This window comes from Ruegeria sp. AG6, assembly GCF_056541565.1.
Map to the genome: position 1 here is coordinate 285892 of NZ_JBQFYQ010000002.1, position 115343 is coordinate 401234.

At 57.3% G+C, this 115343-nt stretch carries 95 protein-coding genes (1 of these 95 running past the window's edge); 54 read left to right on the forward strand and 41 right to left on the reverse strand.

Annotated elements, in window-relative coordinates:
- Nucleotides 1–500, reverse strand: partial view of a urate hydroxylase PuuD gene (locus ACR0I0_RS08540; protein WP_171636444.1) — the beginning only. It extends 733 nt beyond the left edge of the window; 500 of the gene's 1233 nt are visible here — the first part of the coding sequence; it begins with the start codon at nucleotides 498–500; its stop codon lies beyond the left edge, outside the window.
- A gap of 101 nt (nucleotides 501–601) precedes the next feature.
- On the opposite strand from ACR0I0_RS08540, the gene ACR0I0_RS08545 reads away from it, so the two are divergent.
- Nucleotides 602–1522, forward strand: a complete 921-nt coding sequence (locus tag ACR0I0_RS08545) for a LysR family transcriptional regulator (RefSeq protein ID WP_171724587.1) — start codon at nucleotides 602–604, stop codon at nucleotides 1520–1522.
- A 5-nt stretch (nucleotides 1523–1527) separates the two neighbouring features.
- Here the strand turns inward: ACR0I0_RS08545 and uraH are convergent, their stop codons facing one another.
- Nucleotides 1528–1881, reverse strand: a complete 354-nt coding sequence (gene uraH, locus ACR0I0_RS08550; RefSeq protein ID WP_171724586.1) for a hydroxyisourate hydrolase — start codon at nucleotides 1879–1881, stop codon at nucleotides 1528–1530.
- Nucleotides 1882–2027: 146 nt separating this feature from the next.
- On the opposite strand from uraH, the gene puuE reads away from it, so the two are divergent.
- Genes puuE through ACR0I0_RS08565 form a run of 3 tightly spaced genes read left to right on the forward strand, consistent with a single transcriptional unit; the run spans nucleotide 2028 to nucleotide 5400 of the window.
- Nucleotides 2028–3440, forward strand: a complete 1413-nt coding sequence (puuE, locus tag ACR0I0_RS08555; protein WP_480490977.1) for an allantoinase PuuE — start codon at nucleotides 2028–2030, stop codon at nucleotides 3438–3440.
- The gene (locus ACR0I0_RS08560; protein WP_480490979.1) at nucleotides 3437–3922 is read left to right on the forward strand and encodes an ureidoglycolate lyase; all 486 of its coding nucleotides are present in this window, start codon (nucleotides 3437–3439) and stop codon (nucleotides 3920–3922) included. The genes puuE and ACR0I0_RS08560 overlap by 4 nt, the downstream gene beginning before the upstream one ends.
- Nucleotides 3923–3975: 53 nt before the next feature.
- The gene (locus tag ACR0I0_RS08565; protein ID WP_257601095.1) at nucleotides 3976–5400 is read left to right on the forward strand and encodes a uracil-xanthine permease family protein; all 1425 of its coding nucleotides are present in this window, start codon (nucleotides 3976–3978) and stop codon (nucleotides 5398–5400) included.
- 166 nt (nucleotides 5401–5566) lie between these two features.
- Here the strand turns inward: ACR0I0_RS08565 and bhcD are convergent, their stop codons facing one another.
- The 4 genes from bhcD to bhcA all read right to left on the reverse strand — a co-directional run bounded on the left by bhcD (nucleotide 5567) and on the right by bhcA (nucleotide 9998).
- The gene (bhcD, locus tag ACR0I0_RS08570) at nucleotides 5567–6532 is read right to left on the reverse strand and encodes an iminosuccinate reductase BhcD (protein WP_480490981.1); all 966 of its coding nucleotides are present in this window, start codon (nucleotides 6530–6532) and stop codon (nucleotides 5567–5569) included.
- A 116-nt stretch (nucleotides 6533–6648) separates the two neighbouring features.
- Nucleotides 6649–7812, reverse strand: a complete 1164-nt coding sequence (gene bhcC, locus ACR0I0_RS08575) for a 3-hydroxy-D-aspartate aldolase BhcC (RefSeq protein WP_209835076.1) — start codon at nucleotides 7810–7812, stop codon at nucleotides 6649–6651.
- A 27-nt stretch (nucleotides 7813–7839) separates the two neighbouring features.
- Nucleotides 7840–8808 (reverse strand): beta-hydroxyaspartate dehydratase BhcB, encoded by a 969-nt coding sequence (bhcB, locus tag ACR0I0_RS08580; RefSeq protein WP_209835075.1) that lies wholly within the window; start codon nucleotides 8806–8808, stop codon nucleotides 7840–7842.
- The gene (bhcA, locus tag ACR0I0_RS08585; RefSeq protein WP_480490983.1) at nucleotides 8808–9998 is read right to left on the reverse strand and encodes an L-aspartate--glyoxylate aminotransferase BhcA; all 1191 of its coding nucleotides are present in this window, start codon (nucleotides 9996–9998) and stop codon (nucleotides 8808–8810) included. Before bhcA ends, bhcB begins: the two co-directional genes overlap by 1 nt.
- A gap of 169 nt (nucleotides 9999–10167) precedes the next feature.
- Here bhcA and bhcR point away from each other — a divergent pair, with 169 nt between their 5' ends.
- A complete protein-coding gene (gene bhcR / locus ACR0I0_RS08590; protein WP_171724580.1) occupies nucleotides 10168–11016 on the forward strand; it encodes an HTH-type transcriptional regulator BhcR in 849 nt (282 codons plus the stop codon).
- On the opposite strand, the gene ACR0I0_RS08595 is transcribed toward bhcR, so the two are convergent.
- The 5 genes from ACR0I0_RS08595 to ACR0I0_RS08615 all read right to left on the reverse strand — a co-directional run bounded on the left by ACR0I0_RS08595 (nucleotide 10994) and on the right by ACR0I0_RS08615 (nucleotide 15850).
- Entirely contained in the window at nucleotides 10994–11866 is an 873-nt protein-coding gene (locus ACR0I0_RS08595) for a bifunctional allantoicase/(S)-ureidoglycine aminohydrolase (protein WP_171724579.1), read from the reverse strand. The two genes, bhcR and ACR0I0_RS08595, sit on opposite strands and share 23 nt — an antisense overlap.
- Nucleotides 11867–12049: 183 nt before the next feature.
- Nucleotides 12050–13183, reverse strand: a complete 1134-nt coding sequence (gene nagA / locus ACR0I0_RS08600; RefSeq protein WP_480490985.1) for an N-acetylglucosamine-6-phosphate deacetylase — start codon at nucleotides 13181–13183, stop codon at nucleotides 12050–12052.
- Nucleotides 13180–14208, reverse strand: a complete 1029-nt coding sequence (locus ACR0I0_RS08605) for an SIS domain-containing protein (protein ID WP_480490986.1) — start codon at nucleotides 14206–14208, stop codon at nucleotides 13180–13182. Before ACR0I0_RS08605 ends, nagA begins: the two co-directional genes overlap by 4 nt.
- 12 nt (nucleotides 14209–14220) lie before the next feature.
- The gene (locus tag ACR0I0_RS08610) at nucleotides 14221–14976 is read right to left on the reverse strand and encodes a GntR family transcriptional regulator (RefSeq protein ID WP_171636418.1); all 756 of its coding nucleotides are present in this window, start codon (nucleotides 14974–14976) and stop codon (nucleotides 14221–14223) included.
- A complete protein-coding gene (locus ACR0I0_RS08615; RefSeq protein WP_480490988.1) occupies nucleotides 14963–15850 on the reverse strand; it encodes a glucosamine kinase nucleotide-binding domain-containing protein in 888 nt (295 codons plus the stop codon). Before ACR0I0_RS08615 ends, ACR0I0_RS08610 begins: the two co-directional genes overlap by 14 nt.
- A 158-nt stretch (nucleotides 15851–16008) precedes the next feature.
- Here ACR0I0_RS08615 and ACR0I0_RS08620 point away from each other — a divergent pair, with 158 nt between their 5' ends.
- From ACR0I0_RS08620 to ACR0I0_RS08645, 6 genes are all read left to right on the forward strand, one after another.
- On the forward strand, nucleotides 16009–16932 hold the full coding sequence (locus tag ACR0I0_RS08620; protein ID WP_480490990.1) for an N-acetylmuramic acid 6-phosphate etherase: 924 nt from the start codon (nucleotides 16009–16011) through the stop codon (nucleotides 16930–16932).
- A complete protein-coding gene (locus ACR0I0_RS08625; RefSeq protein WP_480490992.1) occupies nucleotides 16929–18179 on the forward strand; it encodes an ABC transporter substrate-binding protein in 1251 nt (416 codons plus the stop codon). Before ACR0I0_RS08620 ends, ACR0I0_RS08625 begins: the two co-directional genes overlap by 4 nt.
- Before the next feature lie 63 nt (nucleotides 18180–18242).
- On the forward strand, nucleotides 18243–19157 hold the full coding sequence (locus ACR0I0_RS08630; protein WP_480490994.1) for a carbohydrate ABC transporter permease: 915 nt from the start codon (nucleotides 18243–18245) through the stop codon (nucleotides 19155–19157).
- Nucleotides 19158–19167: 10 nt separating this feature from the next.
- Entirely contained in the window at nucleotides 19168–20007 is an 840-nt protein-coding gene (locus tag ACR0I0_RS08635) for a carbohydrate ABC transporter permease (RefSeq protein WP_171229417.1), read from the forward strand.
- The gene (locus ACR0I0_RS08640; RefSeq protein ID WP_480490996.1) at nucleotides 20004–21038 is read left to right on the forward strand and encodes a Gfo/Idh/MocA family protein; all 1035 of its coding nucleotides are present in this window, start codon (nucleotides 20004–20006) and stop codon (nucleotides 21036–21038) included. Before ACR0I0_RS08635 ends, ACR0I0_RS08640 begins: the two co-directional genes overlap by 4 nt.
- Nucleotides 21035–22030, forward strand: coding sequence for an ABC transporter ATP-binding protein (locus tag ACR0I0_RS08645; protein ID WP_171636408.1), 996 nt, complete (start codon nucleotides 21035–21037; stop codon nucleotides 22028–22030). Before ACR0I0_RS08640 ends, ACR0I0_RS08645 begins: the two co-directional genes overlap by 4 nt.
- A gap of 59 nt (nucleotides 22031–22089) precedes the next feature.
- On the opposite strand, the gene ACR0I0_RS08650 is transcribed toward ACR0I0_RS08645, so the two are convergent.
- Both ACR0I0_RS08650 and ACR0I0_RS08655 read right to left on the reverse strand, forming a co-directional pair.
- Nucleotides 22090–24321 (reverse strand): CHASE2 domain-containing protein, encoded by a 2232-nt coding sequence (locus ACR0I0_RS08650; RefSeq protein WP_480490998.1) that lies wholly within the window; start codon nucleotides 24319–24321, stop codon nucleotides 22090–22092.
- A gap of 57 nt (nucleotides 24322–24378) precedes the next feature.
- Nucleotides 24379–25191, reverse strand: coding sequence for a FecR family protein (locus ACR0I0_RS08655; RefSeq protein ID WP_245218155.1), 813 nt, complete (start codon nucleotides 25189–25191; stop codon nucleotides 24379–24381).
- 650 nt (nucleotides 25192–25841) lie between these two features.
- Here ACR0I0_RS08655 and ACR0I0_RS08660 point away from each other — a divergent pair.
- From ACR0I0_RS08660 to ACR0I0_RS08695, 8 genes are all read left to right on the forward strand, one after another.
- The gene (locus ACR0I0_RS08660) at nucleotides 25842–26270 is read left to right on the forward strand and encodes a hypothetical protein (protein ID WP_171636406.1); all 429 of its coding nucleotides are present in this window, start codon (nucleotides 25842–25844) and stop codon (nucleotides 26268–26270) included.
- Complete coding sequence (locus ACR0I0_RS08665) at nucleotides 26267–26932, forward strand: MotA/TolQ/ExbB proton channel family protein (RefSeq protein WP_171636404.1); 666 nt, start codon at nucleotides 26267–26269, stop codon at nucleotides 26930–26932. The genes ACR0I0_RS08660 and ACR0I0_RS08665 overlap by 4 nt, the downstream gene beginning before the upstream one ends.
- Nucleotides 26933–26963: 31 nt before the next feature.
- A complete protein-coding gene (locus ACR0I0_RS08670) occupies nucleotides 26964–27290 on the forward strand; it encodes an ExbD/TolR family protein (RefSeq protein WP_171636402.1) in 327 nt (108 codons plus the stop codon).
- 4 nt (nucleotides 27291–27294) lie between these two features.
- Nucleotides 27295–27672 carry an ExbD/TolR family protein gene (locus tag ACR0I0_RS08675; protein ID WP_152460515.1) on the forward strand — a complete coding sequence of 126 codons (378 nt, stop codon included), beginning with the start codon at nucleotides 27295–27297 and terminating at the stop codon, nucleotides 27670–27672.
- Nucleotides 27669–28817 (forward strand): energy transducer TonB family protein, encoded by a 1149-nt coding sequence (locus ACR0I0_RS08680; protein WP_171636400.1) that lies wholly within the window; start codon nucleotides 27669–27671, stop codon nucleotides 28815–28817. Before ACR0I0_RS08675 ends, ACR0I0_RS08680 begins: the two co-directional genes overlap by 4 nt.
- Nucleotides 28818–29082: 265 nt before the next feature.
- Nucleotides 29083–30939: a DUF3604 domain-containing protein gene (locus tag ACR0I0_RS08685; RefSeq protein WP_480491000.1), complete on the forward strand. Its 1857-nt coding sequence runs from the start codon at nucleotides 29083–29085 to the stop codon at nucleotides 30937–30939.
- 157 nt (nucleotides 30940–31096) lie between these two features.
- The gene (locus tag ACR0I0_RS08690) at nucleotides 31097–31927 is read left to right on the forward strand and encodes a peptidyl-prolyl cis-trans isomerase (RefSeq protein ID WP_480491002.1); all 831 of its coding nucleotides are present in this window, start codon (nucleotides 31097–31099) and stop codon (nucleotides 31925–31927) included.
- Nucleotides 31924–32913, forward strand: a complete 990-nt coding sequence (locus tag ACR0I0_RS08695; RefSeq protein ID WP_480491003.1) for a HupE/UreJ family protein — start codon at nucleotides 31924–31926, stop codon at nucleotides 32911–32913. The genes ACR0I0_RS08690 and ACR0I0_RS08695 overlap by 4 nt, the downstream gene beginning before the upstream one ends.
- A 162-nt stretch (nucleotides 32914–33075) precedes the next feature.
- On the opposite strand, the gene ACR0I0_RS08700 is transcribed toward ACR0I0_RS08695, so the two are convergent.
- Nucleotides 33076–34023 carry an AraC family transcriptional regulator gene (locus ACR0I0_RS08700; RefSeq protein WP_480491005.1) on the reverse strand — a complete coding sequence of 316 codons (948 nt, stop codon included), beginning with the start codon at nucleotides 34021–34023 and terminating at the stop codon, nucleotides 33076–33078.
- Between the two features lie 57 nt (nucleotides 34024–34080).
- On the opposite strand from ACR0I0_RS08700, the gene ACR0I0_RS08705 reads away from it, so the two are divergent.
- The 4 genes from ACR0I0_RS08705 to ACR0I0_RS08720 all read left to right on the forward strand — a co-directional run bounded on the left by ACR0I0_RS08705 (nucleotide 34081) and on the right by ACR0I0_RS08720 (nucleotide 37988).
- A complete protein-coding gene (locus tag ACR0I0_RS08705) occupies nucleotides 34081–34302 on the forward strand; it encodes a hypothetical protein (protein ID WP_480491007.1) in 222 nt (73 codons plus the stop codon).
- A 4-nt stretch (nucleotides 34303–34306) separates the two neighbouring features.
- Nucleotides 34307–35971 carry a sulfatase-like hydrolase/transferase gene (locus tag ACR0I0_RS08710; protein ID WP_209835065.1) on the forward strand — a complete coding sequence of 555 codons (1665 nt, stop codon included), beginning with the start codon at nucleotides 34307–34309 and terminating at the stop codon, nucleotides 35969–35971.
- A 143-nt stretch (nucleotides 35972–36114) separates the two neighbouring features.
- Nucleotides 36115–37224, forward strand: a complete 1110-nt coding sequence (locus ACR0I0_RS08715; RefSeq protein ID WP_480491008.1) for an HlyD family secretion protein — start codon at nucleotides 36115–36117, stop codon at nucleotides 37222–37224.
- Between the two features lie 17 nt (nucleotides 37225–37241).
- Nucleotides 37242–37988 carry an outer membrane protein gene (locus ACR0I0_RS08720; protein ID WP_253285045.1) on the forward strand — a complete coding sequence of 249 codons (747 nt, stop codon included), beginning with the start codon at nucleotides 37242–37244 and terminating at the stop codon, nucleotides 37986–37988.
- A 259-nt stretch (nucleotides 37989–38247) separates the two neighbouring features.
- On the opposite strand, the gene ACR0I0_RS08725 is transcribed toward ACR0I0_RS08720, so the two are convergent.
- From ACR0I0_RS08725 to ACR0I0_RS08740, 4 genes are all read right to left on the reverse strand, one after another.
- Entirely contained in the window at nucleotides 38248–39318 is a 1071-nt protein-coding gene (locus ACR0I0_RS08725; RefSeq protein ID WP_480491010.1) for a DUF2793 domain-containing protein, read from the reverse strand.
- A gap of 170 nt (nucleotides 39319–39488) precedes the next feature.
- Nucleotides 39489–40928: a mannose-1-phosphate guanylyltransferase/mannose-6-phosphate isomerase gene (locus ACR0I0_RS08730; protein WP_480491012.1), complete on the reverse strand. Its 1440-nt coding sequence runs from the start codon at nucleotides 40926–40928 to the stop codon at nucleotides 39489–39491.
- 69 nt (nucleotides 40929–40997) lie between these two features.
- Nucleotides 40998–41891 carry a UTP--glucose-1-phosphate uridylyltransferase gene (locus tag ACR0I0_RS08735; RefSeq protein ID WP_480491014.1) on the reverse strand — a complete coding sequence of 298 codons (894 nt, stop codon included), beginning with the start codon at nucleotides 41889–41891 and terminating at the stop codon, nucleotides 40998–41000.
- 658 nt (nucleotides 41892–42549) lie between these two features.
- On the reverse strand, nucleotides 42550–43791 hold the full coding sequence (locus ACR0I0_RS08740) for a lytic murein transglycosylase (protein WP_480491015.1): 1242 nt from the start codon (nucleotides 43789–43791) through the stop codon (nucleotides 42550–42552).
- A 179-nt stretch (nucleotides 43792–43970) separates the two neighbouring features.
- Here ACR0I0_RS08740 and ACR0I0_RS08745 point away from each other — a divergent pair, with 179 nt between their 5' ends.
- The 6 genes from ACR0I0_RS08745 to ACR0I0_RS08770 are packed head-to-tail and all read left to right on the forward strand — an operon-like array spanning nucleotide 43971 to nucleotide 50503.
- Nucleotides 43971–44930, forward strand: coding sequence for a cytochrome ubiquinol oxidase subunit II (locus ACR0I0_RS08745; protein WP_253283324.1), 960 nt, complete (start codon nucleotides 43971–43973; stop codon nucleotides 44928–44930).
- Nucleotides 44927–47017: a cbb3-type cytochrome c oxidase subunit I gene (locus ACR0I0_RS08750; RefSeq protein WP_480491016.1), complete on the forward strand. Its 2091-nt coding sequence runs from the start codon at nucleotides 44927–44929 to the stop codon at nucleotides 47015–47017. The genes ACR0I0_RS08745 and ACR0I0_RS08750 overlap by 4 nt, the downstream gene beginning before the upstream one ends.
- The gene (locus tag ACR0I0_RS08755; protein WP_480491018.1) at nucleotides 47014–47646 is read left to right on the forward strand and encodes a cytochrome c oxidase subunit 3; all 633 of its coding nucleotides are present in this window, start codon (nucleotides 47014–47016) and stop codon (nucleotides 47644–47646) included. Before ACR0I0_RS08750 ends, ACR0I0_RS08755 begins: the two co-directional genes overlap by 4 nt.
- The gene (locus ACR0I0_RS08760; RefSeq protein WP_224856200.1) at nucleotides 47639–47965 is read left to right on the forward strand and encodes a cytochrome o ubiquinol oxidase subunit IV; all 327 of its coding nucleotides are present in this window, start codon (nucleotides 47639–47641) and stop codon (nucleotides 47963–47965) included. Before ACR0I0_RS08755 ends, ACR0I0_RS08760 begins: the two co-directional genes overlap by 8 nt.
- Nucleotides 47966–47999: 34 nt before the next feature.
- On the forward strand, nucleotides 48000–48983 hold the full coding sequence (locus ACR0I0_RS08765) for an HlyD family secretion protein (RefSeq protein ID WP_480491020.1): 984 nt from the start codon (nucleotides 48000–48002) through the stop codon (nucleotides 48981–48983).
- Nucleotides 48980–50503 (forward strand): DHA2 family efflux MFS transporter permease subunit, encoded by a 1524-nt coding sequence (locus ACR0I0_RS08770; protein WP_480491022.1) that lies wholly within the window; start codon nucleotides 48980–48982, stop codon nucleotides 50501–50503. The genes ACR0I0_RS08765 and ACR0I0_RS08770 overlap by 4 nt, the downstream gene beginning before the upstream one ends.
- On the opposite strand, the gene crcB is transcribed toward ACR0I0_RS08770, so the two are convergent.
- Both crcB and ACR0I0_RS08780 read right to left on the reverse strand, forming a co-directional pair.
- The gene (crcB, locus tag ACR0I0_RS08775) at nucleotides 50500–50862 is read right to left on the reverse strand and encodes a fluoride efflux transporter CrcB (RefSeq protein ID WP_171724559.1); all 363 of its coding nucleotides are present in this window, start codon (nucleotides 50860–50862) and stop codon (nucleotides 50500–50502) included. The genes ACR0I0_RS08770 and crcB overlap by 4 nt on opposite strands.
- Nucleotides 50859–51227 (reverse strand): fluoride efflux transporter FluC, encoded by a 369-nt coding sequence (locus ACR0I0_RS08780; protein ID WP_171724558.1) that lies wholly within the window; start codon nucleotides 51225–51227, stop codon nucleotides 50859–50861. The genes crcB and ACR0I0_RS08780 overlap by 4 nt, the downstream gene beginning before the upstream one ends.
- A 249-nt stretch (nucleotides 51228–51476) precedes the next feature.
- Between ACR0I0_RS08780 and ACR0I0_RS08785 the strand changes: the two genes are divergently transcribed.
- On the forward strand, nucleotides 51477–53057 hold the full coding sequence (locus ACR0I0_RS08785; protein ID WP_209835058.1) for an FMN-binding glutamate synthase family protein: 1581 nt from the start codon (nucleotides 51477–51479) through the stop codon (nucleotides 53055–53057).
- A gap of 83 nt (nucleotides 53058–53140) precedes the next feature.
- On the opposite strand, the gene ACR0I0_RS08790 is transcribed toward ACR0I0_RS08785, so the two are convergent.
- From ACR0I0_RS08790 to ACR0I0_RS08805, 4 genes are read right to left on the reverse strand one after another with little or no spacing between them, the layout of a single operon-like run.
- The gene (locus ACR0I0_RS08790) at nucleotides 53141–53797 is read right to left on the reverse strand and encodes an ABC-type transport auxiliary lipoprotein family protein (protein WP_171636366.1); all 657 of its coding nucleotides are present in this window, start codon (nucleotides 53795–53797) and stop codon (nucleotides 53141–53143) included.
- Nucleotides 53794–55110: an MlaD family protein gene (locus ACR0I0_RS08795; RefSeq protein ID WP_171636364.1), complete on the reverse strand. Its 1317-nt coding sequence runs from the start codon at nucleotides 55108–55110 to the stop codon at nucleotides 53794–53796. Before ACR0I0_RS08795 ends, ACR0I0_RS08790 begins: the two co-directional genes overlap by 4 nt.
- Nucleotides 55111–55115: 5 nt before the next feature.
- Nucleotides 55116–55931, reverse strand: a complete 816-nt coding sequence (locus tag ACR0I0_RS08800) for an ABC transporter ATP-binding protein (RefSeq protein ID WP_171636362.1) — start codon at nucleotides 55929–55931, stop codon at nucleotides 55116–55118.
- Between the two features lies 1 nt (nucleotide 55932).
- A complete protein-coding gene (locus ACR0I0_RS08805; RefSeq protein WP_209835126.1) occupies nucleotides 55933–57057 on the reverse strand; it encodes an ABC transporter permease in 1125 nt (374 codons plus the stop codon).
- Nucleotides 57058–57318: 261 nt separating this feature from the next.
- On the opposite strand from ACR0I0_RS08805, the gene ACR0I0_RS08810 reads away from it, so the two are divergent.
- The 3 genes from ACR0I0_RS08810 (at nucleotide 57319) to ACR0I0_RS08820 (ending at nucleotide 61576) form a co-directional block, all read left to right on the forward strand.
- On the forward strand, nucleotides 57319–58851 hold the full coding sequence (locus tag ACR0I0_RS08810) for an alkaline phosphatase family protein (RefSeq protein WP_480491024.1): 1533 nt from the start codon (nucleotides 57319–57321) through the stop codon (nucleotides 58849–58851).
- A gap of 158 nt (nucleotides 58852–59009) precedes the next feature.
- Nucleotides 59010–60875: a PAS-domain containing protein gene (locus ACR0I0_RS08815; RefSeq protein ID WP_371732268.1), complete on the forward strand. Its 1866-nt coding sequence runs from the start codon at nucleotides 59010–59012 to the stop codon at nucleotides 60873–60875.
- The gene (locus ACR0I0_RS08820) at nucleotides 60875–61576 is read left to right on the forward strand and encodes a response regulator transcription factor (RefSeq protein WP_152460491.1); all 702 of its coding nucleotides are present in this window, start codon (nucleotides 60875–60877) and stop codon (nucleotides 61574–61576) included. Before ACR0I0_RS08815 ends, ACR0I0_RS08820 begins: the two co-directional genes overlap by 1 nt.
- Before the next feature lie 142 nt (nucleotides 61577–61718).
- Here the strand turns inward: ACR0I0_RS08820 and ACR0I0_RS08825 are convergent, their stop codons facing one another.
- Genes ACR0I0_RS08825 through ACR0I0_RS08845 form a run of 5 tightly spaced genes read right to left on the reverse strand, consistent with a single transcriptional unit; the run spans nucleotide 61719 to nucleotide 71276 of the window.
- Nucleotides 61719–63029 (reverse strand): HlyD family type I secretion periplasmic adaptor subunit, encoded by a 1311-nt coding sequence (locus ACR0I0_RS08825; protein ID WP_480491026.1) that lies wholly within the window; start codon nucleotides 63027–63029, stop codon nucleotides 61719–61721.
- Complete coding sequence (locus ACR0I0_RS08830; RefSeq protein ID WP_480491028.1) at nucleotides 63013–65160, reverse strand: type I secretion system permease/ATPase; 2148 nt, start codon at nucleotides 65158–65160, stop codon at nucleotides 63013–63015. The genes ACR0I0_RS08825 and ACR0I0_RS08830 overlap by 17 nt, the downstream gene beginning before the upstream one ends.
- Complete coding sequence (locus ACR0I0_RS08835) at nucleotides 65157–66500, reverse strand: TolC family protein (protein ID WP_480491030.1); 1344 nt, start codon at nucleotides 66498–66500, stop codon at nucleotides 65157–65159. The genes ACR0I0_RS08830 and ACR0I0_RS08835 overlap by 4 nt, the downstream gene beginning before the upstream one ends.
- Entirely contained in the window at nucleotides 66487–67320 is an 834-nt protein-coding gene (locus ACR0I0_RS08840) for a SapC family protein (RefSeq protein WP_171724551.1), read from the reverse strand. Before ACR0I0_RS08840 ends, ACR0I0_RS08835 begins: the two co-directional genes overlap by 14 nt.
- Nucleotides 67321–67367: 47 nt before the next feature.
- A complete protein-coding gene (locus ACR0I0_RS08845) occupies nucleotides 67368–71276 on the reverse strand; it encodes a beta strand repeat-containing protein (protein WP_480491032.1) in 3909 nt (1302 codons plus the stop codon).
- 151 nt (nucleotides 71277–71427) lie between these two features.
- On the opposite strand from ACR0I0_RS08845, the gene ACR0I0_RS08850 reads away from it, so the two are divergent.
- The 5 genes from ACR0I0_RS08850 (at nucleotide 71428) to rfbA (ending at nucleotide 77214) form a co-directional block, all read left to right on the forward strand.
- Nucleotides 71428–73485, forward strand: a complete 2058-nt coding sequence (locus tag ACR0I0_RS08850; RefSeq protein WP_480491034.1) for a dockerin type I domain-containing protein — start codon at nucleotides 71428–71430, stop codon at nucleotides 73483–73485.
- A 377-nt stretch (nucleotides 73486–73862) separates the two neighbouring features.
- Nucleotides 73863–74432: a dTDP-4-dehydrorhamnose 3,5-epimerase gene (gene rfbC, locus ACR0I0_RS08855; RefSeq protein ID WP_210093419.1), complete on the forward strand. Its 570-nt coding sequence runs from the start codon at nucleotides 73863–73865 to the stop codon at nucleotides 74430–74432.
- Entirely contained in the window at nucleotides 74429–75469 is a 1041-nt protein-coding gene (gene rfbB, locus ACR0I0_RS08860) for a dTDP-glucose 4,6-dehydratase (protein WP_171724549.1), read from the forward strand. Before rfbC ends, rfbB begins: the two co-directional genes overlap by 4 nt.
- The gene (gene rfbD / locus ACR0I0_RS08865; protein ID WP_480491036.1) at nucleotides 75466–76329 is read left to right on the forward strand and encodes a dTDP-4-dehydrorhamnose reductase; all 864 of its coding nucleotides are present in this window, start codon (nucleotides 75466–75468) and stop codon (nucleotides 76327–76329) included. The genes rfbB and rfbD overlap by 4 nt, the downstream gene beginning before the upstream one ends.
- An 18-nt stretch (nucleotides 76330–76347) precedes the next feature.
- Nucleotides 76348–77214 carry a glucose-1-phosphate thymidylyltransferase RfbA gene (rfbA, locus tag ACR0I0_RS08870; RefSeq protein WP_152460484.1) on the forward strand — a complete coding sequence of 289 codons (867 nt, stop codon included), beginning with the start codon at nucleotides 76348–76350 and terminating at the stop codon, nucleotides 77212–77214.
- Between the two features lie 73 nt (nucleotides 77215–77287).
- Here rfbA and ACR0I0_RS08875 read toward each other — a convergent pair whose 3' ends face one another.
- The gene (locus tag ACR0I0_RS08875; RefSeq protein WP_480491038.1) at nucleotides 77288–78142 is read right to left on the reverse strand and encodes a glycosyltransferase family 2 protein; all 855 of its coding nucleotides are present in this window, start codon (nucleotides 78140–78142) and stop codon (nucleotides 77288–77290) included.
- Between the two features lie 876 nt (nucleotides 78143–79018).
- Here ACR0I0_RS08875 and ACR0I0_RS08880 point away from each other — a divergent pair.
- The 3 genes from ACR0I0_RS08880 (at nucleotide 79019) to ACR0I0_RS08890 (ending at nucleotide 82623) form a co-directional block, all read left to right on the forward strand.
- Nucleotides 79019–79933: a class I SAM-dependent methyltransferase gene (locus ACR0I0_RS08880; protein WP_480491040.1), complete on the forward strand. Its 915-nt coding sequence runs from the start codon at nucleotides 79019–79021 to the stop codon at nucleotides 79931–79933.
- A complete protein-coding gene (locus tag ACR0I0_RS08885) occupies nucleotides 79933–81198 on the forward strand; it encodes a glycosyltransferase WbsX family protein (RefSeq protein WP_171636339.1) in 1266 nt (421 codons plus the stop codon). Before ACR0I0_RS08880 ends, ACR0I0_RS08885 begins: the two co-directional genes overlap by 1 nt.
- 129 nt (nucleotides 81199–81327) lie before the next feature.
- Nucleotides 81328–82623: a glycosyltransferase WbsX family protein gene (locus ACR0I0_RS08890; protein WP_480491042.1), complete on the forward strand. Its 1296-nt coding sequence runs from the start codon at nucleotides 81328–81330 to the stop codon at nucleotides 82621–82623.
- Nucleotides 82624–82704: 81 nt separating this feature from the next.
- On the opposite strand, the gene ACR0I0_RS08895 is transcribed toward ACR0I0_RS08890, so the two are convergent.
- Entirely contained in the window at nucleotides 82705–83670 is a 966-nt protein-coding gene (locus tag ACR0I0_RS08895; RefSeq protein ID WP_480491044.1) for a LysR family transcriptional regulator, read from the reverse strand.
- On the opposite strand from ACR0I0_RS08895, the gene ACR0I0_RS08900 reads away from it, so the two are divergent.
- Together ACR0I0_RS08900 and ACR0I0_RS08905 are read left to right on the forward strand one after the other, a co-directional pair.
- Nucleotides 83663–84778: a phosphotransferase family protein gene (locus tag ACR0I0_RS08900; protein WP_480491046.1), complete on the forward strand. Its 1116-nt coding sequence runs from the start codon at nucleotides 83663–83665 to the stop codon at nucleotides 84776–84778. The genes ACR0I0_RS08895 and ACR0I0_RS08900 overlap by 8 nt on opposite strands.
- An 11-nt stretch (nucleotides 84779–84789) precedes the next feature.
- Nucleotides 84790–86031 carry an acyl-CoA dehydrogenase family protein gene (locus ACR0I0_RS08905; RefSeq protein WP_480491048.1) on the forward strand — a complete coding sequence of 414 codons (1242 nt, stop codon included), beginning with the start codon at nucleotides 84790–84792 and terminating at the stop codon, nucleotides 86029–86031.
- Nucleotides 86032–86123: 92 nt separating this feature from the next.
- On the opposite strand, the gene ACR0I0_RS08910 is transcribed toward ACR0I0_RS08905, so the two are convergent.
- On the reverse strand, nucleotides 86124–87719 hold the full coding sequence (locus tag ACR0I0_RS08910; RefSeq protein ID WP_209835043.1) for a GMC family oxidoreductase: 1596 nt from the start codon (nucleotides 87717–87719) through the stop codon (nucleotides 86124–86126).
- Between the two features lie 109 nt (nucleotides 87720–87828).
- Between ACR0I0_RS08910 and ACR0I0_RS08915 the strand changes: the two genes are divergently transcribed.
- The 4 genes from ACR0I0_RS08915 (at nucleotide 87829) to ACR0I0_RS08930 (ending at nucleotide 91946) form a co-directional block, all read left to right on the forward strand.
- Nucleotides 87829–89067 carry a TRAP transporter substrate-binding protein gene (locus tag ACR0I0_RS08915; protein ID WP_171636329.1) on the forward strand — a complete coding sequence of 413 codons (1239 nt, stop codon included), beginning with the start codon at nucleotides 87829–87831 and terminating at the stop codon, nucleotides 89065–89067.
- A gap of 64 nt (nucleotides 89068–89131) precedes the next feature.
- Nucleotides 89132–89797: a TRAP transporter small permease gene (locus ACR0I0_RS08920; protein ID WP_171636326.1), complete on the forward strand. Its 666-nt coding sequence runs from the start codon at nucleotides 89132–89134 to the stop codon at nucleotides 89795–89797.
- Complete coding sequence (locus ACR0I0_RS08925; protein WP_171636325.1) at nucleotides 89797–91155, forward strand: TRAP transporter large permease; 1359 nt, start codon at nucleotides 89797–89799, stop codon at nucleotides 91153–91155. The genes ACR0I0_RS08920 and ACR0I0_RS08925 overlap by 1 nt, the downstream gene beginning before the upstream one ends.
- Before the next feature lie 11 nt (nucleotides 91156–91166).
- Complete coding sequence (locus tag ACR0I0_RS08930) at nucleotides 91167–91946, forward strand: IclR family transcriptional regulator (RefSeq protein ID WP_480488855.1); 780 nt, start codon at nucleotides 91167–91169, stop codon at nucleotides 91944–91946.
- A gap of 263 nt (nucleotides 91947–92209) precedes the next feature.
- Here ACR0I0_RS08930 and amaB read toward each other — a convergent pair whose 3' ends face one another.
- Both amaB and ACR0I0_RS08940 read right to left on the reverse strand, forming a co-directional pair.
- Nucleotides 92210–93706, reverse strand: coding sequence for an L-piperidine-6-carboxylate dehydrogenase (gene amaB, locus ACR0I0_RS08935; RefSeq protein ID WP_480491070.1), 1497 nt, complete (start codon nucleotides 93704–93706; stop codon nucleotides 92210–92212).
- Nucleotides 93707–93724: 18 nt separating this feature from the next.
- A complete protein-coding gene (locus tag ACR0I0_RS08940) occupies nucleotides 93725–94831 on the reverse strand; it encodes a saccharopine dehydrogenase family protein (protein WP_171724537.1) in 1107 nt (368 codons plus the stop codon).
- A 641-nt stretch (nucleotides 94832–95472) separates the two neighbouring features.
- Between ACR0I0_RS08940 and ACR0I0_RS08945 the strand changes: the two genes are divergently transcribed.
- From ACR0I0_RS08945 to ACR0I0_RS08955, 3 genes are all read left to right on the forward strand, one after another.
- Nucleotides 95473–97947 carry a CoA transferase gene (locus ACR0I0_RS08945; protein ID WP_480491050.1) on the forward strand — a complete coding sequence of 825 codons (2475 nt, stop codon included), beginning with the start codon at nucleotides 95473–95475 and terminating at the stop codon, nucleotides 97945–97947.
- Nucleotides 97948–98188: 241 nt separating this feature from the next.
- Nucleotides 98189–99439 (forward strand): aminotransferase class V-fold PLP-dependent enzyme, encoded by a 1251-nt coding sequence (locus ACR0I0_RS08950; RefSeq protein WP_171724535.1) that lies wholly within the window; start codon nucleotides 98189–98191, stop codon nucleotides 99437–99439.
- Nucleotides 99440–99467: 28 nt separating this feature from the next.
- A complete protein-coding gene (locus tag ACR0I0_RS08955; RefSeq protein ID WP_480491052.1) occupies nucleotides 99468–101885 on the forward strand; it encodes a GcvT family protein in 2418 nt (805 codons plus the stop codon).
- 61 nt (nucleotides 101886–101946) lie between these two features.
- Here ACR0I0_RS08955 and ACR0I0_RS08960 read toward each other — a convergent pair whose 3' ends face one another.
- Nucleotides 101947–102564 (reverse strand): UbiX family flavin prenyltransferase, encoded by a 618-nt coding sequence (locus ACR0I0_RS08960; RefSeq protein ID WP_480488863.1) that lies wholly within the window; start codon nucleotides 102562–102564, stop codon nucleotides 101947–101949.
- Nucleotides 102561–104069, reverse strand: a complete 1509-nt coding sequence (locus ACR0I0_RS08965) for a UbiD family decarboxylase (RefSeq protein ID WP_480491071.1) — start codon at nucleotides 104067–104069, stop codon at nucleotides 102561–102563. Before ACR0I0_RS08965 ends, ACR0I0_RS08960 begins: the two co-directional genes overlap by 4 nt.
- Nucleotides 104070–104206: 137 nt before the next feature.
- On the opposite strand from ACR0I0_RS08965, the gene ubiT reads away from it, so the two are divergent.
- From ubiT to ubiV, 3 genes are read left to right on the forward strand one after another with little or no spacing between them, the layout of a single operon-like run.
- A complete protein-coding gene (ubiT, locus tag ACR0I0_RS08970; protein WP_348539746.1) occupies nucleotides 104207–104749 on the forward strand; it encodes a ubiquinone anaerobic biosynthesis accessory factor UbiT in 543 nt (180 codons plus the stop codon).
- On the forward strand, nucleotides 104749–105726 hold the full coding sequence (gene ubiU, locus ACR0I0_RS08975) for a ubiquinone anaerobic biosynthesis protein UbiU (RefSeq protein WP_171724648.1): 978 nt from the start codon (nucleotides 104749–104751) through the stop codon (nucleotides 105724–105726). The genes ubiT and ubiU overlap by 1 nt, the downstream gene beginning before the upstream one ends.
- Nucleotides 105727–105730: 4 nt before the next feature.
- Complete coding sequence (ubiV, locus tag ACR0I0_RS08980) at nucleotides 105731–106648, forward strand: ubiquinone anaerobic biosynthesis protein UbiV (RefSeq protein WP_480491054.1); 918 nt, start codon at nucleotides 105731–105733, stop codon at nucleotides 106646–106648.
- Nucleotides 106649–106696: 48 nt separating this feature from the next.
- On the opposite strand, the gene ACR0I0_RS08985 is transcribed toward ubiV, so the two are convergent.
- The 3 genes from ACR0I0_RS08985 to ACR0I0_RS08995 form a co-directional block, all read right to left on the reverse strand.
- Nucleotides 106697–107965, reverse strand: a complete 1269-nt coding sequence (locus ACR0I0_RS08985; protein ID WP_171636305.1) for an MFS transporter — start codon at nucleotides 107963–107965, stop codon at nucleotides 106697–106699.
- A gap of 178 nt (nucleotides 107966–108143) precedes the next feature.
- Entirely contained in the window at nucleotides 108144–109316 is a 1173-nt protein-coding gene (locus ACR0I0_RS08990; RefSeq protein WP_480491056.1) for a diaminopropionate ammonia-lyase, read from the reverse strand.
- 14 nt (nucleotides 109317–109330) lie between these two features.
- Nucleotides 109331–110473: an amidohydrolase gene (locus ACR0I0_RS08995; protein WP_480491057.1), complete on the reverse strand. Its 1143-nt coding sequence runs from the start codon at nucleotides 110471–110473 to the stop codon at nucleotides 109331–109333.
- An 82-nt stretch (nucleotides 110474–110555) separates the two neighbouring features.
- On the opposite strand from ACR0I0_RS08995, the gene ACR0I0_RS09000 reads away from it, so the two are divergent.
- Nucleotides 110556–111044 carry an Lrp/AsnC family transcriptional regulator gene (locus ACR0I0_RS09000; RefSeq protein ID WP_480491059.1) on the forward strand — a complete coding sequence of 163 codons (489 nt, stop codon included), beginning with the start codon at nucleotides 110556–110558 and terminating at the stop codon, nucleotides 111042–111044.
- 131 nt (nucleotides 111045–111175) lie between these two features.
- On the opposite strand, the gene ACR0I0_RS09005 is transcribed toward ACR0I0_RS09000, so the two are convergent.
- Both ACR0I0_RS09005 and ACR0I0_RS09010 read right to left on the reverse strand, forming a co-directional pair.
- Nucleotides 111176–113194: a CocE/NonD family hydrolase gene (locus ACR0I0_RS09005; RefSeq protein WP_480491061.1), complete on the reverse strand. Its 2019-nt coding sequence runs from the start codon at nucleotides 113192–113194 to the stop codon at nucleotides 111176–111178.
- An 86-nt stretch (nucleotides 113195–113280) separates the two neighbouring features.
- A complete protein-coding gene (locus ACR0I0_RS09010; RefSeq protein WP_171636295.1) occupies nucleotides 113281–115320 on the reverse strand; it encodes an NADH:flavin oxidoreductase in 2040 nt (679 codons plus the stop codon).
- Nucleotides 115321–115343 lie beyond the last annotated feature (23 nt).

Below are 115343 nucleotides of genomic sequence, written 5' to 3' on the forward strand. Positions count from 1 at the left end.
TAACCCCAGGACATGATCACCAGGATCACGAACAACAGCAGCATCAGAACGGTCGGGTGATCGCTCAGCTTGGATTTGCACATCTGATCGTAGAGAAGCCAACCAATGGTCAGCGATCCGCCGGAAATCAGAATCCCCTGCCACAGCGCAAGGTCCACTTTGGTTGGATCAAGCAGGAACAGCTCGCCACCAACCCAGTATATGATCATGAGCAACGCCGCACCAGACAGCCAGGTCGTGTAACTCTGCCATTTGTGCCAGGTCAGGTGCTCGGGCATGCGCGAGGGCGCAACCAGATATTTGACGGTGTGGTAGAAGCCGCCGCCATGTACTTCCCATTCTTCGCCGTAGGCCCCGTCCGGAAGGGCTGGGTTCGGCTTTAGCATGAGGTCCAGCGCGATAAAGTAGAATGACGCCCCAATCCACGCCATCGCGGTGATCACATGCAGCCAGCGGACGGAAAAGGCGATCCACTCCCACATTACGGCCAAGTCATACATGGCTTTGCTCCTAAGATTCTTTGCTTCCGGTTACTCTATGCGAGTGTGTTTTGTTCTGGTATTGCTGGTAAAGACCAAGCAGTATCAAAAAATGCAAAAAAATGTCCTACCTTGATAACATCAGAACCTTTGTCCGGGTCTATGAATTGGGCAGCATGTCCGCCGCGGGCCGTGATCTGAGGGTTTCGCCAGCCGTCACGTCGGCGCGTATATCGCAACTGGAAGAGCATCTTGGCGTGCGTTTGTTCCAACGCACGACACGCAGCCTGACGCCCACCGAGCAGGGAAAATCTTTCTATCGCGGCGCGGCAGAGATCCTTGAAGCGGTCGAAAGTGCCGAAGCCCAGATCGTCAATCTGACCGAAAACCTGAAAGGGTCACTCTATGTCGCGGCGCCGTTGGGAGTCGGGCGTCGGTTGATTGCGCCGCAGGTCCCGAAGTTTCTTGCCGAGTACCCCGAGGTGAACGTCCGGTTAAGGCTGACCGACCGAAAGGTTGATCTGACAACCGAAGGTCTGGACCTGGCATTTTTTCTTGGTCAGCCAGAGGACAGCAACCTGCGTATTCGCAAGATCGCGGATGTCGAAAGAGTGCTTTGTGCATCCCCGAAATACATCAAAAGGCGCGGGATGCCCGAAAGCGGGGACGCGTTGATCGCTGATGAGCACGAATGTCTCAATTTGCGGTTCCCGGGCGCGACCGAGTTTCAATGGCTTTTGAGGACCGATACGGGGCCAAAACGGTTCCGGGTTTCCGGGCGCTACGAGTCAGACGATGGCGACGTGCTGACAGACTGGGCCCTTGGCGGACATGGTATCGCGTTGAAGCCGATTTTTGAGATCGCTCAACATCTCAAGGCCGGGACATTGGTTCCGGTGGCGGAAAAGACGCCGCCAGAACCGATTCAGATGGCATGTCTGTTTACGCACCGCCGTATGCAGGACCCCAAAACGCGGCTTTTCATGGAATTCATAATCGAACGCATCGGGTCGTCGATTGCGGCGGCAAATACGGCCCGGTAGGTCGCTCAGCTGCCGCGATAGGTCGAGTACCCGAAGGGCGAAAGCAGCAGAGGCACGTGGTAATGCGAATGTTCGGACATTCCAAACCGGATCGGGATGACGTTCAGAAAGCGCGGGTTTTCAGGTGGTGTGCCGCAGGCATCAAGGTAATCCCCGGCATGGAAGACAAGTTCGTAGTCACCTGTTGAAAACTCTGCTTCGGGCAGAATTTGTTCGTTGGTCCTGCCGTCGTCATTGGTGAACAGAGTTTTCAGCAACTGGTGGTCTGCACCTTCAATGCGGAACAGTTCGATTTTCAATCCTTCGGCGGGGCACCCCCGGGCCGTATCCAGAACATGTGTTGTAAGGTAACCGGTCATTTGCGCTACTCCTCAAGTTATACAGTTACTAGTCTGTTTTCGCATCCAGGAGCAAAGGCAGTCTGTGGGAAGCTGCTTTCTGCATTTTTTGAAAAACATCTCTGATTATCTGGGGTATTGATCAATTCAAGAAGAAGGAAACCGATGTGAAGCCTTATCCACGAGACATGACCGGTTACGGTGGGCAAGTTCCCAAAGCAAACTGGCCGAACGACGCCAAAATCGCAATTCAGATCGTTCTGAACTACGAAGAGGGCGGTGAAAACAACGTTCTGCACGGCGATGCCGCATCCGAAGCGTTTCTGTCCGAGATCACCGGAGCCGCCCCGTGGCCGGGGCAACGGCACTGGAACATGGAATCGATCTATGAATACGGCAGCCGCACGGGGTTCTGGCGCGTGCATCATCTTCTGCAGGATCTGCCTGTTACAGTCTATGGCGTTGCAACCGCCTTGGCCCGTGCACCTGCACAGGTTGCGGCGATGAAGCATGCCGGATGGGAGATCGCCAGCCACGGTTTGAAGTGGATTGAACACAAGGACATGGGCGCAGAAGAAGAGCGCGCCCAGATCCGCGAAGCAATCCGCCTGCACACAGAGGTTACGGGTCAGCCGCCACGGGGTTGGTATACGGGCCGCTGTTCGATGAATACGGTCGAACTGGCCGCCAAGGAAGGCGACTTTGCCTATATCGCCGACAGTTATGCCGACGATCTGCCATACTGGACCAAGGCAGGGGGCAAGGATCAGCTGATCATGCCCTATACACTTGATTGCAACGATATGCGCTTTGCAATCCAGGCTGGGTTCACCAATGGGGAACAATTCGAAAGCTATCTGAAAGACAGCTTTGACATGCTCTATGCCGAGGGTGAGGCGGGCGCGCCCAAGATGCTCTCGATCGGGCTGCACTGCCGTCTGATCGGTCGCCCGGGTCGTGCCATGGCGCTGAAACGCGCCCTGGATTACTTCAGGAAACACGACGGTGTCTGGTTCGCAACGCGCGAGCAGATTGCCGATCACTGGGCCAGGGAACACCCGCCGGTGCAAGGTCTGACCCCGTCCGAAATGGATCGACCAACCTTTGTGTCGGAATTCGGCGGCGTGTTCGAGCACAGCCCGTGGATTGCCGAAGGTGCGTATGAACTGGAACTGGGCCCGACGCATGACAATGCCGCTGGCGTCCACAACGCGCTGGCGCGTGTATTCCGTTCCGCCTCGCCCGAGCAGCGCCTCGGCGTTCTGACAGCCCACCCGGACCTGGCGGGCAAGCTGGCCGCCGCCGGCCGCCTGACCAAGGAAAGCACTGCGGAACAGGCCGGTGCGGGTCTGGACATGCTGACCGATGAAGAACGCGCAACGTTCACGGCGTTGAACGAAGCCTACATGACCAAGTTCGGCTTTCCTTTCATCATTGCCGTCAAAGACAACACCAAGGCCAGCATTCTGGAAGCCTTTCGCCGTCGCATCGACAATGACCGCGACAGCGAATTCGCCGAAGCCTGCCGTCAGGTTGAGCGTATTGCCGAATTGCGCCTGATCGAGAAGTTCGCACAATGACGGCTGCCTTGAAGCTCCGCCCCTTGACGTCAGAGGCATTTGCACCTTTCGGCGATGTCATCGAGGCGACGGGCCAGGTGGACAAGCTTATCAATCAGGGTAAATGCGCGCGCTATCACGACCGGGCCGTGTTGGATTTCCACGATGGGCGCGCGGGTATCAGCGTGTTTCAGTCCGAAGCCTTCAGTCTGCCGATCAAATTGGAAATGGTTGAACGCCATCCTGATGGCAGCCAAGCCTTTTTGCCTTTGTCGGACAAACCATTTGTCGTGGTTGTGGCCCCGGATGAGAACGGCACGCCGGGACAGCCCATCGCCTTCAAAACAGCGCCCGGACAGGGTGTGAATTACCATCGCAACACCTGGCATGGCGTTCTGACCCCGCTTCATGCGCCCGGGCTTTTTGCGGTGGTCGACCGAATTGGAGCCGGGCCCAACCTCGAAGAGCATTGGTTCGAGGAGGCTTTTGAAGTCACAGAATGAGGCGCGTTGCCGGAAGAGGAGCCGGCTGCGAACCTCAAGGGAGGAAAAACAAAATGTCAGATGCATCCATCGGAACGCCGGAGCAACTCCGCGATCCGAATTACACTCCGCCGCTGCTGAAGGCGGTGCCGCTGGGAATTCAGCATGTGCTGGCGATGTTCGTGTCCAACGTCACGCCAGCCATTATCGTTTGCGGCGCGGCTGGTTTCGGCTTTGGCTCGAACAGCCCCGATTTCCCGCAGATGATCTATATGATCCAGATGTCGATGTTCTTTGCGGGCGTCGCCACGTTGTTTCAGTCTATTGGTGTGGGGCCTGTTGGTGCCCGGTTGCCCATCGTGCAGGGAACATCGTTTGCCTTCATCCCGATCATGATTCCGCTGGTGGTTGGAAAGGGCGTTGACGCCATTGCCGTCCTGATGGGCGGTGTTGTTGTCGGTGGCTTGTTCCACGCATTCCTCGGGTTGTTCATAGGGCGCATTCGCTTTGCTCTTCCGCCGCTGGTTACGGGCCTTGTGGTAACCATGATCGGCCTGGCCCTTGTCAAAGTCGGCATTCAATATGCCGCCGGCGGAGTGCCCGCCATAGGCACCGAGGAATATGGCTCGGGTCTGAACTGGTTCATGGCGGGAACCGTTATCGTGGTCACGCTTGGCCTGAAATTCTTTGCACGGGGCATGCTGTCCGTGTCGGCTGTTCTGATCGGTCTGCTGGTCGGATACGCCGTGGCCTTTCTGCTTGGCCAGGTGAACCTGGGCAATGTCGGCAACGCGGCCTCCTTCGCGCTGCCGAACCCCCTGCATTTTGGCCTTGAATTCTCGGTCGCGGCCATCATCGGTTTCTGTGCAATGTCCTTTGTTTCCGCTGTTGAAACCGTTGGGGACGTATCCGGTATCACCAAAGGCGGCGCTGGGCGAGAAGCAACCGACAGAGAAATACAGGGCGCGACCTTTGCCGATGGTCTTGGTACTGCGATCTCTGGCCTGTTTGGAGCCTTGCCGAACACGTCATTCAGCCAGAATGTCGGGTTGATTGCCATGACCGGAGTCATGAGCCGCATGGTCGTGACCATCGGCGCGGTTTTCCTGATCGTTTGCGGGCTTATTCCCAAGATCGGGGCGATAATCTCGTCCATTCCGATTGAGGTTCTTGGCGGCGGCGTGATCGTGATGTTCGGCATGGTTGTTGCCGCAGGGGTTTCGATGCTGTCGGACGTGAACTGGAACCGGCGCAACATGGTGATTTTTGCAATCGCCCTAAGCCTTGGACTGGGTTTGCAGCTGGAACCCAACGCGTTGCAATACTTGCCCGGCACATTGAAGGTTCTGGCGACATCAGGAATCCTGCCCGCCGCCGTCATCGCCATTGTATTGAATCTGGTGCTTCCCGAAGAACTTTCCGACGAAGCGACGGAAGAGGTCTCGGGCGGCATGGCCGGACATGGTCTTGGGTCCATCGAGCAAGACGACCACGTCTGATGCGTTCGGCGTGATACACTGATCGTGCTGGAAAAAACATGAAGCGGCGCGCCTAGGCGCGCCGCGTTTCATTGTTTGGTCACCATTGAATGGAGATCTGCTGTCAAAAGCTCTTCGCCCAAAAGGACCGCAGAGACAATGCCCAAGAAGGTGACGCCGTCTGGCTTCAGAAATCGACCTCGATCGCGACCCCTTTCCGAACGGCGAGGTCAACCACGGACGCGGCGACCGCAAGATCTTGAAGGCCCACACCCGTGCCATCGAACAGCGTGATCTGATTGTCCGATATCCGGCCCGGATCGGTGCCGTTGATGACCGCGCCAAGCTGCGCCACGTCGCTTTCCTGGATCAGGCCTTCGGCCACCGCGTGCTGCGCTTCGCCGATGCTGACGGATTGCGCGACTTCGTCCGTGAACACGCTGGCCCTGGCCAGAAGGGCGGCTTCGACTTCCTGTTTTCCTTTGGTGTCCGTGCCCATGCAGGCGATATGAGTTCCGGGGCTGACATGGTTTGCCATCAGCGAGGGCGCAAAGGCCGAAGTGATCGAAATGATCACATCCGCCTCAGTCATTTCGTCAAGCTCGACCGCTTGGAACGGAACACCGGCTTCATTGGCGACCTTCTCGATATTCGGCAGCATTTCGGGGTGGTAGTTCCAGCCAATGATCTTTTCAAAGGCGCGCTGCTCCAAAGCCGCGCGAAGCTGAAAGGCTGCCTGGTGGCCAGCGCCCATCATGCCTATGACCTTGGCGTCCCTGCGTGCGAGATGCTTGATCGATACCGATGATGCTGCCGCCGTTCGAAGGGCCGTCAGAAGGTTCCCGCCGACCATCGCAGATGGCTTGCCGGTGTCGGGGTCGAAAAGAAAAACGGTGGACTGGTGGTTGATCAGCCCGCGTTTTTCCAGATTGTTCGGCCAATAGCCGCCCGCCTTCAGTCCCAGCGTCAGGCCGGCGCGGTCAAACCCCCCTTTGAAGCCGTACAGTGCATCTTCGTGCTCGATGGCTTCACGCACGACAGCGAAGTTGTAGGCGTCGCCGGACGCCATTGCGGCAAAGACCTGTTCGACCGCGTCAAAAGCCGCTTGTCGGGTCATAAGGTCAGCGATCTCACGCTCGGGTACGATCAGCATTTCATTCTCCAATCAAACATTCGTGCGCCCGCGTGCCACCACCGGAAGGAGAGCATACACGCGGGCGGCTGTCTGGCTGCTTCCGAGCCAGCCCTCCCAAACACGGCAAGTTCGGATCAATAAGCGCGTCCGCGGGCGGATACGGGCCAGACGGTCTCGACCTTGCCGTTGCGAACGCCGACATACCAATCATGTACATTTGCGGTTGGGTCGCAGTGCCCCGGAACCAGCCTGAGCTTGTCGTTGACCTTCAGCACACCGTTCGGGTCCATGACGACGCCGTGTTCGTCCGAACATTTGATGTACTCGACATCATCTCGGCCGAAGATAACGGGCAGACCGCTGTCCACCGATTGCGCCTTGAGGCCCGCATCGACGATCGCCTTGTCCGCCTTGGCGTGGCTCATGACGCTGGTCAGGATGAAGAAGGCGTTTTCCCACTCGCCCTGATCGATCCGGTTGCCGTCCTTGTCCAGGATACGGCCGTAATCGGCATCCATGAAGGCGTAGGACCCGCATTGCAGTTCGTTGTACACGCCCGAGTTGGACTCGAAGTAGTATGAACCGGTGCCACCGCCCGAGACCAATTCGCACTCGATGCCTTCGGCTTTGAGGCCTTCAACCGCGTCCCTTACCATCGCAATTGCGGTGTCGAGCTTTTCCTTGCGCGCCTCATAGCTGTCGAGGTGCTGCATGGCCCCCTGATAGGCCTGAATGCCGGTGAATTTCAGGTTCTCGGCTGCTTCGACCGCTTTGGCGATTTCGATCACGTCGGATGTTGTCGTCACACCGCACCGGCCAGCGCCGCAGTCGATTTCGACGAAGACCTCCAACTGTGTTCCGTGATCCACCGCCGCGCCTGAAAGATCCGCGACATTGTCCAGATCATCGACACAGACGATAATGCGGCTGCCCAGCTTTGGCAGGCTGGCAAGACGGTCGATCTTGGCAGGGTCACGCACCTGGTTCGACACCAGAACGTCCTTGATGCCACCGCGCACGAACACTTCGGCCTCTGAAACTTTCTGGCAGCAGACGCCTACGGCGCCTCCGATCTTCTCCTGCAACCTGGCCACGTCTACCGATTTGTGCATTTTTCCATGCACGCGGTGGCGCATGCCGTGCGCCTTGGCATAGTCGCCCATCTTCTTGATGTTGCGCTCAAGCGCGTCGAGATCCAGCACAAGAGAGGGGGTCTGGATATCTTCTTCATCCATTCCGGGCTTGGCCGGAATGTCAAAGCCTACTTCGAATTCGTCGAGATTGGTCATATCTTTCATTTCCGTATTCCTATGTCGGGATTGATGTCACGCGTTCAGCCAGGGCAGCCTGTCCAGATCGACATTACCCCCGGTTATGATCAGGCCGACACGCTTGCCTTTGAATGCGTCCGGGTTCTTCAGGATCGTGGCCAGCGGAACGGCCGAAGATGGCTCCATCACGATCCGAAGGTGTTTCCACGTCAGCTTCATCGCGTCGATGATCTCTTGCTCTGATGCCGTGTAAATCTCGGATACGTGGTTCGACACGAAATGCCAGGTCAACTCTTTCAGCGGCACCAGCAGCCCGTCGGCGATCGTCTTGGGTGCGTCATCCGCGATGATGTGGCCGGCCTTGAAGCTGCGATAGGCATCGTCGGCCTGCTCCGGTTCCGCCGCGATGATCGCGGTTTCCGGGGCGAGCGTCGAAAGTGTCAGACAGGTGCCGGACACCATGCCGCCGCCGCCGATAGGTGCGACAACCGCATCCAGACCATCGGTCTGCTCGATGAACTCGCGCGAACAGGTGCCTTGCCCGGCAATCACGCGCGGATCGTTGTAGGGATGGACGAAATCCCCGCCCGTTGCGGCCTGAACCTCGGCAAAGGTTGCTTCGCGCGACGAGGTGGAGGGCTCACATTCCGTGATCTTCCCACCATAGCGCCGCACCGTGTCTTTCTTTGCCTGTGGCGCTGTGCGCGGCATGACGACATTGCACGGTATGCCCCGCTTCATTGCCGCATAGGACAGGCACGAGGCGTGGTTGCCCGAAGAATGGGTTGCGACGCCTTTCCTGGCCTGTTCGTCGTCAAGGCCAAACACGGCGTTTGCAGCGCCGCGAACCTTGAAGGCGCCCGGTTCCTGAAAGTTTTCACATTTGAAGAACAGCTGTGCACCGGATAGCTCGTTCAGATAGTCTGATGTGCGGACCGGTGTGCGGCGGATGAAAGGTTCAATCCGATCATGTGCCGCCAGCATGTCCTCGTAGGTAGGGATATTCATGTTGCAATCCTTCATCACGCGGCGTCCTTTTGAATGGCGCCCGAATGACCGCGATAGTATTCCTGCGCAGCCGCCACGCCCGAGCCCAACTGGATGTTCAGGCCCAGGTCGACCATGCACATTTCAGCGGTGGCAATCCCGGACAGGGCCATGACATCCGTCAGGCTTCCCAGATGCCCGATGCGGAATACCTTGCCCGCGACTTCGCCAAGACCGACACCGAAGGCAACGCCGTATTTTTCGGCCGCGTGCGTGACAATATCGGTGGCGTTGAAACCGTTTGGCGTACGGATCGCGCTGACGGTGTCAGAATAAACCGAAGGGTTCGCCGCGCACAGGTCCAGCCCCCAAGCGCCCACGGCGGCGCGTACGCCTTCGGCAATACGGTGATGCCGGGCAAAGACGTTTTCCAAACCTTCACCCAGCAGCATGTTACAGGCCTGATTGAGGCCATTCATCAAGCCAACCGCAGGTGTGTAAGGGTATGCGCTGTTGGCATAGCCTTTCGCCATGTCGTGCACGTCAAAGAAGGTGCGGGGCAGGGTCCCTGTGCTGGTCGCGTCCATTGCCCGCTGGCTAAACCCGACGATGGCAAGGCCCGCAGGCAACATGAACCCTTTCTGCGAACCCGTGACGGCCACATCAACGCCCCATTCGTCAAAACGGAAATCCATGGATCCGATCGATGAAACACCATCGACGAACAGCATTGCAGGGTGCCCGGCAGCATTCAGAGCCTTGCGTACAGCGGCAATATCCGATTTCACACCGGTCGCCGTTTCGTTATGCGTGGCAAGAACAGCCTTGATTTCGTGGCTTGTGTCGGCGGTCAGAATCTCTTCGTAACGATCGGCTGGCAGCCCTTCGCCCCAAGGGGTTTCGACGATCTCGACATTCAGACCGTGGCGCTGGCACATATCGATCCAGCGATGGCTGAACATGCCGTTGCGCGCCGCCAGAACCTTGTCACCGGCCGACAGGGTGTTGGTCAGCGCGGTCTCCCAGCCTCCGGTTCCGGTCGACGGGAAAATGAAGATTTCGGCGCTGTCGCTTTTCAGAATTTTTTGCACACCCGCGCGGGCTGGGTGCAGAATCTGCCCGAACAGCGGCGAGCGGTGGTCGATCGTGGGCATGTCGCAAGCCTTGCGCAGGCTTTCGGGGATATTGGTCGGGCCCGGAATGAAAACGGGATTTTGAAAGCTCATGGGTGGTCTCCTTCCGTCGTTGACCACACAATAAGTTCTAGCCGCTCTGCCCGATATATTTTTGAAAAAGCCTTTCAAAACACCACGTTTTGGATTTAATTTATAATTGTCAGAGCCTTATATTTTTCATATCATGAATTAGTCTTTCACGAATGATCAAAGGGTTTTTATGGATTCTCAAGACAATACTCGCGAAGTCCGCAGAAAAGCCCGTGGAAGACCACGAGGATGGGACGACAAGACAGCGCAAAACACGATCAAATCTCTCGACCGTGCGATGGAAGTTTTTGAGTATTTGAGTGAAGCGCAGGGCAAGGCGTTAACCGCGCTATCCGACGAAATGGGCCAGTCGCCCGCCACAGTTTACCGAATTCTCGTTACACTAGAGGGCAGGGGACTTGTCGAGTTCGATCATGACGAGCAGGTCTGGCACATCGGTCCTCGTGCGTTCGTAATCGGCTCGCGCTTCCTGCGTCGCACCAGCCTTGTGGACCGGGCCCGACCCGTGATGCGAAAGCTGATGGAGGCCACCGGCGAGACTGCAAACCTGGGGGTCGAAAAAGAAGGAATGGTGTTGTTCCTGAGCCAGGTTGAAACCCATGCCAGCATCCGGGCGTTTTTCCCACCGGGCACGCTGTCTCCGATGCACGCATCGGGCATCGGGAAAGCTTTGTTGGCATATATGGATGAAGATCGGCTGGACCGGCTGTTGGCCAAGACGGAACTGTGGGCCTTCACGGACCGGTCGATTACCAGCCCGGCCGTGCTGAAAGAAGATCTTGCCATGGTCAGGGCACAGGGCTTCTCGATAGACAACGAAGAAAAAAACGCGGGTATGCGATGTATCGCTGCGCCGGTTTTCGATATCAACCGAGAGGCTGTAGCCGGGATTTCGGTATCCGGACCGACAAGCCGCGTCAGCGAAGCCGAAATCGCGCGCCTAAGCCGCCCCGTCATCGAGGCGGCGCGTCAGTTAACTCTGGCCATCGGCGGGACTATTTCTGCGCCGCTGTCTTGAGGCTCCGGTGCTGCGGATAAGCCGCTGGTCCCGGCCGCAGGGCCATATGACGGTTCACGTCTTTGTACAGCAGGTAACGGAACTTACCCGGTCCGCCCGCATAACAGGCCTGCGGGCAGAACGCGCGCAACCACATGTAATCGCCGGCCTCGACCTCTACCCAATCATTGTTCAGCCTGTAGACGGCCTTTCCCTCAAGAACATACAGACCATGTTCCATCACATGTGTTTCAAGGAAAGGAATGACGGCGCCGGGCTCGAAAGTCACCACGGTCACGTGCATATCGTGCCGCAGGTCACTTGGATCGACAAAGCGCGTCGTGGCCCATTTGCCGTCGGTTCCGGGCATCGGCGTCGGCGTGATCTCATTTTCGTTGAGAACCAGAACGTCCGGGCGGTCAAGCCCTTCCACCGCTTCATAAGCCTTTCGAATCCAATGGAAGCGCAGGGTCTCACCGCCTCGGTTTCGTAAGGTCCAGTTGCATTCAGCGGGCAGGTAGGCATAGCCGCCGGGCGTCAGTTCATGGGTCGTGCCGTCGGCCGTCAAGGTCGCTGTGCCTTCGACCACGAACAAAACGCCTTCGGCTTCGGGATCGGTCTCAGGACGGTCAGAGCCACCGCCGGGCTGAACCTCCATGATGTATTGCGAAAAGGTTTCGGCAAAGCCGCTTAGCGGGCGGGATATCACCCATAAGCGGGTGTCGTCCCAAAACGGCAGAAAACTGGTCACGATATCCCGCATCGTTCCCTTTGGGATCACTGCATAAGCGTCAGTAAATACGGCGCGGTCAGTCAGCAATTGCTCCTGACCAGGGTGCCCACCGTGTGGAGAATAATACTTGGCGGTCATGCATGCTCCTGAAAAATGTCATATGCCTGAAATATGCGCCGAAGGATCGGTGCGGACCACCCGCAAAAAGTTGACAGCTCTATTCGTGAAGATTTGAAAAATCAGAATTTGGCCGTCGTTAAGCGCGCGCAGCATTGGCATCATGCGTGCGCTGCGCAGCCGGTCGGACCAACAAGGATTGGGTCAGGGTTGCACCGGTCTGACCCCGGACAGATCCGGGGCAATCCGTATCATCTGCGACAGGTCAGGTTTCAGTCCTGTGCTTTTACCGGAAATCATCCCAAGCGGAACGCTTGTCGCTGCGGCGAGTGCATCCTGAACGGGGATCCCAGCTTGTTCCGTCAGAACCCGCACCGCTTTTGTCAGGCACAAGTCTGCCCCGGCCAGAGTGCCGTCCTCCAAAGTCAGCCTGCCGTTTTCCCGCCGGATCCGGCGTCCTTCCAACTGAAACTCGGTCAGTGACGTTCCGGCGACCGCCATCGCATCGCTGACAAGGAAAATCCGCCCTGGTCCGCGCTTGGCGGCCCAGGCAATCCGTATCGTATCGGGATGAACGTGGATGCCATCCGCGATCAAGCCCGCCGATAGCGATCCGCAGGATAGCGCCGCGCCGACCAGTCCCGGTTCACGACTGCCAAGCTGGCTCATCGCATTGAACAGATGCGTTGCGCACTGCGCCCCGGCCCTTGAAAACGCCTGGCAGGTTTCAAAAGGCGCGTCCGTATGCCCCAGAGAAACGATGACCCCCGCGCGTTTCAACTCTTCAACCTGTTGCGGGGTTGTGCTTTCAGGTGCCAGCGTGACCATCAATGCAGGCAGGTGTTTTGCAGCGTCGATCAGAATTTCCAGATCGGTTTGCTGCATCGGGCGGATCAGGGCGGCATCATGTGCGCCCTTGCGTCGCACAGACAGGTGCGGACCTTCCAGATGCAGGCCCGCAATGCCGGGAACACCCGTCTGAACGGCCTTGATGGCGGCATCAATCGCGGCCCGGGTTTTCTCGGCCGTGTCCGTGATCAGGGTTGGCAGGATGCGAGTGGCACCCAGCGCGCGATGAGCGCTGGTGATTTGGGTCAGCGTGTGAACCGATGGATCGTCGTTGAACATCACGCCACCGCCGCCGTTGACCTGCAAGTCCGCATAGCCGGGGCTGAGGATGTCGCCATGCAGATCCTCGATCTGGTCATCCTGTGCGATCTGGGCCTCAGGTAGCAACGCATCCAGCACGCCGTTTCTGAACCGTGCGGCATATCCTTCACGCAATTCAGTGCCATCGAAGATCGGGCCGCCCGCAAAGGTAACAGTAGAGGGGGTCATACCGTTTCCGTCACTTTTTTCAGATGGCGCGGTGTGTCCGGGTCGATCCCGCGTTGTGTGGCCACCTTCTCCACCATTCCATAAAACGCAGCGATTGTCGGTATCGGGTCCGTCATCCAATGCGACGTCCGGACATGGGGCAGTTCCGTGGCGTGTTTAACGCGGCCGGTTGTGGCGAAAACCACAGCGCCCTTGGACGCCAGTGCGTCCGCAACTTCGGCCAGATTGTCCTCTGCTGCATCCCCGGACGACAGGGCAAGCACTGGAAAGCCCTGATCCACGATGGAAACCGGGCCGTGCAGAACCTCGGCCGCCGAATAGCTTTCTGCGTGGATCTGGCAGGTTTCCTTGAATTTCAACGCGGCTTCGTTGGAGATTGCCAAAGACAGGCCCCGGCCCAAGGTAAACAAAGAACGCCCATCCACCGCGTCCGCCACGGCGCTCCAGTCGCAGGCGATTGCCGTCGACAAACTATCCGGCAGCCCATGGATTGCGCGCAACAGGTGATCTTCGCGCTTCACCTGCGCAATCAGCCACAGCCCGGCGACCAGAGACGTCACGAATGTCTTTGTCGCCGCCACGCTCAGTTCGGGGCCCGCGTGAATGGGCAGCGTTGCCGCAGCCGCCTCGGCCAGGGCAGAGGCAGGGTTGTTCGTGATCGCGACCGAGTAAGCCCCGCCGGATGTGAGCGACTGCGTTAGCTGCACGATATCCGGGCTCTGACCGGATTGTGAGACTGAGATGCAGATTGCATCCTCGCAACGCATGTCGACCCCGTAGATGGATTTCACCGACGGTCCGACCGAAGCCATCGGCAAACCAAGCAACAGTTCCGAGGCGTATTTCAGAAAGCTGCACGCATGATCCGAGGATCCGCGCGCCACCGAGATCAGGAACCGCGGGTCGCGGGCCCGGATCTCGTCGGCGCTTTGCGCGATCAATTCCGCGCCCTCGGTCAGAAGGCGGTCTACGGCGTCGGGAATCTCATCGATCTCGCGCCGCATCTGAGTGGTTGTGTCAGGCATTTTCCCAGGCTTTCAATTTGACAGGCGCAGTTCGGCCACAAAGTCATAGGCGTCACCGCGGTAGATCGAGCGGGTCAATTCAGCGACCCGCCCGCTTTGCAGATATGAGGTGCGTTGAATCCGAAGCCCGGCCGTACCTTCCGCAACATCCAGAAGCTCTGCCTCGGGCGGTTCGAGGTTGATGGCCGAGATTTTCTGGATCGCGCGCACCGGTCGCAGACCAGATTGTTCAAGAACAGAGTAAAGCGACCCCGTCACGTCGGTGGGGTTCGGCAGGATATCGAGCGGAAGGGCCGCTTTTTCCAACGCCATCGGGCGTCCTCCTGCCTCTCGCAGGCGGTAGATACGCGCGACCTGTTCATTTGCCGACAAGCCCAATGCCATCATTTCTTCCGGGGACGGCAGGAAAACCCCGCGCTCCAGCCATGTAGAGGTCGTCTTGAGCCCGCGCCGCTCCATGTCTTCGGTGAACGATGTCAGATGGGACAGCGATTGTTCAACCTTCGCTACGGGTTCGCGAACAAACGACCCAGACCCCTGTCTTTGCTCGATTGCACCTTTGCGCACCAGCTCATGAATGGCCTTGCGTACGGTCACACGGGACAGGTCGGTGATCTCGGCGATTTCTCTTTCAGGGGGCAGCGAACTGTTGGGAGGCAGGATGCCGTCCTTGATCCCTTGTTCAAGGCGTTGACGGAGCTGTACATAGCGCGGGCCCGAGCTGTGCCCCAACCATCCTTCGGGCCGCAGGAAATCAGCTATGTTCATGTTCGATTTCCTCCAGATACGCCTGTGCCAATGCAAGTGCGCCGGACAGTGGATCGCCTGCGGGCTGGACCAGAGCAGATTGCATGTTCGCAGGCAGGTAGGGCGCGTAAAGGGGGCCAATTCCGCCGGTCAGACAAACGGGCAGGCCAACGTTCCAGCCCATTTTCTTCATCACGTCGATCAGATAGCCCGCACCGTCCTGCAGGATGGATCTGGCCAAGTCGTCCCCGCGATTGGAAATCTCGGTCACAAGCGGGGCGAGGGCGCCAAAGTCCGATGGCGTCATGTCAGCGGCGGCCCGTACAATTCCTGCGGCATCGCCAAATCGAGACAGCAGATCCTGCGCCAATGCTGAAGGGCCGGCCGTGCCGTCCGTGTGCTCCAGCGTCTTGGCCAGCGCCCGTTTGCCAACCCATTGCGCGGAAGCCTGATCGCCCAGAACAGGGCCCCACCCGCCGGCAAACTTCATCGTGCCACCCCTTTGCATTGCGACAAAAGAACCGGTACCGCAATGTGCGACAAACCCGTCCATGGCCCCCAATGCGCCGCGCAAAGCTGCTGCGCGATCATCTTCGATCCGGACGTGCCGAAATGGCAATGCCGTCGCAAGTTTCCGGGCAATTGCGTCACCTGTTATCCCGGCCAGGCCCAGATAGGCGGGCGCTTGCGCAAGCTCCTCGGGCGAACGGCCCGCCTGAGCGGCCAGAGCTTCCAGACCGCGCTGCAGCTCGATGCAGGCGGCCTCGAAATCCGTGGACACGTTTGCTGCGCCGACTTCGACTCTGTGTGTTTTGCCATCAACAAAAGCGGCGACGCGGCAACGCGTTCCGCCCCCGTCGGCGGCCAGGAACATGGGTTTTGATGACTTTGCCATATACAGACCTTTATAATACCTTTGACGTGTTTTGAAGGCCTAATTGCGACCAAAGCGGCGAATTTCATGCTATATCGGCCAAAAATATGGAAAAAAATAAATGGTAGACTAATGGTATTTAAAAGGTATGATATCGAGAGTTCTTGGGGGAGAATCACTTGATTACGCCGGCGACAGAACAATTGCATCAGGATGCGCATGGGCTTGATACCCGTCCGCTGGCCGAAGTTGCCGGCCTGCTGGCGCGGTCGCAGGTGTCAGCGGCAACGGCAGTGCTTGATGCGCTTGGCCCGATTTGCAGCGGGGCGACGGCCATGGCCCAGACGATCCGGTCGGGCGGCAAGCTTCGATATCTTGCGGCGGGGTCTTCTGGCCTCATAGCGGCCTCGGACGCGCTTGAGCTTGGCGGAACCTTTTCCATCCCGTCGCAGCAGATCCGCATTCATATGGCGGGTGGAATGCCGATCACGGCAGACATGCCGGGGGATGTAGAGGACGCTGTTGATGGGCTGGCGCAAGAGGTGTCGGATATGGTTGCCAACGATACGCTCATCGCGGTCTCGGCCAGCGGCACCACGCCTTATACCGTCGCTGCCGCAAAACTGGCGCGCGACCGGGGGACGCCCGTGATCGGGATTGCAAACAACGCGGGTTCGCAATTGTTACAACTGGCGGACCATGCCGTTCTGCTTGCGACCCCTCCGGAATTGATCTCGGGATCAACCCGGATGGGGGCCGGCACTGCGCAGAAAATAGCTCTCAACACGTTGTCGACGCTGATGGCCATTGAGCTTGGGCATATTCAGGACGGCATGATGATCAATCTGCGGGCGGACAATGACAAATTGCGCGCACGCGCCAACGGAATCGTGTGCCAGCTTACCGGCGTATCACCGGAACGTGCTGATGATGCCCTGAGGGCCGCGGATGGGAACCTGAAATGCGCGGCACTTGTCGCCGCAGGTGCCGCATCGGTAGAGGATGCACAAAAGCGACTGGCTGAAACGAATGGCCATCTGCGTCATGCGATGAACCGGCTGAATGAAAATAACGAACATAGCAACCTGGGAGAAACCAAATGAAACGCAAAGTTCTGAGCCTAGCTCTGATGAGCACGGCGCTGGTCACAAGCGCCTATGCGCAAGACGCCACGCTGACAATCGAAAGCTGGCGCAACGACGACCTCGCTCTCTGGCAGGAAAAGATCATCCCTGCTTTCGAGGCGGCCAATCCAGGTATCAAAGTTGTTTTCTCGCCTTCAGCCCCGGCGGAGTACAATGCGGTTCTGAATTCGAAACTGGAAGCCGGATCCGCCGGTGATCTGATCACCTGCCGCCCGTTCGATGCTTCTCTGGCGCTGTACGAAGCGGGCCATCTGACCGACCTGTCCGATTTGGATGCGATGGACAATTTCTCGGACGTAGCCAAATCGGCGTGGCAGACAGACGATGGGTCGGCCAGTTTTTGTGTTCCGATGGCATCGGTGATCCACGGTTTTATCTACAACAAGGATGCGTTCAACGAACTGGGTCTGGAGGTTCCGACCACCGAGGCAGAATTCTTTGAGGTGTTGGACGAGATCAAGGAAGACGGCACCTATATTCCGATGGCAATGGGCACCAACGACCAGTGGGAAGCCGCAACGATGGGCTATAACAACATCGGCCCAAACTACTGGAAGGGCGAAGAAGGCCGTCTGGCCTTGATCAAGGGTGAACAGAAGCTGACCGACCCACAGTGGGTTGCACCTTATGCGACACTGGCCAAGTGGGGCGCGTATCTAGGCGACGGGTATGAGGCGCAGACCTATCCCGACAGCCAAAACCTGTTCACGCTGGGCCGCGCTGCGATCTATCCGGCAGGCAGCTGGGAAATCGCAGGTTTCAACACGCAGGCAGATTTTGAGATGGGCGCCTTCAAGCCGCCGGTCCAAAATGCCGGTGACACCTGCTATATCTCGGACCATACCGATATCGGCATCGGTCTGAACGCTGCCAGCGAAAACCAGGAGGCTGCCCGCACGTTCCTGGCCTGGGTCGCAAGCCCGGAATTCGCCAGCATTTTCGGCAATGCGGTTCCCGGTTTCTTCCCTCTGTCCAATACTCCGGTTGAACTGGAAGATCCCCTTGCCAAGGAAATCGTCGGATGGCGGGATGAGTGCGAGAGCACCATCCGTTCGACCTATCAGATCCTGTCACGTGGCACGCCCAACCTCGAAAACGAGACCTGGGGTGCGTCCGTTGCAGCCATCAAGGGCACCGAAAGCCCTGAGGCTTTGGGCAAGAAACTGCAAGACGGGCTGGCCAGCTGGTACGCACCGCATCAGTAAGACCTGAACCACTCTCGCCGGACGCGGCCCGTCGCGTCCGGCACCTTTTCCCCGGAGATCCCCATGCAGACCCGCCGCTTACGCTGGCACATCGCCGTTTTCCTTGCACCTGCGGTGCTAGTTTACACGGCGGTGATGATCCTGCCCTTGTTCAACACGCTCCGCCTTGCGCTGTTTACCGAAGTCGATCAGGCGCGTGTGTATGTGGGGTTGGAGAATTTCCGAACCTTGTTCCTTGATCCGCTCTGGTCCGAGCAATTCTGGAATGCGCTGGGCAACAACTTCTGGTTCTTCCTGATCCACATGCTGGTGCAGAACCCCATCGGCATCGCTTTGGCCGCGATCCTGTCACACCCGAGGCTGCGCTTTGCCGCACTGTACCGGTCGGCCATTTTCATTCCCACGATCCTGAGCTTCGTGATCGTGGGTTTTGCCTGGAAACTGATCCTGTCTCCGCTTTGGGGGATTGCGCCCTCGATGCTGGACGCGGTTGGCTTGAAATCCCTGTTCGCGCCTTGGCTGGGCAAGGAAGAATACGCGCTGACAACTCTGGCGCTTGTCTCGGTCTGGCAATTTGTCGGCATCCCGATGATGCTGATCTATGCGGCCCTTCTATCGATCCCCGAAGAAATTCTTGAAGCCGGAGAGATCGACGGGATCACCGGAGCTTCGGCTTTCTGGAAAATAAAACTGCCGCTGATCCTGCCTTCGATCGGGATCATCTCGATCCTCACATTCGTGGGCAATTTTAACGCGTTTGACCTGATCTATGTCTCTCAGGGCGCGCTGGCGGGGCCGGATTTTTCGACCGACATCCTGGGCACTTTCATGTACCGCACGTTCTTTGGTTTCCAGCTGCAACTGGGTGATCCGTATATGGGGTCCGCCATTGCCGGCGCCATGTTCGCCATCATCCTTGTGGGTGTTTGCATTTACCTTTTCGGCATCCAGACCCGGATGCGCCGGTATCAGCTGTGAGGGCTCTGCAATGAACAAGGCACGCTCCAATCCACTGAACACCGCCGCAATGCATGGTGCGCTGATCCTTTACACTCTGATCGCGCTGTTCCCGGTTTTCGTGATCATCATCAACAGCTTCAAAACGCGCCGGGCCATCTTTCGCGAGCCGCTTGCCTTGCCTGATGCCGAAAGCTTTTCCTTGATCGGCTACCAGACGGTGATGAAGCAGGGGGATTTCTTTCTCTACTTTCAGAACTCGCTGATCGTCACCGTTGTTTCACTGGCCTTTATCCTGCTGTTCGGCGCCATGGCCGCCTTTGCCCTCAGCGAATACCGGTTCAAGGGCAACATGTTGATGGGCCTGTATCTGGCGCTTGGGATCATGATCCCGATCCGCATCGGCACCGTGGCGATCCTGGAGATGATGGTCGCCACAGGGCTTGTGAACACACTCTGGGCCCTGATCTTCGTCTACACGGCACAGGGTTTGCCGCTGGCGGTGTTCATCCTGTCCGAGTTCATGCGCCAGGTCAGTGATGACCTGAAGAATGCAGGGCGCATCGATGGGCTTTCGGAATACACGATCTTTTTCCGGTTGGTGCTGCCTCTGGTCCGGCCCGCCATGGCGACCGTCGCCGTGTTCAACATGATCCCGATCTGGAACGATCTCTGGTTTCCCTTGATCCTGGCACCCGCTGAAGAGACCAAAACCCTGACGTTGGGCAGCCAGGTCTTCATCGGCCAGTTTGTGACCGACTGGAACGCGGTTCTGTCCGCGCTCAGCATGGCGATCCTGCCAGTTCTGGTGCTCTACGTCATCTTCTCGCGCCAGCTGATCCGTGGTATCACCTCAGGAGCTGTCAAATGACCCGGGTTCTGATCGCTGGTCTTGGCAACATGGGCCTGAGCCATGCCTTGGCCCATCATCGCCACCCCGACGCACGGATCGTGGGGCTGGTCAACCGCACAGGTCATGTAGACCATCCCGAACTGTCAGGCTATCCGGCCTATCCGGATTTTCAGGCGGCACTGGCCGAGACAAACCCAGATCTGGTCGTCGTCGCAACCTATTCCGACAGCCACGCAGACTTCGCCTGCGCCGCAATGGAAGCAGGTGCGCATGTCTTTGTTGAAAAACCACTGGCCACGACAGTTGCGGACGCCAGACGCGTGGTCGCAAAAGCAGTGGAAACCGGCCGGAAACTGGTGATCGGATATATTCTGCGGCACCACCCGTCATGGATGCGACTGATCTCGGAGGCGCGCGATCTCGGCGGGCCGTATGTCTTCCGTCTGAACCTGAACCAGCAAAGCAGCGGGGGCGAATGGGAAACCCACAAGGCCTTGATGCAGACGACATCGCCTATCGTCGATTGCGGCGTGCATTACGTCGATGTGATGTGCCAGATCACCGATTCCGATCCCGTCCGCGTGCATGGCATGGGCCTGCGGCTGAGCGATGAGATTGCCGAAGACATGTATAACTACGGCCAATTTCAGGTGATCTTCGAAGACGGCTCGGTCGGCTGGTACGAGGCTGGCTGGGGCCCGATGATGTCCGAGACTGCCTTTTTCGTGAAAGACATCGTGTCCCCCAACGGATCGGTATCAATCACCGATGGCAACAAGGGCGCATCCGCGGATATTGACGGCCACACCAAGGTTGGCGGTCTTCTGGTCCACCGCCCTGACGGTGACCGGACGATCGAAATGCCGGATGAGCCCGGCCATCAGGAACTCTGCGACGCTGAACAGGCCTATATGCTGCGCGCCATCGCCGAAGATTTCGATCTGACCCGCCACATGAACGACGCCGTGCAATCGCTGGCCATCTGCCTGGCCGCTGATGACAGCATCCGTACTGGCCAACCCATTTCGCTGAAAGAGGCACGCACATGACCGCCCTGACGCTGCAAAACGTGAACAAATCCTTCGGCACCGTCGAGGTTCTGAAAGACATCAATATCGAGGTGGAAGACGGCGAATTCGTCGTCTTCGTAGGCCCCTCGGGCTGTGGCAAATCCACCCTTCTGCGTGTCATCGCGGGGCTCGAGGATGTGACGTCGGGCGAAGTGCGCATCGGCGGAGAGCTCATGAATCTCACCCCGCCTTCGAAACGCGGTATCGCGATGGTGTTCCAGAGTTACGCTCTCTATCCCCACTTGAACGTGCGCAAGAACATGTCATTGGCGCTGAAACAGGAGGGCCAGAGCAGGCAGGTCATCGACGAGCGTGTCGAAAGGGCAAGCAAGATGCTGAACCTCGAACCTTACCTTGACCGGTATCCTTCCGAACTGTCCGGTGGACAGCGCCAGCGCGTCGCCATCGGTCGTGCCATCGTCCGGGAACCAAAGCTGTTTCTGTTCGACGAGCCTCTGTCCAATCTCGATGCGGCTCTGCGTATGAATACACGGTTGGAAATTGCGAACCTGCACCGGCAGCTTGACGCTTCGATGATCTATGTGACCCACGACCAGACCGAGGCAATGACTCTTGCCGATAAAATCGTCGTTCTGCGCGACGGGTGTGTGGAACAGGTCGGCAGCCCGATGGAGCTTTACAACAATCCCGCCAACCAGTTCGTGGCCGGTTTTCTTGGGGCGCCGTCGATGAATTTCTTTCCTGCCAGCATGATCGGCGAAAGCGCGGACATTACAACGGGTATCCGGCCGGAAGACCTGTTTTTGTCTGACGACGGTCCGGTGGTCGCAAACGTCACCCATGTCGAGCATTTGGGCGGTGACACCAACGTGATTGCCATGATGCAGGATCACCAGATCACCGCGCGCCTGTTCGGGCAGCATCAGGTTGAAGCTGGTCAGAGCATCCGATTTGGATATTCTCCGGGCAGGGTCTATCGCTTCGACGCACAGGGTGCGCGTCTCGCGTGACACTCACTGACGCAGGGCTCTGGGGGCCGAAGTCAGCCGACTTTTCCATGCAGCGCCGCCTAAACACCACCGGCTATTCTGGTGTTTCGGGTGAACATGACCGGCCCGGATGATGAGGCCGCGCGGAAATCAGCGGCGCGACCCGCCAAAGCGCGATAGAACTGGCGCAATCCGGGTTCGATATCTGCGGCAAGTTCTTCGCAATGCTGACACATGCGCACGATGTCGCCCTGAGGTTTTCGGGTTCTCAATGCTGCAATCAACTTACCGTGCCGTGCAACGAGTTCCTGGAACGCGTCGGTCCTCCGCAAAGCGGAATCTCCAACCAGAACAAAAACGGGCTCTGGGTTGGCTTTGCCTTTCAGGTCAACTTGGCCTGCCTGCAAAAATGCCAGGTCATCTCGCCCGGCTTGATACGCCGCGTCTGAAACGACAATGTCATACTCGACCGTTCGACAGCATTGTTCGATCCGTGCCGAAACATTCACGACGTCTCCAATAACCGTATAGTTGAACCGTTTTTGCGATCCGATGTTGCCGACGCAGGCCTGCCCCGTGGCGATTCCGGTTGCCAGCGCTATCGGCTTTCGGTTCCGCATGATCTCGGATGCATTGAACTGTGCCAAGGCACGCCGCATCCTGAGCGCGGCAAGCCCTGCGCGGCACGGGTGGTCCGTAACAGGCAAAGGCGCGTTCCAGAAGGCCATGATGGCGTCACCGATGAACTTGTCGATCGTACCACGCTCATGCAGGATCTGATCTCCGAGCCTGGAAAACAGCGCGTTCAGCAAGGATACAAGTTCCGTTGCCGACGCGGACTCGGACAGAGCGGTAAATCCCCGGATATCCGAAAACATCACGGTGATTTCCTGACTTTCTCCGCCCAATTGCAGCTGGTGGCCCGAATTCTCCATTTCATCAAGGATTTCCGGGGCCACGTAATGCGAAAAGACTTTTCGAATCTGGCGCTTTTCGCGCTCGGTCGAAACAAAAAGATACCCCGCCAGCAGACCGAAATTTGCGATGCCTCCAATCAGGGGGAAGGTGGCATCGAACAGGATGGATTGGTTTTGAAAAACCAGCCAACTGATGGCAAGAACGGCTGCGGCGGCTATGCCACCGGCGATGAAGGATGCGATGGCACCAAAGCTGGACATGACGGCAATCACCACAAGCCCCAGAAACGCAAAGGCAAGCAGTTCCTGTGCTGCGGTTATGTCAGACCGGCTGAGCATTTCCCCGGTCAGAGTCTGCTCGATCATCTGGGCGTGAATCGAAACACCGGGGACGCTTTCGCCAAGTGCCGTCTGGTGAATATCGAACAAACCGGCAGCGGAAGTTCCGATCAGGATAATTCTTCCTTCGATTTCGGATCGCAGCCCAGGGTCTTCAGTACCTTCCAGAACATCCTTGGCTGAAATGTAAAGGTCGGGGCTGTCCCGCCGGTACTTCAGCCAAAGCTCGCCATTCTCGGTTGTCGGCAAACGGTATCCGGCGATTTCGACGGCCAGCATGATGCCAGCCTCGTCAGGCGCGCCTTCCACAAAAATGCTGGTCTCACCCAGGGCGACCCTGAGTGCTTCGACGGCAAGGCTTGGCAGCGGACCGTCCGGACCGTTCCAAAGAACCGGTGCACGTCTTACGATGCCGGTCCCACCGATGGGCGAGACATTGACCCCGCCGACACCCGCCGCCGCCCGATCCAATGGTGGCGCGATCGGCGTCCAATGCGGAACCGAGATCAGCCCCTCGGCGGGGCTTTCCCCGAATTCAATGATTCCGGCCTTGGCCGCAATGGGTTCACCTTTGGCTGACAATCGCGCGGCCACGCCCAGCACCACGGGCCAGTAGGCCATTTCCATTCCAAGCAAGACATCGTTGTCCAGCTTTTCGGCATGGCGTTCCACAGTCAGTACGCCCGCCAGCGATGGATCATTCAGAAGGCGAGACGGCGAATACCGGTCAGGTTCGGCAAACAGCATGTCGAACGCAATCGTCGCGGCGCCGTAGTCACCCAGATTTTGAACCAACTGCGCAACCAAAGTGCGGGGCCAGGGCCATTGTCCAAAGCTGGCAAGCGAAGCTTCATCAATATCCACGACGCGCACGGGGAGTTCGGGATTGAACTCCCGCGGGGATAATCTTTGCAAAACGTCGAAATAGATCAGGCGCGTCATTCGAACCGGGTACGGATCCCACGCCCGGATGAAGCAACCCAAAAGGATCAGCCCCAGCCCCACGAGGCGGAAGGCCCATCGCCCGTTCCTGGATTTCCGCACCTTGTCGCTCACACCATCCTCCAGACAAATGGAACTGGAACTGCGTGTTAAACAGCAATTCCCGAGCAATTACGGATCAGTTTCTTCCCGCTCTGGTTCGTCCCGTTCGGGCTCCTCAGGTTCCGGTTCGTCCCGTTCGGGTTCCTCATGTTCAGGTTCTTCCTGCTCCGGTTCTTCTCTGTCGGGCTCTTCCTGCTCAGGTTCTTCGCGTTCGGGTTCCGCAGGGTCCGGTTCTTCTCTTGCCGGTTCATTGTTCGCGGAAGGCGAAGGTCCAGTGACCGTATTCTGCGCTTCACGTTGCTGAGGAGGGTCTCTACGGGCTTCCGACCGGTCTGTCTCGATGCGCCGTATGGGCGCTCCATCACCTGAGCACCCTTCAACGCGTACCTGCAAAGGGGGCAGCAGCCCTTCCTGAGACTGAACGAATGGAAACCCGCTTTTCAGCGCTTGTTCGTATTGCGCCTGATCGGCAGGCCGTCCAACTCCTCCGTCTCCGCTTGTTGCGAACATGCTGCATTGACGCCCCGAAGACCTGCACGCGCCCTGACTGCCGCACATGCGGACCGTACCTTGCAGGACAAGCATCGCGCTTTGCTTTTCCGACACGATCCACATGTCGAAGGTGGTGCCGCGCACGGCCATTGTCGCCGACGGAGTCCTGATCGAGTATGCTTTCTTTCGGCTTTTTCCGGAAATAAACCGAAAACTGCCACCCAAGGCCTGAACGGCAAAGCTCTTGGCTTTGCGGTTACTTCGCAGCATGGACACATCCAGCACCATGCGTGCGTTGGGGCCGATGGCAATCTTGGTGTCATCCACAAAAACGATTTGGATTACGCCAGTCTGATCAGTGCTGAGCGCGTCGCCGGACGCAACCTCCATTCCTGAATAAATGGGTTGTGCTTTTCCCGCGCGAACAACTTGGGCGCCTTGTTTGACGCTAATAATTTTTCCGATGTTGGCGATGGTCTGCGACGGTATGGCCGCGACAACGCAAAGAACCATTACAATCTTTAACAACGACAAACTCGAACCCTTTCCCCCAATGGGCTTTCAAGCACGGAAACCGCGCTGTGCTCGACGCTTGCCTCTCGAAAAGCATGTTATTATTCATATGCATTAAAAATGTAGACAAATATGCATTATTTTTCGCGCTTTTAGCAAGAATTAAGTGAAAACAACGTTCCAAATCCGCTTTGGGGGCGCTTCTGTGCAGCCTTAATCGGGCGCAGTTTCGAACCTTTTGTTGCGGCTTAAGCACCTGTTTGGAAAAAGTGCGACTTTTCAAATTAGATCCGACATCAACTTGCTGGTTGTCCAGATGCGCTGAGCAGCATTGTGTGCAGTTGAAATTCTGATTGCGCAGCGTATGTCTTGCCGTGAACGTACGTATATCAACACGCGCTGACGACCCTTTTACTTTGCCACCCTTCGCGGCTCTTTAATGTGACATGTCCCTCGGGTAGAAACGCAGATGGGCAAGCTGACGGTCGCTGCCCGATTGTTCCAGCGCTGCAACACGGAGTCTGTTCATGCTGTTTCGTCGCATTATGGTCGCGGCCATGTTTTCTGGCTGTTTGCTGTCCACAGCGCCTGCACAATCCGATTCTGCTGCACGGCTCTTTGTGGAGCTGAACTCGGCCGAGAATGTCGCCAACGCGTGCAGGTTGACGTTTCTGGTCAAGAATGAAACCGGGCAGCCAATCGACGGTGCCGTGTTCGAAACCGTCATTTTCGACACCGAAGGTGGTGTTTTGAACCTTTCACTTTTCGACTTTCGTGACTTGCCCGCCGACCGGCCCCGGGTGCGCCAGTTCGACCTTCCCAACAGAACATGTGACACAGTTGGACAAGCCTTGATCAACGGCGCGAACTCCTGCGTCGTGGATGGTTCCGAAAGTGACATATGCGACAGCACCCTCACGCTCAGCAGTAGGGTGGAAATGGAGTTGTTGGGATGAGTCCTGTAGCCGCACTACGTGAGATATTTGACCTCGGCGGGCCGGTGGTGGCGATATTGATCGCCATGTCGGTTTTGACGCTGGCCGTCACCCTCTACAAACTCTGGCAATTTGCAGCCTGCGGTGTCGGGCGGCACAAGGTGCTGTCTGAAGCTCTGGCAGCCTGGGACGCAGGAGATCACAGTGCCGCGCGCGCAAGGCTGGCGGACAGCAGCAGCTATCTTGCCCCTATTGTGGGCGCGGCGATGAACGCATCTGGTGTTCCGGGGGCCGATGACCGGCTGGATGCCGAAGCGGGTTTGGCGCTTGCCGGGCTGGAACGTGGTTTTCGTTTGCTGGACACCGTGGCGCAGCTGGCGCCTTTGCTGGGTCTTTTTGGTACGGTTCTGGGTATGATCAGTGCTTTCCAAAGCTTGCAAACCGCTGGATCATCGGTTGATCCGTCTCTTTTGGCCGGCGGGATCTGGGTGGCCCTGATCACCACGGCCGTTGGTCTGGCCGTTGCGATGCCAACGTCGATGGTTTTGTCCTGGCTTGAAAGCCGAACCGCACGCGAGCGTGTTTTTGCGGACAAGGCTTTGCGTACGGTTCTGGTTCCCGGTCATTCCATCCAAAGCACAGAGGCGGCGGCACAGGCCCCGGTCGCCCCAGAACATGCGTAACACTGCGCCTTTTGTGCGGCGGCGCATGTCGATGACACCCCTTATCGACGTGATCTTTCTGCTGTTGCTGTTTTTCATGCTGTCCTCAACGTTTTCGCGGTTCAGCGAGATCGAGTTGAGCAGCGCCGCCACAGGCGGGAATGCCGACGCAACGCCGCCCGAACGCCTTTTCGTGCAACTTGGCCCCACACGTGTTGTCCTGAACGGTCAACCCCTGTCGCTTGAGGAATTGTTCGATCAGGTCCAAGCCGGTCAGGTGCTGGTGAGCCTTGATCCGGAGACAACTGCGCAACGTCTTGTGGACCTGCTTGTCCCATTGCGTGGGCGCGAAGGTTTGACGGTCAGGGTGTTGGAGTGAGGCAATGATCCGTTACATCCGACCCGGTCGAAATCGTGATTCCACCATTCCGCTGATCAACGTCGTCTTTCTGATCCTGATCTTTTTTCTGATTACGGGTACGATTGCACCGCCATTGGATCCCGATCTGGATCTGGTGAATACAGCGGACCTTGACGGCCGCGAGCCGCCGGATGCGCTTGTTCTTCATCGGGACGGGACATTGAGCTTTCGCGGCAATCCGATCGAGGCGGAAGCTTTCATGGCCGCGCATGACTCGGGGCCTGTGCGGATCGTTCCGGACAGGAATGCGTCGGCCTCTCGATTGATGGAGATCACCAGCAGTTTGCGCCGGTTGGGTGCGCCAACCGTTTTTCTGGTGACCGAACAGGCCCTAGAATGATCAGGCGGTCCATTTCTGTTGCAATCATTGCAATTTCGATTTCCGTACTGGTGCATCTGATCGGCCTGATTGTCACGGTGCCAGAGTTGTCAGATCCGGCTTCCGGGGAACCCGGTACCGACACAATCGAACTCAGCAACGCGTTCGAAGAGTTGGCCGATACCAGGATCGAACCCGTACCGCCCGCTCCGAATGAACCGCCAACCCCTCCGGTGGAACCGCCAACCCAGCCGCAGGAGGCAGAAGTTCCGACAAGTGATGCCCGCGTGGCCTCGCCGAATCCGCAAGAGACGTTCACGCCCGACACCGGGGATTCAACGATTATCCAGCCGAGGGCGCCGGATGAGATTGTCGTGGACCCTGTAGACCAGAACCTGGAGGATGAAGGCGAAGCCGCTGAAGCGGAAGGTGCTGCGTCGGCAAGGCCTGAAGCGTTGGCCGAAACACCCGAGGTGCCTAAGGAAGAGGCGGTCGATCCGGTTGAGCCTTCTTCTGCCGAAGAACCGGTGTCCGAGGAACAGCAACAGATCGCCGCGTTACCAGTCGAGGTGGCTCCGGTTGTTCCGGAAAACACGTCCCCACTTGAACCTGTGATACCGGAAGAAGCGTCAGAACCTCTGGATGAAGACGCCGAATTGACCGTACCCGATGCCAGCGTGGACGGATCCGAACAGGCCGTAGCCACGTCATTGCGGCCTCGCCTTCCAGACCGACGCCCGCAACCCACCCTGCGGGGTGCGTTGGATCCGTCAAGCAACTTTGACGCTCTGAGATTTCCGGAGCAGACGATTGAATCACCGCTGGCGACGTATCAAAGAGAGGGTGTCGACGCCTTCCGACAAAACCGGGGCGGCACACGTTCAGGCGGGCGGGGGCCGGGAAATTCAGACACCACGAACTATGCAGGTCAGGTTCTTGTTCATCTGAACAGGGCGCCAATCGTTTACGTTGCCGGTCGTGGCTATGCGCGTGTTTTTTTTCAGATTGACCCGGATGGTTCATTGGCCTGGGTTGATGTCGTCGAAAGCTCTGGCTCGCCGGAAATAGAGCGCGCAGCCAAAGAACAGGTTCGAACCGCCGCACCTTTCCCGCGCCCACCTGGGGGCGTCAGCCGGAAGCTTTCATTTTACTATCAGATAAGATGATCCGACGGGTCTTGTCAGGTGAACACGATTAGCGATCACCCTAAGGGCTTTCGCCGAATTCCCTGATTGCGCGGGTTTGCAGCTCTGAGATTAAAAATACCCTTTGGCCGATAGAATGTGATATAAGAAAATAGGAATATAATGATGGCGCGATGAAATTCGCCCTCATAGCTAAGTATTCCTGAACTGGGAGGTCACTTTGTTTCGGAAATCTGCTTGCATAATCTCACTTATATTGGTCCCCGCTGTTGTTGGTGCCGACGCCGTGCCCAGCGAAGATGCTGCCGAGGGATTGTTTTCTGATCAGCCGTATTCCCCTTACGCCCAACGCACATTTCCTGAACGTCCATTATGGGGGGACACTCACCTTCACACCGGGCTTTCGCTGGATGCGGGTGCTTTCGGGAACACCTTGCTGCCGGATGAGGCGTGGCGTTTCGCCAAGGGTGAGCAAGTCATTTCTTCAACGGGCCAGCCTGTAAGACTGTCACGACCATTGGATTGGATGGTTCTCACGGATCACACGGACCTGATGGGGTTCGCGCCGGATTTGCAGGCTGGCAAGCCGGGCGTTCTTTCTGATCCCAAAGGACTGGAGTGGTACAAGGGGTACAAGGCCGGCGGGGAAGAAGCCGGTAAAGCGGCTTTCGACATCATCACCAATTTTTCGCAAATGACACTGCCGGAAATCCTGTTGGAATCGTACAGCCCCGGTGCCGATGCATTTGCCTTTACCTGGGAAAGCATCGTTCTGGCGGCAGAGCGGCACAATGACCCCGGCACTTTTACCGCTTTCATCGGCTTTGAATGGACCTCGGTACCGAAAGGGTTCAACTTGCACCGTAATGTCATGCTGCGGGATGGGCCAATCAGGGCGCTTCAAATGGTGCCGCCGGTCACGCAACCGCCCTACGGTGATACGGATCCAAAGGCGCTTTATGCCTGGCTTGAAGAGTATCAGGAAAAAACGGGGGGGCGTGCAGTTGCCTTTGCCCATAACGGGAACCTGTCGAATGGGTGGATGTTCCCAACCGAAGACACCTATCACGGCGGCAAGGTTGACGAGGAATATGTCGCGGCCCGCGCAAAATGGGAGCCCCATTACGAAGTCACCCAGATCAAGGGTGACGGTGAAGCGCATCCTTTCCTGAGCCCGGATGATGAATTTGCCGATTACGAGAACTGGGACGTCGGCAATCTGGACATAACCGAGTTGAAAACCGATGACATGCTGGCCGGAGAATACGCCCGAGAGGCATTGAAACGCGGATTGATGCTGGAAGAAAAGTTTGGCGTGAACCCCTATAAATTCGGCATGGGGGGTGCGACGGACAGCCATACCTCTTTGGCCACGGCCGAAGAAGACAACTTCTTTGGAAAATCCGTCAGCGTCGAGCCCTCAGCCTCGCGTATCAAGCATCCGTTCATAGCCAATGACCTTGGTGAAATTCCCGGCGACCTGCTTGTCGCCTCCGGATACACGGCTGTCTGGGCTACTGAGAATACACGCGCGGCGATCTTTGACGCGTTCAAGCGCCGCGAAACCTATGCAACGACCGGGCCAAGGATCGGCCTGCGGTTCTTTGGCGGATGGGATTTCAGTGAAGCTGATGTTGAAACCCGTTTTCTGGCCAATGTTGGCTATACCAAAGGGGTGCCAATGGGTTCGGACCTGCGCCCGCGCGAGGGTGAGGCTGCGCCAAGCTTCCTGATCGCCGCTCTGCGCGACCCGGTTGGTGCCAATCTTGACCGTGTTCAAGTGATAAAGGGATGGCTCGATTCTGAAGGTGCCTTGCAGGAAAAGGTCTACGACGTCGCATGGTCGGATAACCGCGAGGTCGATCAAAACGGCAAAGTCCCTGCGGTTGGAAACACTGTGGACGTGGATACTGCCAGCTGGACCAACACAATCGGAACGGCCGAACTTGTCACCGTATGGTCAGACCCGGATTTCGATCCGAATGCGCGCGCATTTTACTACGTCCGCGCCATCGAAATTCCAACGCCGCGTTGGATCCTGTATGACAAGTTGAGATATGGTATCGAATTGCCCGAGGATGCAGTGCTTACGCATCAGGAACGCGCCTATTCGTCCCCGATCTGGTACACCCCGGCAGAGTGATCCGTTCTGCGATTGGAACACAAGCCGAGTTAATGACCTTACCTCGGTGCGTCCTCCGCGTTACTGTAACACGCGGAGGGCATCATCATGCAAAACCCGACCCGATGACGCCAACATCTGAACAAACAATCTGGCCACGTTTCACGCAGGAGGCTTGATGCGAGTACTGAAAGAACCTCTGCTCCATTTTTTTTTGATAGGAGCGGCAATTTTTGTTTGGTTCCATATTGTAGCGCCGGAAAGCGAGAACGTTGAAGATATTGAGAAAATAACACTCGACCAGGATGACGTTGCGCTTTTGTCCGCTCGTTTCGAAGCGCAGTGGAAACGCCCTCCAAGCGATGCGGAACTGAAGGCTTTGGTCGACGCATCCATTCGTGAAGAGGTTCTGGTCCGGGAGGCAAGACAACTTGGTCTGGATCGCGGAGATCCCTTGATAAGGACCCGGCTGAGCCAAAAAATGGATTATCTGACCGAAGCCATTGCCACTTCCATCGTTCCGAATGACGAAGATCTGGAGGTTTTTCTTCAGGAAAACGCGGAACGCTATGCAACGCCTGTCATGGTGGCTTTTAATCAGGCCTTTCTTGGAGAGGAGCCCGGAGAGGCCGAAATCGAGAAAGCCCTGGCCACCCTGCGCGCCAAGCAAGACATCTCCGATCTGGGCGGTTCGACCTTGCTGCCGGCATCAATGCCTTTGTCCGCGACGCGGGTTGTCGAGTCGGTCTTTGGAGGAGGGTTTTCGCATAGCATAACAGAGGTCGAAACAGGTCAGTGGACGGGTCCGATCCGGTCAGGTTACGGTATCCACCTTGTCGAGGTCGTTGCGGTCGAGCCCAGCCGAACACCGCCACTTGCTGAAATTCACAATACGGTGCTGCGGGACTGGCGCCGCGCGATGAGTGAAGATCTGGCGCAAGCGCAATATCAGTCTCTGGCCGAAAAATACGAGATTGTGGCCCCCGATCTTTCAGGCCCGGCTAAATGAGAGCTTTGATCTGCTTACTGTTTGCGCTGCTGTTTGTGTGGCCTGCAAATTTCGCTGCTGCGCACGCGCTTGATCCGGGATTTCTGGAAATTCGTCAGATTGCCTCTGACACCTGGAGCGTTCATTGGCGAAAGCCCGACGTGAATGGCCAACCGATGGCGATTGACGCAGTTTTGCCAGATGGCTGCACTCCGGCGCGTGGCCCGGATCCCATATCCGACGGTCGAGGGTGGGTTTCGTCCTGGGTCGTCGAATGCCAGGCGGGTATCGCGGGCCAACCCATTGCCATTGAGGGCCTTGAGACTCAGAGAAACGACGTGCTGGCGCGTGTGCATCCCCAGGATGCGCAACCTACTACGTTTCGTTTTACACCGGATATCAATGTTCAAATCATACCTTCTGAACAGTCGACATGGTCAGTGTTTGCCGCATATTCCCAGTTGGGATTTGAACACATACTGGAAGGTTGGGATCACCTTCTGTTTGTCTTTGCGCTGTTTGTTCTGGTCCGCGATCCATGGAAACTTGTCGGAGCCGTAACAGCGTTCACACTTGCGCATTCAATAACCTTGGCGCTGGCAACGATGGGCGTTTTGAATGTTCCCGGACCACCGGTCGAGGCCGTTATCGCACTGTCCATCGTTTTTCTGGCGATGGAGATCGTCAAAGGTGGCGAAGGACGGTTCCGGCTTTCAAAACAGAAACCCTGGATCGTATGCTTCGGGTTCGGGCTTTTGCACGGCCTAGGTTTTGCAGGGGCATTGGCTGATATCGGGTTGCCCCCTAACGATATTCCCGCGGCATTGCTGGCCTTCAACCTCGGTGTCGAAGCCGGGCAGCTGAGTTTTATTGCTGCCTTGGCTCTTCTGATGGCGACCTGGCGGCTGATCGCGTTTCCGGTTGGCAAACATGCCACGGTCTTGACCGCGTATGGGATCGGCTCAGTGTCAATGTACTGGCTGATAGAACGCATAAGCGGTTTTTGAACCGTGGCGAAGTCGCGAGAGTTGAGCAAAATTTTGTGGATCATGACGGCGCATGTGCCTGAAATGGAATGCGGCCCGAGCCTGACCTGCTGAGCTTTTGCGCGGTTTCGATTTTGCTTCCATGAAAGGCCATGGTCACAAACAGCACAAAGCCAAGTGTTTTCAATCGACAGTGGCCGATGGCAATTCGCCGAAACACTTTTTGTAATCTTGTGAGAACTGCCCGATATGCCAAAAGCCATATCGGTTTGCGGCGTCAGAAATTGACAGATCTTTGCCTTGTTCTGCAAGCAGGCTGCGAACCCTGTTAAGGCGGAGCCTTGTGTAATAGGCCTTTGGGCCGATACCGAATTTTTCGTTGAACGCGCGTTCCAATGTGCGCAATGACACACTGATATCCCCGCAGATCTCGCTGATGGGGACGTTTTCGTCCGGGGTCGCCGTCATCCGATCAATGGCCGCAGCAAGTGCCAGAGCTTTTCGGTTTATCCGCGGTTCCCTGCGATCCGCCCCGCCCCCCAAAGCGATCCGCAGTATCTCTTCGATCAAATGGGTTTCGCCCTGTTCTGACGAATTTGGGTTCGCCAACAAAGTCTGAATGTCGTTCAAAAGCGCAGCCGAGCGATCAGGTGGCGTTGCAGGTAACAAAAATGCCCGGAATTCCGTATCAGAAACTGCGATCCCCAGCTTCTCGCCTATTTTCATCGCATTCTCAGTTTCAACGGTCATCGTATATCCGCCGAACCCGCTGTCGCTGATACAGTCGAACTCATCGCCGCTGCCGAAGGACAGAAACGGTGGCGTTTCGATGCTGGTACCGTTCCAGTCCGTCAGTCTTGAATGGGTAGGGATGCCAAATGTGATGTGCCCCTTCGGAGACGCGCCGATCTGGTGCACACGCCGCGAGAAACCAAACTTCATAACGGAAATAAGCGGGCCGGATCTAACCTTGAAATCAGCCTGCATTTCGCCGTCTTCGATCTGACGGAAATCCATATCCCATTTGGATATTGCGGCGATCTGGTTCGGATCACGGAAAGTGGCCGCAAAAAACCGGGGCGCTTCGGGCGGGGCCAAGTCTAGTTTTGTCGATTTTTTGATGCGGTGCAAAATATCTCCCCTGTAGTTTGCATGAAAAGCTTAGTCGAAACATAGGAATATGTTCAAATGAAATTGCCCGATCCGCTTTCCGCGCCCAAACGTGGTCGCCCTCCGCTTCCGAAAGCAGAAGTGCGGTCGGAACGGATCGTGACCCTTCTTACACCCTCACAGCGTCACAGGCTTACGCGTCTTGCGGATTTAACCGGTCAGACACTTTCCAGTGTCGCCCACGATCTTATCGCACAGGGTCTGGAGCGAGAAGAAAACCCAAGGAAAAAGGAAACCTAAAGAAATGGATCTCAAGTTGTTTTTGCTGGGTTCTCTGGCGATCAGCGCACCTGCCTACGCGCAGGATGCACCCATTGCGCATGATTCCGAGTTTTATATCCTTCAGGCCCAGAACAAGGATGCCTGGGAACAGGACGATACAGCCGTTGATCAGGCTCTCGCGGCATTTCGAGACGAGAACGGTGGCAACCCCCCGAACATCATCAGTATTCTGGTCGATGACATCGGTTTTGGGGATATGGGTATCCCAGAATTGAACGCGGTACGCGGCATCAGTACCCCAAACATCAACGATTTTTCTGACGAAGCGATGCGCATGGTGCGCATGTATACAGAGCCATCCTGCACCCCGACACGTGTGGCCCAGACGACCGGTCGTCTGCCGGTTCGGATCGGAATGGGTGATACGACCGTCGACATCGCCGGTTTCGGTCTGCCCGGAGAGGAAGTGACGCTTGCCGAGGTTCTGAAGGCCGAAGGATATGCAACCTCGCATGTCGGGAAGTGGCACATGGGTGACATTGCCGAGAGCTGGGCAATGAACCAGGGGTTCGACTATGCGCAGCACGCCGTTCATCAACAGGGTCAGCTGACGATTTTCAATGACGATGCAATCCGCGAGCAGGTTTCTGTTGGTATCGCAGATTTTGTCGACGATTACACGATCGACGACTGGTTCCGCCCCGATGCATCGGCCATGGCCACGGTGATCGAAGGAAATGCCGGCGGACCTGTTCGTGAGATCCGAATGGAGCCGGGTGAGCGTTGGAACGCAGCCAAATATGATGAGATGAACCAAGCTTTTCAGGACAAAACCCTGAGTGAACTGGAACGCTTGGCCGGCGGTACTGAGCCTTTCTTCCTACAGTATTGGCCGATGATCCCGCTGGACAACACGCGGGCCGGGCGTGACGGGCCGGAAAGCGTCAATGGAGGTCTGTACGCCGACAAACTGCAAGAGCTGGATACGTATTTGGGCGAAATCTTCACGCGCATGGACGAGCTTGGCGTGGCGGATAATACGATTGTCGTGTTGATGGGCGATAACGGCCACTTCACCAAGTATTCACCGGCATCTGGTTTTACGCCAATGGTCTATCGCGGAGGCAAAGGCGATACGACCGAGGGCGGCGTTCGCGTGGACGCTTTCATAAGGTGGCCGGCTCTGATTGAACCAGACAGCATGATCAACAACATTATTCATGTGTCTGATCTTTATACGACGCTGGCTCGTTTCGGCGGCGCGGTTCAGCATATTCCCCGAGACCGGTTGATTGATGGCGTGGATCAATCTGCCTCGATCCTGTTTCAAGATGAAAGCAAAGGTCGGCGTGATCACGTGATCATCTATTCGGTGAATACCCCAAAGGCGGTCGTCAAGGACAAGCTGAAGCTCAACCTGCCCGGGCCGGGTCAAAACGCAATCATTGCAGATTTCTTTGATGTGATGCGCGACACGCACGAAAAGTACCCGGTTTCGACCGAAGTTGGTGCTTGGGGCGGGCAGGAGTTCGTCCGCATACTGGGACGCCACATGGCGAGAAAAGAGCTGTTCCCCGATACTGGCCCGGCCACAGGAATGCCGTATGAAGGAATTGAAAACCTGCGGCCGGAAACGCAACAGGCAGTCGAGGCTTTCATGGTCAAACGATCTTCGGCGCAACAATGAAACAAGGCCGCGCGCGTCAACAGAAATGCGCGGCCGCGAAATCGACACGCAACTAGGGCAAGCGTTGGCGTACTTCTTGGCCGCATCCGAAACCAATCTTGCGCCCCGCTGGTATCAGCAGCTCTGCGCAATGGAGTAAACATATGCTTATTGTCTTAGGTCTCTATTTCGGAGTGATCTGGGTGGTGTTTTCCAAGCTGGGGCTGCTTCCATGGAACCGGTTCTGGAAATCTGTCGTCTATGGGGGTGCCGCAATCATTGCTCTGGTTGTAATCGGTGCCCTCAACCACACCACACCGACAGGGCCTGTTTCGGTGCAAGGCGTTGCCACCAACATTGCCCCCAATGTGTCAGGTACTGTTGTTGACGTTTCGGTTCGCCCCAATGAGCGGGTTGCGAAAGGGGATCCGCTGTTCCGGATTGACGATACACCCTTTCGGATCGAAGTCGCCCGGCTGACAGCCAGTCTTGAAACTGCGCGTTCTGCGGCAGATCAGTTACAGTCCGATCTGGCAGCGGCGGAAGCCGACATTGAATCCCTCACCGCGCAATTGACCTTTGGCGTCCAGCGCCGTGACGACATTGTCGATCTTGAGAAGCGGGGGGCATCGACGACCTTCCAGTTGCAGGAAGCTGTGTCTGCCATCGATCAATTGTCCGCAAGCCTGCGCGCGGCCGAGGCGCGCAAAGCCGGTCTGGAGCGGCGGATTGCCGCCAAGATCGACGGTATTGATGCCGGCGTGGTCGAGGCTGAGCAGGCTTTGGCGCAGGCGCTTTGGAAGCTGGAACAAACAGTCGTGCGCGCGCCGGAAGACGGCTTTGTCACCGCCGTTTCTCTGCGTCCCGGAAATCGTGTATCTATCGCACAGGGGGCGATCTCTTTTGTTGTCCCCGATGACCGCCATCTGATCGCAAGTTTGCCCCAATCAAGTCGCATGAACGTTTCCGTCGGCGACCAGATCCGCCTTGCGCTGCGAATCCAGCCGGGCGGCGAATTACCAGGGACCGTCATATCGTTGCCCGTAGGAACGGCAGAGGGCGTTGTTGACTCGCGCACGGGCCTTCCTTCACTGCGCGATCTGGCTGGCGTGTCCAGCTATCCGGTGCTAATCGAAGTTCCGGACCAGATCAATATCGAAGATTTTCCATTCGGGACTTCCGGCACTGCGCTGGTGGTTACGGACAAGGCGGGCGCAATCGGTGTGTTGGCGGAAATCCTGTTCTGGATCACCAAAAAGCTGAATTACATCTGAAACATTGGAGGGACGAGATGAAAACAGAACTGGCAATAAAAGGCACGGGTTTGGCCTTGGTTGCGGCGTTTGGCACAACCGCTTCCGCGCAGCAAAGCGATTGGTCCCATGAAGCGACGATTTACCTTTTCATGCCTGAAACGGAAACGTCTATCGAAACCCCGTCAGGAACATTGGACGGCACGTTGAGTTTTTCTGACGCTCTGAGCAACCTGGATTTCGCCTTTATGGGCGCGTTTGCGGCATCCAATGGGCGTTGGAGCCTGCTGGCTGACTACAATTATACAAATTTATCCTTCAGCAACAGTGGTGCCGGTCCGTCTGGATCCACTCTCGATACATCATTCACCACCCAGTTCCTAAGTGGGTACGTGGCCTATCGGGTCTATGAAGATCCTTCCGTTCAACTGGACATTGCCGGTGGTTTCAGATGGTTCAGCACCGAAACCAATTTCACACTAACGTCCGGTTCGGCACCTGGGCGCACGACCGTTGTGGACGACGATTGGGTAGACCCGGTCATTGGCGCAAGAATACGTTACGTTTTTTCCGACAAATGGACGGGAACCGGGTTCGTTGATTATGGCGGCTTCCGCAGTGACAGCGAAACGTGGCAGGTTCTGTTGACGGCAGATTATGCTATCAATGACAGATGGGTGATCCGTGGCGGATATCGCTATATCGCCTTCGACCATGAGATTGGCGGCAATGATTTCGAGTTCCATCAGTCCGGGCCGGTGATCGGGGCGACCTACCGATTCTGATTGATTGTAAACGAATATTGTCTTCGGCTTTGACTTGGTACGAGACGTCAGTCGGGGAGGCGTGCATGTTTGGTCGGTGCAAACTTTTTCTTACAAGTTGTTTGCTGCGTTCCGTGAGCGGGCGCTCCACCAACCATCCTGCTTTTGCCGGTGTGATGAAGGGCTGCAAATCTGGTGGCGCGGGTAAACGCGGAACGGGTCGCAACCGATCTGCTGTCGGATTGGCCGCCTGATTCCGGTATCCAGGCGGCCCTGCCTGTCAGAACCAGCGACCAATGGCCGTGACGGATGGCGCCAAGGCTGCCGCATCCGAGATCGCCGAGAAGACAATGAATGTCGATTGGGACGACGAAGGTGTATCAAACCCGGTAAAACGGGTTGCAATACCTCCGGTACCGTTCAGGTTCGGGGGCGTCGAAAAGTCAGCCGGAAAATCCCAGGTTATTGGGCCGTTTTTGAAAAGAGCACCCTCAGCAGTCGTGCAGGCCACGGGCGCAAGAGTGGCCGTACAGATCTGAGTGCCGTCGGCAAACCGCACATAATCTCCGTTGGCATTGCTGCCGCGCTCAATGACAGCGCCGGTCGGAACACCTGCGTTTTCCGCCACTGTTCCAAGAAGGTTTCCAGGGCCGTATCCGTAGTCGGCGCGCATCAGTCGGCCCGAAGTCGTGTCGCTGGCGTCCGCCTGAACAGCTGCCCCCGACACGGTTCCGGCTACGGGATCAAAGGTCATCGCTTCAGTCCAATTGCCGCCGTCAGGAGACACTTTGATGGAAAATCCGGTTGTGCCAGACAGTCCCACTTCCGCGTGACCCGTCCAGTTCGATTGGAACAACAGCGACGCGGTATCACCTGCGCTGGCTTTGTTGATCTTCAGCTGATGCCCGCCGCCTTCGTGGCTCAGCAAGGTCGCCGGGCTGCGAACGGATAAACGGTTCGTACTGTCTGAATTGGTCGCGACCCCGACTCCGTCCAGGTTCTGAGTGCTGACTGGAAGGGGGGCCCAGGCTGTTCCTGTCCAGTATTTCAGATCTCCGGCCGCTTCATCCCAGGCGCGCCAGCCAATGTCGGGGGCCACAAAATGCCAGGCGTTGTCCAGCCAGGCGGCAAGTTCACCGGCATGTCCTGTCCAGTCCCCGGTCGGGTTGGCTCCAAGGGCATGAACTTCGCCTTGCTCGGGGACAACAGGAGGTGTCCCGGAATCTGTGGACCGTACCGAGAGTTGCACGACCAGATCGAGCTGTCTCAGGGCTTCGTTGTGGGTAACGTGTTTTTGCGCTTGTGCCGGTTGCAGCAAAGGCAGGTTCAATCGGGGGGATGTTTGTGACACGGGGGGTCCTCCTGTGGCGTCGGTCCGAAGCTTCGGTTGCGCGCTACCCTGCCGCAAAGCGCGTCAATCCTGTCTGACCGGGCCGACCGCCCAGGGAAGATTTTGGTAAGATTCTGATGTCTGCGGAGAACCCGCCGATAGGCGTTCCCGTGCAGAGCAATGCCCGGGAATCAATCTCGGGCGTAGATGTCGTCGTATCGGATGATGTCGTCTTCACCCAGATAGGTGCCAGTCTGAACTTCGATCAAAACCATGGGAACTTTCCCGGGGTTTTCCATTCGGTGTGTCGCTCCCAGTGGGATATAGACGGATTGGTTTTCGGTTACCAAACGCTCCTGATCATCGATAGTGACCTTGGCCGTGCCTTCAACCACGATCCAATGCTCGGAACGATGATGGTGAGATTGCAGGCTGAGCGACGCACCGGGATGCACATGGATGCGTTTGACCTGAAACCTGTCTCCGATCACAAGGCTTTCGAACCAGCCCCACGGACGATGATCCACCGGCAGGGATTCTGCCTGCTTCGCCCCCTTGGCCTTCAGCGCTGCAACGGCCTGTTTCACGTCCTGGGCCTTGTCCATGCTCGCGACCAGAACCGCATCGGGCATCGCAATGGCAATTACGTTTTCCAAACCCATTGCCACGACTTCCTGTGCCGGAGACTCGGACCGTATCAGTGCATTGCGGCAGTCGATTGCTGTTACTTCTCCGTTGGTCGCCACACCGTCTTCATCGGGGTTCGACAGCTCTTGGACCGCGGTCCAGCTTCCGACATCGGACCAGCCAGCGGAATAAGGCACCACGCTCAGGTTCAGGGCCTTTTCCATCACTGCATAGTCTATCGAAATGTCTTCCACACCTGCCCATGCCGCCGGGTCCAGTCGAAGAAATCCCAAATCCGTTTTTGCCTCGGCTACGGCCTTTTGAACCGGCGGGATCAGTTCGCTCGCGTGCTGTTCAAAAGCTGCAAGGATATCGCGAACTGCAAACAGGAAGATCCCCGAGTTCCAAAGATAGCTGCCATCCGACAGCATAGCCTCGGCCGTTTTCCGGTCAGGTTTTTCCACAAAACGATCCAATGGAACAGCTTCTTGGGACGTATCCGGCGGATGGCGGAGTTTGAGATAGCCGTATCCGGTTTCCGGGTGCGTTGGAGTGATGCCGAAAGTTACCAGATCGCGCCGTTCACTTATTGCCCGTACGCCTTCGGCGACGGCTTGATGAAAGGCGTCCATGTCCGGAACCACGTGATCAGACGGCGCCACCAGCATGATGCCATCCGGATCTCGCGCCGCCAGATACAAGGCTGCAGCAAGAACAGCGGGGGCGGTGTTTCGACCTTCGGGCTCGATCAGAATTGGGCCGGGGTCAATTCCGACGGCCATCAATTGTTCCGGGACAATAAAGCGAAAAGCCTCGTTGGTCAGAACAAGTGGCTTTGCATACGGGGCCTGAGAAGGGCCGAGCATCCGTTCCGCGCAATTCTGCAACAGGCTTGTTTCACCGACCAGAGGAACGAATTGCTTGGGATAGCTTTTGCGCGACAGGGGCCACAAACGTGTTCCCGAACCACCGCAAAGAATGACGGGGTAGACTGTATTGGTCATGCACGTGCCTTCGAATTGCGGGTGACTGACAGTATTGCCATGTTTTTGGTCAAGTAAAACAATCTGTGACTACTGAGCAGCTTTCCCCGTGGCGACAATGTCATTCAGATATTGGCTCAGATCATCGCGCAGGTCTTCGCGGGCAAGAGCAAAAGCAACGGTGGCTTGCAAAAAGCCTGATTTTGAACCGCAATCAAATCGCTGACCATCGAATTTATAGCCGTAGGCCGGCACTCCGGCGGCAATGTCCTGGGCGATGGCGTCGGTCAGCTGGATTTCGCCACCGCTTCCGGTTTTTTTTGCGTTGAGGTTGTTCAAAACGGACGGCCGAAGCACGTACCGGCCGATGACTGCCAAATTGGATGGCGCTTCTGATGGGTCAGGCTTTTCAACCATGCCTCGGGTGGGGACGACGGACCCGATACTGTCGCCAACATCGAGCACGCCGTAAGAGCTGGTCTTTTCCTTCGGAACTTCCATCGCCGCGACCATGTTGCCACCGGTGTCTCCGTAGGCCTCGATCATCTGTTGCAGACAGGGTTTGTCGGCGGCGATGACGTCGTCAGGCAGCATGACGGCAAATGGTTCATCGCCGATCAGCCGCCGGGCGCACCAGACCGCGTGTCCAAGCCCCAGAGCTTTGTGCTGGCGGATATAAGCGATCGCGCCGCTTTCCATATTCGTTTTGTTCAGCACGTCCAGAAGTTTGTTTTTGCCTTTGGCTTTCAGCTCCTGCTCCAGCACCAGGTTGTGGTCGAAATAGTCTTCCAGCGCGGATTTCCCGCGTGACGTTACAAAAATGAATTCCTTGATCCCGGCTGCACGGGCTTCGTCAATTGCGTATTGCACCAATGGACGATCCACCAGCGTCATGATTTCTTTTGGAACGGATTTTGTCGCTGGCAAAAAACGCGTTCCCATGCCCGCTACAGGAAAAACCGCTTTGGTAACTTTGCGTGTCATGGTGCCTCTCAATTATCAAGTTTTGCCAGCAGAGCAGGAAATGTCCGGAATGTCCTCATAGGCCGCAATGCCCTGTCAATCAATGATGCCTGATGGATCAGGCTGCTATCAGTCAAATCGTGCCACCTTGCCAAGGAGGAGTCAAAAGCCCGCTCTGATGCGGTATCCATACTGAATTTGCGTACCATGTGCTTGGATCATTGGCTGACTGCACGGTGAAGAGCGGGATATATCGCATTGGTCGATCACGAAAAATTCATAGGCTTGTTCTTCGCGGCGTATCTTGCAGATCACGAGGTTCCCCGAACCGACCCGACTGTGTTGCAGCACCGCGTATCGTGTTATTTTTGCGTGGTTTTCCCACCCGGAAACCGCGACCCGCCCAAAGCAGCCCACAACACTCATTTTCGGAAGCACGGGGTCTGAAGGACATACCGCGTCAAAGGGTGCAGACGGACAGAGTTTCTTACTTCCACAAGGGCGGCTGACCGCCTTGTTCAACGCATCCGAGTTTTTGATTTTCCCTTTTAGAGTTTGTTTTCGAATGGGCAACAATTGTTACGAGGTTCCGTAGATAGGTTCTGGAAGCGCCTGATTGTTGCACATTGGATCGATGAGCCGGCCGGGTGTCAGAGTCGGCTGAACACCTTGGTTTGCCTCACGGGGCCAGGCTTGTTTTCATCAGCGCATCCGGAAAGCAGGTCTGTTCGATGCCCAGGGTCTCTTGCCATCGACCTATCGAACGACGCGTTTTGAACCCCGGCAGCCCATCGACCCCTCCGACATCATGCCCTTTTTGTTCCAACGCCTGCTGCATCTTGGCGATATCAGATCTGTACAGCCCGCCGACCTTTCCCCAAGCGCCATTGAAATCTCCGATACCGTATTGAATACGGTCGCCAACATGGCCGACAAACAAGGCATACAGGTCGCTTTTGTTGTATTCCTTCAGAACGTAGAAGTTTGGCGTGACCAGAAATGCCGGACCATGTCGTCCTGCGGGCATCATCAAGTACCCGTCACCACGCAGCTCATGAGCTGGAAAGGGTTTGCCCGAGACGCGACGTATCCCCATCTCAACCCAGTCCTGAATAGGTCGCCCCTGATCGGGGCCTTCCAAAGCGCAAGAGACATTTTGGGGTACGACAACCTCGAATCCCCAATCCCGTGCAGGAACCCAGCCGTGTTTCATGAGGTAGTTTCCGATTGACGCAATCGTATCTTCGGGTGACCCCCAAATATCAGCCGCCCCGTCGCCGTTGCCGTCGACAGCATAGGACAAATAGTTGGACGGCATGAACTGAGGCTGACCCAAAGCGCCAGCCCAACTGCTTTTCATTTGCCGGGCGGGCTGGTGTCCTGCTTCTGCGATTTGCAGCGCGGCAACAAGCTCGGCTGTGAAATAGTCTGCCCGAGTGCTCATGAAAGCCTTAGTCGACAGTACCCGGAAAGCATCATGTCGGATCGGAACCTGTCCGTATCCGCTCTCTCTTCCCCAGATCGCCAGAATAATGCGGGCAGGAACGCCGGTTTCAGCTTCGACCGCCGCCAGAGTTGCGGCATGGCGCCGTGCCATTTTCCGTCCTGCCGATGTTGCGCCTTGTACCGACCCCGGATTGAAATAGCGACCGGGTGAGCCAAACTCGGCCTGCTTCTGGACCTTGGGCGTTTTGCGCGCGCTTCCCGGAGGCACCAGATCAGGCAATTTCCAGTCAAGGGTCACGCCGGAAAGGGCTGCTTGCATCGTCTCGCGTGTCACACCTTTGGCCTTTGCCCGAGGCCAAATGGTTTCTTGCAACCACGACTGAAACTGGCGTTCGATCGCCGCACGATCCTGTGCCAACAAGGGCTGAAAGAGCAGGATGAACCCGAAAGAGAATACCAGAATACGCATCGTCATTTTGTCTGTCCCGGTTGGGATTGCAAGTCAACGGGAAGATGCCGCAGTGGCTTGGGCCCATTTACCCGAAGTTGAATCGGGATAGACTTGGGCAATTGGTGGTTTGAAAAACTCTTGAGAAAATTCACGCACTTGTCGATAGTCGAATGATATTTTGTTTGAGGAAGGGGCAGTCAGTCATGGCACATGTAAAAACGCCCAATCCAATCCCTTTGCTTGCGATGGCGGTGATCCTGTTTGTGTCGATGCCGCACATGGTTTCCGCCAGCGACAGTTTCATGGATCCGCAAGGACCCATTGCCGCCATCCAGAAAACGCATCTGCTGCGGGCGACCGCTTTGATCATGGTGGCTGTTATCCCTGTGCTGATACTGGTACCGTTGATCGCGTTTCGTTATCGCCGCAGAAGGAACAGTCACGCAGCTTACCGACCGGATTGGGATTTTTCCGCGAAACTGGAATTCCTCATGTGGGGTGTGCCCGTTGTGATTGTGGCGCTCCTGTCGTTCTACCTTTGGAAGGCCACCCATCGGCTTGATCCATACGCGTCGGCGTTTGGTGAAGATCCGGCCTTGCGCGTGCAGGTTGTCGGGCTGGATTGGAAGTGGCTGTTCATCTATCCCGATCTTGGTATTGCCAGTGTGGGCGAGTTCGGCATTCCCACCAAAAAGCAAGTGGCTATGACGCTGACCACCGATACCGTCATGCAATCCTTCATGATCCCTGCGCTGGCGGGCCAGATTTACGCGATGCCGGGAATGACCACCCAACTGCATCTGGTCGCGGACGTCCCCGAGGTCATGCAAGGCGAGAACACGCAGTACAACGGGCGGGGTTTTACCAAACAGAAATTTCGTACCGTTGCCATGAACAGTGATGAATTTGAAAGCTGGGCCCAGAAAGTGCGCGAAAATGGTATCCGACTGGACCCGGAAACGTATCAGATGCTCGCGATGCGGACAGACAGGGATGAGGTGCAGGCGGCGCTGGGGACCGACAAGATGCCAAAGGACGCGCTGTACTTCACGATGGAACAAGATTTGTTTCAAACGATCCTGCACCGCTATCACAGCGGCAAAGCGCTGCCGGTTGATCAACAGCCGGGAACGGCATCCTTCGGGCAGGTGGTGCAGCAATGACGCCGTCCTATTCAGGATTCCTCGGCCGCCTCGACTGGGATGCGCTTCCGATCACAGGGTTGATCCAGAACCCGAACGCGAATGAGATCGTTGCCAACGCCGCGGCCGCAATCGTCTTGGTTGGCGTTGTCGTCGTGGTCAGCCTGCTCAGCTGGATTCGGTTGTGGACGCCCCTCTGGCGCGATTGGCTGACCAGTGTTGATCACAAGAAGATAGGGATCATGTATGTCGTCTTTGCCATCGTCATGCTGGCGCGCGGCGTGTTGGAAGGCGTTGTCATGCGCGCGCAGCAAGCCGCGGGCCCGGGCGACGGGTTCCTGGAAGCCGAACATTTCGCCGAGCTGTTCAGCACCCATGGCACGATCATGATTTTCTTTGTCGCGGTGCCTTTTGTCTTTGGTATCGCGAACTATGTCGTCCCGCTGATGATCGGGGCGCGGGATGTGGCGTTCCCTCGCTTGAACCAGATCAGTCTGGGCCTGACGGTGTCTTCCGGTATGATGCTTATGGTTTCGCTGGTCGTGGGGCGGTTCTCGACCGGTGGCTGGACGGCCTACCCACCGTATACCGGGGCCGCCTTCAATCCGGGCGTTGGGCCGGACTACTGGATCTGGGCGATCGTTGTATCGGGTATCGGCACGACGCTTACCGGTATCAATTTTGCCGTTACGATCTACAAGATGCGCGCGCCGGGCATGACCTTCATGCGGCTGCCGATGTATTGCTGGACCATCATATGCAGTTCGATCCTGATCGTCTTTGCCATGCCGCCGCTGGGCGTCGCGGCGCTTTTGCTGGCCGCGGACCGCTATTTGGACTTCCACTTTTTCACCAATGACCTCGGCGGCAACATGATGAACTATGCCAATCTGTTCTGGCTGTTCGGCCACCCCGAGGTTTACCTGCTGGTTCTGCCTGCCTATGGCATCTACTCCGAAGTTTTTGCGACTTTTTCGGCCAAGAGGCTCTACGGCTACAACTCGCTCGTCATCGCCACGATGTCGATCGCGGTTCTGTCGTTTACCGTCTGGCTGCACCACTTCTTCACCATGGGGCAGAGCGCCCTGATCAACGCCGTTTTTGGTATCGCAACCATGCTGATCGCCATTCCCACCGGTGTAAAAGTCTATGACTGGATGGCGACTTTGTGGCGGGGGCGCATCCGGTTCTCGGTGCCGATGCTGTATGGTTTGGCATTTTTGATGTTGTTCGTGATTGGTGGCCTGAGCGGGGTGATCCTGGCCAATCCGACCGTGGATTATCAGGTACACAATACGCTGTTCCTGGTGGCCCACTTCCACAACGTACTGTTGCCGGGTGTGCTGTTCGGACTTTTGGCCGCCTACAACTACTGGTTCCCCAAGGCATTCGGATTTCGCCTGAACGAATTCTGGGGCCGCGTCACGGTTGCCCTCTGGACCATAGGATTTTTGCTGACCTTCATGCCGCTTTATTTCGTCGGACTGATGGGGATGCCGCGCCGTTCTTTCAGCTATGATGACCCATCTTTCCATCCCTTCATGATGGTGGCGATCGTCGGGGCGCTGGTGATTACCTGCGCGTTGTTCTCGGTTCTGATCCAACTTTGGGTCAGCATCCGTGACCGCGAAAAGACCCGCGTTCCCGTTGGAGATCCATGGGATGGACGGACGTTGGAATGGTCTGTTCCGTCGCCGCCGCCGCCGTACAACTTTGCGATCATCCCAACCGTTACGGACCGGGATGATTTTGCGGCAGCAAAGGAAAAGGGGGCAGCCTACCCAACGCCCGACGCCTATGAAGATATCGATTTGCCGCGCAATACAGGCATTGGGTTCGTTCTGTGTGTCATGAGTGGTATCTGGATGTTCGCGCTGGTCTGGTGGATCTGGTGGTTGGCTGCATTGATGACGGTTCTGATGATCCTGGCGGTGATCGTCTGGACGTTCGACGACAGTACCGAGCTGACCATACCGGCGGAAGAAGTGCGCAAGGATCACGAAGCCTGGCTTGCATTGGTTCACGGTGAAAAGGCGGTGGATCGCGATTTCGAGACGTCTTCGGAAAATCGCGGCCTCGCCCGTCCCGATCTGGAGGCGGTGACATGAAGCGCGCGCCCACCCACAGCTATCCGGGTATCAACCTGGGGGAACGTCACGCGAGTGCTGACAAGGCGACCGAGGTCGTCACCTTCGGGTTCTGGGTCTTTTTGATGAGCGACCTGGTCTATTTCGGCCTGATGTTTGCGATTTACATCACGATGATCGATGCACAGGCCGGTGGTCCCGGCCCGCACGAGCTGTATGATCTCAAAAGCGTCTTTGCGCAGACGCTCATCCTGTTGACAAGCAGTCTGACGGTTGGCCTTGCCATGCTGGCGCTGAAATACAATCTGCCGCGCGCTCGCATTGTCTTGTGGTTTGGCGTCACGCTTTTTCTGGGCATCAGCTTCCTAGTGCTAGAGGTGCGTGATTTCATGGCCATGGCGGAACAAGGTGGCATTCCGCAGCGCAGCGGTTTCTTGTCGGCTTTCTTCGGACTTGTTCCGCTGCATGGCTTGCACGTCGCCGCTGGGTGCTTGTGGCTGATCGTTCTGGGTATCCAGTTGCGCGTGAAAGGGATGACGGACGTCATTATCTCGCGCGTGGTTCGGTTGGCCCTGTTCTGGCATTTTCTGGACCTGATCTGGATCGGGATCATCACCATCGTTTATTTCGGAGGTCTGACCTATGGATAAGCGCTCTGAAATGCACCGTCGCGAGCGTCGGCGCTATGTGATCGGATACGGTGGTTCGCTGCTGTTGACTTTTGCGACCTTCGGCGTGGCCCATCTGTTTGGGATCGAAACCCCCGGTGTTTACCTGACAATTGGATTGCTGGGTCTGGCCCAACTTGTTCTGCAACTTGTTTATTTCCTGCACATCGATCGCCGGCGCAGCAGCCGCGAAGACCTGCATCTGGTTCTGTTTTCCACGATGGTTCTGTTGATCATGATTTTTGGAACGGTCTGGGTGCTGGGCAATCTGGCAATTCGAATGCACATGCATGTGATGTGATGCGCATGGGGCGCGTGCAGAAAGGGATATGAGAATGAAGCCACTCAAAATCGCAGCCGTGGCTTTGATACTTGCAGCAATTGCAGTCGGTCTTGTTCTGTTCTGGAGGCACGAAGAGCGCTACCCGTCCACTCAGGATGCATATCTGGGCGCGAACATCATCTATGTCGCTGCACAGGTGACAGGGCAGGTGGCCGATGTACATGTGATCGAAAACCAGCCCGTGAAAAACGGCGATCTGCTTTTCACGATCGACGACACTCAATTCAAGGCTTCTGTGGATGCAGCTAAAGCCAATCTGGATAGTGCGATACAACAGGCCAAATCCTATTCCACACAGATTGCGGCGGCAGAGGCTTCGGTGGACAGCGCCCAATCGGCCTACGATACTGCATTGAAGAGTTTTGAACGTGCAAAAGCCCTGTTCGCATCAGGCGATATCGCGCAGGCATCGCTGGATCAGACGGCATCGGATTTCGCCCAAGCCTCTGCAAGGTTGACGACCAGCCAGTCCAGCCTTTTGGCACTGAATAGCGGGTTGCAGGCAAAACAGGATGATATCCTGTCTGCGCGGGCACAACTTGAAATTGCGCAAACCAACCTTGCCTGGACCAAGATCCATGCTGCGGCCGACGGATGGATCGCCAATCTGACTCTTCGACCAGGATCCTCGGTGTCCGCCAATGCCCCGCAATTCTCGATTGTCGAATCGTCCGATTGGTGGGTGGACGCGAACTTCAAAGAGACCGCATTGGCGCGCATTCGTCCGGGGCAGCCGGTCACAATACGTGTCGATATGCTCCGCGGAACGACGCTCACAGGTAAGGTGGCGTCAATCGGGCGAGGGTCTGGGGACACGTTTTCGTTGCTGCCCTCGGAAAACGCGAGCGGGAATTGGGTCAAGGTCACCCGGCGATTTCCGGTTCGGATCGCGCTTGACCCGACCGATGCGCCCTTGCGTGTCGGAGGCAGCAGCAAAGTTGTCGTAGATACAACAGGTCCGGTGGACGACAAATGACCCCTGTGGCGTCCGGCCATGTGAACATGGTGATCGTGATCGCCGTTGTTCTCAGCGCCATTCTGGAAGTCCTGGACAGTACGATTGTCAATGTGGCGTTGCCGCATATCCAGGCCGCATTCGGGGCGACGACCGATCAGGCGACATGGATTCTGACCAGCTATATCGTTTCCGCGGTGGTCATCATGCCGTTGACAGGGTTCGTCGCCCGACGCGTGGGCCGACGACGGTTGATCCTGACGGCGGTGACTGGTTTTGCCGTCATGTCGATGATGTGCGGCATGTCCTGGAGCCTTGAGGTCATCGTTGCCTTTCGGCTGGCTCAGGGCATGTTCGGCGCTTTCCTGATCCCTTTGTCCCAGTCCATTCTATTTGATGCCTTCCCGCGGGAAAGGCGCGGACAGGCAATGGCCATCTTCGGTCTGGGCGTCGTAGTGGCGCCGGTACTGGGGCCAACGGTCGGTGCAATCCTGACCGAATATTTTTCCTGGCGGATGGTCTTCTTTGTCAATGTTCCTGTGGCGGCCCTTGCGCTGCTTCTGCTGGCCGGAGAATTGCCGGAAGACAAAACCGAGGAGGTTCAGATCGATTGGAAAGGCCTTGCTCTGCTGGCTATTGGAATCGGGTGCCTTCAATTCGTTCTGGATCAAGGCGAGACACTGGACTGGATGTCGTCCCGCGTCATCCAGGTGGCTGTGATCGCAGCAGTTATCGGGGCGTTTGGTTTCATTTTTCACGCGTTGACCTCTCGCAATTCGGTTGTGGACCTGCGTCTGTTCGCAGACCGAAACTTTGCCCTGTGCAATCTGATCATCGCGGGTTTTGCCGTGTCTCTGTTCGGGGGCATCGCGATTTTGCCGACGCTTGTTCAAAGTCTGCTGGATTTCCCAGTCATCGCGTCGGGCCATCTGTTCATTCCGCGTGGCCTGACCGCAGGGCTGTCCATGGTTCTGACCGGCGCAGTTCTGGTAAACCGCTTCGATCCGCGCCTGCTGGCGGGCATCGGCCTGTTGCTGACAGCAATAGGGAATTTCATGATGGGGGCCATCAACCTCAATGCCGGTTTTTGGGAGCTCGCATGGCCGGGGGCCATCAGCGGCCTCGGGATGGGTCTTGTGTTCGTGCCCATGTCGATACTGGCTTTCGAGAGCATCAGTAAAGGCCGGCAGGACGAAGCTTCTGGTCTGTTCAACGTGACAAGGCAACTGGGGTCGTCGGTTGGCATCTCGCTGGTCGGCAGCTGGGTTGTACGCGGGTTGCAGACCAATACGGCGGTGCTCAGCCAGAATGTGACGCCCTACAACCCCGCGGCCCAGGCGTATCTGAGCCCGCTTGGCCTTGCGCCGGACAGCGCTGAAGGTGCTGCCATTCTGGGCCAGGAAATCATGAAGCAGGCCGAGATGATTTCCTATTTGACCGTATTCAACAATCTGGGTCTGCTTGCCTTGGCGACAATTCCATTGCTTTTCTTTTGTCGCGCTCCGAAGCCCGGGTCACATGTTGCCGCTCATGTGCATTAGCGCGTCAAGGTCAGCCCAAGCCACAGGGCGAACCAGCACAGCACCAGGCTGATCAGGATATTGCCAGCTGCCAGAACCAGAGTGCGCTCGCGCCGAAGTTCAAGAGATTGATAGGCAAAGCTGGAAAACGTGGTGAACCCGCCGCAGAATCCAAAGACCAGCCGTCTTTGATCCTCGGGGATGTCGACAGGGCCGCCCAGATAGCCGATCCAGATCCCCAGCAGCAGGCTGCCCAATACATTGACGATCAACGTCGAAAAGGGCAAATCGTGCCGCACTTTCAAAGCCAGCCAATGACGCAGGACCGCCCCCAGGCCTCCGCCCAGTCCGAACATCGCATGAAGATAGAGGTCATTCATGACGGTGACCTCTCGGAATGAAAATGGTTGCCCAGCTTCTCTCCGACCAGGGCAGCGCCAATGCCTAACGCGACTTCCAACCCGACAGCAAGCGGCACGGCCCAAAGATCACTTTCGGCAATACGTTCCAGATCAGCTACAAAAGATGAAAAGGTGGACAACCCACCACAAAATCCGACCGCGCCCAGATGCAGAACATGCGCGTGCACCTTGTGACGTATTGAATACAGCCACCCCAAGACGAAACAGGCCGCCACGTTAATGCCGAAGGTCGACGTGAGGAAACTGAGGCCGGGGATTTCCAGCGCGAAAACTTCGCGCAACAACGATCCCAGCGCTCCTCCGGCAAAGACGGCGAGAAACATAAGGCTCTTTCGGTCGCGTCGGGGTTGGGAATGCGTCTTTGTCAAGTGTATGCCTGTCGCCTTCTGGTATGCGTGGCATATCCACTGGCGACACCCTGTTCAACTGTTGAGCCACCGTAACGCACTTTCACGTTTTCGTCTTTGGGCGGATAAATTCCCGCGAAAGCTTGCAATTAAAAATCAATCTGTTTCACGTTGAGTGCTGTTGGAACGCGCAACCACCGGTCGGAAACATGAGGAGACAGGAACATGATTGTACGCAGGATCTACTATTTTCTGAGCTATGTCTGCCTGCCGTTCGTGTTGCTGTTGGGGTTCTTCTGGCCACCCGTACATTGGCTTTTGGTCATCTTGGTGCCCTACGCGGTCATCGGCCTTTATGATGTTTTGACTACCAAGCACAATGTGCTGAACAACTATCCGGTTCTGGGGCATTTCCGGTACATGCTTGAATTCGTCAGCCCGGAAATTCGACAGTATTTCGTTGAAACCAACGAAAGCGGCCGACCTTATAACCGGATCGTACGCGGCCTGGTTTATTCCCGCGCCAAGGGCCAGATGGATACGCAGGCCTTCGGAACGCAATACGACATAAACGAGGTCGGATATCACCGCGCAAATCATTCGCTTGCGCCCAAGCACGTGGACAAAAGCGAAGATCGCGTCATGTTGGGCGGGCCACAATGCACAAAGCCTTACAGCGCCTCGCGTCTCAATGTTTCGGCCATGAGCTTCGGCGCCCTGAGCGCCAACGCCATCCGCGCGCTGAACGGCGGGGCAAAGGATGGAGGTTTCGCCCACAATACCGGTGAAGGCGGGTTGTCTCCTCACCATCTGGCCGAAGGCGGCGATATCATCTGGCAGATTGGGACGGGCTATTTTGGATGTCGAACGCCGGAAGGCGGGTTTGACAAGGACAAGTTCGCCGAAAAGGCCACAAAGGATGTGGTCAAGGCAATCGAGATCAAGTTGTCCCAAGGTGCCAAGCCTGCGCATGGGGGCGTTCTGCCCGCTGCCAAGGTCGATGCCGAAATTGCCGAAATCCGCGGGGTGCCCGAGCATCAGGATGTGATTTCCCCCCCAACTCACAGCGCTTTTGACGGGCCCTCGGGGTTGATGCACTTCGTTCAAGATCTTCGCGAAATGTCCGGCGGCAAACCTGTCGGCTTCAAAGTGTGTATTGGCAAACCTTCCGAGTTCATGTCGATCTGCAAGGCCATGCTCGAGACAGGGATTTTGCCGGACTTCATCACCATTGACGGATCAGAAGGGGGTACAGGCGCGGCCCCGGTCGAGTTCACCAACCGTCTGGGTATGCCCCTGAACGAGGCGCTGATTTTCGCAAACAATTGCCTGCGTGGCGTTGGGCTGCGCGACAAGATCCGGATCATTTGCGCGGGCAAAGTGGCGACCGGATACGACATGGTCGAGAAATTCGCGCTTGGTGCGGATATGTGCAACGCGGCACGGGCGATGATGTTTGCGGTGGGCTGCATTCAGGCCTTGCATTGCAACACCAACCGTTGCCCGTCCGGGGTCGCCACTCAGGATCCCGTGCGCGGGCGCGCTGTGAACATCCCGCAAAAGCGGCGGCGCGTTCACCGGTATCACGACGCAACACTCGAAAGTTTCCGCGAACTCTTGGGTGCGATGGGAAAGGAAAAAGTGTCCGAGCTGCATCCACGCGACATTTTGCGGCGCACGGCGGACGAGCATGAGCGAACCTATGGTGACCTCTACACCTATCTGGAGGATGGTGCGCTGCTGGCAGGTGTTGTGCCCGAGGAATTCGCGGCGGATTGGGAACGCGCTTCGGCATCTCGTTTCTGAGACCCGATCCGTTAACAACCGTTTACCCAGAACAGGTGTGGGCGAACTGCGCCCGCACTTACTGTTTTGACATGTGGCTTAACTCAACTGGGGTTCGATCTGGGATTGTTGGCCACATGCGTGCTGATCCTGCGAATGCTCCATTCAACAGAATCTCGCATCGCGCGCCCCAAGGCCAAATCAAACGCTTTGATCAGATCTGATGTCTGGTCGCTTGCGGCAACGACATTTTCCTGAAACGAATTCGAAGCGATGATCTTGTCGTCGTATTCATCGATGACCTTGATGTTCATGCGCACTTCGATACGGATTTTATCTCCGTTCTCGGGGTCCGCAACAACAATCCCCTGAAACTCGCGCAGGTCCGGTGCGATCACGTAATCAGCACGCAGACCGACCGTTGACCGGCCAACGGCAGCGACTTTGCCAGAATTCTCAAAGCTTTCGATCAACAGCGTCTGAACGATCAGGGGTGCGCGATCCACCCAACGTGCCCGCGGCAAATACTGAACCTGTAACGGGGTGGGCTGAATGGCGATCTGATCCGTATTCACAGCGGCGGTTGCTGTTGGTTCTTCAACTACGATCTGTTTTTGTATTCGCGGCAACGCCGACGAAAATGTGCTTTTGGGTGTCAACAGATACAGATCGTTGGGTTTCGCGGCTTGTTTCAAAGTGCCCAAACCGGCACATCCACCGACCAATGCAAACGTCAGAATTGCAATTGCAGGCTTGATCATTGGCGGAACTCCGATGCTTGGGTGCCCAGCAGAAACCGCGCAGGATCACGTTCGACCTTGTCCACCAGACGGTCGAGGCTGATTACCAGGCGTTGGGATTCTTCGACGAAGCGAATAAATTGCGGCAGACCCACCCGCAAGAAGTCTGACACCTGCCGGCGGTTGGTCTGAACGATGCCGTCAATTGTCCCCAGCAGCTCTGACGCAGAGTTCGAAGCGCTCAGGACATCGTCTGAAATCTGATCGATCTTACCGGTGATGTTCGAGACTGTTTCGGTGACCTGGTTGGCCGCCTTCCGGATATCTTCCGCTACGGGCGCCACGTCTTCTTCCATGACGCGGTTGGCCGATTCAAAGGCCGTTTCCGCCGAAGACAGCGCACCTTTGGCCGTGTCCATTGCAGATGTGATCGAACCAAGTGTCGTGTTGGCGTTCAACACGGTCTCGTTCACGATCCCCAGCGTGACGCTGCCTTCGTCCGACAAGAGGGTCAACCGTTCGGCCAGTTGCGACCCGCGTTCGATGAAAGGTCGAACGTCCTGCTGCAAGATGCGGTCTGCCGTTTCGATCGTCGTTTTCGCTTCGTCCAGCGCAGCCCTGGCTGACTCGGACGCGGACTTGACCGAATTGAGCGTGTCCGTGCCGGTCTTGAGGGTCGTATCCGCCGTTTCAATCAAAGGGTCCAGACGTTTTGAAAATTCACCAATATCCTTGGCTGCACTGCCTATGTCGCTGGCCACGGATTCAAAGCTTGTCAATGTTTTGTCCAGCCGGCCAGTCGCAGAGGCAAGGTTGTCCAGAATGCTGCTCACGGCTTGCCGGTTCTTGTCGTCGACGACCTTGTTCAGGCTTTCCAGAAGTGTAACGGCCTCGTCCAGCACTTTTGGTGCGCCTTCAAATAATGACTGGATGGTGCTGCGCTTGCTTTTGATCACGCTGTCCTGCGGCAATCTTTCGGCAGTAGGCGACCCGCCAGTAAGTTCAACGTAACCGACGCCGGTAACACCCAGCGATTGAAGCTGGGCGATCGTTTCTTCGGTGATCGGAATATCTGCATCCACTTCTATTCGCACGCGAACCTTGGACGGATCGTCCTCGTCCAGGTTCAGAGAGATCACCTGCCCAACAGGAAGGCCGTTGAAATTCACTCCGCCCGCCGCCGAAAGCCCCGAGACGTTATCGAACAATACATCGTAGTAAGCGTATTGCCGGGTCACTTCGAATTTCGCCAACCACAGGAAAAAGCCGAATACACCCAACAGTCCCGCAAGGGTGAACGCGCCGATCAGGATGTAATTTGCTCTGGTTTCCATCGCCTTTACCTGTCCTGACCCTTCTGTTGCGCCGCGCGGGCGCGGGGGCCTGTGAAATATTCCTGCACCCAAGGATGATCCACTTTGGTCATATCCTCAATCGGACCTTCAACCAGCACGCGTTTTTCTGCAAGCACTGCAATTCGGTCACAGATGGCGTAAAGGCTGTCCAGATCATGGGTGACCATGAAAACAGTCAACCCAAGTGCCTGCTGCAATTCGCCGATCAATTCATCATACGCAGCCGCGCCAATCGGGTCCAATCCGGCAGTCGGTTCATCCAGAAAAACGATTTCGGGATCAAGCGCCAGTGCCCGTGCAAGCGCCGCGCGCTTTCGCATGCCGCCTGACAGCTCCGATGGAAATTTGCCGCAACTCAGCTGGGGCAGACCCACAAGGCTGATCTTCAACGCACCCAGAGATTCCATCAGTTTTTCACTGATGCCCGTATGTTCTCGCAGTGGGGCCATCACGTTTTGCAATACGGTCAGCGATGAAAACAGCGCACCGTCTTGAAAGGCCACGCCCCAGTGGCGTTCGATCCTGCGGCGTTCCTCTTCGGGACCGTTCAGGACATCCACTCCCAACACTTCTATACTGCCAGCAGCAGGTTTGTTCAGACCCACAATTGTACGTAGCAAGACGGATTTTCCGGTTCCGGACCCGCCAACAATGCCCAGAACCTCGCCGCGCCAGACATCAAGGTTCAGATCGTCATGAACCACCTGCGTTCCGAATTGGTTTCTGAGACCGCGAACGCGGATCACGGCGTCACGCTGCGCTGCGTTCTGTTCCGTTTCGTGTTGCGTGCTATCGTTCATGTTAGATTCCGATTTCGGAAAAGAAAATCGAAAACAATGCGTCGATTGCAATCACCATGAAAATGGATTGCACTACCGAGGCGGTTGTACGCTGCCCCACACTCTGGGCCGACCCTTTGACCTGCAAGGCCTGCCAGCATGCTGTAACCCCGATGACCAGCGCAAAGAATGGTGCCTTGATCAACCCAACCGCAAGTTGCCAGACATCGGTGTTTTCTTTCAAACGGGTGACAAACATGCCAGGGCTTACGCCCAGATCGATCCAGCTCATCAGCGCGCCGCCGAAGAGGCCGGCAACATCTGCGACAAAGCCAAGAATGGGCAGCATGATCAGCAACGCCAAAACACGTGGAATGACAAGAACCTCGATCGGGTCAAGGCCCAGCGTCCGCATGGCGTCGATCTCTTCCTGTACTTTCATCGAACCGATCGAGGCCGTGAATGCCGAACCCGAGCGGCCGGCAACAATAATCGCGGTCAGCAAAATTCCCAGCTCTCGCAGAATCGAGATTGAAATCAGTTCGACCACGAAGATCTCGGCCCCGAACTGTTTCAGTTGTGTCGCACCCTGAAAGGCCAGCACGACACCGATCAGAAAACCCATCAGGGCCACGATGGGAAGGGCTTTGACCCCGGTTTCCTCCATATGAGTGACAAGGGCCGCTTTGCGCAGACGCCACGGCATGACCAGGGTTCGAAACAAGCGGTGCAGGGTGAGGCCCAGAAATTCGAGAATCGACAGGGTATCCTTCCAGGCTCCGAATGTGCCCTGACCCACATGTGCGACCCAGTCCAGAAATCCACGAGGGTCCTCAAGCTTGCCGGGTTTGTCCGGGATGCTGCGTGTCACCGTGTCTATCAGTGTCGCATGTGCGGGTTTCACACCTTGAAACTCCAGCGTGGCACCGTTTGACGTGAACCTCCGGCCCAGGTCCGCAACCAGCCAGGCTCCGCCCGTATCCAATGCTTCTATACCGGACAGGTCAATAACGACTTTGCCCCCGCAAGGTTGGACCGCAGCAAAATCACGCTCCACGGTTTGCAGGGATTGTGTGAGCAACTCACCAGAAATGCGCACTTGATTGCCGCTGGCGTCGCGCTCTGATGTGATCGTTGGCTGCGTCATGGTGCCATGTGAAGTAAAACAATTAATGCCTGCAATGACTTTGTGCCCTTTGAAGTGGTTTTTGCCGCACAGGATGGCCTTGGCGTCACGCCGGACCATGAGTTGAAGCAAGCGTAACTGTAAACAGGGGTGTTACTTTTCTCGGCTCAAGTCAGGCCGGAAAAGAAAACGCAGGGCTGTTCGACTAATCGGTTGCGCGAAAAACGGAAGCGGGACACATTCCGCTGCGGAACCCTGGGTGCGGAATTCGGAGAAGTCGGTATGCATCACGCCAAGAACGTTCTGTTCATCATCATCGATCAATTGAGGGCAGATTGCCTGAACGGCGCTCTGGCCGAGCACGTGCAGCTACCGAACCTTCGGGCTTTCATGGACGAGGCGGTAAGTTTTACGCGCCACTTCTCTGTCACCAATCCCTGTGGGCCATCCCGCGCATCGATTTTGACCGGCCAATACGCGATGAACCACCGTTCCGTGCGAAATGGTACTCCGCTGCGTCATGACACGCCGAACATCGCCACGGAAATGCGAAAGGCGGGTTATATGCCGATGCTGTTCGGGTACACCGATACGTCTGCCGATCCCCGAGTCCATGATCCCAACGATCCCGTGCTCAAATCTTACGAGCAATCGATGAACGGGTTCCTTGAAGTTGTCGAAATGCGCCTGGAAGAGTCATACCCCTGGCGATCATATTTAATGAAAAATGGCTATACGTTCGATACATATTGGGATGTTTACAAGCCTGTCTCACCGGATGGTCAAACGCCCAAGCTGAACGACCCGGCCATGTATCGGGCAGAACACAGCGACACAGCCTTCCTGACCGATGCGTTTCTGGACGGGATTGCACCTCATCAAGGCGAGGGATGGTTTGCTCATCTGACTTACATCCGTCCTCATCCACCTTTGGTTGCGCCTGCCCCGTATAACGACATGTACGATCCGGCGGAAATCCCTCTGCCGAAACGCCTGCCAAGCGAAGCCGCTGAAAAGGCACTGCATCCGTTTTTCGGACCAAAGCTGGACGCTTATACGGCAGAAAAGTTCGTTCATGGCTTTGCTGACGTTGAGCCAACGGATGAAAACATCCGCACTTTGCGCGCCGTTTATCTGGGATTGGCGACCGAGGTCGATCACCATATCGGGCGCGTCGTTCAGTATCTCAAGGACAGTGGGCAATACGACGATACCATGCTGGTCATAACGGCTGATCATGGCGAAATGCTGGGCGACAGGTACAGCTGGGGCAAAATGACTGTGTACGACGCGGCCTATCACACACCGTTGATGATACGTCTGCCGGGGAACGAGGCCATGGCCGGCGCGAAAGTGACCGTTCCTACCGAGTCGATTGATGTCACGCCGACTATCCTTGATTGGATTGGGCAGACTGTTCCAAACGCCATGGATGGCAGGTCTTTGTTGCCCTTGTTGCAAGGCGACGTTCCCGGTGATTGGCGCAGCTATTCCTTCAGCGAGCTGGATTTTTCGGAACCCGAAGAACCGACCCTCTGGCAGCGGCGGTTGGGAACGGGCAACAGTGATTCCTGTTTGGGAATATTGCGGGACGAACGATTCACGTTGATCGAATTTGCAGCCGACCTGCCGCCGATCCTGTTTGATCACCAGGGACAAGGAGAATTCGAAAACCTTGCGGATAACCCCGCGTTTGCGGCTGATCTTGCCCGGTTGGGCAGACAGATGCTGCGCCATCGGATGCGAAACATGGATCATACCTTGTCGTTGCACTCCATCACTTCCGAAGGCGCGAAGTCCCGTTCCAGATATTAGGATTACTGCACGCTTTCGCGCTCTTTTCAGTTAGATCATGGAAGTTGCATGAGACGTTTTGTCGTTCATCAATTCCACTACCGGCGCATCAATTCTGATGGTACCCATGGGGCGTGGAGAAGACGAACCTGGACATCACCGAACAGCGCATAAAGGCGATGACGACTGCCGGACTGAATCTCATCGGTCAGGCGCTTTCGATCTATGACAGCAACCTGAAACTGGTGCTGAGCAATCGTCGGTTCAAGGAAATGTTCGACCTGCCGGACGAGCTGGTCGAACGCGGAGCCTTGTTTCGGGATACCATCCATTTTCTCGCCAGCCGTGGCGAATACGGTGACGAAGAAAGTGTGGAAAAAATGGTGAACCTGCGCGTCGAGCAGGCTTTGGCTTTCGAGCCTCATTACATGGAACGCGTAAGGCCCAACGGGCAGGTTATCTCGATAGAAGGCGCGCCGTTGCCACAGGGCGGATGGGTTGCGGTTTACACTGACATTACCGGCACCCGGCGTGCAGAAAACCTGCTGCGGGCGCGATCGGAAGAATTGTCGGAACAATTACTCGGCCACGCCGAAGAACTGTCTGCAACCAACCGAAAGCTTGCGGCCACGATCAAGGCATTGGAAGAGGCCAAACGCGAGCTGACCGAAATCGAAGCCCGCACACGCATGATGACCGAAATGATGCCGGCTCATATCGCGCATTTGGATAGCACTGGTCGATATGACTACTCCAACCGCCGTTTGAGCGCGGTCCTTCCCGGACGTCCGTCGGAGGTTCTTGGGCTTCACATATCCGAAGCTCTTGGTGCCGCCGCGTATCGGCGGGTCAAAGCGCATCTGGCAAAAGCATATGACGGAGAAACCTCCGTATTCGAGTTCACCGAGGATCAGGATTCCCGCCGTATCCGCGTTTCATTCACGCCCGATGACGCCGGTGGCGTCTATGTAATGTCGGTTGATATCACCGAAGAAACGCAGGCGCGCGTCGTTTTGCAGCAAACGCGTCGGCGGGCTATGGCCGCCCAGATGACCAGTGGATTGGCCCATGACTTCTCCAACTTGCTGACGATCATCCTTGGGATGCAGTCCAAACTGAACAAAATGGACCTGTCGGATGAAGCACATGAGCTGGTTACCGCGACACAGCAAACGGCGCGTCGGGGTGGGCAATTGCTGAACCGGATTGCGGATATGACCGGGAACCGAACGCCACATCCTCAGGCCACGGACATGAAGGCGCTGTTGGAAGACCTGAGAATATTGGCCTCGCCTTCCTTGCCGCGCGGCGTCGGTTTGTCGGTGGTCAACACTTTGCCCGACCGGGCTTTGATGCTGGACCCGGGAATGGTGCAGGATGCGTTGCTGAACCTAGTGCTGAATGCGCGGGATGCCTGCGGCAGTTCGGGTCAGATTACAATCAGCGCGCATACCATCGGAGAAATCTGGGTTGAAATCACCGTATCGGACACTGGCCCGGGCTTTACTCCAGAGGCGCTGGAAAAGGCGCTGAACCCGTTCTTTACCACCAAGGGAAGCGACGGGTCGGGGCTTGGTCTGCCCATGGTGTATGACACTGTCAAGCTGGCCGGGGGCGATCTGAATCTCAAGAACACGGTATCAGGCGCGTCCGTCGTTTTGCGGTTGCCCTATCGGCCAGCTCCGCCCGTGCAAGACGGTCTGGTACTTCTGGTCGAAGACAGCGAAGATTTGCGGGGGCAGTTTCGGGATATGCTGGTAGAGCTGGGCTTCGCCGTCATCGAGGCCAATTCGGTAGATGAGGCGCTGGCGTTGATTAACAGCGTTGAAGACATTTCTCTTGTCCTGTCCGATATCCGTCTCGAAGGAAGTGGTACCGGTCTGGACATTTTGCGGCAGGTGAAGCCGGGATTGCCATGTATCCTTATGACGTCGCTGCCCAGTTCGGACCCGTTGTACCAGCGCGCCCTTGCGTTGGCACCGGTGTTGCGTAAACCGTTTTCGCAGGCTCAATTGTCAGCCCTGATCCAAACCGAGGCCGCCTGATGACGCAACCGCTGGTTACCATCCTCGACGACGAACCCGAAATCCGGCGCATCCTGACGGACGCTCTGGAGGATGCCGGTTTCCGTACGCAGAGTTTTTCCCGCGCACGAGAGTTCGAGGCTGCGCTCAACCGTGTGACGCCCGATGTCTGTCTGGTCGACCTGTCATTGCCGGATACGGATGGGCTGGCGTTGGTTCATCGTCTGGCGTTGGAACAAGGCGCGGCAGTGATCATCATTTCGGGGCGCGCGCAGGTGCAGGACCGTGTTACGGGTCTGGAACTTGGGGCAGACGATTATATTACAAAACCGTTTGACCCTGCGGAAGTCGTGGCGCGGATCAGGGCAAGATTAAGAACACCTCGCACTCAGACCTCTCATTCGGATACGGCGGAATTCAACGGCTGGACCGCACATTTTGACCGATACGTCCTTGAAAGTGAATCAGGTGACGAAACGCCTTTCAGCCATGCAGAGGGGGAAGTCCTGCGGCTGTTTCTGGAAAGCCCCAAGCGGCTGATCAGCAGAGGGCAAATGCAGGAGTCCCTGGGTGGCGCAGCCGGAGACAGTTTTGACAGGGCGATGGACGTTCGGATTTCCAGGTTGCGCACCAAGCTGGGAGAAGATCCCAAGAACCCGCGGTTGATCAAGACGATCTATGGGGCGGGGTATATATTCTTGGGTGATGTCGGTTGGAAGTAGTCGCAAATCCAACCGGCCGAGACTTGGTCAGATGAGTTGTTTTCCATGTTTGTTTGACCCTTTCGAGCCTTCCGTGCTGAAGCTGCTGACTCCGAGATTTCCGTATCGGAAGTGACACGTCTGTCCCCAATTGCCCCATCGCTCATTCGCGCAATGCCTGATCCTTTATCTTCACAACCGGTTGCAGAATATAGTCCAGCACTGTTTTGCGACCCGACAGAATGTCGACTTCGGCGATCATTCCAGGTATGATTTCGACTGCTATGCCATTCCCATCAAGCATGGTGCTTTTGGTTCGAATCTCGACCACAAAGACCTCTTCGTCATTACGCTCAGATCGAGTGACCGTGTCTGCTCCGATGCGGATGATTTCCCCATCCAACGCTCCGTATCGTGCAAAATCATAAGCCGTGATTTTGACCTTCACAGGCTGACCAGAATGCAGAAACGCAATGTCCTCGGGCTTTACATAGGCTTCAACCAGCAATGTGTCGTCCAGCGGCACGATTTCAACAAGGTCCTCTCCACTGCGGGCAAGACCGCCAATGGTAGAGCGATGAATCCGGTTTACAATGCCGCGTACCGGAGACCGAACCTGCGCCCTTGAGGCCCGGTCGCGCAAAGCGGGCAGGGCGGGTTGCAAGGCAGCCAGCTCGGCAGTGGCAAGCGCCAGGTCCGTCAGCGCGGCGCTGCGAAACCGGCTTCGCACCGCTTGAATTCGATCGTCGATTTCGTCCAAGCCCGTTTGCAATCTGTTGGTTACGGCTTCTGCCCGCACCTTGCGACCGCGCCATTCGGCTTCACTCCGCCGCAACGCAAGCAATGTTGTTGCAGGCTCCATTTGACGCTCGACCAGCGGCGCCATGATCGCCCTTTCTTCAGCCAGGACCAGCAAGGTTTCCTCTGCCGTCACTTGATCGACCAGGCCTTCCTCAAATTCTCGCTGTTTTTGCTGACGCTGACGCTCCAAGATGGCTATTTCTGCCTCCAACTCGGCCCGCCGGCCTTGGTACAGTGCAGTTTCAGATTGCGCGACGGTAGGCGCGCCGTTGATCAGTTGAACATCGAAATCCAGTTGTGTCCCATCAATTTCGGACCGAAGGCGTTGGATGCGCGCCATCAGCCCGAACGCGCGTTGCTGTTCCTGACTGAGCTGACTGTCAATTTGGGTTGTTTCCAGTTCCATAAGCAGAGAACCTTTTTCGACCAGTTGGCCTTCGCGCACATGCAACGACTGCAATACGCCGGGCTCGGTGGCTTCGATCAGCTGGATGTCTCCGGAAGGCACGATCCGGCCGTCCACGCGCGTGACATCGTCCAGTTCAGTCAGGTGCGCCCACAATAGGGCGGCGATCAGGCAGAGCAAAATCACCAAAAGCAGCAAGGAACTCCGAACAGGAGAGCGTCCCTGCATCTCGCGCGCCAGGGTGGCCAGATCAGGATGCTGCGACATTCAGGTGCCTCCCTGTCCGGCGAACATGTTGCGTCAGCATGCTTTTGGGGCCATCCGCCGCGATTTTCCCGTGTTCAAGGATGATGACTCTGTCAACAAGCTCCAACAGGCTGGTTCTGTGTGTAATGACAACCATGGTGGACTCTACCGTGCATTCTTTCAGACGTTGGATAACCTGGGCTTCGGTTTTGACATCCATCGCGCTTGTTGGTTCATCCAGCAAGAGAACCGGCGGACGGCCTATGAGTGCCCTTGCCAGGGCAATGGCTTGACGCTGTCCGCCAGAGAGGCCTTCGCCGCGTTCCGCGAGTTGAAGATCGTAACCCCCGGGATGGTTGGCCACGAAATCCTCAACCCCGGCGGCGCGGCCTGCTTCGATCAGTTCGTGATCTTTTGGCCGGATTGCACCGCTTGCGATATTGTCCCGGACTGATCCGGAAAAGAGCCATATGTCCTGTAAGACGGATCCGATATTGCGGCGCAGATCGCCAGGATCGATCTGGCGGATATCAAGACCGTCGAACGTAACAGATCCAACACGCGGCGCGTACAATCCCAGCATCAGACGTGCGATGGTGCTTTTACCGCAGCCAATCTGACCAAGGATCGCCACTTTTTCACCCGGTTTGATCGTGAATGAAACGCCTTGCAGGGTATCTTCCCCTTGGTCAGGGTAGGAAAAATACACGTTGTTGAAGGCGATCGCTCCTTTGAAATGGGGCCGGTTCACCCATGTTCGGCCTAGTGGGCGTTCGCTTTCCGCCATCATCAGCGCGTTGAGGTTTCGGTATGCACTTCGGGCTTGGTTAAGCCTTGTCAACGTTTGCGCTAACTGGCCCAAGGGTGCCAGGGCCCGCCCTGTCAGCATTACTGAGGCAACCAAAGCGCCCATGCTGGTCTGGCCGTCTGTGATCAGAAAAACACCATAAAATACGATCAACACCTGTGCCGCTTGTTGCGTAAAACCGGTCAGGTTGAGAGCAAATTGTGTAACGGTCCGGCTCTGAGCACCGTGCGAGGATTGCCGTTCTATCGCCTGCTCCCATCGGGAACGCATTTGCCGGCCCGCTGCTGTTGTCTTTATCGTTTCAAGGCCTGAGACGGCTTCTACGAGGACCGACTGTTTGGATTGCCCGTCGGACAGGCTCTTTTCTGCCATGCGCGACAGAAGCGGCTGTACGGCCAAACCTGTCAGCAGAACCACAGGCACGGCCAGAGCCGGGACCAATGCCAGTTGTCCGCCGACCAGGTAAATCACAAATACGAACAACCCGATGAACGGCAGATCCACGACGGCAACAAGCGTTGCGGATGTGAAGAACTCACGCAGGGTCTCGAAGTCACGGATGGTACTGGTCATGGCGCCGGTGGAACCCGCGCGTGACTTCATCTGGATGTTCAGAACGTGGTCGAAAATTCGCCGCCCCATGAACAAGTCGGCTTTTTGCCCGGCCTTGTCGATAAACGCCGCTCGCAGCAATTTCAGCACGAAGTCAAATAGCAGCGCCAGAGCTACGCCCGCCGTCAAGGCAATAAGCGATTCGGTTGCCTCATTGGGCAACACGCGATCATAGACAACCATGATGAAAACTGAGGTCGACAAGCCAAGAAGGTTTGCCAGAGCCGCAGCGAGAGCAACCTGTATGTAAGTCCATCGATTGGCGGACAACGCCGCGCGAAACCAATGACCTCGGTTACCCGTGTGACCGGCGTCCAGTTCATCTGTATGATTTCGCCGAAACAAGACCGCGAAACCGGTGTATGAATTGGCCAGCTGTTCTTCTGAAACTTCGCCGATTCCTTCACCAAGTTCCGGGTCATAGATCAGCAAGGCACCGTTTTTTGCGCGGCCATGGTACACAACAGCCTTGTTTTCGGTCATCAGCAACAAGGCCGGGGCCAATGCTTCGTCAAAACTCGCGATGCGCCGCTCGCCATAGCCCGCCTGTAGACCTGTGTTTTCCGCCACCGAGAGGATGTCACGAACAGTCAGATCCCCGTCCGAACCGGTCTGCGACGCCTGGATCGTTGCAAGGGTCAGAGGGCGTTCAAGCGTCGCAGCAATATTCAGAAGGCAGGCTTCGTAGCATGTCAAACAGGCGCGATCCGACATTGATTTCAACGTGCTCATTTTACCTCGTTCCAATTGCCAAGCGAAATTCCGAGCAGGTCCAGAATGTCTCCGGTAAGGCTCAGAGCCGCGTAGTTGGTCAGAAAATAACTCTGTTCGGCCAGAATCAGGCGTTCTTGCGCATTTACGTAATCGCGTTGAGCGTCCAGGATTTCGATCAGGCTGCGACGCCCGATCGAGAACTGTGCGCGGGATGCAGCAACACTGTCGGCATTGGCACTTGCCGCAAAACGGGCCGCGCGCAGCCGTTCCGCGCCTGCTTTTTGATCGGATCGAATAAAGCCCAGCTCCCGCATGATTTCGCGAACCAGTTGCTCTCGCGCGAACTCCGCTTCTTTCACCTTTGCTTCTGCGGCGGCGATGGCGGCGCGGCGTTGGCCGGTGCTGTCCAGCTCGTAGTTAAAAGAAAGATCCACGCCAAAATTTGCATCCCGAGTGTCATCCTGGTTGGCAAATGCGGCGACCCGAACGTTCGGTTTGCGACGTGCCTGAGCGGCCGACCATTCGGCTTTGGCTGCCAGCAAGCTGGCATCCGCCCTACGGATCTGAGGGCTGTTCATCACGACCTGGGCATCACTTCTATTCAGCGGTGGGGCTGGTACAGGAGGGGGCAATGATCCGGGAAAAGTCCCGAACACTTCTCGAAACCGCGCTTCGGCCCGATCAGTTCGTGATCGCGCGTCAGCCAGTCTTGTGCGTGCATCTGCCATTCTGGACTGAGCGGCCAGAACATCTGCATTTGAACCGGCGCCGCCCGCTGTGCGGTCCGAAATCTGACGCACCAGTTCTTCATGAACCGAGACATTGTCGGCCGCGATGCGGAGTATTTTTCTTTGATCAATGACAAGCACATAGGTCTCGATGGCGGCCAGCGCCGTGGCCGATGCCGTCTGAATCTGATCGCCCCGTGTTTCCAGAACACGTGCCCGGGCTGCCGTCAGATCCCCCGAGGCAGCCCCACCGTCATAAACCAATTGTGAAATTCTCAGATAGGGTGAAACATCTGCAATATCAGATTCGACCCGTTCGGACCGTGCATTTATTCCCAACGAGATCTGCGGAAGAAAGGCGCCTTCCGCTGCATCTTGATTGGCTGATGCGATATCCATCCTGGTATTACTTTGCGCCAGTGTCGGGCTTGTCTCCACCGCCTGGCGCACGCGTTGCCCGAATGCACTACTGCTGAGCTTTGCCGATGGCTTTGCTGCCCCTGCACCGGTGGTCCCGGGTGCCAAGGACACTGCCACTGGAGTCAAATCAGGAGGGGGCGTGCAGGCGGACAACGCTATTGCAAGCAGAGCGAACGCAACCCAGGACAACACTGCTTTACAGGAACGCATGATGACCCTCCTGACTGCAATGGTCCATGGCTTCTTCTTTCTGTTGCGCCGCAACCAACGCGTCCAAGAACCCTGAAACACCGGTGGTCTGTTGTGTCAGAGAACCATCAGCTTCTCGATGTGAGCGAGCATGTGCATGTGTCAGCCAGATACTATGGGTCAGCGAAATCTGATGAGCGTGAATCAGTCGCAAACCCCCATTCGATGTAAGCAGTGACAAGTGCGCGCGGGGAATTTTCTCCAGGGCTTTCTGCGTGACGCCAAAATGCCCGCACGGGAACTCAACCCCCTGAAAAGAGGTAAGCGGACCAAACAATCCCATGTCAGTAAGAACACGACACAGATGAGTTGTGTATTTCATCGACTCTTTCAGGGCGCGAAAGAAGGCTGCGACTTTTTTCAGTTCCGGCGCAAATTGCCCAGATTTGTCGAAGAATACCTCGTCCTCCGGATTGTCAGTGATAAGCCCCGCCGTTTCGTCGACAAGCAATTCGTCACTGCCGTCACCATCCGATTCAATCAGTCGTGGCCGAAACGGAGCACAGCGCAAGACGCATGGCACATAAGTCGCCAGCCATTTGCCATGTGCTGATACAAATGGCGTAGGCTGGTCTGGTTGCATGGACAAAACAGCCACTGGGTAAAAGCCGTGTTCAGATTTCCGAAAAGTGATTGGAAATGTGGCGGCGGCCTGAAGAATTTCTGCTTCGACCACAGGGCAATCTGCCATAGTCCCTGCGAAATCGAACGAGGTGAACCGCCGCCAGAACCGATGACCATGTCGTCCAAGACTGACCGGAGTTAAGCCATTCTGTGCCATAACTGCCTCATGATGTTGAATTACGTCTGTATGTGCGCCGGTCTGGATCAGGCCGTTGCCCCGGTCGGGTCGGTGTGCAGGATGTTATCTGCGGTCAGGCCGCTCAGATCGCTCAGGTCTTGGAACGTGGCCACGGTTTCAACGCTGGCATCGTTCGCCGCCTGGAAATCTACCTTGACCAAAACACTGTTTGTTCCGTCGGTTGCCATCACGTAAAGTTCATCGCCCGCCATGGCTCCGGCAAGACTCTCGACAGCGGCTTCGATTGTGCTGAGGTTGAGGTCTGTGAGTACCGTGCTGAGGCCGACAAATCCGGTGTTTGTGCCCAACGTGTCCCCGGTGGAAAGCAATTCGAACCCGGTGCCATCACCGCGGAGCGTATTGGTGTCCAGCCCGCGGAACATCAGTGCGTCAGTTACATCCGCAGCCGGGCCAATCGTAAAGCCAGTCACAATATCTGTACCATTGCTGGCCGGGTCCGCCTCGAAGACGACGATGTCTCGCCCTGCTGCAGAAACATCAATGGTATCGTCGCCGACACCGCCGCGCGTGATAGTGTCCGTATTCGCAGCGTTGAGCGTGTCATCACCATTGGTGCCAAACTGCACTGTCGTTGGCCCGCCATCAGACGTTTTGATCGTCAGTTCAATAGGCTGGCTGGAGTCCTGGATCGTCATCGTGAAAGTGACAAGCGGCTGAGAAAGATCTGTAAAGGTTGTCGCGGCCCCGGCAAAATTCGTCGCGCCCCCGGCGCCTGGGCTGGCCAAAAACAAATCGAAGGCGTTGTTTTCCGAAACCGATGCAGAGTTGAAGGTGACAACCGAAGGGTCAAATCCGAGCTCTGCCGTCAACGCCAGACCATCAGAGATATCGCGGTCGGCTTCGGCATAGATTGCGAACGTCACTGTAGATCCCGAGCGCCCAACTTCAGAAATCACATAGGCGGCGGGTTCGTGCGCAACGGCTTGCTCGGAAACCAGCAGCGGATCTGGTCTACCCGCAACTGTCGCCTGCGCGGAAAAGACAAGGTCATCACCTGCCTCTACTGCCGAAAAGTTGGACGCCGCGACAGCCAGCGACCAGGATCCGTCTGCGGCCACCGTTGCAGATCCGACCGAACTGCCGTTTAACGTGACATCCACCGACTGGCCGACTGACAATCCGGTCGATGACCCGCCGATAGTAATCCCGGAGGCCTTGGCATCGGCAAGACCAATCGAATTGTTGACCCCGACATCGTTCAACGTCAACAAGGGGCGAAAATCTGTGGAAAGTGAGCTGTTCGCCGCGGCCGAGCTGTTTCCGGCCAGATCGTCAACAGTGGCGGAAATGGAATAGCTCGTTCCGTCAGAGAGCATTCCAAGATCATTTGCTGGAACGGTAACTGCCCACGAGCCATTTGATGCGACGCCAGTATAGGTTTGCCCGCCGAATGTGACCGAAACGGTCTGGCCATCTTCAGCTGTGGTCGTGCCTGAGATTGCAAGATCCACGCCCCTTTCGGTCACGTCCAACACGGCACCCACAGGCAGACTGTTTATGGTTATTGAAGGTGCTGTGAAGTCAGTGGCAAAGCTTGTCGTGGTTTGATTGTGGTTTCCCGTCGCGTCCGAGATCGACGCATTGACATTGTAAGTTTCGTTGTCTTGCAGAGCAGACAAATCTGTCACGGTTGCCGTATAGGTCCAAGTGCCCCCGGTTACCGTTGCTGTTCCGGAAACGTCCGTAGTGCCGTCAGCGCGCGTGATTTCGACGGTAACAACTGTTCCGTCCGGCGCATCGGACGTTCCTGACACTGTCAGGTCGGTTCCTTGTTCAACGGCGTTCATGACGGCCCCGTCGGATACGGTTGAAATTCCGATCGTCGGTGGCGTGAAATCGGTGGTAAAGCTGTTGTTCGCTTGCAAGGCCGGATTCCCGGCAGCGTCCGAGACATCCGCGGTTACGGTGACGGTCGCCGCGTCAGAAAGACCTGCCAGATCCGAAGCAGGTACGGTTACGCTCCAATTGCCGCCAGAAACCGTTGCGCTATAGGACTGCCCGTTCAGACTGACGGTTACAATTTGTCCGTCTTCAGCTGTCGTACTGCCCGAGATGGAAAGATCCGTGGCCCTCTCGGATGCGTTCATGACAGCTCCGTCCGAGAAACTGTCGATGCTAAGCGTCGGCGCGGTCACATCCTTGGAAAATGTCACTGCGGCCTGCGGTGCCGTGACGCCACCGGCGTCGTCGACATCTGCGGTAACAGAGAAGTTGCCTCCATCCGACAAGGACGCCAGATCCCCAGCTGGCACAGTCACGTTCCAGGCCCCGCCAGATACTGTGCCGGAATATGTTTGACCATCGAGGGTTACAGTAACTTGCTGACCATCCTCAACGTTTGACGTCAGCCCGCTGATGGTCAAGTCGGATCCGGCTTCGGCTGCGTTCAGTACGGACCCAACAGGAAGCGGTGATATAGAAATGGAAGGGCCGGTCAGGTCCACGGGAACCGATACAAGAAGCGGTACTGCCGGATTGCCCGACACGTCCTCGACGGCTACCAGAACAGATGCCGGCACTCCGGTGGAAAGACTGCTCAAATCGGAATTGGGGATCGTTACACTCCAGCTTCCGCCAGAAGCGGTGCCTGTATGCACTTGTCCGTTGAACGTGACGATGATGGTTTGACCATCCTCTGCCGTGGTGGAACCGGTCAAGGCCAGGTCGCCGGCTACGTCGATCAGTTCTATCGAGCCGCCAGCCACGGGATCCAGAGAAACAGTTGGTGCAGTGAAATCAGTATCAAAGCTTCCGCTCGCCTGTGGTGCGGAATTTCCCGCCGCGTCGGCAACATCCGCGGTAACGTCAATCGTCGCGCCATCAGGAAGGGCCGAGAGGTCTGCCGCCGGGACAGTGACGCTCCAGTGTCCGTTGGATACCGTGCCCGAATAGTTTTGCCCGTTCATTGAGACGGTAACGGTCTGCCCGTCTTCTGCATCGGTTGTTCCGGTGACCGTCAGATCCGTTGCCTGTTCGATCGAATTCAAAACAGCGCCATCGGAAAACCCGCTGATCGACAGGGTTGGAGGAATTGTATCAATATCGAACTTGACGGATTCGGTTGACAGTTCCATGCCTGAATCGTCCAGATGCCTGACTGTCACCGTAGAGACGCCTTGCGGAAGCGCATTGGCTTCGGCCGACGTGAGAGAAACGCTCCAACTGCCGTCATCGTTGGGCGTTACGGTTTTGACAAGCGAACCTATCGTGACCTCGACTGTCGATGTTCCTTCGGGTGCGGCAGCATTGGTAAGGGCGCTGTTCAATGCCGTTGCCTGAAGTTCGGCCAGGTTCAGGCTGGTATAGCTCGGTTCCGGTTGGGGTTGGGGTTTAGGCTCTGGCGCGACAGGTTCCGGGGAATCGCCGCCGCCGCCACCTCCACCCGCAGCGGCAGCTGCACCAGCCAGCCCGAGGCCGCCCAGTGCAGCCCCGGCGCCGCTGATTCCGCCAGCTGCTGCGCCAGCTTCAGCTGCGCTGAACTGGGCGATTTCAGCAACCGCCTCTTCTGCGATCATGATTGCGCCGCTGTCCAGGACCTGCACGTTTTCCGCCGCCACGATCATCGTCCGACTGTTAGCCATTTTCAGAAGAACATCGCCGTTTTTCAGCAACTTGGCGGAGCGCACACCCGGAATTGTCTCTGCAAACTGGAAGGCGTAAAGCTCTTCGATGGTTGCTTGTGACAAGGCAGGCAAGGCCATCAATGTGGACATGAGGCCGCCAGCCGCGCCGCGACCCGCCCAACGACCAAGCTTTCCCTTGATCCATTGTTGAACTTGAGATTTGCGATCTCCGTCCGTTGAGTCAGCCGCCGGACGATTGTTGGCCTCAGGTGCTTTGGTCATCTTGCCCTCGCATGTGGAGTCCGCGATCATCGCAACAGGAAAGGATGTGCTGTTTGGCGTTTTGCTCATCTGTCTTTCCCATTTGTTGCCGTTGCGATCGGACCTGAAAAAATTGAGTTAAACTGAAACCGAACTTCTCGTTTTCACCACAATTCTGCTTCGGTTTCGGTCTGCTCATCTGGTCATCTTGCCGTAACTGCCAGGGGTGGCGCAGGAGGTGATGGCTGTGATGCTTCAGTTCGAAAGTGTAGTGGCAACGGGGAGCACGGCGCTCGATTCAGGTATCGGCGATACGGCTTTAAAAACGCTTAACGGGAATACGTATCTCTACACGGTGACCGGCCCGGGTGGCGGTGTCGCGGTCTGGCGGCTGGCCGACGGTGCCCTGCCGCAGCTGGTTGATACCGAGTATTACAGCGGTTCGATCACCTTCCAGGTGGGGCGCAGTGCCACGCCAATAACGCTGGCGGGAACCGAGCAGATCGCGCTGGATATCAATACTGCCACGGGCCTGGTCGGGTATGACGTGAACGCGGACGGAACGATCGGTAACCTGAAGGAAACGGGTGTGCTCAACGGAGGCGGAGATATCTCGGCCATCATACAGTTTTCACTGGGGTCTTCGGATGTCCTTGCGATGGCGCATGAGGGTACTGGCAATATCGGAACCTATCATGTGAACGCGAACGGGACGCTCAGTCTTGCGGGTTTGATTGCCGGCACGGCGGATGCCATGCAGACGTTGCGGTCGGGTTCGGAACATTTTCTGATCTCAAGTGACGCGGCAACAAACTCTGTCTCGACATATCGCATCGATTCCGGCACCGGCACGTTAACCGAGATCAACAATGACTCGGCTCTCGGAACCCTAGGTGTTTCAACCCCAACAGATGTCGAGACCGTAGAGGCATACGGCAAATCCTGGGTCGTGGTGGCAGGGTCCGGCAGCAACTCTCTCAGTGTTCTTCAATTGAGCAGCGATGGAAGTTTAAAGGCGACGGACCATGTGCTTGATACGCTTCATACGCGGTTTGAATCGGTTCAGGATCTGGCGGTCATGGACGTGAACGGTCGGGTGTTTGTGGTTGCAGGCGGCGGCGATGATGGCCTGTCTCTGTTCACTCTGACACCCGAAGGTCAACTTGTTCATATGGACAGTTTCGCGGATACGCTGGCCAGTGGATTGCAGAATGTCGAATCGCTGGCGGTTGCACATGTGGGCGACGAGCTGCAAATTCTCGTGACATCACAACAGGATGCCGGGGTGAACGTCCTGACGGTCCCGGTCGATGATCTGGGGGTGGTGCGCAAGGGGTTCGGTACCGTGAACGGGAGCGCGTCGGACGATATCCTCAGCGGCGGTATTCTGGACACGACCCTTTTAGGAGGCGCCGGAGACGACATTCTCATCGCGGGGAAGGGTGCGACGACGATGTCAGGTGGTGCAGGGGCCGACATCTTCGTGATGCAGTCCGGTAGCGGTCTGACCACAATAACCGATTTTCAGGCGGGCCTGGATCGTCTGGATATGTTCGACTACCTGCTGTTGCGGTCGCCTCAGCAACTGACCTTTACCAGCACAGCAAACGGGGCTCAGATCGAATATCGCGGCGAGATCGTGCAGGTCCAATCCGCGTCGGGCGGCGCTTTGACAAGCACGGATATCTTTGGCGCAGGCTTCGCCGGACCGGATCACATCCCGGTAGATTTCGGGGACCTGGGCGGGCTGACACCGGGCAGCTCTGATGGATTGGTCGGGCAGATTACGGTGGACAGCCAGGTTGCGAATCCGGGGCTGACGGATGCGGAAATCCGGTTCACGCCGGACGGCGGGGGTACGGTATCCGCCACCGCAGATAGTCAGGGGCGGTTTGATCTGGAATTGCCCGATGGCACCTTTCCCGGAGTGCTGGACATCACCAAACACTATTCCACGGCAAGCGGGAAGATTGACGCGCTGGACGCTTTGCAAGTGTTGCGTATCTCGGTTGGTCTTGACCCGACATGGGGTCCAGCGACCGCGGAAAACCTGATAGCGGCAGACGTCAACAGGGATGGCACCGTGAACGCCCTGGATGCGCTTGCAATTTTGCAAGTCGCCGTCGGGCAGCCCACGGCCCATGACCCTGAATGGGTATTTCTGGATGAGAACGCGGACCTTTCCGGAATAACCAAGGACAATGTAACCTATCAGACGGGTGTCGATGTTGTGGCGGTGGATGGGGTCATCAACGTGGACATGACCTCCATCCTGTTGGGAAATCTCGAAGCGGCCTGAGTGCCGAAAGATATCTAGGCCAAAGCAAAGTTGTATCTTTTTTAGCGGTAAGGTGCGGATTGGCTTTCGCCGCCAAATCGACACGACCCAGCCTCAGCGCTCGGATGCCGCCCCATGACGCGGTGCTTTAGCTTTCGGCCCAAGTGTTGTCGCGCCGGCGGCTTCGTTATCTGTTCCATCCCTGTGTTTTCATTTGCAGATGGTCCAATAATTTCAATGAATTCTATCAGAATCGCAAGTTGCCTGCGATAATCGCCTGACCTTTGGAACCGATAAGCCGCTCAAATTGCTGGTCGGACAACATAGGTCTTGGCGTCGGTGGAGCAAATGTGACATAGCAGGCCGAGACTTCAACACAGAGATGAAAATTAGTAACAATGGAAATATTGGCGCTTTCCATTCCGGAAGTGAAACTGATCACCCCGAAGCGTTTTGGCGATCACCGCGGGTTCTTTGAGGAAACCTACAATGTCGACAGCTTTGCGGCACAAGGGATTCATACGCAATTCGTTCAGGACAATCATTCCCTTTCGAGCACGGTGAACACGGTGCGCGGATTGCATTTTCAGGCTCCGCCAAGAGCGCAGGCCAAGCTGGTGCGCTGCGGTCGTGGACGGCTGTTTGATGTCGCGGTCGATATCCGCAAAGGTTCGCCCACCTATGGTCACTGGGTCGGTGAGGAACTGAGTTTCGAGAACGGGCGGATGCTGTTGGTTCCTGCGGGGTTCGCGCATGGGTTCGTGACGTTGGAGCCGGAGACCGAGATCGTCTACAAGTGTTCTGATACCTACGCGCCGGAAACTGAAGGCGCGGTTCGTTGGGACGATCCCGATATCGGCATTGAATGGCCACAGAGCAACTCAGAACCCCAGCTGTCCGAGAAAGATCGGATCGCACCACTTCTGCGCGAAATTGAATCTCCTTTCGTATTCGAGGACACACAATGAAAATTCTGGTTACGGGCGGGGCGGGCTTTATCGGGTCTGCCGTTATCCGTCGTGCGATTGCCGATGGGCATTCGGTCGTCAATGTCGATGCCCTGACCTACGCGGCCTGTCTGGACAATGTTGCCTCTGTCGCGGATGCGCCGGGATACGTTTTTGAACATGCGGATATCCGGGATGCCGCCGCCATGTCGGCGATACTGGACAGACACCAGCCAGACGCGATCATGCATCTGGCCGCTGAAAGCCATGTTGACCGTTCGATCGATGGCCCGGCCGCGTTCATCGACACGAACCTGACCGGGACCTATGTATTGTTGGAAGCCGCACGCGCCTATTGGGTGGGTGCCGGCCGGCCCGAGCATTTCCGGTTTCACCATATTTCAACCGACGAGGTCTTTGGGTCCTTGGGTAAAACCGGGTTTTTCACCGAAGACAGCCCATACCAGCCGAACTCACCCTATTCGGCCTCGAAAGCGGGATCGGATCATCTCGTGCGGGCGTGGCGTGAAACATACGGCCTGCCAGTGGTTCTTACCAATTGCTCTAACAACTACGGCCCTTACCAGTTTCCGGAAAAGCTGATCCCCGTTGTCATCCTCAGTGCGCTGGCGGGCAAACCGATCCCGATATACGGGAAAGGCGACAACATTCGCGACTGGCTGCATGTCGATGACCATGCCGAAGCCCTGTTGCTGGTGCTCGAAAAGGGTGAACTGGGCCGCAGCTACAATATCGGTGGCGAGAATGAGATGACCAATCTTGATCTTGTCAGAATGCTATGTTCGATCCTGGATCGCCTCAAGCCGGGTGAAACGCCCTATGCGGATTTGATCACGTTCGTCGCTGACCGCCCGGGTCACGATCAGCGTTATGCCATCGATCCGACCCGGATTCGCACCGAACTGAACTGGCGTCCCTCCTACACGCCCGAAACCGGGCTGGAACAGACGGTTCAGTGGTATCTGGACAACAGCGCATGGTTGAACGCCTTGCAGGCCCGCAGTGGCGTGGGTGAGCGGCTGGGTGTTGCCAAATGAAGGCGCTGGTGTTCGGCCACGGGGGGCAGGTGGCGACCGAGTTGCGGCGTCGCGGACAGGCGCATGGTGTCTTGGTTGAAGCTCTGGATCGCGCCGCGGCGGACCTGTCTGACCCGTCGCAATGTGCAGACGCCATCCGGCATACGGATGCGGACGTGATCATCAATGCGGCCGCCTATACGGCGGTGGACCAGGCCGAAGAGGAAAGCGACCTGGCGCAACGAATCAACGGAGATTCACCCGGTGCAATGGCGCGTGCCGCCGCGGCCCGCGACCTGCCTTTTCTGCATGTTTCCACGGATTACGTTTTTGACGGCTCTGGTCCGACCCCCTGGAACACCGATGACCCCACGGGGCCCTTGGGGGCCTATGGTCGAACCAAGCTGGACGGCGAACACCAGATCGCAGAGGCTGGCGGCCACTATGCCATTTTGCGCACAAGTTGGGTGTTTTCGGCACACGGAAAGAACTTTGCAAAGACCATTCTCCGATTGGCAGAAACCCGTGACAAGCTGACTATCGTCGCAGATCAGATCGGCGGGCCAACACCTGCTGCCGACATTGCCGAAACCTTGCTGAAAATGGCCAAGGCAGGCCTCGAAACCAAAGGGGGGGTGTTTCACTATTCCGGTGCACCCGATGCCAGCTGGGCGGATTTCGCCCGTGAAATTGTTTCTCAATCCGGCTTGTCGGTCGAAATCGAGGATATTCCAACCGAGGCTTACCCAACGCCGGCGCCCAGGCCGCTGAACTCACGTATGGACTGTTCGCGGCTGGAAAATGTGTTCGGAATCCAGAGACCCGACTGGAAAGCCGGACTGGCCGAGATATTGAGCGAGTTGAAGTCAGCGACCAGCTGAACCTTGAAAGGACAGATTATGCAGCGCAAAGGCATTATTCTTGCCGGTGGGTCCGGAACCCGGCTTTACCCGATCACCATGGCGATATCGAAGCAATTGCTGCCGATCTACGACAAGCCGATGATCTTTTACCCGCTGAGTGTTTTGATGCTGTCGCAGATCCGCGAAATCGCGATCATCACCACCCCCCAGGATCAGGATCAGTTTCAGCGCCTGTTGGGGGATGGCAGTCAATACGGATTGTCCTTGACATGGATTGTGCAACCGTCTCCTGACGGTCTGGCGCAGGCTTATACACTGGCCGAGGATTTTCTGGACGGTGCCCCGTCTGCGTTGATTCTGGGTGACAACATCTTCTTCGGACATGGCCTTCCGGACCTGCTGCTCGAGGCGGATCAACTGAAGCGCGGCGGTACGGTTTTTGCGTACCGGGTCGCTGACCCAGAACGCTACGGAGTTGTGGATTTCGAAGGGAACAAAGCCCGCGCGATCGTCGAAAAACCCAAGGTGCCTCCGTCGAACTACGCGGTGACAGGTCTTTATTTTCTGGATGGCGACGCTCCGGCCCGCGCGCATGAGGTCAAACCGTCAGATCGCGGCGAGCTGGAAATCACGTCACTGCTGGAAATGTATCTGGACGAAGGTTTGCTGGATGTGCAGACCATGGGACGCGGTTTTGCCTGGCTGGATACCGGCACGCACGGGTCTTTGCTGGATGCGGGAAACTTCGTGCGAACGATCACGGAACGTCAGGGTATGCAGACCGGCAGCCTGGATGAAATCGCCTGGGCGAATGGCTGGATCGACGACGAGGCTCTTGAGGCGCGTGCGCGACTGTTCGCCAAGTCCACGTATGGCACCTATCTGAAAGGGCTTTTGAGCTAGGCCGCGAACTGTATCATGGTTACGTGTTCAAGCGGAAATTTGCACGGGCGGTAAGCTGCTTCACGCTTTGTGATCAAGGTCTGAACGGGGTTGGTCGGACATTCCGGCCATGCCAAACGCCACGCAAGAAGGCCCATTGTTTGGCGCGTTTTCTCGTAGAAAACAACACAACCGGTGACAGCATTTGCAGAAGCGCCGATGCCAGGGCTCGACCAAAAGCCATCGGGACTTCATGCTTGCGGGCGACATAAACGCGTGATTGCCCCATATACCAGCCCTTCAGGCCAGCGATGGCTGGGCTTCCCGGCGAGGATTTGCCTCTGGCGTGGCGCATCTGAGCGTTGTGGACATAGTACAGTGGCCCGCAAACGGCTTTGAGCCGCAGGCTCAGATCATCGTCCTCATGATACAGAAAGATTTCGGGATCAAACCCGCCGACCTCTTCGAACGCTTCGCGGCGGACCAGGAACGCAGCGCCGACGAGGACCGGCAATTCAAAGTCGGAATCGGCTGTTTTCCTGGGCAGGGTTTCATTTCGGGGAATGATCACACTGTATCGCCTGAAACGAGGTGCCCCTTTCCGGTCCAGAATTGCAGGGTTGAAGGCTGACGCATCCGGATGATTGTCAGCCCCCTCTTGCAACGCGTCCAATGCTCCGGGCAGCAAGTGGGAATCCGGGTTCAGAAATAAAAGCAGGTCCGTTGTTGCCTTGGCGGCACCAAGGTTGCATGCGCGGCCAAACCCGATGTTGTCGCGGCTTTCGATCAGAGTTGCGCCATGTACCTCGGCCATTTGCCGAACCGCTTCAATATCATCCGAGCCATTGTCGACCAAAATTGTCGGCACGCCCTCTGGGATGGAATTCAGCATCTCCGGCAGCACGCCACTGCTGTTGTAACAAACGCTTATGATCGTAATCTGTGACAATCCTGCCTGCCGTATCTGTGGAATGGGCCTGATCGTTACTTCCTCTCAAACACAGTTAGGGTCAACCCCGGTTACAGTACGACGGAACCGGGCTGCTGCAGCGGTCCGTGATCTTGTGCGCTCCGCGACGACAATCTGAGAAATGATTGAAATGGTTCTGCCCCTATGAAGCGAAGGCGGGAAACCGATCATCAAGCGCGGCCGGATGGCGAAGCCGCGTCAGGGGATGCAATGCCTGTTTGATCGGAGTGGTAAGATTTACCTCTTTGGAAATTTTCGATTTCCGGTGGCCGTGGTGAATGAGCAGATTGTTGCCAGTCGTCGGGTTGAAACCAGAAAATCGCAACATGTCTTGAAGGTGATATCGAAATTCCGGCGCCAACCACTTGCCGGAATGAAGGCGTTGGCGGTTCTCAAAACGTTCTGCAAATGGTTGCGGACGCAAGCCTGTGCGCTCAACACCCTGCGCGCGTTCGCATGATCTCACAGTGCCAAAGCCGTGGTTTCCAGTGATATCGGTAAGCTGTTGAAAAGCGTATCAAGCATACCTCAACTGAAGTGCGGCGGGAGCTCACGAGGTTCAACCCGACGCCCACGCGGATGCCGCTTCTTTCGCAGAAAAGGCCACGAAATAAAACCCTGTCAAAACATGGTTCTTTGAAGAAGGTTGCGTGGCGCACTTGGTGTGAATGATCCCCGGGTGAGTGGTCATTGCCGCTGGGGGAGTTTTGTGCAACAGTGTTCTCTGAGTTGAGCATAATTTGGGTACAACATCCAAAGCCTTAGGTATCGGTTTGGTATTGGGGATTGCAGAACCAGACCAAACTATATAGCAGCCGAATTGAAGCACGAAATAAGCATCACGGAAGAATTACAGTGAGCGATAGACATACTTACGAATACGACATTGACATGAACAGTGATGTAGCACCCGCACGCGTGCTGCGCATGGTAAAGCCCGGGTCCAAGGTGCTTGAGATCGGGGCCGGGCCAGGTTCGATCACGCGACATCTTTCCGGCACGTTGGAATGTGATGTTGTGGCGCTTGAGATCGACCCTTCGGCGATCGAAAAGCTAAAGCCGTTCGCACGTTCTGTGTACCCGATGGATCTCAACGATGCTTCGTGGAGTGACATAGTTCGCGAGAAAGACGGGGTATTCGACTACGTGATCGCAGCGGACGTTCTGGAACATGTTTACGACCCCTGGAGCGTACTTTCAGGCATGAAATCGCTGTTGAACGACACGGGATCGGTTATTCTTTCGCTGCCGCATGTTGGCCATGCAGCCATTGCCGGTTGTCTTGTCGATGAAGATTTCGAATACCGTGACTGGGGCCTGCTGGATCGGACCCATGTCCGGTTTTTCGGCATCAAAAACGTTCAGCACCTGCTTAATTCGCAGGGTATGAGCATTGAACAAGCCGAATTTGTGGTTCGTACGCCAGAGATGACGGAGTTTTGTCAACGCTGGAGCCGTCTGCCACAGGATGTTCAGGCCGCGTTGCAGCGCAATCGCTATTCCCATGTCTTCCAGGTCGTAAGCAGATCGGTCCCCAAGGAACGCGCAGAGAATGACATCTACCTGATGGGCCTGCCCGTCGAACAACCCGATGAAGAGACCCGGCAGCATTGGACCAACATGATGGCAGGCCTGCCCCTGTCCGAAGAGATTGATTTGCAATCGACTATCGGGCCGGTGGACACGAGCAAGGCTTCCCGAGTCGAGCCCGGCCCACTGGCCAAGAAGAAAAAAAAATCGCTGGCGCGGCTGTTGGGGTTGAAGAAGTAATGTCCTCAAACACCACGGATCGTGAATTCGGCAACATCAGGACAATTGCCTTCTACCTTCCTCAGTTTCATCCGATCCCGGAAAACGATGAATGGTGGGGCAAAGGGTTCACCGAGTGGACAAATGTCGCAAAAGCCAAGCCGCTTTTCACCGGGCATTATCAGCCTCATCTTCCTACGGATCTGGGGTATTATGACCTGCGTGTCCGCGAAACGCGGCTTGAGCAGATCGAGATGGCCAAGGCCAGCGGAATTGATGGATTCTGCTACCACTATTACTGGTTTTCCGGGAAAAGACTTCTTGAGCGGCCCGTCGACGAAATGCTTGCGGATCCCGAAAGCGATATGCCGTTCTGTCTTTGCTGGGCGAATGAGAACTGGACGCGCCGCTGGGATGCGGCCGAGCACGAGATTCTCATTGAGCAGAAGTACAAGCCCGAGGATGATCTGGAGTTCATCAAGTCGATCGAGCCGTTTTTCCGGGATCCCCGCTACATAACAATAGATGGCGCTCCGATCCTGATTGTTTATCGGCCGCAGCATTTGAAGAACTCGCGCAAAACCGTGCAGGTCTGGCGTGACTATTGCGCGTCTGTCGGAATTCCGAAAATCCATCTGGCCTGTGCGCTTACGCACCGAAACTGGGACTATGCGTCATACGGGTTTGATTCCGGTGTGGAATTCCCGCCCCACGGCATCAACGTGCCCAACCTCTCGCCAGAAGTGGACTTGTTCGACGATTTCCAAGGCCATTGTGTTGATTTTTCTGCGATCGCAGAACAGTACCTGGGTCACAGCTATGGGCCTGAGAACAACGTTCATCGATCGGTTTTTCCGTCCTGGGACAACACGGCCCGGCGGAAGGAAAATGCCATGGTCGTTTTGAACGGAACGCCGGAAAACTATGAATACTGGCTTTCGCGGGCCTTGCACCAAACCGCTCAGGATTTCCCCGACCAGGAACGTTTCGTTTTTGTGAATGCATGGAATGAATGGGCTGAAGGATGTCACCTGGAACCGGATCGCGAGTACGGGCATGCGTTTTTGCACGCCACCAAGGCCGCTCTCCAAGGTTCGAAGCTGACCGACTGGACGCATGTGGGTGTCCCGGAAATTTCGCGCCGTGGCGAAACCACGGAAGGCATCGCGCATCCTGTTCCATATGGTGCCAACAAGCCGTTGGCCAAACGGGCCTTCCGTCTTTTGCGCGATACGGTCAGCGGTCGGTTGCTGAAACAATGGCTGTCCGCGGCCCGCACAAAATAGAAAACCACGCCGGATTGAGTTGCATGAAAGTCCCAAGTACTTGTCATGCAACTCAGTCTCGTGCTTTGCGTGAAAAAAAGGGTTTTCTTTGTCATAGTCGGCACGACGCGCCTTAGTACGAGAAACTGCATGTCCATCAAAGATACCCTGCTTTACTATTTGCTGACCGCTGCGTCGAAACTCAGCCCACCTTTGTCGCCACGTACGGCAAGGCGGTTCAGAAATTCAGCCAAGAAAAGAGACCCCAAACGGGGTTGGGACAAACCGGGGCAATCCAACAGGCAGGGTTTTGAAGCCATCGGTCAGGCTGAAGAGTTCAAACCCTTCGACCCGCCTGCGAAAGCTGAACCCGCAGTACGGGCAATTGCGCATTACCTGCCGCAATTTCATCCCTTCAAAGAGAATGATGAATGGTGGGGCAAAGGCTTTACCGAATGGTCCAATGTCGGAAAGGCCGTCCCGAATTATCCGGGCCATTACCAACCTCATTGTCCGATTCATCTGGGTTACTACGACTTGCGATTGCCCGAGGTCATGGTCGAGCAGGCGCGGATCGCGAAATCTTACGGGATAGGAGGGTTCTCCTATTACTACTACTGGTTCGGTGGAAAGACCTTGATGGAGCACCCGCTCGAACAAGTGTTGGGCAATCCGGAAGTCGACATGCCGTTTTGCCTGACATGGGCAAACGAAAACTGGACGCGCCGCTGGGACGGGCGGGCGCACGACGTTCTTATCGCGCAGAACCATTCGATCGAGGATTCCCTGAACCTTCTGCGTCATATACGAAAATACTTTGATGATCCGCGCTACGTTCGGATAGATGGGAAGCCGGTTTTCATCGTTTACCGAGCGAACATCATACCGAATATCGAGGAAACGACCGCAGCTTGGCGAAAAGAGGCACAAAGCTGGGGCGAGCCGGACCTGTATCTCATAGCTGCCCAGACTTTTGATATCGGCGATCCTGAGAAACTGGGTTTTGACGCTGCTATGGAGTTCCCTCCGCATCAGGTAAAGCGCACCGACATCACGGATGAGATGGGGATCTACAATCCAGAGTTCACGGGTGCCGTTCTGGATTACCAGGCCGTGGTCGAGGCAGAGCTTCAAAAGCCGGAACCCCGGTACAAGCTGTTTCGGTCCTCCACGCTCTCGTGGGACAATACCGCGCGCAATCAGGATGCCCCTCGGATTATGGGACGGTTCACAATCAATGCCTACAAGCGCTGGACGGAACATTTGTGTCGCCAGGTTCTTGCGCAGGAAAAATACAGTGCCGACGAAAAAATCGTTTTCATAAACGCGTGGAACGAGTGGGCAGAGGGGACTCATCTGGAGCCTGACCGAAGATATGGCTTTGCCTATCTTCAGGCGACGTATGACGCGTTACCCAAGAAATCTGAAAGTCAGATCAACACGTGATGTTTTCGACCTTGAGGTTTCGAGGACCTGACGGTTGGCGCCTCTGATATCCGGACGTCACACGTTGCCCGGGGTTGCGTATCAATTCTGATCGACCCTATGATGCTGTTCCGTATCGTTCGCTCTGACGGTGCGACCTGCAATTTGGTCGAACATCCATTGTACGGCTTCGTCGCCGTCGGACCGGATATGCCGATAAAGGCGAAGTTCGATCGGAGGCACATCAACCGGCAGCCTCAACATGCGCAGCCCCATTTCACGCGCGCTGCATTCGGTCAGCGTGGCAACCATATCTGTCTTGTGCAGAATATCCCGGATGTTCAGATAGCTTTGCATCTGAATCCCGAGTTTGCGTCGTGCGCCCAGTTTGCGCAGGACGATGTCGACCGGGCTCGCCCCCTGAGGCCGTGAGGAAACATGCAGATGTGTCAGCTGAAGATAACGCTCCAGCGTCAATGGGCCCGAACCCAGCGGGTGGCCGGGTCGCATGGCACAGACATAGCGGTCTTTCATGATGGTCCGGCTGATCAGATCCGAACTGTCCGGCATCGGAATGTCCGACGTGATGTCGATCGTGCCCTGCTGTAACGCCTTGCGCGTATCCCGGCGGGGAATGCGCACGAGGCTGAGTTCGACCTGGGGTGCCGTGCATTGAAACCCGGACAAAAGCCCGGGCAGGATGATGAGGCTGTGAAGGTCGACCAAACTGACCCGGAACAGCCGTTTGCTGGTAAACGGGTCGAACCGTTCACCCTGCGCCGATGCGGCTTGCAACTGGTGAAGAGCGGCTGAGACCCTGTCCGAAATGCTCTCTGCCAGCGCCGTGGGCTGCATCCCCGTGCCGGTCTTCACGAAAAGCGGGTCGTTCAGTGTCTTGCGCAACCGGGTCAGGGCGTTGCTGACGGCCGGTTGCGTGATCGACAGGCGTTCGGCAACGCGGGTCAGATTTCGTTCGGTATAGATGGCGTCAAAAATAACAAAAAGGTTCAGGTCGATCTTGTTGAGCTTGGTCGTCATGTCATTCACCAGAATTATGTTGATGATCATGCAAGTAAATTTCACAAATGTCATTGAGGGCGGTAAGCTGAATGGTATCCCGGCGGAATACGGAGTTTCATGCATGACCTCATCCGGCCTCGAACTCGATACCCAGCGGCTTTCGACATATTTGGGGCGCCATATCCAAGGTTTCGCCGGCCCATTGTCCTATCGGAAGTTTTCGGGCGGGCAGTCGAACCCAACCTATCTGCTGAAGGCCGGTGGTTCGAAATACGTGCTGCGCCGCAAACCGCCAGGTGACCTGCTGCCTTCGGCCCATGCCGTGGATCGGGAATATCGTGTTCTCAGGGCACTTCATGGCACTGCGGTTCCGGTCGCCAAACCTTACGTGCTGTGTGAGGACACGGATGTCATCGGTTCCATGTTCTATGTCATGAGCTTCCAGGAGGGCCGGATTTTCTGGAACCCGGCGCTGCCCGAGTTGGACGTGGCCGACCATCATCCGGTGTTCGATGAAATGATCCGGGTTCTGGCCGCGCTGCATTCGGTTGACACAGGCGCCGTCGGCCTGTCCGACTTCGGCAAGCCGGGAAACTATTTCCAACGCCAATACAGCCGCTGGACCAAACAGTATCGCGCCGCAGAAACAAGTAAACTTCCCGAGATGGAACAGCTTATGGGCTGGCTGTCCCGCAATCTGCCCGATGGTGACGGTTCGGTCAGTCTGATCCACGGTGACTTTCGCATAGACAATATTATCTTCGCTTCGGATGCCCCGCAGATCACCGCGGTTCTGGATTGGGAACTGTCGACGCTGGGCCACCCGATGGCTGATCTGGGCTATTTCTGTGTGTGTCTCAGATTGCCGCCCACCGGTCTGATCCGGGGGCTGCAAGGGCTGGATCGCGCTGCTTTGAACATCCCTTCCGAAGCTGTGATGATCGAGCGGTATTGTTCGCTGCGTGACCTGCCAGAGATTGAAAACTGGACCTTCTATCTGGCGTTTTCCTTTTTCCGGATGGCTGCGATTGCACAGGGTGTTTACAGCCGTGCGCTGGCGGGAAACGCATCGAACGAGAACGCAATGGCGTTCAAGGGGCTGGTGGCCCCTCTGGCGCAAATGGCGCTCGACGAAATCGCTGCTGCAACGCACTGAAGAGGACCACAATGGATTTTGCTCCATCGCCACGCGCCACGGAAATGCATGACCGGCTGAAAGCCTTCATGCAGGCGCATATCTATCCGCGCATTCGCGACCACAAAGAGGAAATAGAAGCCGGCAATTTCCCCGTTTCGTTCATGGAAGACCTCAAGTCGCTGGCCCGCGCCGAAGGGCTTTGGAACATGTTCCTGCCCTCCTTGCGGGATGATGAGCCCGGAACGCGGCTCAGCAATCTTGATTACGCGCCCCTGGCCGAGCTGATGGGCCAGGTGAGCTGGTCTTCGGAAGTCTTCAACTGCAACGCGCCGGATACCGGGAACATGGAATTGCTGCACATGTTCGCCACACCCGAGCAGCGCGAAGACTGGTTGGTGCCGCTGTTGAACGGCAAGATCCGTTCGGCCTTTGCCATGACCGAACCCGACGTGGCCAGTTCGGACGCGACCAACATAACGACATCCATCCGGCGCGAGGATGATAAATACGTCATCAATGGCCGCAAGTGGTTCATCACCAATGCGTGCCACCCCAACACCAGACTTTTCATCGTCATGGGCAAAACCGACCCGAACGCCGATCGCCATAAACAGCAAAGCATGATCATCGTTCCAAAGAATACGCCCGGTTTGGAGATCGTGCGCAATCCGACGATCCTGAACATGCACGATCCCGAAGGCCATGCTGAACTGGTGTTCAAGGACGTGCGCGTCCCGGTCGGCAATCTGCTGGGCGAAGATGGCAGCGGTTTTGCACTGGCTCAGGCGCGGCTTGGGCCCGGGCGAATTCATCATTGCATGCGCTCGATCGGGGCGGCGGAAATGGCACTGAACCTGATGGTGGAACGTGCTCAGGAACGGAAGACCTTTGGCAAGCAACTCTCGGAACAAGGCGTGATCCGTGAATGGATCGCCAAATCCCGGTTGGAGATTGAACAGGCGCGGCTGTTGACCCTGAAGGCGGCCTGGAAAATAGATCAGGTGGGGGCGAAAAAGGCCTTCCGCGAAATATCCCTGATCAAGGTCGTGGCGCCCCAGGTACATGCAAAGGTTACGGATCGTGCAATGCAGGTCTTTGGCGCAATGGGCATGACACCCGACACGCCATTGGCCGACAGTTACACTTGGGCTAGGGCGTTGCGCTATGCGGATGGACCGGATGAGGTGCATCTTCAGGCCATTGCCAAACAGGAGTTGAAGAATTCCAACTATGGGATGTCGGCGCAGTGGCTGACACCGCCTCTGCGCTAGGTCTGGGAAGGGATGGCATCACCGGAATATCCCTAAGATACGCAAGCCGAGTTGCCCAGTTTTCCTGGCTTTCGGATACGCGGCCTGCCGCGCTATGTTCCGACGGCAAGCAAATCGCTCGCCTTTTCTCCGATCATGATCGCGGGGGCGTTTGTGTTGCCGCTGACGATTTCCGGCATGATCGAACAATCCGCGACCCGGAGGTTTCCGATGCCGTGCACCTTTAGCGCGGGGTCTACGACTGCGGTTTCGTTCGTACCCATCGCGCAGGTCCCCGTTGGGTGATAGATCGAAACGGAATTCGATCTGACCCAGTCCAGCGTGCCCTCGTAATCGTCGGTCGAGAGTTGGGATGTCGGGCGGAACTCTTCGGAAATCTTCGATGCCAGCGGATTGTGCTGTGCGATTCTGCGGGCGATGTTCACGCCGTCAACGATGGTTCGGCAATCCGTTTCCGTCGACAGATAGTTCGGAATGATCTTTACATGCTGTGATGGGTCCGGGCCGTTCAGATGCAGTTCACCCCTGCTTTCCGGCCGCAGCTGGCACACGGACATGGTAAAGGCGGAAAACGGGTGTACGCCTTCGCCGGGGCTGTCGGCGGACCACGGCTGTACATGGAATTGAATGTCGGGTGTTTCTACGTCCGGGCGCGTTTTCATGAATCCGGTCGCAAGGCTGGCCGCCATGGTCATCGGACCGGCGCGGAACAAAGCGTATTTGAGCGCAATACGGGCCTGATTGATCAGGCTGCGCACCTCGTCATTCAATGTGGGCTCATTGCATTTGAAAACGAGACGGGCCTGCAAGTGATCCTGTAGTCTTTTGCCGACATTGGGCAAGGCATGGACCGGATCGATGCCGTTTTTCTTCAGGTGGTCCGGGTCGCCGATACCCGACAGCATCAGAATTTGAGGAGAGTTGATTGCACCGCCGGACAGGATGATTTCGCGCCGAACGTTCAAGGTTTTCTCATTGCCTGCGCGATCCCGATAGACAAGTCCGGTCGCCTGTTTCCCATCCAGCGTTATGCGTGTCACCAATGCGTTGGTGATGATGTTCAGGTTTTGTCGGTTTCGAATGGGTTTCAGATACGCCACAGCCGAGCTGCACCTGCGCCCATTGCGGGTGGTCAGCTGAAAATACCCTACGCCTTCCTGATCTGCGCCGTTGTAATCCGGATTGAACGGGTATCCGGCGGCTTGCGCTGCCGCGACCCAAGCGTCGCAGATCGGTCGCTGAATGCGCATGTTCGACACCGACAGCGGCCCACCGACACCGTGATACGGGTCTTCGCCGCGTTCTTGATCTTCGCTGCGTATGAACAGCGGCAGCACGTCGTCCCAGCCCCAGCCGACATTCCCCATCTGGCGCCAGCGGTCATAATCTTCCTTTTGGCCGCGCACATAGAGCAGACCGTTCAGAGAGGATGAGCCGCCCAGCACTTTGCCGCGTGGCCAGTCGATCGAGCGCCCGTTCAGGCCCGGATCGGGCTCGGTCCTGTAACACCAGTCCACCGAAGGGTTGTGCATGGTTTTGAAATAGCCAACCGGGATGTGGATCCAGGGGTTGGTGTCGCGGCCGCCGGCCTCTAACAGCGCGACGGTCGTGTTGGGATCGGCGCTGAGCCGATTGGCGATGACACAGCCCGAAGACCCCGCGCCAACTACCGCATAATCCACTTCCATGACCGCCTCCTTCCAACGTCGTTGAAAAAAACTCTATGCAAGATGCTAGAAATATACTAGCCTTTTTTGATACAAAACGTCTCAATAATTGCGAACAGGGAGGTAAGCAATGGAGATTGGTCGGAAACTGAGTGGTATTTCGCGGCGGGATTTCTTCCGGGTAGCGGGGCGCTATGGCATGAGCTCGACGCTGCTTGCAGCAGGAGGGTTTGGTGGTGCGATGAGCCTGGCCAATCTGGCGCAGGCGGCGGAATCCACGTATGAAAAACGCTTTTCGAAAGAACCGAAGTACACGTTGAAATTTGGTGCGTCGGGCTTCAACACCCGCAACTTGCTGATCGAGCGCGCCGGCGCCATCGAATTTGCACGCGACCTCGAAGAACGCACCGATGGCGAGATTCGGATCGAGTTCATCGGCGACAACCAGATCTGCGGACAACTCAGCTGTGTTGAAAAAACCCAGCAGGGAATCGTCGATATCTACGCAGCTTCGACCCAGAATTCGGCCGGCGGTGCGCCTTATCTGAACGTCCTGGACTATGCCTACATGTTCCCCAGCCGGGCGGCGCAGTATCATTTCTTCTACAGCCCCGCCAGCCAGCGCATCTTGCGCGACCCGCTTGAAAAGCGTCACGGGCTGAAATTCCTGTTCACCCATTGTGAACTGCGCGGTCTGCAAATGGGCTCGACCTTTGCCGACAAGCCGACCGTCACCAAGCTGGAAGAGCTGTTCGGCACCAAGAACCGCGTGACCGGTACGCAGCTGGGTCGGATCGCGATGCAACTGCTGAACCTGAACCCTGTTCCGGTGGCATGGGAAGAAACGCTGGATGCGCTCAAGACCGGTCTGATCGATGGTGCGGAAACCTGGGCCTCGGCGGTGGCATATGCGAACATGGCGCCTGTGGTTTCGCAATCGGTGAACCTGAAGTTCTTCTGCGGTACCGAACACACTTCGATGTCTGCCAAAGTATTCGATGGCCTGGGCGGTGAATTGCAGGATGCCGTGATGGAATCGTCCTATTTCACCCAGGCCCTGATCCAAGGCGCGAATGAGGCGGCACTGCTGAACACGGTCGGATTCTCGGATCCGCAATTGCCGCAAACCATTTTTGCGGAAAACGGCGTGCGCCCGGCCTTCCTGCCGGAGGACCAGATCAAGCTGGCCGAAGAAATGTGTGCTCCGAACTACAACCCCGAGCCGTGGGCGCAGTGGCGCGAGCGGCTGAACAAATGGGCCGGTGGCATCGATACTTACCAGGAGATCTACGACATCGCGCGCGAGATCCCAGCGGACACGCTGCCGGAAAATGTCGAGCCGCGCCGCTGGTGGAAGGGCGAGGCCTGATTAGACTGCCAGAACCGGCCCGAACGGGCCGGTTCAATCAATACCCACTGGGAGGACGGGCTTCATGTCACTTTGGGCAGACATTGGCGCAATATTCAGCGCTTTTCTCAGCCAGGATTCTTTCGAGATTCAACTTGCTCTGGAATCCGACGCGGCTTGGATCGTTGGTGCGATCGTTGCCGCGATCGGGGGTTTGCTGGTCATGCTGATCTATCGCATGGTGCCGTTGATCGAACGTCATCTGGAACGGTCGGTCATGGTGTATTCTTATCTTGCCATCGCACTGATCATCTTCTGGGGCGTGATCGACCGGTTTGTCTTCAATGATCAGGAACCCTGGTCCACAACCATTCCTCCGCTTCTTTTCATGGTGATGGCCTGGTTTGGTGCGTCCTACAACGTACGCTTGCGCACGCATCTGAGTTTCAGTGAATTCCGCACCGCCATGCCCCGCGGCGGGCAATTGGCCTGCCTGTTTCTTGACGCGGTGCTGTGGTTCATCTTCGCGGTGATCGTCATCGTGACCACCTCGCGACTGGTGGCGCTTTCGGCCTCGAACTTTCAGATCGTACTGGGCACGGACAATATCATGCAGTGGTGGTTCCTGCTGGCTGCACCATTGTCATTCTTCTTGATGGTCGGTCGCGTGTTTCAGAACCTCGCCGATGATTTGCACAACTGGAAAACAGGCGAGCCGCTGATCAAGCAGGCCGTGATCGGGGCAGACTGATGACAGACGGAACACTTGTTACACTGATCTCGCTGGGGGTCACCTTTCTGTTCATGCTGGGCGTGCCGGTGCTGCTGGTCATCGGTTACTGGGTCATTGGATGTTCCTTTGTCCTTGGTCTGACGCTGGACAATATGGGGGCCGAACTTCTGAACGTCTTTAACAAGGGCTTCGCCCTGTTGGCGATGCCGTTGTTCATCCTGACCGGCGACCTGATCAACAAATCCGGCATCGCGCGACGGCTCAGTGATTTTGCCTATGCCTGCCTAGGCTGGATACGCGGCGGACTTGCAATGGCGTCGCTGGGGGCCTGCGGGCTGTTTGCGGCGATTTCGGGGTCGAACTCGGCCACGACGGCGACCATCGGGTCGATGCTGCACCCCGAGATGGTAAAGGGCGGCTATGACGAACGGTTCAGCGCCGCGACCGCTGCTGCGGGCGGTACTGTCGGTATCATCATCCCCCCTTCGATCATCTTCATCGTCTATGGCTTTCTGATGAACCTGCCGATTTCCGAATTGTTCGTGGCCGGTATTCTGCCCGGTGCGCTGATGGTCATCGGGATGCAGCTGGCGTGCTGGATCATCTGCCGCATGAACGGGTGGGGCTATCTGATCCCACTGCAATTGAACCGGGTGCTGAAAACCGCCTTCGGGGCCTGGCTCGGCTTTTTCGCCATCGGGCTTGTGCTTTGGGGCATATATACCGGCAAGTTCTCTCCGACAGAGGCCGCTGGCGTGACCGTGGGCTTTTGTGTCATTGCGGGGCTGGTCAGCTACCCGATCAACCGCATCATGGGGGCCCGGAACGATATACCGCCAACCGAAAAGAGCTTCGCTGAAATGTTCGTGGTCGAGGGGTTCACGATCCCTGAGATCCCCTCAATCGTTATCAGGTCTGCCCAGATTACGGGTATCCTGGCCCCGTTGATCGCAATTTCGGTTGTGATGCAGCAGATCCTGTCCCTACTTGGCGCACAGGAAACAATCGGAAACTTCGTGACCTCCATGGGGGGGTACCATGCGGTTCTGTTCACATCGATGGTGATCGTCTTCTTTTCAGGCATGGTGCTGGAAAGCCTTCCGGTCACCATCATCCTGGCCCCGATCCTTGCGCCAATCGCAGCCTCGGTTGGAATTGATCCAATTCATTTCTCAGTCATCTTCCTGGTCGGTGCATCCATCGGGTTTATCACACCACCATACGGGCTTAACCTGTATGTCGCTTCAGGCGTGACGGGCGTGCCGTACTTCCGGTTGCTGCGCTATACGGTGCCTTATTTGGTGGCCCTGCTATCGGTCTGGATATTGGTGTCGCTGGTGCCCGAACTGGCCTTGATCCTTCTGCCAAATAACTAGAATGTTGAAGGATGGCCGAGACTGATACTAAAAACAGAGAAACTCAGATTCCCACCAACCTGCGCCTGTTGCTGATCCTTGAAGAGGTGGCACGGCGCGGCGTTGCGGTCAAACCTTCGGATCTGATCGATGCATTGGGATTGGCCAAACCCACAATCCATCGTTTGCTGCAAACGGCAGAGGCAGAAGGGTTCCTGCAACGCGATCTTGACGGACGGTCCTATGGTCCGGGCAGAAGACTGCGGCTGTTGTCCGTGAATACCATGTCCGCCGAGCATCTGCGGACCGCGCGTCTCGCCATCCTGCGCGGCGTGGCCGACGAAGTGGGCGAAACATGCAATCTGGCCATCCCGGATCGCGAAGGCATGATCTATCTTGACCGGGTAGAAACCAAATGGCCGTTGCGAATTCAATTGCCGATCGGAACCCAGGTGCCGTTCCACTGCACGGCCAGTGGCAAGATGTACCTTTCCACCTTGCGCCCCAAGACTCTAAACGGGTTTCTGTCAGCCGGAAAGCTGAAGGAGCAGACCGCCCGTTCATTGACAGAGCCGAAGGCCCTGCTGAGTGAAATCAAGATCACAGCCGAGCGGGGATTTTCCACAGACGACGAAGAATTCATGGCGGGCATGGTGGCGATCGCCGTGCCAGTGCAGGACGCGCAGGGCAGGCTGGTTGCCACGCTTTCAGTTCATGCCCCGACGCAACGGCATGATGTCGGCAGTCTGAAGTCATTTCTCGACACCTTGCGCCGGGGGGCGGAAAAACTGTCGCAGCTGTTGGGCGAGTAAATGGCGCAACGGGATAACCGGCAATAATCAGGCCGACGGCCGTTCGTAGCAGTTGTATCGAGGATGCCGCAAAGCCTCGGAAGGCCTCTTGCCGAAACACAAGACAATCCATCAGCACCGGAATGGCCGTCGTCGCGCCGGCATCGGAACCCCTGGCCAAAAGACCGCCTCAACATGCAGAACAAAACACCCGGGACTGGGCGTCCCGGGTGGTGTTTTTTGCTGGCCTTTTAAGTTTTTGCCCGACGACTATCCAGCGATACTCAGATGTCGAATTTGACGCCCTGGGCCAGTGGAAGTTCGGCCGAGTAATTCACGGTGTTGGTCTGACGGCGCATATAGGATTTCCACGCGTCCGAACCGCTTTCGCGCCCGCCGCCGGTTTCCTTCTCTCCGCCAAAGGCGCCACCGATCTCTGCCCCTGAGGGCCCGATATTGACGTTGGCAATTCCGCAATCGGATCCGGCCGCAGACAGAAACTGCTCGGCCTCGCGCATGTTCAGGGTAAACACGCAGGATGAAAGGCCTTGTGGTACGTCATTCTGAAGCTCTACCGCGTCGTCGAAATCGTCATAGCCCATGACGTAGAGGATCGGCGCAAAGGTTTCGGTTTTTACGGTCGCGGTCTGACCCGGCATTTCGACGATCGCAGGTTCCATGTATACGCCTGCCGGAACACCTTCGGTAACGCGGTTGCCGCCGAACACCGAACCGCCTTCCGCTTCGGCCGCTTTCAAAGCGGCGGTCATCGCCGCGCCCGCCGCTTCATCCACAAGCGGCCCAACCAACGTGCCGTCTGTCAGAGGATTGCCAATGGGCAGACCCGAATAGGCTTTTTTCAGACGGCTCACCAGTTCTTCGCGGATCGAGTTGTGCACGATCAGGCGACGCAACGTGGTGCAGCGTTGACCGGCGGTGCCAACTGCCGAAAAGACAATCGCGCGCACGGCCATCTCCAAATCAGCCGAAGGGCCGATGATCATTGCGTTGTTGCCACCTAGTTCCAGAATGCACTTGCCAAAGCGCTGTGCGACGATGGGGGCGACAGCGCGGCCCATGCGGGTCGATCCCGTGGCCGAGATCACCGGAACATCTTCACTGGCCACCAGTGTTTTTCCCAGATCGGCGCCACCGATAAGCGTTTGCAGAAGACCGTCCGGCGCATCGCCAAATCGGGCCAGGGCGCGTTCGAAAATCTTTTGACAGGCCAGCGCCGTCAGCGGGGTTTTTTCGGACGGTTTCCAGATCACCGGATCACCGCATACGATGGCCAGAGCAGCATTCCACGACCAAACCGCAACCGGGAAATTGAACGCGGAAATCACACCAACCGGGCCAGCAGGATGCCAGGTTTCCATCATCCGGTGGCCCGGACGTTCGGACGCGATGGTCAGGCCATAAAGCTGACGCGACAGGCCGACGGCAAAGTCACAGATGTCGATCATCTCCTGCACTTCGCCCAGACCTTCCGAGGTGATCTTGCCCGCTTCCCAACTGACCAGTGCACCCAGGTCGTCCTTGGCGGCGCGCAGCTCTTCACCCAACAGGCGGATCAGTTCACCCCGGCGCGGGGCGGGGACAACGCGCCATTTCCTGAACGCAGCCTTGGCTCGGGAAAAGATGGCGTCCATGTCCGAGATCGGCGTCTCGTGCACTTCGGCCAGCAGGCTTCCGTCAATCGGCGACGTGACCCTGAGCGTGCCGCCTTTTAGTTGGGCCTCGGTCAGATCCAGGTTTGCAAGCGTGGTTTGGGCTGTCATTACGATGTCTTTCATATCTCAGGCCGCCTTGTTCTGTTCGGTGACGTCGCCAGCGCGATACAGCTGGCCAAATTCAGTGTTGAGGAAATCGTCCAGCTTGACCTGTTCCTGCCGGACAAAGCCTTTCGAGGGCAGAGCTCCGATCCGCATCAGATCGACCACCCCCAGCACGCCTGCGGCGGTCGTGACCTGAATAGCGCTCCAGACCTGTCCATTGATGGTGCGGGCAAAGGATTTGTTGATCAGGGACTTTTCGCGCAGCACGCCATCAATGACGCCTTTTGCGGTGCAATATACCAGCACCACGTCCTGATCGGTGCGGGGCAGAGCGGCCTCGAATATCTCTTTCAGCAGGTCGCGGCGGCGTTCCAGTCCCAGATCGTTCAAAAGCAGCTTCAGGATATCGCAATGACCCGGATAGCGGATCGAGCGATAGGACACATCCCGCGCCTTGCCTTCCAGCGTTTCCGGCAACGTGCCCAGACCGCCCGAGGTATTGAAGCATTCGTATTCCACGCCGTCATGGCCCAGAATCTCGTAGTTCTCCAACGGCGCGGTCTTGACCAGCTTGCCGTTCACGATGGCATCGCATGGGTTGCAATATTCGTTGATCAACCCGTCGGTGGACCAGGTCAGGTTGTATTTCAGCGCATTCGTCGGATAAAGCGGCAATGCCCCCACCCGCATGTGCAGGCTGTCAATCTGGTCAAACTCCGCCGCCAGTGAAGCTCCGGCGATGCCGACAAAACCTGGCGCCAGACCGCATTGCGGCATAAACGCAGTTGCGCTGTCCCCGGCCAGTTCACGTACCGCATTCGTGGCCGCAACATCTTCGGTCAGGTCGAAATAATGCGCCCCCGCCGCTTTGGACGCTGTGGCGATGGAAGGGGTCAAGAAGAACGGCGCTGCCGAGATGACTGCGTCGAAACCGGTCAGTTCCCGGGCCAGCCCGTCCGCGTCATTGGCATCGATCTGTCTGGTTCCAATGCCCATCTTCGAGATATCACCAAGCGCTTTTAGATCATGATCAGCGACCGTCACAGAGTAATTCGGCGACCCTTTCAACAGGGTTGCAATCATCTGTCCGATCTTTCCAGCGCCGACAACGCACACATTCCAGGACATAAAGATCTCCGCTGTTTCCCATCCTGTCGCAAGCGTGACGCGCGGCCACGACAATTCATAGGTGCCAATTTGACGAATTGATGTAGATGGTTGTCAAATTGTCGGAAAAAGGGATAAATTATCGGAAGCGCAATTGCCGGCCATGTGTCGCGACAGGTCCTGCCACGTGCCAACGTGGCCCTTGGCCCGATTGCGCCGTGACCTTTTGTCTTGTGTTGCCTGACACTTGGGAAGCGTCACGTTCTTGAGCGATTCCAATAACTTGTTTTCTGACTGCCGGGCGCAACGGTCCGGTGATCTTTCAAGCCGACTGATCCGCTTCCATCCAAGCCTCGAAGCGCTTCCAAGTTCGCGTCACACGCGGATTTTTGAGCGGTGTTTCTCGTTTGCGACATGGTTTGGTCAAATCGAACAACTTCTTGGCATTGCTCGGCTGCATGGTACGCCCAGCGGTCGCCGGAGAAGGCTGTGAAGCTCGGCCGTGGCCGCCTTGTCGCGTGTTGAACAAGGGCAGGTGTTGCATTGATCGCGTTATGTCCCAAGCCCGAAAACTCAGCCTGTTCCGAGAAGGGCGTTGTGACCTCTTGCCTGCACGCCGATTCGCAACAAACTCACCGAACACCCTGGGAGGGTCACAACGAATGACTGCAAGGCCACTCGATCATATTCGTGTCCTCGATTTTGGCCAATACCTGGCTGGTCCACTGGTTGGCATGATGCTTGCTGATTTGGGGGCAGAGGTGATCCGCATCGACCCGCCCTGTGGCCCGCGATTGAAAGAACCGGCCACAGACATGCTGTCACGTGGCAAAATAGCCGTGACGATCGACCTCAAATCCGAAGGGGGTTTGCAGGTCGCGCGCGAACTTGTGGCGCGGGCTGACGTGGTGATCGAGAACTTCCGGCCCGGCGTGATGGAGAGGCTGGGCCTGGGTCCGAAAGCTCTGCGCGAAATAAATCCGCGCATCGTGTCATTGTCATTGCCGGGGTTTGCCTCAACCGATCCCGCGCTGGCCGATCTTCCGGCGTGGGAAGCCGTGATCGCGGCCCGCACTGGGCAATTCACGGATATGGGGCTGAACCGGCGCCTGATGGGCATCAACCCATCCTTTTCACCTTTGACGCTGGCATCCGCCTATGGCGCTTCGTTCGGCGCGATGGCCGTGCAGTTCGCCTTGGCTGCACGTGACCGGAACGGAGGCGACCACATCGAGGTGCCTCTGGCTTCGGCCTTGCTGGAAGGGTTGGTGTATAACTGTGAGCAGATTGAAGACTATCCCGAACGTTACAAGTCCCCTCGCGAAGTGGAACTTGACAGGCGCGCAGCCGAAGGCTTGCCAATGGATCTGAGCTTTGCGGAACTGGAAGAGTTCCTGGACCCTTTCTATCGAACTTATACCTGCGCCGACGGGCGTGGGTTCTATGTGGTGGCGGGCAGTGTGAAAACACATCCCCGGCGGGTGTTGGAGACGCTTGGCCTCAAACACCTTGCCGATCAATTGCCGGACTTCGACGCCTATCTCGATACCGCAGACTGGCCGGATGAATGGTCGCTGCGCAACTACCCTGTCGGAGCAAGGGATCGCGCGCGTGTATCCGACGCAATGAAAAAGGCCTTTCTGACAAGGCCCTCTCATGAGTGGGAAGCCCTTTTCGGGTCTGCCAAGGCGCCCGGAACGGCGCAACGGTTCAGCAAGGAATGGCTGGCCGATCCGCACGCTTTGGCCTCGGGCCTGGTGTTGGAGGTAGAGGACCCGCGTCATGGGAAGATGCAGCAGATGGGAAATGTTGCGTGGCTTGCGGATGATGGCGCTGCGCTGGTCAAAAAACCGGGCCCCGATTCCGATGACGCACCCGTTTCAACGATCCTTGCGGAACCGCCGCGCAGCGGACCACCAGCCGCAAGCGGTCAGGGCTGGCTGGAGGGGTTGAAGGTGCTGGACCTGACCAACGTGATCGCCGGTCCGACGGTCGGGTCCACGCTGGCACGATTTGGCGCTCAGGTGACTTCCGTTCAGCCGGCAGAGCCATCAGTTGATCCGTGGAACACCGTGGTTTTCGGCCTGCACGCACATCGTGGAAAACAAAGCGTTTTGCTGAACCTGAGCTCGGATGACGGGAAGCGGGCGTTACGGCGGCTCATCGACTCCTCGGATGTCATCACCATAAACGGCACGGATGAGCAGCGCGATGCCCTGGGGTTGAGCGCGGAAGAGCTGGCGGCGATCAACCCCCGTCTCATACTGGTGCAACTCGATGCCTTTGGCGGTCCTGCGCGCGGACCCAAATCGGACCATCTGGGGTATGACGACCTGGCGCAGGCGGCGACAGGGGTCATGGTGCGTTTTGGCGGTGGCATGGCCACGCCCGAAGAGCATGCGCATTTCGGTACCATTGACGTTCTGACCGGCTATTGCGCATGTGTTGCGCTTGGTGCGGCCCTGCTGAGATTGCAGAAAACCGGCAAAGGCGGGATTGCGCGGGCTGCGTTGGCGGCGGCCGGCAACCTCATTCAGGCGCAATTGATGTATGATTTCGAAGGCCGCGCGCCCTTTGACGAACCGGCCGGGAGCGCAGCTATGGGCTGGGGACCATTCTACCATTGTTACCGCGCGGCGGACGGGTGGATGTTCTTTGCTGCACCCACCGAACAACGCAAAGCCCTGCGCCGTGTCTCGGACCTCGCCAGCGTGGCCGATATGCCGGAAAAGGAATTGCCGGATGCGCTTGCGGATCATTTTGCAAGGCAACCTGTTGAATACTGGCAAAAGGCGTTTTCCGGTTCCGCCAGCACTGTCATGCCTCTTGGATCGTTGCATGACACGCGCGACGCCGTGTTGCAGCCGGAAAGCGCCGGGAATATCGACCTGACGCGGGGAACGTTCAACGTCATTCGGCATGACATGCATCCCATGGGCCGGTGGTGCGATCTGGTTGCCCCAAATGCCGTGCGACCCGAACGCGCCCGGATCGTCATTCCCGGACCGATGCCGAAATACGGCGCGGATACACGCAGCATTCTGCGAAACGTCGGTTATGCAGATGAGGATATCGACGCGATGATCTCTGCTGGATCTGCCGCCGAAAGCTGGTCGGAAAAGTACTTGCCCGAGTAGCCGACCAGCCACAGACGGTTCGGAAATCAAGAAGATATGCCATCCGCCGCCGCAGGCACGGGCTCCCGGGCCTGGCGATGGGCAATATCTGTCGTGACAAGCTTTGGACTGGCACCCGCGCGACTTGCACAGAATATTCAACCGCTTTGCCACAGTTTTTTTTGCATGTCTTGCGGCAAGAACCGTCCTAGGGTCGGCAAAGCACAGCTTTGCACACACAACGAAACAAGAACCACTGACCATGAGCCAAATATCAGAGAGCCTGCTGAACCAAATCCGCAGCCGATTTGCCCAGATCGATCATTGCCCCGAACAGGGTGAGCGGATCTTTTTCGAGAATGCCGGAGGCGCACTGACATTGAATTCAGTTTTGGAAAGCTCGGTTCGTTACGCCGCCATCCCGGACAACCAGGGGCGCGACAATCCGGGATCCCATGCGCTGGTCGCCACGATCAACGCGGCCAAGGCGGATATGCGGGATTTCATGAACGCACCCGGCGGGCAGTTCTTTGTGGGTGAAAGCGGTACAGAACTGTTGTTCCGGCTGATCATGAACGCATGTCTGGGAACGGGTCCGGGCGTTGTGCTGGGATCCACATTGGAACACCCGGCGACGCGTTCGGCCTGTGATCGTTGGGCCCGCATTTCCGGGCAAACCCACGTTTTGGTACCCCATGATGACGCCACCGGCACCGTCTCGGCCGAAGCCTATGCCGCGGCCGTGACACCGGATACCAAAGTGGCGACGATCCTGCATACCTCTCCGGTGACGGGAATGGGCGTTGATGTCGCTGCCGTTTCTCAGGCCATCCGCACCGTGGCTCCGGATTGTTTCATCATCGTCGATGGCATCCAGCACGCAGCGCATGGCCGGATCGATCTGACCGCCTATGACGTCGATGGTTATGTGATTTCGCCCTACAAGGTGTTTTCGCGTCATGGCTACGGCGTGGCCTGGATCTCTGATCGCTTGACCGCGCTGGAGCACAACGCCTTGCTGAATGGCCCCGCGGACAATTGGGAAATGGGCACGCGCGACACCGGAGCTTATGCCACGATGTCCGACGTCGTATCCTATTTCGAATGGCTGGGCAGTCAGGTCAGCGATGCCGAAGACCGGCGCGGCAAGTTTCTGGCGGCGGGTGATGCGATCCATGCGCAGGAAAAGGCGCTGACCGACGCGATGATCCACGGCACCGGCAACCTGAGCGGCCTGGCCGAGATGGAAAAAGTCACCATTCTGGGCGGGGCCGACAACCCGGCACGAGAAGGTCTGGTATCGCTGCGTGTCGAAGGCGTGGCCTCGTCCGAGGTCGTCAAACGGCTGAACGAACACGGTATCCGCACGCATCTGCGCAAGGCGGACCACTATTCCGGCAATATCCTGACACCGCTTGGCTATGATGCCTGTGTACGGGTCTCGATGTGTCACTACAACTCGATCGGCGAAGTCGCCAAATTCCTTGCCGTCATGAAAGAAATCGCCGCTTGAGCCGCGCCATATCCAAGGACATTCCCTCATGAAAACCCATGCACAAGCTGTTGTCATCGGCGGCGGCCTTGCCGGTACGTCGATCCTGTATCACCTTGCCAAACTCGGCTGGACGGACTCGATCCTGCTGGAACGCGATGAGCTGACCAGCGGATCGACCTGGCACGCGGCGGCCAACATCCACGGTCTGCATGACAACAACAACATCACCCGCATCCAGCACTATACAATGAACCTGTACAAAGAGCTGGAGAAGGAAACCGGCCAAAGCTGTGGTGTGTTCCAGCCCGGATCGCTCTATCTGGCCCAGACCGAAGAGCGCGAGCAACAGTTGCGCCTGCAAGAGGCGAAGGCCCGGTTCTATGGGCTGAATTTTCACGAGGTCAGCCGAGAAGAGGCCAAAGAGCTGCACCCGCTGGCGCAGTTTGATGACATCCGCTGCATCATGTACGAACCTGATGGCGGCAATGTGGACCCGTCCGGCGTACCGCATGCCTATGCCGCCGGGGCCCGTGCGATGGGGGCCACCATCGAACGGTTCTGCCCGGTGATCGCCACGGAACAGCAACCCGATGGCAGTTGGATCGTTCGTACGCCCAAGGGTGACATTCATGCTCAATGGGTGGTCAACGCGGCGGGCCTCTGGGGGCGCGAGGTGGCGGCGCTGGCAGGCTTGACCCTGCCGCTGCAACCGACCGAACATCAGTATTTCGTGACCGAAAGCATCGACGAAGTGGCCAGTCTGGGCCGTCGTCTGCCGTCAATCGCCGACCGGGACGGCGAGTATTACTTCCGACAAGAGGGCAACGGCCTGCTGATCGGGGCCTATGAGAAAGACATGAAGTTCTGGGCCGAAGACGGTACGCCGCTTGACTTCGCGCATGATCTGTTTCCCGACGATCTGGACCGGATCATGGAAAATGTGATCCGCGCCACCGAACGCGTGCCGGTTGCCGCCACAGCCGGGGTGAAACGGGTAATCAACGGCCCGATGATCTGGTCGCCCGATGCCAATATGCTGTGGGGGCCGGTGCCCGAACTGAAGAACTATTTCCTCTGCGGCGGTCTGATCCCCGGCTTCTCGCAATCCGGCGGGCTGGGGCTGCTGGCGGCGCAATGGATGATCGAGGGTGAGCCGCAATATGACATGTTCGCCTGGGATCTCGCCCGCTTTGGCGACTGGGCCGACAAAAAGTTCACCAAGGCCCGGGTCGAAGACGCATACACCCATCGGTTCAAAATTCACTTCCCGAATGAAGAACGCAGTGCAGGCCGCCCGGCCCGTGTGCGCCCCGCCTACGAGATGCAGAAACAGATGGGCTGTGTCTTTGGTCTCAACTGTGGCTGGGAACACCCGTTGTGGTTTGCCGATGAACCCGGCACCGAAGAGACCACTGGTTTCACCCGCCAGAACTGGTTTGATCCGGTCGGGCGCGAGGTTCAGATGCTGCGCGACAGCGTGGGCGTGATCGATATCTCGAACTTCGCCAATTACGTGATCAAGGGGCCTGGTGCCTACGACTGGCTGGACCGCCTGGTGGCCAATCGCGTGCCGACCGAAATTGGGCGCAGCTGCCTGACGCCGCTGATTTCGGTCCGCGGTGGCGTGGCGGGGGATTTCACCGTCACCAAGCTGGCGGAAGACGAATATGTGATGATTGGCTCCGGCATGGCTGAACGCTATCATCAGCGCTTCTTTCAGATGGTGGAAATGCCTCAGGGCACAACTCTTGACGTGGCAACGGACCGCATCGCCGGGTTCAACATCGCCGGCCCGAAATCACGCGAGGCATTGGCGCGCCTGACCAATGCAGACCTTTCCAACGAAGCGTTCCGCTTCATGCGGTCCCGAAAGATCACCGTAGCAGGTGTTGATTGCGTGGCCATCCGGGTCAGCTTTACCGGCGATCTGGGTTGGGAACTGCACTGCGCCGAAACCGATCAGGTCGCGCTTTACTCTGCGTTGCTCGAAGCCGCCAAAGACTGCGGTGGCGGCCCCGTGGGTGGACGGGCGCTTGGGTCGCTGCGCATCGAAAAGGGTTATGGATCCTGGGGGCGGGAATATTCCCAGGAATACTGGCCGCAAGAGGTCGGGCTGACGGGCCTGATCAAGCTGGACAAGGATTTCCTGCACAAAGACGCCTATCTGTCCATCAAGGATAGAGCTCCGCGCGAGGTCCTGTCCATCTTTGAACTGGACGTGACCGAGGATGCCGACGCCACCGGCAGTGAGCCGATCTTTACACCTGATGGTGCGCCTGTCGGCCGTGTCACATCGGGCGCGTACGGGTATTCAGTCGGGAAATCTCTGGCATTGGGTTTCCGCAACCCCGAGGTGGCGCAGCCAGGGGATGAAGTGGTGATCCAGGTGATTGGCAAACCGCATAAGGCTCGGGTGCTGGCAGAGGCGCCGTTCGATCCTTTGGGCGGCAGGCTGCGCGACTGAAACAACCGGCCCGCCGGATCAAGGTCATCCCATAGCCGCAGATCTCATCCGCGATCTGTGGCTATGGGATGTGCAATTTGCTTTCGAACCGTTCGACAGGGTCCGCCTCGGTTTCGGGATGCCACTGTTTCGCGGCCGGTGCGCAAACCTTCAGACAATCAACAGCGCGCGCTGCGATCTGATCCGCGATTTCGGTTATGTTGACCGGGTTTAAATAGAAGGCAGGCACAGGGGGCAGGATGATGGCTCCCATTTCTGCGGCCGCCGTCATATTGCGCAAATGCGCCAGTGTCAGCGGCGCTTCTCGTGTCAGCAGTACCAGTGGGCGTCGTTCCTTGAGCTGAACGCCCGCCGCTCGTGTCAGCAGGTTGTCGTCCAGTCCATGCGCGATCGCACCCAATGAGCGCATGGAACAGGGCGCGACGATCATCCCGGATACCGGCACCGAACCGGACGCTATACTGGCCCCGATATCGGCGGGCGCGTGATGACGGGTTGCCGACTGCCGCAGTTCCTTCAGGGCATCGGGGCCGCATTCCTGCGCAAGCGTCAGACGGGCAGCGGGGCTGACGACCAGGTCGATTTCGATATCCGCCGATGTCAGATGTCGTGCGACCGCAAGGCTCAAAACCGCACCGGAAGCGCCTGACACGCCTAAGACTACTCGGGTTTTCGTCATGTTCTCAGCTCTGGCATCAATCTGTCTATCAGGTCTTCCGCAAATGCGTGATCAACTTTGTCGGTGCGCATGACCGTCCCCCATTCCCGCTGTGTTTCACTGCCTGTTTTTGTCGTGGCGTCGATGCCCAGCTTTCCGGCCAGACCGGGTTCCGGCGAGGCGAAATCCAGATAATCCATGGGTGTCCTGTCCAGGATCATCACATCGCGGCCCGGGTCCATTCGCGTGGCAAGCGCCCAGGCGATATCGTTCCAGTTTCGGGGGTCGATATCGGCATCTACCGCAACGATCATCTTTGTATAGCTGAATTGCGGCAGCATCCCCCAAAGCGCCATCATCACACGCCGGGCCTGGCCCGGATATCGCTTGTCGATGGCGACGATGGCGATGCGATAGGAACAGGCGGCAGGCGGCAGCCAAAGGTCGTGTATTTCGGGGATCTGAGCGCGAATGGTCGGCAAGGCCAATCGATTGAACACTTCGCCAATGATCGCAGGTTCGTCAGGCGGGCGTCCGGTATAGGTTGACAGATACAGTGGTGCCTCGCGATGGGTCACGGCCGTGACATGCATCACCGGAAACGGCTCGGCGGGGTTGTAGTACCCGGTATGATCCCCGAACGGCCCTTCGGGTGTTGTCTCGCTTGGCGACACCCAGCCTTCCAGAACGATCTCGGCATCTGCCGGTACAAGCAGTGGGACGGATTTGGCCGGAACCAATCGTGGCCGGTTCTGGTTCAGGGCCCCGGCAAATGTCAGCTCAGACACCAATTCGGGCAGGGGCAGAGCCGCCGACAACAAGGTCGCGGGGTTTGCGCCCAGAACTATTGCGACCGGCGTCTTTTCGCCGTGCTGCGCCCAACTGCGATGATGAGCGGCCCCGCCGCGATGTGGCAACCAGCGCATAATCAGACGGTTCCGGTCCAGCACCTGAACGCGATAAACGCCGGCGTTGTAAGTTTGTACCGCGTCGGGTTCGCTGCCACGGGGGCGGGTGATGACCACAGGCCAGGTGATCAGGGGCCCCGCGTCCCGGGGCCAGTGTGTCTGGATCGGCAGCGCAGAAAGATCAACATCGGCTCCGCTGTGGCAAACCTGCTGAACAGCGGCGGTTTTGACCTGCTTCGGTCGTGTGGACAATGCGGCCTTCAGCATCGGCCACCGGGACAGCGCATCCCGCAACCCGCCCGGCGGCGTCGGGGCCCGAAGCGCGGCCAGAAACGCGCCCAGATCACCCAGCCCATCGGAAGAAACGCCCAGCCCGGCGGCGACGCGTTCCGAAGTTCCGAACAGGTTGACCACAACCGGCATGTCGCACTGCCCCGAGGGCACGCCCGTCGGCGTGTCGAATTGCAACACGGGCCCATTGGCCTCTAACACGGCGCGGTGGACAGCGGTCATTTGATGGCGCACGGAAACCGGTTCGGCGATGCGCCTGAACTGCCCTTTTTCTTCACACCATTTCAGAAAATGTCGAAGGCTGGGATATGGCGGCAGAGTGCGAATGGGTTTGCTCCGGCGATGGTGCCTACCCTCTAGCAGCGAAAGAGACCGGTCGAATTGACAACCGTCAAGTCCCGGGCGCCGGGGCGGCTTTAGGAAGGCCGCACCGGTTCACTTTGTTGAGACAGCAGGAGGTCTGTTTGTCCGATCCCCTAAACCAGATACCGCAATGCCCTGCCGCTTTGGCCGCAGCCCTGCGGTTTGTTCCGCTTGCACCCTTGTCGCTGTCACTGACGGCGTTTTCCCGCAAAATAACCAAGAAACACCCCGATTTGCTCAACCGGCTCGGGGAATACAGCCGGGCAGCCTTTGTGCTTGATCCAACGGATCTGCCCGTTGTCCTTCTGCTCGAACCGAATGACGGCGCACCGAGAATCAGATTGAGCCGCGGGCGCGTGGACGGGGCCGCGCGAATTTCCGGCCCACTGGCGGCGCTGTTGGGGCTGGTGCATGGAGCGTTTGACGGTGACGCCCTGTTCTTTTCGCGCGATCTGGTGATCGAGGGCGACACAGCCGCGGCACTGGCGCTGCGCAACGCAATTGACGACGCAGAGCTGGACCTCGCGCACGAGGCCGCAACCCTTTCCGGCCCGCTTGAACGCCAGCTGAAGCAGATCATCGCCTTTGCAGAGCGTCGGACCGGCCTGTGCCTGACCCGACCCGAGGACGCGATCCTATGGTAATGGAAATCGTTTGCCCGGCGGGAACGCCCGCGGCCCTGCGTGCAGCCGTCAGGGCCGGGGCTCACACGGTCTATTGTGGCTTCAATGACGAAACCAATGCGCGGAACTTTCCGGGGCTCAACTTTGACCGCGCTGAAATGCGGGCCGGAATTTCCTTTGCCCATGATCACGGATCGAAGGTCTTGATTGCAATCAATACCTTCCCGCAGGCAGGCAACGAAGGGATTTGGAAACAAGCGGTGGCGGATGCCGAAACCTGCGGTGCAGATGCTGTCATTCTCGCCGATCTGGGCTTGCTGGACTACGCGGCGCGACATCATCCCAAGCTGCGCAGACATCTGTCCGTGCAGGCCGCGGCGGCCAATGCTGACGTGATCAATTTCTATGCCGAAACTTTCGGTGTAAAGCGGGTGGTCTTGCCGCGCGTTTTGTCCGTTCCGGAAATTGCCGCGATCAACTCTGAAACCGATGTCGAAACCGAAGTCTTCGTGTTTGGCGGTCTTTGCGTCATGGCCGAGGGGCGATGCTCGCTGTCCTCTTATGCCACCGGGTTGTCTCCAAACATGAATGGTGTCTGCTCCCCTGCCAGCCATGTGCAGTATCAAGAAGAACAGGGCGCGTTGAACGCGCGCCTTGGCGGGTACCTGATCCACCGGGTCGAACGGGATGAGCCCGCACCGTATCCGACTTTGTGCAAAGGGTGTTTTTCCGCAGGTGAAAAAACCGGGCACCTGTTCGAGGATCCCGTCAGCTTGAACGCAGAACGGCTGATCCCGCAATTGCAAAAGGCAGGTGTGACAGCCTTGAAGATCGAAGGGCGCCAGCGGTCAAAATCTTATGTCGCACAGGTCGTTCGGAATTTTCGCGCCGCGGTCGATGCGCTGGAGTCAGGCCAGCCGATGCCCGAAGGTATGCTTGCGCGACTGTCGGAAGGGCAGGCCATGACGACCGGCGCTTACAAAAAGACGTGGAGGTGATCCGATGGAACTGACAATAGGCCCGAACCAGTTCTTCTGGCCCTCCGAAACCTGGGCTGCATTTTATGATGATCTGGCCCGATCGCCCGTCGACCGCGTCGTGCTTGGGGAACTGGTCTGTTCCAAGCGCTTGCCGTTTTACCAGGATCGTATCCCTGCGGCGATTTCCCGGCTGGTGGAGGCGGGCAAAGAGGTTGCGCTGACAAGCCTGGCCCTTGTGACCCTGAAACGCGAGCGCAAACTCACGGCTGAGCTTGCAGAAATGGGCGTCATGGTCGAGATCAACGATCTGACCGCGCTGGCACATTTGCCCGGAACCTGCACGTTTGCCGTTGGCCCGCTGGTAAATGTCTACAACGAAGGTACTTTGAAATGGTTGGCTGCTCGGGGTGCGCGCCGGGTTTGTCTTCCGCCGGAATTGCCCATCGCTTCGGTCAAAACGCTGGCGCAAGCTGCCTCGGACTTGGGCGTCGCGATCGAAATATGGGGGCATGGCAGGTTGCCGCTGGCCATTTCCGGGCGCTGTTACCACGCGCGATTGCATGGGCGCAGCAAGGACAATTGCCAGTTTGCCTGCGAAGACGATCCGGACGGGTTGGACGTTCTGACCGGTGAAGGCAAGCCTTTTATGGCCATGAACGGTGTGCAGACCCTGTCAGACAGCCATGCCTGTACGGATCATCAGATCGACCTGCTGAAACAGGCTGGCATCTCGGCGTTGCGTCTGTCGCCGCAATCTGGCGGATTCCGTCAACTGTGCGAACTGTATCGAAAACGTATCGACGGTGATCTTCCCCAAGGAGAAGTGGAGTGCGCCCTGCGTGGCGCTGATCCTGATATTCGGTTGAGCGACGGATTTCTGACGGGGTCCTGCGGTGCAGAATGGTCCGGTGCATCAAAGGCGGCTTCGATCTCGGTTTGACCGCCGCATCGGCACGGCGTCCGTCGCGCCGGACGCGAATGAAACAGCCTATGCTTTGAACCCTTGGGATGAGTCCGGGTTTGTCCGGGTTTCTTCCTCTTGAACCCAGGTTTCGGCCTGCAAGACCCCGGGTTGCCCGGTGCCGATAATCCCCACGACCTGCACATCGCCGGTATCGGTGGGAGCGGCCACCTGAACACGCCGGATCAATGCGAAAAGGGCGACCGCAATACCGATAGCCGCCAGAAGAAACGGAAGACCGCGCCCGCCGAACAATGAGATAGAGTTCGGCCCCAGCATGGTTCCCACCAGCAGGCCGACATTCAGCAGTAGCACCATCGTGCCACTGGCGGGAACGATCTGAGACAGCTTGAGCTGATCATTGGCATGCGCCGTCAGGATCGAATACGCGGGATACAGCCCGATTGCGATCAGAACAAAACCATAGACGATATGAGACGGCGACGTATCGATGGCCATCCAAAGACTGGACAGAGTCGTAACGACACCCAGCCCGATTACCACATAGCGTCTGTCGGTGTGATCCGACAGCCAGCCGATCGGGTATTGCACAACCGCACCGGCGATCAGCGCCGCCACCAGCGCCCCTGACGCCTGCGCCGTCGTAAAGCCGTTTTGCAACGCATAAAGCGGCAACGAGATATAAGACGCCGCGACACCGATGCTGACCAGAACGATACCGATGACTGCGATGGGCGAAACCTTGTAAAGCACGGGAACCGACATGCGTTCCGGAGCGGCATATTCCGGCGCCTTGTTGCCCGACAGAAGAAGCGGCACGATCGAAAGCGAAATCAGGATGGAAACAAGCCCGAACAGCAGGTTCCCAGTGGGGTCGGGAAAGCCTACTATGGCGGTGCCAAGCGCCGGGCCGGCAAGCTGGATAATGAAATACAGCGACAGGACCTGAGCGCGCATGTTGTTCTCGGACTTCGCGTTCAGCCAGCTTTCGGTGATGACGTAAAGCCCCGGGTAACAAAATCCGCCCAACAGACGCATCACGCTCCAGCTGATCGCGTCGCTGGTCAGTAGATGCACGATGGCCGCAATCGAAACCAGCGAGGCGAGGGCCGAAAATGCCCGAATATGCCCGACATTTTCGACCAGCCTCGGGGCAAGTGCCGTCCCTGCAAGCGCACCCAGGGGATAGCTTGCCTGCATGACGGAAATCGTGAAGTCACTAAAGCCCAGACTGGCCCCCCGGATCGTCAGCAACGTCGCCAACAGACCGTTGGCAACCATCAGCATGAACATCCCAAGGAACAGGGCCCAGTTTTCGTTTAACGCGCGTATCATAGCGAACCGCTACTGATGCGGGGCGGGCCTGTATACAACTCCTACGACATCGGGATGTCGTTTGATGGAACTTCTCCGTTGCGGGCCACTATGTCGGATTCAACCGTCCCAAGGCCCATTGAAACTGGGTTTTCGGCTAAACGGATTGGCCTCTGTGCCCGCAGGAATTGCGGCTGAGTTACACGTCGCCTTGCATGATCCGGGCATAGATATCGGGATCCGTCACGCCTTCAGAGCCGATCGTCAAAACCCGAGACTGCGGCGTCAATCCAAGCTTCTGGAAAAGCTCGGGGTTGTTGGCCGCTTCGATCAATGCGGCCAATCCGGCAACGCCGCTCTCTCCGGCTTCGATCGCCGGATCACTACCATGCGGACGCGCCAGGCGACGGACGGTGGGCGGTATCAGCTGATCGTCGATTGTCAGAAAGTCCGAGGCTTCGCTGCGCAAAACCTGCCACGCCATCGGTGACGGCACCCCGCAGGACAAACCCGCCATAATGGTCTCTTCTTCGATATCTACGGACGCGGCTTGCCCCTGCCTTGCGCTTTCGAACAAACACGCCGCCAGATGCGGTTCCACGACCACGACGCGCGGCGCGGCATCACCCCAGGCCTGACGCAATGCTGCCGCAACTGCCGCGGCAAGCCCTCCAACTCCACCTTGCAGAAAGACATGCGTCGGTGCCGTGTCCATTGCATCCACGACTTCTTTGACCATGACACCATAGCCCGACATCACGTCGCGCGGCGGGTCAGTGTAGCCTGGCCAGGATGTGTCCGAAACCACGAACCAGCCGTTCTCGTCGGCTTCCCGCCGACACTGATCCACCGAGGCGTCATAGTCTCCATTGATGCGCACGACGTCGGCCCCGAGTTCGCGCATGGCCTGCGCGCGGCCTTCACTGACTTCGGCGTGAATGTAGATCCGGCACGGCGCGCCGAACCGCTTGCACCCCCACGCGAGCGACCGACCGTGGTTGCCATCGGTTGCCGAAACAAGCGTGATACTGGCAACCATGTCGGCGCAGCGGCCAGTACGGATATCTTCCAATGACACGTCCTGACCGGTCCGGCGCGATATTTCGCGTTGCAGAACACGCAAGGCGGCAAAGGCCCCCCCCAAGGCCTTGAAACTTCCAAGACCAAACCGGGGACCTTCATCCTTGTAGTGGACTTCCGCGACTCTGATCTCGGCTGCCAACGATGGCAAAGAATGCAGAGGCGTTGGCGCATACCCCTCCCATTGGGTGATTTCCCTTGCTGCGCGATCGAAATCCTGTTGTGTCAAAACGGTTTCGGCAGCGGGGCCAAAGCTCGGCCTGCCTGCCTGATGGGCGATGATTTCTGTCATGGTCGTGTATCCTGTCAGGGGGTCAGCGGCAGGCGCTGCCGTACCAGCTCTGCCCAGAGTTCTGCACCCAGCGGGAGCAGTGCGTCGTTGAAATCGTAATCAGCCGAGTGCAGCGGACGGCCGTTTGATCCTTCGGTCCCGTTGCCGATAAGCAGGAAACACCCGGGCACAACGGCGGCAAATTCAGCAAAATCTTCCGAGAAAGACATGGCAGAGCGGTCTCCGTCCACCTCAAGACCCATGGCCGAAGCCGCTGCAACGACATGCGATGCGGCATCGGCATCATTGTTTGCCTCGATGAATGCGGTACGGAAATCCACACTCACCTCGACGCCATGGCTTTTGGCCACACCGCCTGCGATCTGGCGCATGGTGCGTTCGATCAGCTTGCGGTCTGCCGGTGACATGGCCCGCGCGTCACCTTTCAGAACAGTACGCCCCGGAAGGACATTGCGCTGCCCGTCGGTGGTGAACTCGGTCACCGACACCACGGCGCCGGATGAAGGTGCAAGCTTGCGTGAAACGATGGTTTGCAGGGCCAATACAAGTTCCGCCGCAGGCGTGATCGTTTCGCGCCCGACATGGGGCATCGAGGCATGACCGCCTTGACCGGAAAGCGTGATTTCAAACAGGCTTTCACTGCAACAGATGACACCGGCGCGGGTGGAAACCCGCCCGACAGGCTCACCCGGAAGATTGTGCGCGCCGTAAACCTCATCAATCGGGAAGGTCCGCAAAACGCCCTCATCGATCATCGCTATTGCCCCAAGCCCATGCTCTTCATTGGGCTGGAACAGAAAGACAACCGTGCCGTCAAACGTCGGATCCTTGGCCAGCAATTCGGCGGCCCCAAGCAGCATCACCGTGTGGCCATCATGTCCACAGGCATGCATGACACCTTCGTTCTGCGACTTGTGCGCAAACGTATTGACCTCGGTAATCGGGAGCGCGTCGAAATCCGCGCGCAGCCCAATGGCGCGATTGCCATTGCCCGCCTTCAAGACGCCCACGACACCGACCCCTTCAAACACCTCGATGCCTAGGTTGCGCAGATGCCCGGCAATCCGGTTCTTGGTCCAGACTTCCTGAAACCCAAGCTCGGGGTTGCGATGAAACTCATGGCGCAACGCACGCAGGCGTTCTGTCAATGCTGTCACGGCAAAACTTCCCCTTCGACGTGTTGCTCCACATGTGAGAAACAAGTTTATTGCAAGAGACCTGAAAAAAGGGCTCTAGTTAATGGCAAGCCATGCAAGTTTCTTTCACATGACGCAATTGGATGACTTTGACCGCGCGATCCTGCGGATTCTGCAACAAGACAACAGAACCACGCAGCACAAGATTGGCGAGGCCGTAAATCTGTCCGCACCCTCGGTGCAGCGCCGTATCCGCCGGATGGAGGCCGAGGGCGTGATTCGAGCCAATGTGGCCGTCGTTGACCCGGCGGCCGTAGGTCTTCAACTTACCATCTTCGTTGAACTTGAACTGGTCAGTGAAACCCCGGACGAGATCGATGCCGTCAAGAAAACCCTGCTGAATGCTCCGGAAGTCCAGCAATGCTTTTACGTGACCGGAGAGGTTGATTTCATGGTTGTCGTGGTCGTCGAAAGCATGGCGGTTTACGAAGATTTCACCCGCAGGATGTTCTTTGAAAACGGCAATATTAGAAAGTTCAGAACCTTCGTTTCCATGGATACCATCAAATCCGGCAGTGCTTTGGGGTTCTGACCGGCACATGGTGCAACGACAGGCCCGTCCAGACATGTCCGCGCAAGTCTGGACCATTCGGTTGGGTTGACAGGACTGCGAAGTCAAGTCCCGTCACGGGTCTCAACGCAATTTTTCCAACGTGTTTTCAACTACATTCCATTGCGCGGAATGACATGCGCTTTCTCTTCCTCAAAGATCAGCTCCTCCCCTGACCATGCCTTCAGGCGCGAGATCAAATGAAACTCGGTGGCCGTTGCCCGTTGTTCGGAATAGGTCCATATCCTGGCCGACCAGTCCTCACGGTCGAAACCGGCGGTCTGCTCCATCGTGGCAACAGCAGAAAGCGGGTCACCCGGATGGATTGAATATCTTCGATCCGACACGTCGCTGAGCACCGTCCCAATATCGTCCAGGCGGAAATCACCCACCGGCCCGAAGACGCCCCCGTCCAGAAAAAACCTGTGTGTCACCTTGCCATTGGTCAGGTCCGTGTGGACCGAGCGTTCCATCGAGCCCGAGCGCACCTTGGTCTTTCTTGCGGCCTCACCGGACGCCGATGGTTCCGGCAGCGGGCGGGGTTCGGTTGTGTCAACGCCTGGGTTGCGGATGGGCAAGTGCAAATGAGATTGACCCGGGCGGATTGTAAGTGTCACAGGTTCGGGGGCGGGCCAGAGTACCGGCCAGTAAGCCGAAGCGATCTGCAAAACGATGCGATGACCTGACGGAACCCGATATCCTGTTCCATACATCGAGACGGTAACAGCCATCTCTTCCCCGGGTGTGATCGGCGTGGGTTCTGTATCGCTGATCCGGTGGTTGAGGTTGCAGAATCCCCTGGCAATCAGCGTCTGCGCACCGTTCGGGTCTTCGTCCACCAGCAATACAACGACAAAGCCCTGAGTCTGATCTGCTGACACCTTCAGATCGACCGATGGTTGCCCCAGGATATCAAGTGCGTCTTCAAGTGGCGCCGCTTTGAACTGCAACGCGCCGGCGGCGTCGATCCGGCAATCTGCCGCCATGTCTCCGGGAATGGCGAAAGAGCACATATCACCTGCGGCCGCCCCAAAGCTTTGCGGCGAGCAAATCGCAAGCTCTGCCGCGGAAACGGGGTCTGCCTCAAGCGTCAGATGATTCAGCCACAGGGACGTGTTGGTGATATTCGGTGACGGCCAGCTCGGCTCTTCGACCCAGCGCCCCGTGCGTTCCAGATGCGTTCCGGTCGGCGCTGCGCTGTCTTGAAGGAAAAAACGCAAGGGTGGTTCGTCCATCAACCCTGTGTCTTTTCCCTTCAGCCAGTGATCCCAGAACCGGATGACCTCGCCGACGAAATCAGCCTTGGGGCCGGGCACCCCTTCATGCGGGTAAAGATGCGCCCAGGGCCCCATCAGGATCTTGACCGGTCCGCTGAGGTGTTCGGCAATGCGGAATGGGGTATCGCGGTATAGATCCATCCAGCCGCCGAAAAAGTAGACCGGTATATCCACGTCGGCATAGTTCTCGCAGATCGAACCGCGCCGCCACATCTCGTCATGGGTCTGGTGTTCCAGCCACATGGCCGGCCAGAACGCGGCGCCTTCCAACCGCTCGCGCCACATGTCAAGCCAGCGGTCCGGGCCGACAATCTCTGGGTCTGGTGGCATGGCGTTGTACAGCTGCATGATCGAGCCCCACCAGAAATTGTCGTTGGCCAGACATCCGCCGTAAAAGTGGATGTCCTCGCGCCACCGGTTGTCTGTGCCCATCACCGGTGCGATCGCCTTCAAAGCCGCAGGGCGCGTCGCAGCCACCTGGAACGCGTTATATGCGCCCCAGCTTTTGCCGAACATTCCGACGTTCCCATCGCACCAGTCCTGATCGGCGATCCACTGGATGAGGTCGTGACCGTCCTGAATCTCCTGATGCGAATACTCATCTTCGGAAACACCATCACTGTCGCCATAGCCTCGGATATCAACGCGGATCGACGCGTAACCGGCGGCGGCAAACTGCGGATGCATGCTTTCATCCCGCATGCGTGTCCTGTCCCGGCGGCGATAGGGGATGTATTCCACGATACAGGGCACAGGGGCGTTGTTCGCGCTTTCCGGCAGCCACAGGCGCGCCGCAAGTTTCGTGCCGTCAGGCAGCGGTATCCAAACAGTCTCGATGACCTCAATATTGCTCATGTCCGGTCCTTTTCGTTCGGGCGCATAAGGGGTTTCATGCCGTGCGGGCAATCGGCTGTACGTGTTCAACGCATTCTCAGATGGCGTCACCACCGAAGGCCTAGGCGCAGCGCGTCATAGACTGCCGCGTGTATGTTGCGCGAAGAAACGGCGTCTCCGATCCGGTAAAGATCAAAACCGGCATTCGGGTTCACCTGCGGAAACACGTCACCCGAATTGGCGACAAGAGCGTCGTGATCCACACGGCCACGATTTCGCGAAAGCGGCTTGAGTTGGAAATAGAGATCATCCAGAGGCAAGGTGCCCTGATTGACAATGACCTGATCATACACGCGCTTTTCAACAAGCTTCGAGTAATCCGTTCCAATCGCCGCTTCCAGTTGATTGCCTGAGCGAACCAGCGATTTCAGCGTTCGGGTAACGGTGAACACCGCCCCCGTTTTTTGCAGCGCACGCATATATGGCACCAGATTCATGCCCATGATCTCGGGCGCAAAGCTGCGGTCGCGGGTCATGATCTCAACCCGCGCACCGGACCCGGCGATGACCTCGGCCGCCATCAGGGCCGGGTGGTCGCCCGCATCATCGTAGATCAGGACATTTTCGCCCGGTTGCACGTCTGCCGACAGGATGTCCCAGGCCGAAACCGCCAGATCGTTGCCGGTTTCCAATATTGTCGTCTCGGGCAAGCCTCCGGTTGCAATCACGACCATATCCGGGGCAAAGGTTGTTACGTTCTCCGCCTCTGCAAACGTGTTGAACTGAAACCTGACGTCGCGCGCAGCACATTGCGCCATGCGCCAGTCGATGATCCCGATCATCTCGGCCCGGCGTCGGGATTGCGCGGCCAGACGCACCTGACCTCCGGGTTCAGGGGCCGCTTCCAGAACGGTAACGTCATGCCCGCGCTCTGCCGCGACCCGCGCGGCTTCAAGCCCTCCGGGCCCTGCGCCGACGACGACCGCCCGGCGGCGGGATTTGGCTGCGGGGATCACATGCGGCATCGACAATTCGCGCCCGGTAGCGGGGTTGTGAATGCAAAGGGCTTCACCCGCCTGATAAATTCGGTCCAGGCAGTAGGTTGCACCGACGCAGGGGCGGATGTCATCCTCCTGACCGGCACGGATCTTGGACACGATCATCGGGTCGGCCATATGCGCGCGGGTCATGCCGACCATATCCAACAACCCCGAGGCCACGGCATGTCGTGCGGTTGCCACATCGGGAATGCGCGATGCATGAAAGGTCGGCATCCCGATTTCGGCTCGTACGCGCCCGGCGAAATCCAGATGAGGCGCACTTTTCATGCCCTGTACCGGGATCACATCCGTCATGGCCGGATCCGTATGAATGCGCCCGCGGATGACGTTCAGGAAATCGACCTGACCGCTGTCGCGCAGCCTTCGGGCGATTTCCAGCCCGTCTTCTTCGGTGATGCCGCCTTTTTCGACTTCATCCGCGGTATAGCGGACGCCAACGATGAAATCCTGCCCGACACGGTTGCGGATTGCATCCAGAACCATGAAGCCGAACCGCAACCGATTGTCGAAACTGCCGCCATAGGGCGCGTCCATCGTATTGGTGAGTGGTGACCAGAACTGATCGATCAGGTGGCCATAGGCTTGCAATTCAATTCCGTCGAGACCCGCGGCCTTCATACGCTCGGCTGCATCGGCGTAGTCGCTTACGATCCGTTCGACATCATGGTCTTCCATCTTCTTGGCAAAGGCCCGGTGGGCCGGTTCACGATAATGCGAAGAAGAGACCGACGGCAGCCAATCGCCCTTGTTCCAACCCGTGCGCCGCCCCAGATGGGTCAACTGGATCATGACCGCGCAACCATGAGCATGGCAGGCATCCGTCAATTCAGCCATCCAGCGCACCACCTCGTCCTTGTAGGCAAGGATGTTGTTGAACACCGGTGGGCTGTCGCGACTGACGGTGGCGGAACCCGCCGTCATGGTCATCGCGACCCCAGCTTTCGCGCGCATCTCATGATAGGCGCGGTAACGCTCTTTCGGCATACCGTCTTCGGGGTAGGCGGGTTCATGACTGGTCGTCATGATCCTGTTCTTCAGCGTCAGATGCTTCAGCTGATAGGGTTGCAGCAGCACATCGCGGGTCATGACCACCCGTCCTTTGTTGGAAC

What these genes read in the sequence shown, in the direction of transcription:
- ACR0I0_RS08545 (WP_171724587.1), top strand. Translation starts at nt 602, where the DNA reads ATGTCCTACCTTGATAACATCAGAACCTTTGTCCGGGTCTATGAATTG.
- uraH (WP_171724586.1), bottom strand. Translation starts at nt 1,881, where the DNA reads ATGACCGGTTACCTTACAACACATGTTCTGGATACGGCCCGGGGGTGC.
- ACR0I0_RS08560 (WP_480490979.1), top strand. Translation starts at nt 3,437, where the DNA reads ATGACGGCTGCCTTGAAGCTCCGCCCCTTGACGTCAGAGGCATTTGCA.
- ACR0I0_RS08565 (WP_257601095.1), top strand. Translation starts at nt 3,976, where the DNA reads ATGTCAGATGCATCCATCGGAACGCCGGAGCAACTCCGCGATCCGAAT.
- bhcD (WP_480490981.1), bottom strand. Translation starts at nt 6,532, where the DNA reads ATGCTGATCGTACCCGAGCGTGAGATCGCTGACCTTATGACCCGACAA.
- bhcC (WP_209835076.1), bottom strand. Translation starts at nt 7,812, where the DNA reads ATGAAAGATATGACCAATCTCGACGAATTCGAAGTAGGCTTTGACATT.
- bhcB (WP_209835075.1), bottom strand. Translation starts at nt 8,808, where the DNA reads ATGAAGGATTGCAACATGAATATCCCTACCTACGAGGACATGCTGGCG.
- bhcA (WP_480490983.1), bottom strand. Translation starts at nt 9,998, where the DNA reads ATGAGCTTTCAAAATCCCGTTTTCATTCCGGGCCCGACCAATATCCCC.
- bhcR (WP_171724580.1), top strand. Translation starts at nt 10,168, where the DNA reads ATGGATTCTCAAGACAATACTCGCGAAGTCCGCAGAAAAGCCCGTGGA.
- ACR0I0_RS08595 (WP_171724579.1), bottom strand. Translation starts at nt 11,866, where the DNA reads ATGACCGCCAAGTATTATTCTCCACACGGTGGGCACCCTGGTCAGGAG.
- nagA (WP_480490985.1), bottom strand. Translation starts at nt 13,183, where the DNA reads ATGACCCCCTCTACTGTTACCTTTGCGGGCGGCCCGATCTTCGATGGC.
- ACR0I0_RS08605 (WP_480490986.1), bottom strand. Translation starts at nt 14,208, where the DNA reads ATGCCTGACACAACCACTCAGATGCGGCGCGAGATCGATGAGATTCCC.
- ACR0I0_RS08610 (WP_171636418.1), bottom strand. Translation starts at nt 14,976, where the DNA reads ATGAACATAGCTGATTTCCTGCGGCCCGAAGGATGGTTGGGGCACAGC.
- ACR0I0_RS08615 (WP_480490988.1), bottom strand. Translation starts at nt 15,850, where the DNA reads ATGGCAAAGTCATCAAAACCCATGTTCCTGGCCGCCGACGGGGGCGGA.
- ACR0I0_RS08625 (WP_480490992.1), top strand. Translation starts at nt 16,929, where the DNA reads ATGAAACGCAAAGTTCTGAGCCTAGCTCTGATGAGCACGGCGCTGGTC.
- ACR0I0_RS08630 (WP_480490994.1), top strand. Translation starts at nt 18,243, where the DNA reads ATGCAGACCCGCCGCTTACGCTGGCACATCGCCGTTTTCCTTGCACCT.
- ACR0I0_RS08635 (WP_171229417.1), top strand. Translation starts at nt 19,168, where the DNA reads ATGAACAAGGCACGCTCCAATCCACTGAACACCGCCGCAATGCATGGT.
- ACR0I0_RS08640 (WP_480490996.1), top strand. Translation starts at nt 20,004, where the DNA reads ATGACCCGGGTTCTGATCGCTGGTCTTGGCAACATGGGCCTGAGCCAT.
- ACR0I0_RS08645 (WP_171636408.1), top strand. Translation starts at nt 21,035, where the DNA reads ATGACCGCCCTGACGCTGCAAAACGTGAACAAATCCTTCGGCACCGTC.
- ACR0I0_RS08655 (WP_245218155.1), bottom strand. Translation starts at nt 25,191, where the DNA reads ATGGAGGTTGCGTCCGGCGACGCGCTCAGCACTGATCAGACTGGCGTA.
- ACR0I0_RS08660 (WP_171636406.1), top strand. Translation starts at nt 25,842, where the DNA reads ATGCTGTTTCGTCGCATTATGGTCGCGGCCATGTTTTCTGGCTGTTTG.
- ACR0I0_RS08665 (WP_171636404.1), top strand. Translation starts at nt 26,267, where the DNA reads ATGAGTCCTGTAGCCGCACTACGTGAGATATTTGACCTCGGCGGGCCG.
- ACR0I0_RS08670 (WP_171636402.1), top strand. Translation starts at nt 26,964, where the DNA reads ATGACACCCCTTATCGACGTGATCTTTCTGCTGTTGCTGTTTTTCATG.
- ACR0I0_RS08675 (WP_152460515.1), top strand. Translation starts at nt 27,295, where the DNA reads ATGATCCGTTACATCCGACCCGGTCGAAATCGTGATTCCACCATTCCG.
- ACR0I0_RS08680 (WP_171636400.1), top strand. Translation starts at nt 27,669, where the DNA reads ATGATCAGGCGGTCCATTTCTGTTGCAATCATTGCAATTTCGATTTCC.
- ACR0I0_RS08690 (WP_480491002.1), top strand. Translation starts at nt 31,097, where the DNA reads ATGCGAGTACTGAAAGAACCTCTGCTCCATTTTTTTTTGATAGGAGCG.
- ACR0I0_RS08695 (WP_480491003.1), top strand. Translation starts at nt 31,924, where the DNA reads ATGAGAGCTTTGATCTGCTTACTGTTTGCGCTGCTGTTTGTGTGGCCT.
- ACR0I0_RS08705 (WP_480491007.1), top strand. Translation starts at nt 34,081, where the DNA reads ATGAAATTGCCCGATCCGCTTTCCGCGCCCAAACGTGGTCGCCCTCCG.
- ACR0I0_RS08710 (WP_209835065.1), top strand. Translation starts at nt 34,307, where the DNA reads ATGGATCTCAAGTTGTTTTTGCTGGGTTCTCTGGCGATCAGCGCACCT.
- ACR0I0_RS08715 (WP_480491008.1), top strand. Translation starts at nt 36,115, where the DNA reads ATGCTTATTGTCTTAGGTCTCTATTTCGGAGTGATCTGGGTGGTGTTT.
- ACR0I0_RS08720 (WP_253285045.1), top strand. Translation starts at nt 37,242, where the DNA reads ATGAAAACAGAACTGGCAATAAAAGGCACGGGTTTGGCCTTGGTTGCG.
- ACR0I0_RS08730 (WP_480491012.1), bottom strand. Translation starts at nt 40,928, where the DNA reads ATGACCAATACAGTCTACCCCGTCATTCTTTGCGGTGGTTCGGGAACA.
- ACR0I0_RS08735 (WP_480491014.1), bottom strand. Translation starts at nt 41,891, where the DNA reads ATGACACGCAAAGTTACCAAAGCGGTTTTTCCTGTAGCGGGCATGGGA.
- ACR0I0_RS08740 (WP_480491015.1), bottom strand. Translation starts at nt 43,791, where the DNA reads ATGACGATGCGTATTCTGGTATTCTCTTTCGGGTTCATCCTGCTCTTT.
- ACR0I0_RS08745 (WP_253283324.1), top strand. Translation starts at nt 43,971, where the DNA reads ATGGCACATGTAAAAACGCCCAATCCAATCCCTTTGCTTGCGATGGCG.
- ACR0I0_RS08750 (WP_480491016.1), top strand. Translation starts at nt 44,927, where the DNA reads ATGACGCCGTCCTATTCAGGATTCCTCGGCCGCCTCGACTGGGATGCG.
- ACR0I0_RS08755 (WP_480491018.1), top strand. Translation starts at nt 47,014, where the DNA reads ATGAAGCGCGCGCCCACCCACAGCTATCCGGGTATCAACCTGGGGGAA.
- ACR0I0_RS08760 (WP_224856200.1), top strand. Translation starts at nt 47,639, where the DNA reads ATGGATAAGCGCTCTGAAATGCACCGTCGCGAGCGTCGGCGCTATGTG.
- ACR0I0_RS08765 (WP_480491020.1), top strand. Translation starts at nt 48,000, where the DNA reads ATGAAGCCACTCAAAATCGCAGCCGTGGCTTTGATACTTGCAGCAATT.
- ACR0I0_RS08770 (WP_480491022.1), top strand. Translation starts at nt 48,980, where the DNA reads ATGACCCCTGTGGCGTCCGGCCATGTGAACATGGTGATCGTGATCGCC.
- crcB (WP_171724559.1), bottom strand. Translation starts at nt 50,862, where the DNA reads ATGAATGACCTCTATCTTCATGCGATGTTCGGACTGGGCGGAGGCCTG.
- ACR0I0_RS08780 (WP_171724558.1), bottom strand. Translation starts at nt 51,227, where the DNA reads ATGTTTCTCGCCGTCTTTGCCGGAGGAGCGCTGGGATCGTTGTTGCGC.
- ACR0I0_RS08785 (WP_209835058.1), top strand. Translation starts at nt 51,477, where the DNA reads ATGATTGTACGCAGGATCTACTATTTTCTGAGCTATGTCTGCCTGCCG.
- ACR0I0_RS08790 (WP_171636366.1), bottom strand. Translation starts at nt 53,797, where the DNA reads ATGATCAAGCCTGCAATTGCAATTCTGACGTTTGCATTGGTCGGTGGA.
- ACR0I0_RS08795 (WP_171636364.1), bottom strand. Translation starts at nt 55,110, where the DNA reads ATGGAAACCAGAGCAAATTACATCCTGATCGGCGCGTTCACCCTTGCG.
- ACR0I0_RS08800 (WP_171636362.1), bottom strand. Translation starts at nt 55,931, where the DNA reads ATGAACGATAGCACGCAACACGAAACGGAACAGAACGCAGCGCAGCGT.
- ACR0I0_RS08805 (WP_209835126.1), bottom strand. Translation starts at nt 57,057, where the DNA reads ATGACGCAGCCAACGATCACATCAGAGCGCGACGCCAGCGGCAATCAA.
- ACR0I0_RS08810 (WP_480491024.1), top strand. Translation starts at nt 57,319, where the DNA reads ATGCATCACGCCAAGAACGTTCTGTTCATCATCATCGATCAATTGAGG.
- ACR0I0_RS08815 (WP_371732268.1), top strand. Translation starts at nt 59,010, where the DNA reads ATGACGACTGCCGGACTGAATCTCATCGGTCAGGCGCTTTCGATCTAT.
- ACR0I0_RS08820 (WP_152460491.1), top strand. Translation starts at nt 60,875, where the DNA reads ATGACGCAACCGCTGGTTACCATCCTCGACGACGAACCCGAAATCCGG.
- ACR0I0_RS08825 (WP_480491026.1), bottom strand. Translation starts at nt 63,029, where the DNA reads ATGTCGCAGCATCCTGATCTGGCCACCCTGGCGCGCGAGATGCAGGGA.
- ACR0I0_RS08830 (WP_480491028.1), bottom strand. Translation starts at nt 65,160, where the DNA reads ATGAGCACGTTGAAATCAATGTCGGATCGCGCCTGTTTGACATGCTAC.
- ACR0I0_RS08835 (WP_480491030.1), bottom strand. Translation starts at nt 66,500, where the DNA reads ATGCGTTCCTGTAAAGCAGTGTTGTCCTGGGTTGCGTTCGCTCTGCTT.
- ACR0I0_RS08840 (WP_171724551.1), bottom strand. Translation starts at nt 67,320, where the DNA reads ATGGCACAGAATGGCTTAACTCCGGTCAGTCTTGGACGACATGGTCAT.
- ACR0I0_RS08845 (WP_480491032.1), bottom strand. Translation starts at nt 71,276, where the DNA reads ATGAGCAAAACGCCAAACAGCACATCCTTTCCTGTTGCGATGATCGCG.
- ACR0I0_RS08850 (WP_480491034.1), top strand. Translation starts at nt 71,428, where the DNA reads ATGGCTGTGATGCTTCAGTTCGAAAGTGTAGTGGCAACGGGGAGCACG.
- rfbC (WP_210093419.1), top strand. Translation starts at nt 73,863, where the DNA reads ATGGAAATATTGGCGCTTTCCATTCCGGAAGTGAAACTGATCACCCCG.
- rfbB (WP_171724549.1), top strand. Translation starts at nt 74,429, where the DNA reads ATGAAAATTCTGGTTACGGGCGGGGCGGGCTTTATCGGGTCTGCCGTT.
- rfbD (WP_480491036.1), top strand. Translation starts at nt 75,466, where the DNA reads ATGAAGGCGCTGGTGTTCGGCCACGGGGGGCAGGTGGCGACCGAGTTG.
- rfbA (WP_152460484.1), top strand. Translation starts at nt 76,348, where the DNA reads ATGCAGCGCAAAGGCATTATTCTTGCCGGTGGGTCCGGAACCCGGCTT.
- ACR0I0_RS08885 (WP_171636339.1), top strand. Translation starts at nt 79,933, where the DNA reads ATGTCCTCAAACACCACGGATCGTGAATTCGGCAACATCAGGACAATT.
- ACR0I0_RS08890 (WP_480491042.1), top strand. Translation starts at nt 81,328, where the DNA reads ATGTCCATCAAAGATACCCTGCTTTACTATTTGCTGACCGCTGCGTCG.
- ACR0I0_RS08900 (WP_480491046.1), top strand. Translation starts at nt 83,663, where the DNA reads ATGATCATGCAAGTAAATTTCACAAATGTCATTGAGGGCGGTAAGCTG.
- ACR0I0_RS08895 (WP_480491044.1), bottom strand. Translation starts at nt 83,670, where the DNA reads ATGATCATCAACATAATTCTGGTGAATGACATGACGACCAAGCTCAAC.
- ACR0I0_RS08905 (WP_480491048.1), top strand. Translation starts at nt 84,790, where the DNA reads ATGGATTTTGCTCCATCGCCACGCGCCACGGAAATGCATGACCGGCTG.
- ACR0I0_RS08910 (WP_209835043.1), bottom strand. Translation starts at nt 87,719, where the DNA reads ATGGAAGTGGATTATGCGGTAGTTGGCGCGGGGTCTTCGGGCTGTGTC.
- ACR0I0_RS08915 (WP_171636329.1), top strand. Translation starts at nt 87,829, where the DNA reads ATGGAGATTGGTCGGAAACTGAGTGGTATTTCGCGGCGGGATTTCTTC.
- ACR0I0_RS08920 (WP_171636326.1), top strand. Translation starts at nt 89,132, where the DNA reads ATGTCACTTTGGGCAGACATTGGCGCAATATTCAGCGCTTTTCTCAGC.
- ACR0I0_RS08925 (WP_171636325.1), top strand. Translation starts at nt 89,797, where the DNA reads ATGACAGACGGAACACTTGTTACACTGATCTCGCTGGGGGTCACCTTT.
- ACR0I0_RS08930 (WP_480488855.1), top strand. Translation starts at nt 91,167, where the DNA reads ATGGCCGAGACTGATACTAAAAACAGAGAAACTCAGATTCCCACCAAC.
- amaB (WP_480491070.1), bottom strand. Translation starts at nt 93,706, where the DNA reads ATGACAGCCCAAACCACGCTTGCAAACCTGGATCTGACCGAGGCCCAA.
- ACR0I0_RS08940 (WP_171724537.1), bottom strand. Translation starts at nt 94,831, where the DNA reads ATGTCCTGGAATGTGTGCGTTGTCGGCGCTGGAAAGATCGGACAGATG.
- ACR0I0_RS08945 (WP_480491050.1), top strand. Translation starts at nt 95,473, where the DNA reads ATGACTGCAAGGCCACTCGATCATATTCGTGTCCTCGATTTTGGCCAA.
- ACR0I0_RS08950 (WP_171724535.1), top strand. Translation starts at nt 98,189, where the DNA reads ATGAGCCAAATATCAGAGAGCCTGCTGAACCAAATCCGCAGCCGATTT.
- ACR0I0_RS08955 (WP_480491052.1), top strand. Translation starts at nt 99,468, where the DNA reads ATGAAAACCCATGCACAAGCTGTTGTCATCGGCGGCGGCCTTGCCGGT.
- ACR0I0_RS08960 (WP_480488863.1), bottom strand. Translation starts at nt 102,564, where the DNA reads ATGACGAAAACCCGAGTAGTCTTAGGCGTGTCAGGCGCTTCCGGTGCG.
- ubiU (WP_171724648.1), top strand. Translation starts at nt 104,749, where the DNA reads ATGGAAATCGTTTGCCCGGCGGGAACGCCCGCGGCCCTGCGTGCAGCC.
- ubiV (WP_480491054.1), top strand. Translation starts at nt 105,731, where the DNA reads ATGGAACTGACAATAGGCCCGAACCAGTTCTTCTGGCCCTCCGAAACC.
- ACR0I0_RS08985 (WP_171636305.1), bottom strand. Translation starts at nt 107,965, where the DNA reads ATGATACGCGCGTTAAACGAAAACTGGGCCCTGTTCCTTGGGATGTTC.
- ACR0I0_RS08990 (WP_480491056.1), bottom strand. Translation starts at nt 109,316, where the DNA reads ATGACAGAAATCATCGCCCATCAGGCAGGCAGGCCGAGCTTTGGCCCC.
- ACR0I0_RS09000 (WP_480491059.1), top strand. Translation starts at nt 110,556, where the DNA reads ATGGCAAGCCATGCAAGTTTCTTTCACATGACGCAATTGGATGACTTT.
- ACR0I0_RS09005 (WP_480491061.1), bottom strand. Translation starts at nt 113,194, where the DNA reads ATGAGCAATATTGAGGTCATCGAGACTGTTTGGATACCGCTGCCTGAC.
- ACR0I0_RS09010 (WP_171636295.1), bottom strand. Translation starts at nt 115,320, where the DNA reads ATGACCCGCGATGTGCTGCTGCAACCCTATCAGCTGAAGCATCTGACG.